At 39.5% G+C, this 88,845-nt stretch carries 50 protein-coding genes (1 of these 50 only partly in view); 4 read left to right on the top strand and 46 right to left on the bottom strand.

The features are described 5' to 3' along the window. The 12 genes from VK159_RS15275 to VK159_RS15220 form a co-directional block, all read right to left on the bottom strand. A partial coding sequence (locus VK159_RS15275) for a class I SAM-dependent DNA methyltransferase (RefSeq protein ID WP_324231028.1) occupies positions 1 to 922 on the bottom strand: 922 nt, incomplete at its 3' end. A 4-nt stretch (positions 923 to 926) separates the two neighbouring features. After that, entirely contained in the window at positions 927 to 2,117 is a 1,191-nt protein-coding gene (locus VK159_RS15270) for a hypothetical protein (protein ID WP_324231027.1), read from the bottom strand. Positions 2,118 to 2,120: 3 nt separating this feature from the next. Beyond that, positions 2,121 to 4,628 carry an N-6 DNA methylase gene (locus VK159_RS15265; protein ID WP_324231026.1) on the bottom strand — a complete coding sequence of 836 codons (2,508 nt, stop codon included), beginning with the start codon at positions 4,626 to 4,628 and terminating at the stop codon, positions 2,121 to 2,123. Positions 4,629 to 4,684: 56 nt separating this feature from the next. Then, positions 4,685 to 5,695 (bottom strand): WYL domain-containing protein, encoded by a 1,011-nt coding sequence (locus VK159_RS15260; protein WP_324231025.1) that lies wholly within the window; start codon positions 5,693 to 5,695, stop codon positions 4,685 to 4,687. A gap of 17 nt (positions 5,696 to 5,712) precedes the next feature. Further along, complete coding sequence (locus tag VK159_RS15255; RefSeq protein ID WP_324231024.1) at positions 5,713 to 6,873, bottom strand: DUF4268 domain-containing protein; 1,161 nt, start codon at positions 6,871 to 6,873, stop codon at positions 5,713 to 5,715. Between the two features lie 204 nt (positions 6,874 to 7,077). Next, positions 7,078 to 8,325, bottom strand: a complete 1,248-nt coding sequence (locus VK159_RS15250; protein ID WP_324231023.1) for a DNA recombination protein RmuC — start codon at positions 8,323 to 8,325, stop codon at positions 7,078 to 7,080. 669 nt (positions 8,326 to 8,994) lie between these two features. After that, complete coding sequence (locus VK159_RS15245; protein WP_324231022.1) at positions 8,995 to 10,161, bottom strand: alpha-hydroxy acid oxidase; 1,167 nt, start codon at positions 10,159 to 10,161, stop codon at positions 8,995 to 8,997. Between the two features lie 129 nt (positions 10,162 to 10,290). Further along, positions 10,291 to 12,441 carry a beta-glucosidase gene (locus tag VK159_RS15240; protein ID WP_324231021.1) on the bottom strand — a complete coding sequence of 717 codons (2,151 nt, stop codon included), beginning with the start codon at positions 12,439 to 12,441 and terminating at the stop codon, positions 10,291 to 10,293. A 159-nt stretch (positions 12,442 to 12,600) separates the two neighbouring features. Further along, positions 12,601 to 14,145 (bottom strand): aldehyde dehydrogenase (NADP(+)), encoded by a 1,545-nt coding sequence (locus VK159_RS15235; protein WP_324231020.1) that lies wholly within the window; start codon positions 14,143 to 14,145, stop codon positions 12,601 to 12,603. Then, the gene (locus VK159_RS15230; protein ID WP_324231019.1) at positions 14,145 to 14,981 is read right to left on the bottom strand and encodes a fumarylacetoacetate hydrolase family protein; all 837 of its coding nucleotides are present in this window, start codon (positions 14,979 to 14,981) and stop codon (positions 14,145 to 14,147) included. Before VK159_RS15230 ends, VK159_RS15235 begins: the two co-directional genes overlap by 1 nt. A gap of 11 nt (positions 14,982 to 14,992) precedes the next feature. Next, on the bottom strand, positions 14,993 to 16,501 hold the full coding sequence (locus VK159_RS15225) for an alpha-L-fucosidase (protein ID WP_324231018.1): 1,509 nt from the start codon (positions 16,499 to 16,501) through the stop codon (positions 14,993 to 14,995). 38 nt (positions 16,502 to 16,539) lie between these two features. Beyond that, entirely contained in the window at positions 16,540 to 18,351 is a 1,812-nt protein-coding gene (locus VK159_RS15220) for a sialate O-acetylesterase (protein ID WP_324231017.1), read from the bottom strand. Between the two features lie 422 nt (positions 18,352 to 18,773). On the opposite strand from VK159_RS15220, the gene VK159_RS15215 reads away from it, so the two are divergent. Together VK159_RS15215 and VK159_RS15210 are read left to right on the top strand one after the other, a co-directional pair. Then, positions 18,774 to 20,735, top strand: coding sequence for a right-handed parallel beta-helix repeat-containing protein (locus tag VK159_RS15215; RefSeq protein ID WP_324231016.1), 1,962 nt, complete (start codon positions 18,774 to 18,776; stop codon positions 20,733 to 20,735). Positions 20,736 to 20,752: 17 nt separating this feature from the next. Continuing rightward, positions 20,753 to 23,014: a hypothetical protein gene (locus tag VK159_RS15210; RefSeq protein ID WP_324231015.1), complete on the top strand. Its 2,262-nt coding sequence runs from the start codon at positions 20,753 to 20,755 to the stop codon at positions 23,012 to 23,014. Positions 23,015 to 23,208: 194 nt separating this feature from the next. On the opposite strand, the gene VK159_RS15205 is transcribed toward VK159_RS15210, so the two are convergent. The 19 genes from VK159_RS15205 to VK159_RS15115 form a co-directional block, all read right to left on the bottom strand. After that, positions 23,209 to 25,260, bottom strand: coding sequence for an FAD-dependent oxidoreductase (locus tag VK159_RS15205; protein WP_324231014.1), 2,052 nt, complete (start codon positions 25,258 to 25,260; stop codon positions 23,209 to 23,211). A gap of 169 nt (positions 25,261 to 25,429) precedes the next feature. Continuing rightward, positions 25,430 to 27,709: a glycosyl hydrolase family 95 catalytic domain-containing protein gene (locus tag VK159_RS15200; RefSeq protein WP_324231013.1), complete on the bottom strand. Its 2,280-nt coding sequence runs from the start codon at positions 27,707 to 27,709 to the stop codon at positions 25,430 to 25,432. Positions 27,710 to 27,719: 10 nt separating this feature from the next. After that, positions 27,720 to 28,610, bottom strand: coding sequence for an alpha/beta hydrolase family protein (locus VK159_RS15195; protein WP_324231012.1), 891 nt, complete (start codon positions 28,608 to 28,610; stop codon positions 27,720 to 27,722). A gap of 10 nt (positions 28,611 to 28,620) precedes the next feature. Then, positions 28,621 to 30,552, bottom strand: a complete 1,932-nt coding sequence (locus VK159_RS15190) for an MGH1-like glycoside hydrolase domain-containing protein (protein ID WP_324231011.1) — start codon at positions 30,550 to 30,552, stop codon at positions 28,621 to 28,623. Continuing rightward, entirely contained in the window at positions 30,549 to 31,484 is a 936-nt protein-coding gene (locus tag VK159_RS15185; RefSeq protein WP_324231010.1) for an alpha/beta hydrolase, read from the bottom strand. The genes VK159_RS15190 and VK159_RS15185 overlap by 4 nt, the downstream gene beginning before the upstream one ends. Before the next feature lie 8 nt (positions 31,485 to 31,492). Beyond that, the gene (locus VK159_RS15180; RefSeq protein WP_324231009.1) at positions 31,493 to 32,593 is read right to left on the bottom strand and encodes a hypothetical protein; all 1,101 of its coding nucleotides are present in this window, start codon (positions 32,591 to 32,593) and stop codon (positions 31,493 to 31,495) included. Between the two features lie 18 nt (positions 32,594 to 32,611). After that, a complete protein-coding gene (locus VK159_RS15175) occupies positions 32,612 to 34,255 on the bottom strand; it encodes a GH39 family glycosyl hydrolase (RefSeq protein WP_324231008.1) in 1,644 nt (547 codons plus the stop codon). Between the two features lie 50 nt (positions 34,256 to 34,305). After that, complete coding sequence (locus VK159_RS15170; protein ID WP_324231007.1) at positions 34,306 to 36,660, bottom strand: hypothetical protein; 2,355 nt, start codon at positions 36,658 to 36,660, stop codon at positions 34,306 to 34,308. A 133-nt stretch (positions 36,661 to 36,793) separates the two neighbouring features. Further along, complete coding sequence (locus VK159_RS15165) at positions 36,794 to 38,680, bottom strand: FAD-dependent oxidoreductase (protein ID WP_324231006.1); 1,887 nt, start codon at positions 38,678 to 38,680, stop codon at positions 36,794 to 36,796. A gap of 50 nt (positions 38,681 to 38,730) precedes the next feature. Beyond that, positions 38,731 to 40,653: an MGH1-like glycoside hydrolase domain-containing protein gene (locus tag VK159_RS15160; RefSeq protein WP_324231005.1), complete on the bottom strand. Its 1,923-nt coding sequence runs from the start codon at positions 40,651 to 40,653 to the stop codon at positions 38,731 to 38,733. A gap of 120 nt (positions 40,654 to 40,773) precedes the next feature. After that, positions 40,774 to 44,967 (bottom strand): glycoside hydrolase family 2 protein, encoded by a 4,194-nt coding sequence (locus tag VK159_RS15155; RefSeq protein ID WP_324231004.1) that lies wholly within the window; start codon positions 44,965 to 44,967, stop codon positions 40,774 to 40,776. 162 nt (positions 44,968 to 45,129) lie between these two features. Further along, on the bottom strand, positions 45,130 to 52,611 hold the full coding sequence (locus VK159_RS15150) for a glycoside hydrolase family 9 protein (protein ID WP_324231003.1): 7,482 nt from the start codon (positions 52,609 to 52,611) through the stop codon (positions 45,130 to 45,132). 86 nt (positions 52,612 to 52,697) lie between these two features. After that, entirely contained in the window at positions 52,698 to 55,865 is a 3,168-nt protein-coding gene (locus VK159_RS15145; protein WP_324231002.1) for a glycoside hydrolase family 2 protein, read from the bottom strand. A gap of 150 nt (positions 55,866 to 56,015) precedes the next feature. After that, complete coding sequence (locus VK159_RS15140) at positions 56,016 to 56,843, bottom strand: alpha/beta hydrolase family protein (protein ID WP_324231001.1); 828 nt, start codon at positions 56,841 to 56,843, stop codon at positions 56,016 to 56,018. A gap of 110 nt (positions 56,844 to 56,953) precedes the next feature. Next, positions 56,954 to 57,676 (bottom strand): DUF4397 domain-containing protein, encoded by a 723-nt coding sequence (locus tag VK159_RS15135; protein ID WP_324231000.1) that lies wholly within the window; start codon positions 57,674 to 57,676, stop codon positions 56,954 to 56,956. Positions 57,677 to 57,750: 74 nt separating this feature from the next. After that, the gene (locus tag VK159_RS15130; RefSeq protein ID WP_324230999.1) at positions 57,751 to 59,304 is read right to left on the bottom strand and encodes a RagB/SusD family nutrient uptake outer membrane protein; all 1,554 of its coding nucleotides are present in this window, start codon (positions 59,302 to 59,304) and stop codon (positions 57,751 to 57,753) included. 20 nt (positions 59,305 to 59,324) lie between these two features. After that, the gene (locus tag VK159_RS15125; protein ID WP_324230998.1) at positions 59,325 to 62,819 is read right to left on the bottom strand and encodes a TonB-dependent receptor; all 3,495 of its coding nucleotides are present in this window, start codon (positions 62,817 to 62,819) and stop codon (positions 59,325 to 59,327) included. Positions 62,820 to 63,007: 188 nt separating this feature from the next. Further along, positions 63,008 to 64,075, bottom strand: coding sequence for a FecR family protein (locus VK159_RS15120; protein WP_324230997.1), 1,068 nt, complete (start codon positions 64,073 to 64,075; stop codon positions 63,008 to 63,010). A 108-nt stretch (positions 64,076 to 64,183) separates the two neighbouring features. After that, positions 64,184 to 64,765 carry an RNA polymerase sigma factor gene (locus VK159_RS15115; RefSeq protein WP_324230996.1) on the bottom strand — a complete coding sequence of 194 codons (582 nt, stop codon included), beginning with the start codon at positions 64,763 to 64,765 and terminating at the stop codon, positions 64,184 to 64,186. A 368-nt stretch (positions 64,766 to 65,133) separates the two neighbouring features. Here VK159_RS15115 and VK159_RS15110 point away from each other — a divergent pair, with 368 nt between their 5' ends. Further along, on the top strand, positions 65,134 to 66,018 hold the full coding sequence (locus tag VK159_RS15110) for an AraC family transcriptional regulator (RefSeq protein ID WP_324230995.1): 885 nt from the start codon (positions 65,134 to 65,136) through the stop codon (positions 66,016 to 66,018). Between the two features lie 291 nt (positions 66,019 to 66,309). Here VK159_RS15110 and VK159_RS15105 read toward each other — a convergent pair whose 3' ends face one another. The 15 genes from VK159_RS15105 to VK159_RS15035 form a co-directional block, all read right to left on the bottom strand. Beyond that, entirely contained in the window at positions 66,310 to 67,038 is a 729-nt protein-coding gene (locus VK159_RS15105) for a superoxide dismutase (protein WP_324230994.1), read from the bottom strand. Further along, on the bottom strand, positions 67,035 to 68,210 hold the full coding sequence (locus VK159_RS15100; RefSeq protein ID WP_324230993.1) for a chromate transporter: 1,176 nt from the start codon (positions 68,208 to 68,210) through the stop codon (positions 67,035 to 67,037). Before VK159_RS15100 ends, VK159_RS15105 begins: the two co-directional genes overlap by 4 nt. Before the next feature lie 41 nt (positions 68,211 to 68,251). Further along, positions 68,252 to 69,109, bottom strand: a complete 858-nt coding sequence (locus tag VK159_RS15095; protein ID WP_324230992.1) for a chromate resistance protein ChrB domain-containing protein — start codon at positions 69,107 to 69,109, stop codon at positions 68,252 to 68,254. A 22-nt stretch (positions 69,110 to 69,131) separates the two neighbouring features. Further along, on the bottom strand, positions 69,132 to 71,552 hold the full coding sequence (locus VK159_RS15090; protein WP_324230991.1) for a TonB-dependent receptor domain-containing protein: 2,421 nt from the start codon (positions 71,550 to 71,552) through the stop codon (positions 69,132 to 69,134). 28 nt (positions 71,553 to 71,580) lie between these two features. Further along, positions 71,581 to 72,759, bottom strand: a complete 1,179-nt coding sequence (locus tag VK159_RS15085) for a TolC family protein (protein ID WP_324230990.1) — start codon at positions 72,757 to 72,759, stop codon at positions 71,581 to 71,583. Then, positions 72,756 to 75,845 (bottom strand): efflux RND transporter permease subunit, encoded by a 3,090-nt coding sequence (locus VK159_RS15080; protein WP_324230989.1) that lies wholly within the window; start codon positions 75,843 to 75,845, stop codon positions 72,756 to 72,758. The genes VK159_RS15085 and VK159_RS15080 overlap by 4 nt, the downstream gene beginning before the upstream one ends. An 11-nt stretch (positions 75,846 to 75,856) precedes the next feature. After that, positions 75,857 to 77,374 (bottom strand): efflux RND transporter periplasmic adaptor subunit, encoded by a 1,518-nt coding sequence (locus VK159_RS15075; RefSeq protein WP_324230988.1) that lies wholly within the window; start codon positions 77,372 to 77,374, stop codon positions 75,857 to 75,859. Positions 77,375 to 77,392: 18 nt separating this feature from the next. Then, a complete protein-coding gene (locus VK159_RS15070; protein WP_324230987.1) occupies positions 77,393 to 77,629 on the bottom strand; it encodes a hypothetical protein in 237 nt (78 codons plus the stop codon). 72 nt (positions 77,630 to 77,701) lie between these two features. Beyond that, complete coding sequence (locus VK159_RS15065; RefSeq protein ID WP_324230986.1) at positions 77,702 to 78,115, bottom strand: hypothetical protein; 414 nt, start codon at positions 78,113 to 78,115, stop codon at positions 77,702 to 77,704. Between the two features lie 525 nt (positions 78,116 to 78,640). Continuing rightward, positions 78,641 to 80,143, bottom strand: coding sequence for a glycoside hydrolase family 32 protein (locus tag VK159_RS15060; RefSeq protein WP_324230985.1), 1,503 nt, complete (start codon positions 80,141 to 80,143; stop codon positions 78,641 to 78,643). Between the two features lie 50 nt (positions 80,144 to 80,193). Next, on the bottom strand, positions 80,194 to 80,667 hold the full coding sequence (locus VK159_RS15055) for a hypothetical protein (protein WP_324230984.1): 474 nt from the start codon (positions 80,665 to 80,667) through the stop codon (positions 80,194 to 80,196). Positions 80,668 to 80,746: 79 nt separating this feature from the next. Next, a complete protein-coding gene (locus tag VK159_RS15050; RefSeq protein ID WP_324230983.1) occupies positions 80,747 to 82,450 on the bottom strand; it encodes a RagB/SusD family nutrient uptake outer membrane protein in 1,704 nt (567 codons plus the stop codon). Between the two features lie 19 nt (positions 82,451 to 82,469). Continuing rightward, positions 82,470 to 85,607, bottom strand: coding sequence for a TonB-dependent receptor (locus VK159_RS15045; protein WP_324230982.1), 3,138 nt, complete (start codon positions 85,605 to 85,607; stop codon positions 82,470 to 82,472). A 49-nt stretch (positions 85,608 to 85,656) separates the two neighbouring features. Next, entirely contained in the window at positions 85,657 to 86,574 is a 918-nt protein-coding gene (locus VK159_RS15040; protein WP_324230981.1) for a carbohydrate kinase, read from the bottom strand. A 34-nt stretch (positions 86,575 to 86,608) separates the two neighbouring features. After that, complete coding sequence (locus VK159_RS15035) at positions 86,609 to 87,994, bottom strand: sugar porter family MFS transporter (RefSeq protein WP_324230980.1); 1,386 nt, start codon at positions 87,992 to 87,994, stop codon at positions 86,609 to 86,611. 232 nt (positions 87,995 to 88,226) lie between these two features. Between VK159_RS15035 and VK159_RS15030 the strand changes: the two genes are divergently transcribed. After that, positions 88,227 to 88,845, top strand: the beginning of a protein-coding gene (locus tag VK159_RS15030; protein ID WP_324230979.1) for a hybrid sensor histidine kinase/response regulator transcription factor. 2,159 nt of this gene lie beyond the right edge of the window; 619 of the gene's 2,778 nt are visible here — the first part of the coding sequence; the start codon lies at positions 88,227 to 88,229; its stop codon lies off the right edge, out of view.

Here is an 88,845-nt window from a genome sequence, read left to right as displayed (position 1 = left end):
CCGTGGGTGGCACCGTGTATCCTTTCCAGCGTGCATCGGTTGTAAGTTCATCATCGGCCCGCCATTGATTTTGGCTAAAGGGCGGGTTGGCCATAATAAAATCGGCCTTGAGGTCTTTGTGCTGGTCTCGTATAAATGTATTCTCCGGCACATCGCCCAGGTTGGCAGTAATACCACGGATGGCAAGGTTCATTTTTGCCAGCTTGTAGGTAGTGGCGGTGTACTCCTGGCCGTAAATAGAAATATCCCGTTTGTTACCGTTGTGGCTTTCAATAAACTTGATGGATTGCACAAACATACCCCCGGAGCCACAGGCAGGATCGTAAATTTTTCCCTTGTAGGGTTCCAGCATTTCGGCTATCAGGTGTACAATACTCTTGGGTGTATAAAACTCTCCTTTGCCTTTTCCTTCGGCCAATGCAAACTTGCTTAAAAAGTATTCGTACACACGGCCCACAATATCCTGCTGTTTATCGAGAAGGGTATTGATGTTGTTAATGGTATCGAGCAGGGAAGCGAGTTTACTTACATCGAGGTTGAGGCGGCTGTAATAATTATCGGGCAATGCTCCTTTAAGTGCCGGGTTGTTTTTCTCAACAGTGTATAGGGCTGTATCAATCTTTAATGCCAGATCGTTTTGTTTGGCATTTTCAATTAAATAACTCCAGCGGCTTTCAGGTGCCAGGTAAAACACATTCTTCATGGTGTAGAATTCCACCATGTCGGTATATTGCTCTTTGCCTTCAGCAATGAGTTCCTGTTTGCGTTCTTCAAACTTATCGCTGGCAAATTTTAAAAAGATAAGACCGAGTACCACATGTTTGTATTCGGCGCTTTCTACACTGCCACGGAGTTTGTTGGCACTGTCCCACAGGGTTTCTTCGATGCTGCTTTGTTTTTTGGGTTTGGTTGCTTTGGCCATTCGTTTAAATCTTCTTTATTGCTTTTATGTGCAGTTTTTGTTTGTCGTTGCTTTCTTCGGTAGCAACTAAAATAATATCCTTTTCCTGTAATGCAAATTCATTTACAAACTTCGGTATAATTGAAAGTGATGGCGACCCGTCATCTGGCTGAAATGTACCGTACCCATTAGGGGCAATGCGTGTGATGCTGCCTTGTTGCCATTCGCCGGAAACAGATTCTTTTGCTGTTGAAATAACCTGCCAGGACTGTGCAAAGTCTGTTTTTGTTTTCTGCTCATCTGCAAATGTTTTAAACCAAACTAATAATTCCAGCAACTGATATACTGTACTCTGGTAGAGATAATTTGTTTGATTGGAATGAATAAACTCATCAACGGCAAGTTTTAATTTACCCGGGTTGTCGTGCGCACTGTCCTGTGTAACCTGGGTAACCTGCTTTAATAAAAAACCAATAACCGGAGGAATCAGTCCTTCGTTGATTTTATAAACTGTATGCAAACCGGAAAGATAAATACTGGACTGATTAAACGAACCGGCAGCGCTATACACTTCCTCCGGTATAACGCCTATCTCAGTTAAATAACGAAACAATTGCTCCATGATCTTTCGGAGGGGAACAAAGCTGTTTCTTATTTCTTCTGTAGTAACAATCGAATTGCTGCAAAGCTTAATTGCATTTAACAAAACAGGCGCATACTTTTCACCCAGGTATTCATCTGTAAAAAAAGCAAATGCTCTTTTGTGATTACGTAAAATTTGAGTTTCAGGTAAAAAATCTACTTCCCGTTTAAGATCGCTCCAAAGCAAACTCAGGTCATCTTTCAATTTATCACTTACCTTATCGTATACTTTACCATTTCTGTAAACATCCACCACAGCATTTGAACCTTTTGTAAAAGTGGTTTGCCCTGATAAGATGAACCATGGAATACTTTTCTGATCTTTTAATGTGTCTAAAGTTCGGGCAACTTCTATAAATGCGTCTTGCTTCGACACGTCGCCGGTTTGGTTAGCGTTCTGATAGAACAAGCCATCAACAATTACAGCATCATACTGCATGTATTTTTCTTTCAGAAGGCGAATGCCATCCTGCGCATTTGAAACGCCATGCAAAACGACATCATTCACATGCGCCTTTTCCCTTATGTCAGTTAGCGACTGATGTTCATCATCAAACCAAAGTACATTATACATTGACTATTCGTTTATATAAATTGGAAAAGAAAATTCAAATGAAGTAGCAAGATCAGTCTCCGGTAATCCTTCAGGACCGGTTTCGTCAATATAATCTAATCGGCCACTGAATTTTTTAACGATCTCGTTTATATACCAGCCTCCGAAACCTTCGCCTGCATTATCACCTGAGCTGAACCCTTTCCGGATATAATCTTTTAATATAAATGTTTCGCTGAGCGGCTTGCCGGTATTTGAAACAAGGAGTTGAACTTCAACATCATCATGCAAACCCGGATTAGTGAACAGTGAAATCTCAATTCGATTATTTTCAGTCCCCTTGAACGCATGAACTACAGCATTTTCAAGAAGATTATCCAACATATCTTTCAACAACTCGCCATTTGCCAGGATGTATAAACTTTTTGACACTTTTCCATCGGCTTCTTCATCTGGAGTATACCCAAACTTAATATCAAAAAGTCGACTGGGTCTCGACAGTACATCCTGTACGTACTCTTCCAGAAATGAAACCATATCTATAGGAACAAGTTTCTTTTGTTCTATCTCTTGCTCAACACGTAACTGGCGGCTAACAATTTGAAGTAAAGAGTCGCTTTCCTTCATCATGATTCGGAGATAATCTTCAAGTGTAAACAAATGCTTTTCACTTAATTTAAGTTTCTTCAGATCAGGGTATGAAGTAAACACGTGCTTCTCAAGCAAGTCAATTAAATTCTGAACTGTGCCACCTAAGGTTTGTGCCGGACCGGCCAATTTATGCCTGAGAAAAACATTCTGTTCTGCAACAGCATTGTTTGTTTCTTTTTCATCTTCCTCGTACGGAGTGAGCTTATTTCGATCCAGAATATCAAGTTCTGCTTCAACCCGTAATTTTTGTTCTTCCAACGTGAGCAATCGGATTTTCAGCTGTAGAATATCGTTCTTACTTATATAAGGAATGGTAGCCCCCATCCTGAATTTCCCAACCTGTGTCTCAACATAAGAACTCTTGAGTTCCGAAATGAGGTAGCGTATGTCTACCTTGGTAAAGTCTACGTTTAAAGCAAGAATATCGTTTGATACATAGTAAGGGTCATACACCTCAGTAACCATACTAGGCTTAAGTTGACTAAAGCGCAATGCCAACAATAAAGAAGGCTCATCTACTCTATATACATGCTTTGGCAATTCTTCAAAGGCAATATCATTCAGATTAATTTTATAATCTTCAAGATTTGATTTTAAATCTCTTATACGAATAAAACGGCCTGTAAGCTTTTCGATAATTTTAGTATTTCTTGAAACAGATGTTACAAGAGAACTGAGTGGTACAATTTCATAGCGGGTATTAGAATAGTCTTCTTCGTGAATCAAATACCGATTTACATTCAGCTTAAAATCGTTTTCAGCTATATCTTCATTATCGATATAACGTAAATTAGAACGTTCATTTTTTGAAGCAATTAATTCAAAAAAATGGTCCACGTCAATTCGCTTCTCTCTTTTTGACAGTTGTTTTACTGTTTCCTCGGCATCCACAAAAAGCACTTTCCCTTCTTTTTCTTTTTGCCTGGAGATAACGAGTATCGAAAATGGAATCGATGTATGAGGAAGCAATGCTCCCGGAAAAGAAATCACTTTTTCCAGATAATCATTTGCAACAAGAAACCTTCTCAGTTTTGTATCGGCTTTCGACTCAGAAGATGTAAAACTTGGTGCCACAAGAATAACCAACTTGCCATCGGGTTTCAGCATGTCAACCGACTTTCGAATGACCAGATCTTCTATGGATGTGGCATTAAAATTTGAATTAAGTAATTTTAATCTAAAGGGAGGAGCCGAGACAATCAGATCAAATTTCATTTCATTCACCTTCTCGTCATTGAAAGGGAATGAATGTAAAAGCCAGCTAAGATCTTCAAATCCACAAGCCATAGCACGGATAATACCTAATGCCCAATTTTCCCGGCCACTGTCCTGAGTTATCACTCTTGCAACTCCGGCTAGCTCAATTGCCAGTGAATGGTCGCCTGCAAAAGGGTTATAGACATTGGCTCCCACTTTTACTCTTTCTAAACCTGTCAAAACATGAACAAGCTCTTGTGGTAATAATGGAATATCAATTGCTTTACCCAAATTTTGCTGAAGAAACAATATATAATCTTCAAAGATTAAACTGAATTTTTCGAAAAATGTTTCTTCATCCAAAACGTCAAGTAATTGCACAATTTCAAAAAGACTTGTGTACGGTATTCCCCCAATTTCTTTTTGCACGGTTGAATAAACGGCCTTAACATATTCTGCGTCTGCCCCTTTGTAATCTGCTATTAAATCACCGATTGAAATCTGCGTGTTGGTTCGCAGAGAAGAATAAAGAAGTATTTTCTTTTTATACAAAACAAGTAAAAAGGGAATTACATGAAAATTTCGCCCTCTCAAATCAATAGGTAGAACGTTGATTAGCTTTCGAACGCTTTTTTTAATATGAAGTAACACTCCGTCTTCGTATGACTTCTGAATTTCATGCATATAATCTAAAATTTAGAAAACAAAAATGCTACCTATCTATGCAGCACATCTGCATTCTAACGATAATGTTTTATAAGTTTAATTGCTTTTTCCAAAAGTTCCTGCGCCAAAGCTTCTGGTTGTAATATCTTAATATTTTCTCCAAAAGAAAATAACAATGTCTTAAACTCATAATTCAAATGAACGTATAATTCTATGAGTACTGAGTCTTTCTTAACCCTTTTTACTTTTTGCGAACCGTGAATTGGTTTGGTTTCAATATAGGGCCAATAACTTCTGGCAACCTCTATCAGAACCTGAGCAGGTTTTGCATCCGTAGCCATCGTCACCCCAACAGTGTCTTCAAAATAATCATCAAAATTCACTACATCGTTTGGCTTATACTTCATCTTGCCGGAACGAACATTAAGTATACGATCCAAAGCAAGGTTAGTTAAATGATCGCTTTGTTCCTGACAACCAAACACAAACCAGCGATTATTGTAGGCTTTCAGATAATATGGATGAAAGTGGAAGGAGGTTTTCTTGACCTGCTTAAATCCTTTGTAATCTATTACCAATGACTGCCTGTAAAGAATGGCATCAAAAAGGATAGACAGATATTCGAGACCCCGCAAATACGGATTTTGCTCAAACTCAATAATCTTGTCGGTACTACCTTTCAAATGAAAACTTGATTCTAAACGCAGCAACATTTCTTCCACCCATTCAAATTGTGGCATGCCTTTAAAACGGCTTAAGGTTAACAGGGCCTCTTTAACCTGGTTTTCTTCCTGTTCGTTTAACAAACGATTGTTGATGGAATATTTACGATCGAGATATCTGTAAAATACTCTCCTCCCATCTTTTACTTTGTCCAGTTCAATTGACCACCCCTGGGCACTTTCCATAAACTTGATATCTTCAAAAATCTGACGTTTACTAACTGAAACAGCACTACCAGTAAAATCTTCAATGGCTTTGCTGCACGCATCCATTAAATCTTCTAAAAAATATTTCCTCCCGGGGTTACCAAAGCATTTATCCAGTGCCTGGTAACGTATCATTGCATGTTTGTTAGTAGCCAACTTGTACTGGTTTAATGTTATTCTTCTTCCAAGGGCTCTTGAATATCCTTAACAGATTGTTGCAAAATCAATTTGATTTCAGTGAAATAAGGCTTAACTGCCTTTTCCATTTTATTTAGCTTGTCAATCAGGAAACTGATAATTGCCGGCCAATCATCTTCGTTAAAATAATTGAGACCAGCCTTATAGATAGAAACTCGGGAGCTTTTCTTTTCTTCCATTTTTTCCCAAATCAACTCTTCTCCAAAAGCAGCTTCAATCGCCGATTTATGTTTGTAAAGCGAGTCGAAAAGTAATTTATTTTCCACCTGTGAAGAACGACCAAAATTTAATTGAACAGCAGCATCTGATTTTGTTAGGGTGCAGGTATAATTTACATACGTAATCCCTGTCCCACCTGCTACAAGCCAATGATCTTTTACCGGATTGGAATTTTGATATAAACTTGACTTGCCCTTAATTTCTTTCAAAAATGCAGCCCAGAACTTTAATCTTATTTTATGCCTGGTCTTTACCTCATCTTCGGTTGAAATTTCTTCCTGTGCTTTATTGGTCATCGAAATCACATAATCCTGCGCATCCTTCGTAGGGATGATCTGATCAAGTGAAAGAAAATACTGGCCGTTAAACTCGAATGGCGTAGCCTTAAAGCATTGAAGCCTGATTTTAAAGTTCATCAGCCAAAGTACTGTCGACGTTACTTCCTTTCGAAAGTTTGCGGCAATAAGTATAACACGTTGCTTACTGCTTTTATTAATATTTATTTCGTGGTAGGGAGTTTCATCAAAAAAGTCTTCCAGTACCTGAGCGGCCACCAGGTCTGTACCACTGGCATTCAAGTAAGCCTGGAAAATCTCTTCGATCTGCTCTTTGTTCAGTGTACTGCAATACGCAGCATATTTTAATGCCTGCCAGGTAACATCTCTTCCAGAATCATCTAGCTTATTTTCAATTACAACAAGATTGCCTTCCTTATCAAGAGCAAGTAAGTCGAGACGCTCATTGGTTTCATTGAAGCCGCTAAATTCTTTTTGAATGATAAGTAATTTTTCGCCAAGCGATTCAGGATTTCCGGCAATCCATTCTTGTAAGTTGGCTCTTTCTTTAAATCCTAATTCAGAAAAGCTTTTCCGTGCTAACGACTGAATAGAGTTGGTTTTGGAATCGATAACAAACATGGTGTCTTTTGAGAAAGGTATTTTGTAAACAAAATGGTTATTCGTTCAAATATAAGTATCATTCTTATTAATTTAATTACGTAGACCAACAATGATAAACCAGCTAAATTCGAGGCTTCAAGAAAGCCAAAAAGTCTAATCCCGATCAATTTTTTCGCATTCTTCCCAACTACCTGTGAATAAGAGCGCTTTTATCGAACATTGTTACTCTTCGCTTAAATAATCTACGGGAATACTCTTTACTGTTCTGGCCCCCATCTCTTTTAAACGTTCCACCTGCTTCGAAAAATTACCTCTGCCGGTAGCCAACTGCTTATACGCATTTTCGTATACGGTCTGGGCGTCGTTAATTGAATCACCTACTGCTTTAAAGTTGGTCAAAAACCCGACAAATTTTTCATAGATCGTACCTGCCTGTTCAGCAATTGCTTCTGCATTTTGGGTCTGTTTATCTACCCGCCACATTTCTTCCACGATTTTTAAAATTGCGAACAAGTTAGTCGGACTTACCAAAATAATGCCTTTATCATATCCATATTTCCATAGCGTTGTATCCGATTTTAATGCTTCTAAATACGCCGGTTCAATCGGCACAAACATCAGTACATAATCCAGCGCTCGGGCATATTTCGGATAATTCATTTTGCTTAACCCATCAATATGCGCTTTTATTGATCTTACATGTTCGTTTAAATAATTGATGGACTCTTCGGGATCTTCAGCATTTACCGAAGCTTCGTATGCAATGAGCGACACCTTCGAGTCTATAATTACTTTTCGCTCATCGGGATAAAAGACGGTCACATCGGGCTGTAAACCTCTACCATGTTCGTCTTTTACGATATCACCTGCTGCATCTTTGATAAATTCCTGTACTTTAAAATGCTGCCCTTTTATCAAACCGCTGTTTTCGAGTATGGTTTCGAGGATCATTTCGCCCCAATTACCCTGAAGTTTTTTGTTACCCTTTAATGCTGTCGATAAATTATTAGCCTGTTCACTTACCTGTTGACTACTTTCAACCAGTTTTTGTACTTCACGGCCGAGCGAAAAACGTTCTTTACTTTCTTTATCGTAGGTCTCCTCAACTTTTTGTTTGAACTGGCCGATTTCTGTTTTTAAAGGATCGAGAATTGCTTTGATGTTTTTCTCGTTGGCTTCGGTAAACTTTTGTGATTTCTCGTCTAAAATTCCTTGTGCCAGGTTTTTAAATTCAAACCGAAACTTTTCACCTAATGCTTCTAAATCCTGCTTCTGTGTATGCAACTTTTCATTTGCCGCATGCAGTTGTTCTTTTACGGCCGCAACCTGTGCCAGAGCTTCACGGTAATCATGCTGTGTTTGTTCAGCCTTCACCCGTTCCTGTTCAAGTATATGTAATTTGCCGTTTGCTGTTTGAAAGCGGGACAGGTATTCTTCTTTATCGATCATCAGCTGTTTATTCTGATTCATTAAATCACCTATCGAATTCTGTAACTGTTCATTTTTTTCAGTTAATACAGCTTGTAATTGCGACGATTTGGATTTACTAAATAGCCACCCAATTAAACATCCAAAAAACAGGCAAATGATAGAAACTGCCAGGTACAACATATTCATGTATTTTAAGTTTGTAAGAAAGTACAAACTTATAAAGGCTCTTTGCAACCTATTTGCGGAGTGCAATGAACTGGAACTTATAGATTAAATCAAATAAATACTAAAAGCTCTTTTAGTATACTAAGGATAACCAGAAAATTCATTACATAAAGCAGCTTCTTAAAACATTATTCAGTTTAGGTAAGCACAAAAAAATTATATTATGATGTACTCTAAAAGGACTTTAGATTTGGACTGATTAGAATAAATATGATTTAGAAGAATTTCTTAACAGCATACTGTACGTTCTCTTTGTATTCCAACAGATACAACTTTCGAATCCCCTCCGAAAAAAGAGGTCTGTTTTCTGAATATTCCGTTTGTTATTGTTAAATACTGTTGACAGAAGCCGGCATTATTTAACAGCATCTGGCAGTAATTGAAAGTTTACAACATTTTTCGTAACTGCTCTTTTTGAAATTCATATAAATTCTGTTGACAGTTGCTGGCAGAATCCTATTTTTTTTCGGAATTCCCGAATGATCACAATTTAGCCAAAGAAGTTTTCACCAAATGTTCAGGCAAATCTTCAATACGTGAACAGTTTACTTGTTCCATAATTTGTTGCAGTTGGGTTTTGATAAGACCAATTGTATGATCGCCTCCATTTTTTCCAAGAGCTCCTACGCCATACATAAAACTTCTGCCGAGGAAAACAAATTCTGCACCGGCTGCTAATGCCCTTGCCACATCGGGCCCCGATCGCAAACCACTATCCAGCATAATTGATAATTTGCCTTTGTACTTTTCAACGATAGGAATCAGTGAATGAACAGAAGACTCCCCTGCATCTAATTGTCGCCCCCCGTGATTTGAAACAATAATACCATCAACACCTAAACGGTGTGCAATAGCAGTATCTTCAACAGTGGCCACACCTTTCAGAATTAATTTTCCTTTCCAACGTTGTCGTATCCGATCAATTTTTTCTTCATTTAATCTTCCAGAAAAGGTACGGTTCATAAACAAACCCAGTTGTTTCATGCTCATTCCTTTGGGCATGTATGGTTTCATGGTAGCAAACTGTGGTATACCGTTTACCAATGTTTGAATAGCCCAATCAGGTCTTGTTACAATTTGCAGCATGTTTGCTATCGTCATTCGGGGTGGCATTGCCAGGCCGTTCCTGATATCCCGTGGCCTGAAACCGAAAGAAGGCACATCGCACAACAATACCAACACATCAATACCGGCCACTTCTAAACGTCGGATAATATCTTCTGTGATGTGTTCTTCTGCCGGATGATAAAGCTGATACCAACATTTCCCCTCGGTGATTGCAGCAATCTCTTCAATAGATGCTGTAGTAACTGTGCTGAGAATAAATGGAATATTTGCCTGCATTGCTGCTTTCGCCAAAATCTGTGGTGATTGTGGCCAGATTAATCCCTGTAGTCCAACAGGAGCAATGCCGAATGGGGCACTATAAATATGTCCAAACAATGCCGTTTCCAGTCTTATTTTTTCAAATGGTTTTAAGTAGTGTGGCTTTAACTCGATGTTTCTTAACTCTCGTGTATTTTTTTCAAGATTAACATCCTCATTGCATCCGCCATCAAGATATTCAAATGCAAACTTTGGAATCCGTTGTTTTGCTTTACTGCGCAAGTCTTCGATCGAAGGATAAGCTGTATTGTAGGAAAGTTTCATGATTTGTGGTTAAACTGCTTAACACTTTTTGAGTTGATCTTTATTAGCATGTATGTTTATTTTCCTTGTGGGATTAGCATCTAAAAAATACTAGTATATTGTTTTTAACCCTTTACTTAGTTATAATCTTTACTTTATGCTTATCATCCTGTTCAATCTGACGTCTGTAGATGAGCTGCCGATTAAAATATTAAACACGCCTGGATTCACTACCCATTTCATTTTAGTGTCATCAAAATATTGAAACGAAGTTTCATCAAGTTTGAGTATAACCAGCTTTTCCTCGCCTGCTTTCAGAAATATTTTCTGAAATGCCTTCAGCTCTTTTTTAGGTCTTGTCACTATGGGATTTACCTCAGACACATATACCTGCGCAACTTCTGCTCCTTCTTTTTTACCTGTATTTTTTAGAACAAAAGATATCGTTGCGCTGTGTTTAGAAGTAGCTATTTTTAAATTGGAATACTTGAAGGTTGTATATGATAAACCGTGTCCAAATGCAAATTGTGGAATGATATTATAGGAGTCATAGTATCTATAACCAACAAAAATATCCTCCTTATACCTTACTGTGGACCCATCGCCTGGATATTCACCAATTTTAATTGCAGGTGCATCTTCCAGCTTTTTTGGAAAAGTAAACGGCAATTTACCAGAAGGATTTACTTTGCCAAAAAGAATATTAGCCAAAGCATTTCCTCCTTCCATTCCGGCATACCATGCCTGAATAATTGATCTCGTTTTTCCTTCCCATGCTGTCATATCAACAGGCCCACCACCAACTAACACTACAACCAGGTTTGGATTTACTTTTTGCAATGCCTTTATTAATATATCCTGATCAAATGGCATTTGAAGATTTGGTTTGTCAACGTTTTCAGCATCAAAAGCGTTGTCGTCCCATTTATTATAATCATAACCGTGTGTCCAGCCTCCCACAAAAATTACAACATCGGCATTTTTTGCAACTGAAATAGCTGCATTGATAAGAGAATCGTTTGCTTTAGAATTTTTGTAGTCATCATAGCCTTTCGAAAAATCCACTTTCACATTTTGTCCAACAATGTCTAAAATTCCCTTCAATGGAGAAATTTCATAGAATGCTTTCACTTGCGAACTGCCGCCACCAAACCCATGCAATCTCACCGCATTATTTCCAACAACTGCAATGGATTTTATTTTCGATTTGTTTAAAGGCAATAAATTATTTTCATTTTTGAGAAGCACAATTCCTTCTTCAGCCACCTTTAATGCCGTTAATTGGTGATCTCGGGTATTATATTGTCCAGATTGTTTTGTTCCACCAATCATATTATACTTGTACATGATTCTTAATATTCTTCGAACCTTTTCATCGATCACAGATTCATCTACTTGTCCGGATTTAATAAGTGCTAAAGCAGAGTCACCTAGAAAAAAATTATTGTAATTAATATTCGGGAGCATGGCAAGTTCTGATCCCATTTCGATATCACACCCATTTGTAAGGGCTTGCATTGTATTGTGGACAGCTCCCCAATCACTTATCATTATTCCTTTGAAATTCCAGTCCCCTTTTAAAATTTTATTTACCAGGTAATTATTATGCGTACAATACTCGCCTCTAAATTGATTGTATGCGCCCATTATTGTAGATACGCCAGCCATTACAGCAGCTTTAAAACCGGGTAAATAAATCTCCTGCAGTGCACGTTCGCTCATTTCTACATTAATCGTATTCCGATTAACTTCTTGATTATTAGCAATAAAATGCTTTACACAAGCTGCAACGCCTTGTTCTTGTACCCCTTTAATATATCTAACTACCATTTTTGATATTAAATATGGATCTTCACTTTGGTACTCGAAATTTCTGCCATTCAATGGATTTCGTATAATGTTTATCCCTGGTCCGAGAATAATATCTTTCTTTCTAAATGCGGCTTCACTGCCTAAAACCTTGCCAAAATCATAACCCAATTTTGTATTCCATGTGGCTGCAAGGCAAACTCCAACAGGCAAATAAGTGCCAGAATCTAAAGACGCAGGACGAGGTGTTGACCAATCTAATGGGCGTTCATAATTTACTCCGTGGGGGCCATCGCTCATTGCTAATTCGGGAATACCAAGGCGTTTTACACCTGCCGTTGTGAATGCTGTATTTCCATGTATCATTCCTATTTTCTCCTCAAGTGTCATCTTTTTAATCAGTTCATTTATTTTCTGTTCAACGGAAAAAGATTGTGCCTGTATCACTGAGCATCCAATGAATAAGCATAATGCTAAACCTATCCTCTTCATGTATTTTGTTTTTTACGTAAAAGAATTTTCTTTCATTCCAACACTGTACATCACATTTGAAAGCAACGCAGCAATTGTATTCCTAAAAAAAGGAAAGGTGAAGAATCACCCTTCCGTAGACTACTGATTGCTGTACGATACTAAACTGTATATTTTGTGTTACAAGTCTCTAACAAAATTGTTATTTACCTTTCTGAAAATGTTTAATGGATTTTCCTGTTTTAACTCTGCCGGCAATAACTCGTTTGGAAAATCCTGAAAACAAACGGGTCTGGTAAACCGATAAATAGCCTGCGTACCAACAGAAGTAGACCGGCTATCAGTTGTAGCTGGAAATGGTCCACCGTGTACCATCGCATGGGTTACCTCAACACCTGTTGGAAAACCGTTTATAATAAGCCGACCGGCCTTTTGTTGCAGTATTTCAATTAGTTCTCTATATTCTTCCAAATCTTCTTTAGTCGAATGCAGTGTTGCAGTTAGCTGGCCCTTCAACGATTGAGCAAATTCTATCATTTCCAACTTGTCTTTCACAAGTATACCCATCGTACAAGGTCCAAAAATTTCCTCTGTGATGTAATCATGATTGGAAGCAGCCTTTGTATTTGTAGTAAAAACATGCGATTGAACAATATCAGCATCGGTTCTCGTCAACATGTTTATTGATGGATCAGCAGCTAACCGCTGAATACTTTTTACGTATTGTTTTTGGATATTCTCTGTCAATAAAGGACCGACATTCACTGCTTCAACCGCTTCTTTTAATTTTTGAACGAACTCCATACCTGCAGAAGTATTCACCAAAACAAACATTCCCGGATTTGTACAAAACTGACCATTACCTAACGTTACAGAAGCAGCCAATCCTTTTGCCAGTTCTTCGCACTTATCCCGTAATGCTCCCGGAAGAAAGAACACGGGGTTCACACTTCCCATTTCGGCATATACAGGTATAGGATCCGGTCGTTGGGCAGCAAGATCAAACAAAGCTTTTCCTCCAGCATATGAACCGGTAAAACCAACAGCCTTCATTGCACGATGCTTCACTAACCAGGCTCCTACCTGATGCGTTATACCATGCACCATATTGAACACTCCTGAAGGCATTCGGGCTTTACTCACTGCTTGTCTAATAGCAGAAGCCACCAGTTTGCATGTTCCGGGATGAGCAGGATGCGCCTTTACTATAACCGGGCAACCTGCTGCCAAGGCGCTCACAGTATCTCCACCGGCAACCGAGAATGCCAACGGGAAATTGCTGGCTCCAAACACTGCCACAGGTCCTAACGGTTGCTGCATCTGACGTACATCCGGCTTAGGTAAAGGAACTCGTGTGCTATCTGCTGTATCTATAATTGCATTTACCCAACTGCCTTCACGTAACAGATCAGCAAAAAGCAGAAGTTGTGCAATGGTTCTGCCTCGTTCGTTTTGAATCCTGGTTGCAGGCAGGCCTGTTTCTAATGAAGCACGTTCAATTAACGTATCTCCAAGAAGCAATAACTCGTCTGCTATTGCTTCAAAAAAAATGGCTTTTTCTTCGCCACTTTTTTTCCTGTAAGTAACAAACGATGAAGCGGCTGCTTCGCAAGCTTCGTTTACTTCACTTTCCAGTGCCTCCGCAAATTCTTCATCCAGCGGTTGGCCATTAACAGGATTGAACGCCCTGAATTTAATTTGAAGTGTATCATTTGTGATACTCATTATGCTACCGTATTTGTAAGTGTTCCAATATGATCAATGCTGATGATAATTTCATCTCCTGATAGCAGTGTAAACTCATTTGGCGGAACCAGGCAGGTGCCCGTCATTAAAAAACAGCCATTGGGAAAACTACATTCACAATACAAGTAATCAACCAATTCATCGTGCGTTCGTTTCATTTGACTGATGCGAGTACTGTCTGCATACATCTTAGTATTGCCCCTGTGGATCTGAATGTGAATCCCGGTATTAAACGGTATCGGTTGCTCGGATACATAGATGCAAGGACCAAGAGCTGTAGCACCATCATATACTTTTGCTTGCGGTAAGTATAAAGGATTCTCTCCTTCAATACTTCTGGAACTCATATCGTTTCCAATGGTATAACCTGCAATTTTTCCGTTGGATGTAATGAATAACGTGAGTTCTGGTTCCGGAACATTCCATGTAGAATCTTTGCGTATTCTCACTTGAGAATTGTTGCCCATAACCCGTTGAGCTGATGCTTTAAAAAACAATTCTGGTCTCTCGGCATCATACACTTTATCATAAAAGGTTGCTCCTCCACTTTCTTTCGACTCATTCATTCGTGCGTCCCGGCTACGCAAATAGGTTACACCAGCAGCCCATACCTCTTGCTGACCAACAGGTGCAAGTGTTGAAGGCTCTAACCAGCTGCTGATACCCGGTTCGGGCTCCAAATTGTTTAACTCGTTTCTTATTTCTGTATATAAATTATCACGATTGATGTAAGCATCCCAATCCGTAAGATTTGACAAATAAAGCCTATGCTCAAATTCAACTACAATTCCTCTTCCTGTTTTAAAAATTTTCATGCTGCTGCTTTTTATTTTCCTTTTTTGATTTGTCTGGCCCCTCCAGTTATTTTAAACACATATGCATACTTTCCATTAAAATCTGCGGGCGATAACATGGGAGGTATTATTCGGGCACCGTTACTGGTGTTTACAAGTTTTGCTTTTTTGGGGGAGCCCAGCAGCCTAACATTCGTACTAACAGAAAATGAAACATCTCGGACAAGCAAGCCGTTTAAAGGCCATTTTGTAGTGATGACATACAGGTCATCGCCTTTAACTGTATAGAATTGTGTTTTAACTGATTTGGTTGATGCTGCCTCTGCTGCAGTTTTTTCCTTTGTATCCGTTGCAGTTGTAGTAGGTGCTTTACTTTTTTCGGCAGGATTAAACCATGCTTTTGTTCCATAGATTCCTTCCCCATTAATCGCAAGCCAGGCCCCGATATCTTTTAAACGTTGTTCCATTATACCCGGCATAGTACCATCTGCGGCCGGACCAACATTAAGACAAAGATTTCCCCCACGTCCAACAGTATTTACAAGTAAATGAACAAGCTCTTCCGATGTGCGGTAATCATTAATATCTTCATTACGGTTATAACCAAATGAATAGCCCATTCCCTGAATTTCTTCCCAGGGATGATCGCTGTCGAGATCAGTATCTGCATATTCTCTTGAATAATAACCTCCGTGTTTCCCTCTTACTTTGCCCCAACGATCGTTTACTGCAACTTCATCTTTATTAGGCGCATTATTATAAAGCCAGGAAAGAAATTCTTTGCTTTGAAGGCGATGTTCATCTTCATCCCAATCTCCGTCCGGATATAAGATGGAAGGTTGATATTTCATCACCAATTCTTTCATTTGCGGAATGATGTGATCGGTAATCATTTTATCCTGAGGAATTTTGTATTTGCTTACAACATCTTGAGGCAAATAGTAACCATTAAAATTTCCCGGTCTTTGTGTAGGTGTACTTTCCCATTCGATCAGCGAAAAATAAAGTCCCATTTTAATACCTTTCTCACGAACTGCTTTTGTAAGATCGCCAACAAGATCACGTTTGGGACCCACCTCCATTGCATTCCATCCTTTGGAATAAGGACTTGAGCTTGGCCATAAAGCAAATCCATCATGATGCTTTGATGTTAGGATCACGTACTTCGCTCCGGCATCTTTAAAAAGCTGTGCCCATTTTTCCGGTTGCCATAACTCAGCACGAAACATTGGTGCAAAGCTTCTGTATTCAAAGTCTTTACCAAAAACACGATCATGAAAATCCCTGCTTGGCCCTTTACGACTCATGGCTAACACTTCGTACCATTCGGCATAACAATCATACACAGAACCTTGCCTGTTGATGTAGATATAAGATGGTACAGAGTAAACTCCCCAGTGAATAAACACACCGAATTTTGCATCCTGAAACCATTGTGGTACAGGTCTGCTGTCAATACTATTCCATGTGGGTTCATAATTTTTTTGTGCATTCACCATCCCTGCATAGCACACGAACATATAGAAAAACAGTTTCTTCATATCTATCCTTATTTATAGATTTTTTATACTTTATGTAATCATTTTAGATAAATGTAAAATGGCATTGCCGGTAATCTCTCCGCATTAAATAATGAGGCATCAGGATCTTCCGACCAAGCATACCTGATTGCTATTGGCTTTTCAATATTTTTACTGTAAACAATTACACCGTTGCCTTCAATTTCTGCTTTGGCGAAATGAAAGATGCTGTCGGGCCCTGCTACTTCAAATCCCCGTACATATCCATATTTGTCATTCGTAAGCAATCCGTTTGAAGCTTTTGCAAAAGTTAAACGAACTTTATTTCCATCGAGTTGAACGTTTTGTAATACAGGCCCCTGTTCCATTACATCTTCATGGTAAGCCAGTTTTCTTGCAAGCAATGAAAGCCGATAGCCAACATCTTTTTTATTTACAGGGTGAACATCGTTTGAATCGCCTATATCAATGGTTACTGCTACTCCAACACCAGGTAGTGTTGCAGCTTTTTGTTGTGCATCTCTTATTAAAACATAGTTTCTGTTTTCCGGATTTGAATTGATATAATTAGGTAATTGAACAATCAGGAAGGTTAAGGAATCATTTTTGAACTCAGCTCGCCAATTGTTTATTAAAGCCGAAAGTAAACGTTGATAGGTAGCGGGACGATTGGAATTATTTTCTCCCTGATACCAAAGCACACCCGTAAAAGATAATTGTGTAAACGGATGAACCATTCCATTGTATAAAGAAGTTGGAAAATTATTTGGACCTGTTTTAAGCGCCGGGTTACTACTTAAATACCCAGGTTTAAATTTCCATAAACCCGTTAAGTTTTTTTTACCCGATGGAGTTTGTAAAAACATGTCTTCCTCTTTGCCAATAAAACCACCTAACCCCCACAATTTGGTAATTCGTACTGTAATAATATTTTCTTCGCTCTGAAGTAGTTCTCCGGGAATCGTATAAATCAATCTGCTATCATATGATATTGCATTATCGATTTTCTCGCCGTTAATGAATACCTCTGCTGAGTTACCTGTTTTACCTAAACTCAGCAATGCACTTTTACCTGCATCTGCAGATGGTATTAAAAACTTCCTGCTAAACCAGCCATTGCCTTCGCCTTTAATACCCCAATGATCCCAGGCACCGGGTACTTGCACAACCTGCCAATCTGTAGTTTGATTAGAAGGCTTATACCAACCGCTTACCAAGCCCACATCAAGACGATTAACAGAATCTTCCCAATTACGGCCGGCTTCCTGCGCATGCATTTGAAAAGAATCAATATTTATAATGGAGTGAAGGTTTTGAATAGATGGTTTATAATTTTTGAAAGTAGTTAATGAAACTTCCGGCATCCATGCTTCAATATCTGTTCCGCCCCACGCACTTACAACCAGCCCAATGGGCACATTTACTGACGGTTGCAGATAGTGACCAAAATAAGCAGCTACAGCAGACAAATCAGCTGCGTTATTAGTATTAAACCCCTTCCATGACGACTTCTTTATCTCTGATTCGGGTTTATTGCCCATGTAATGAGGAACAGTTAAAACTCTGATGTTATGATTTGTAAATAATCCTAGATGCTTCCGCTCTTTTTCAAGCCATCCCAATTTCCATTCCATATTCGACTGACCGCTGCAAAACCAAACATCCCCCATCCAAATATCATGTAGCGTGATGGTTTTTTTCCCATTCACTAAAAGCTTGTACGGACCGCCAGCCGGAAGGGCTGAAAAATTTACTTCCCAGCTACTATCGGCTTTTACTTTCGTTTTTATTGATTTACCCGCAAATTGAACATTAAATTTCTCGCCTGGATTACCCCAGCCATAAAAAGTTATAGGCTTATTACGTTGCAAAATCATCGAGTCAGAAAAAACGGTCGCTAATCGAATTTGGCCATTACTTGTCAATGAAAAAAAAACAAATAAAAGAAGTGCTTGAAATCGACTATAACGGAACATAATTTTATTTTTTATCAAAATAAAATTAGCATCTTAAGCAAGAGGTCTATTAAACAAATTTGGCATTTTATTGCATCATTTTTTGCTTTGCATTCAGTTACTACATCTTTTGCCCTCTACTTACCGCTGAAAAGGCATTCTAATCAAATGCAAAGCGATTAAACTTGTCTGAAAAAGCATAAGTTCTTGGTTATACGTACTCCTAAAATCTTAATATTCTTGAATACTTAGCTAAAATTGACAAATAGCCAATTTTCCTGTTTCGTTAATTTCGATAAGCTTACAGTGTTAAACCGAAATAAATAGTACAATTAAAAATGAGAACTATTCGATTGAGTGCCTACCTGTTTTTTTTAAGCTTTTGTTTTTTTATGAATGCATATGGAAAGAACTATTACCTGTCAGAAAACGGCGACGACAACAATAATGGTCTTACACCAAAATATGCCTGGAAAACACTTACCCGAACAAAAAGCCTGATCCTGAAACCCGGAGATAGTTTATTACTCGAACGGGGAAGTCGTTTTGAAGGAGAGTTAATCATTCAGCAATCTGGTAAACCCGGTAAGCCTATTGTTGTTGCGGCATATGGACAAGGATCTGTGCCAATAATCACGGGAGCTGTTCAGTTGACAGCATCAACCGATACAACAGCGAAGACATTTTCGTTGATAACGAAAGCTTTTGCATTCTTTGTAAATGATGTGTGGCAACAACCTGCACGTTATCCCAACTCAGGTTATCTAAAAGTTGGCAAAGGCTTTGAAAAAAAAGGCTTTGAAACAAATGGCATTTTGCCCGAAGGATGGTATACCGGAAGTATAATTCGTATGCGTACGATTGATTGGGTTTTCGAAAATCGTACAATCGCTGATGTAAAAAACAATGTGGCGTTGATGGATGTTGAATCCCGCTACAAATTCTCGCCTGGCTATGGCTATTTTCTGGAGGGCAAATCTGAGTTTCTTGACAGCGCTGGTGAATGGAACCAAAAAAACTCAACAATCCAGTGGTTGTCATCATCTTCTTCTATGCAATCGGCAGAAGCTTGTATCTATAAAAATGGAATAACCCTGTCAGGTGAAAGCAGGTTTATAACGATCGCAAATATCCAGATTGAAAAATTTGATCAATACGGACTTTTTATCCCAACAGGATCATCCGATATAACAGTAACAGACTGCCGTTTCAGACAAATTGAAAAAACAGGTGTTTTTGCAGATACTCTGACAAGTAACCTGTTGATCAAAAATTCTCATTTCGAAGATATTCATGGCAGAGGAATTTCAGCAGTGCGTACAAGTAACAGCCGTTTTGTTCAGAATACATTACATCGTATCGGCATCAGGCCTGGCTATGGTTTGAGTGGTGTAAACGGCATGATTGCCATAGTAATTGAAAACGACGAACAAAACCAATCTGTAAGCAACTCGCATCATAATTATATCGGCTACAATATCGTGGACAGCAATGGTTATGCAGGCATACGTATGGATGGAAGCCAAAGTATTTGCGAATATAATATTGTAAAAAACAGCTCACTGAAATTAAATGATGCCGGAGCTATTTATTGCTTTGCGAAAGCAAAGAATCGTACATACGGCAACATCATACGCAATAATTTGGTAATAAATGTAACAGGCAATATAGAAGCAACACCGGATAATCCTTATATGGCAAATGGTATTTATTTAGACAATAACAGTACTGATATTGTTGTTGAAAATAATACCATCATGCATGTTGTAAGCAGCGGAATAATTGTAAATGATAATGCACAACGTATAACCATTCGTAACAACCAGATTTTTGATGCATCGGTTGGTATTGGATTTTCAGAATGGGCTCGTAAGGATTCGCTTTATGGTTGCGTTATAAATAGAAACACAGTTACGGTAACCAACAAAACGCAAAAACCTGTTTCATTGCTTACGTATATGGGACCGGAATTAAACCCCGGTACCTTCGACAGCAATAGCTATGTAAATGCACATGACGGATTTGTAGTTGAAAAAAGAACAGATCCAAACAAATTTTCACGCCGTAGAGATGAACTTAAACTGCAGGAATGGCAACGCATCAGTGGTCAGGATCAAAACAGTACAAGCCTTGAACGTAAATCGCCACTTGTATTTTACAATGACACGCACAGTAATAAAACAATAAAAATCACTGAAGGTCAATATGTCTATATAGATGGAACTCCGGTGACAGGAGATATTCTGCTTCAACCTTGCGGATCTGTACTGTTATTCAAATCAGCAACAGATAACAAATGATTTAAAAGTAATAATGCATGAAATTTTCGTTAATCGTTTTATTTGCTTTTTGTTTTCTTTCTGCAAAGACGCAATTGCCACAAGGCTGGGAACTTAGTATAGGTATTAAACAGTACGATGCAAATAAATACAACGAAATTATACATAGTTTCAAACAACAACTTTCAACACAGAAGCAGTCAAATCAACTCACAAAAACATTGGATGCTTTATGGGAAATTGAAAAGACCGAGATACAGCTTTCAGAAAAAGAAAAAATAACTGACTTTTCCATTCACTTCTTGTTAAAAAAGGGTACATCGCCACAAACGTCTGTGTCAACGATATTTCAAATCAGCGATTGGTCAGTGCGGAACTTCGTTTTTACACCAGGATCTACTTACGCAGGTAACCGCTTTGAATCGAGAAATATTGATTATTCACCACGTCTGATGCATCCAAAAGATGTAGGGCTTACTATTCCTGCAATCATAACAGATGTACCACGATTAAATATACATGACGGGCCATCACGAATACAACTGACTAGTGGTTCTGCTGCATGGCCCTGCATCGGATACTGGGATTCTTCAAAAAGTACAGGCTATCTTATTGTAACCACCCAGGGAAATGAATTGGGTGATTTTGGAATTGAAATTGAGGAAAACAGGTTCCGAAATGTTGCATCGATCAGTATATCTGCTCCTCATGTGCGGCAACCATACCGGTATTTTATTGCAAATAATCACTACCCCTCTACTGACGAGGCGCACAATTTTAAAACAGGCGACAGCATAACTATTTCATGCAGACTACATACGTTTCCAGCAGAAACAATCGCTGCATTTTATGATTACTATTTTCAGCTACAAGGACAAATGCTGCAGGAGCTGACATTTACCAAACAACTCCCTTTTTCAAAAGCCTATGAATTAATTGAAGCTAAGTACAACCAAATGAACTGGAACAATGCCGGCTTTTACGCTATGGATGCGTTAAATAATAACCGCAATTGGAAACCAGGTTGGGTAAGCGGTATGCCTGCAGCGTACGCCTTATGGCTTGGAGGTGCAGATAGTACAAGGCAACGAATCATAAAACAAAATGACTGGGCTCTTCCTGATGCTATTGCGCCATCAGGCTTTTTTTATGAAAGAGGTATGGACGGAAAACAATGGATTGGTGGAGATCTTTCTAAGTTTCACACACATAACTGGCACCTGATCAGAAGCAGTGCTGATGCTTTGTATTATTCGCTTAAACTATTGAAACAACAATCAGCTGTGTTGCCCCCAATACAAATTCAGCGTTGGAATAATGCAATAAAGACTGTTGTTAACACTTTCATTAGAACATGGAAAAGATATGGACAGTTTGGTCAGTTTGTAAATAGTCAAACAGGAGAAATAATTGTTGGAGGTTCAGCCAGTGCAGGCATTATTTCGGCTGCACTTGTTGAGGCCGCAGATTACTTTGATGATAGCAGTTACCTTCACGTTGCAAAAGATGCAGCTTTATATTTTTACAAGAATTTCATCAGCAAAGGCTATACCACCGGAGGTCCCGGTGATGCATTACAAAATCCGGATAGTGAATCCTGTTATGCCCTGTTGGAATCTTTTGTTGCACTTTATGAAAAAGATGAAAATCTGCAATGGCTGGAATATGCGGAAGAAACAGCAAAACTTTTTGCCACCTGGGTTATGCCCTATCACTATCAATTTCCACTTACTTCTACGCTTGGCCAACTGAAGGCAGAAACAGGCGGAACAGTTTGGGCCAATACACAAAACCGGCACGGAGGTCCCGGAATATGTACAGCCTCAGGACTCGCCTTCTTTAAACTCTATAGAGCAACAGGAAATAAGACTTATATGCATTTGCTAAGGGTAATAGCCCAAACGATCCCGCAATATGTTTCAAGGAATGACAGACCAATCAAAGAGCTACCCGCAGGCTGCATCGATGAAAGAATTTCAACTTGTGATTGGTATGAAGGCATTGGAGAAATGACTGGCATTTCTACATGGGCAGAAATATCGATGATGCTTACAGCTAAAGAACTTCCGGGAATCTATATCCGTAATGACAAAAGTGAACTGTACATTTTGGATCATGTAAATGCTTCGCTTACAAAAAAGAACCGGAAGACTATGTTGACTATTAGTAATCCAACAAAGTTTCCGGCTCAGGTATTTGTTTTTATTGATGAGAATCTTACTAGCACTGCGTACAAGAATGATCCTAAAATTATAATAGTAGAAGTCGCTGCTAATCGCAGCAGAAAACTTTATCTATAAAAAATATAGTAAATAATTTCTGGCCCCTTTATTTGATGTCTTGAGGTCTGCAAATAAAACTGTGTTGTTTTAATAAAACCCTAATAATGAGATCAGTTTAGATTAAATGATTCACAATATAAATTTAGGAATTTAGCAAAAATGTAAATTCCCGTTCGAATCATACTTCATAATTCACATCAATTTTCTTTCTATCACTCTTTAACAGGAATCAACAAAACAGCATCAGCAACAAGTTTGCCTGTTGATCCCTTTCTTTTTATTTCCACATAAGACATCTCCTTGCCACCAAATTCAAACTGACCAACAGGAGTCCAGTCGAAATGTTTATCCGTTGTTGAAACATCTAACTTTACTTCAGCAGTTCCCATTTGAATACTCATTTGATAAACAGATGCTTTACTTTCTGGATTACCTGAATTATAAATGTAGAGTTTGTATTTCCCTTTTGTATTTACTGGAAAAAGAAACTTTACTGATGCTGCAGCCTCGTTTTCATCGGCAATCAAAAAAGACTTTGCATAGCTTCCTCCTAATTGAGCAATCCCTCCGGTTTGCATATGCCAATTACCATTCTTTATCACGTTATCTGGTGTTATATCATTGTCCAGCAATATATCCGCTCGAGAACCGTTGGCTAAAGGATCATTCCGAAGTAATGTCTGTAACTCCAATACATCAATTTCCTGAACTGATTTTTTCTGATCGATAGACAAAGCTGCAGCATATGCAGCAGACTGTGCGAGCACCATAAAAACCGGTTCCATTCTTATGGAACCAAATGCAATATGACTTGCAGATAAACAAACCGGAACGATGAGATTTGTACATTGATCACTCTTGGGTAACAACGATCTGTAACTGATGTCGTATGGAGGGAATCCACCAACCTGAACATCCCCTTCATTTTTAACCATCATCATTCCGTCTTTTTCCAGAACTATCCGTTGACAATTATGTGAATCCATTGTATAGGCGGCCATACCTATTCCATCTTTCACCTGTTCTTTCCCCTCACAATTTGCCTGAGTCATCACATACTCCCCAATCATTCGCCTTGCTTCTCTCACATATAATTGGGGCGACCAATACTCATTCTCAGTGTATTCATCCTTTGGATAACCCCATTTGCTAATAAAAGATCTTATATGTTCAGGTACTCTTTTGTCATTTGCGAGAAAATAAAGTAAACCCTTGTTATATAATTCATGCGCTTTGATAATCTTCTTCCTGGTTTCATAATCTGCTTCAGGATAAAGATGATTCATTCCAATCATATCAGTTGACATACCACCCCAATTATTAATATCGGTTTTACGATTAGGAAGTAAATCAAATTTTAGAAAATTGTAGTTAAGTGGAAGGTTGCCTTGCTTTTGAAAAACCCGAACCAGTAGCTCATAGTTAGTAGAATCATAGCCTTCTGGTCTTGTGATAAGCAAGCGGTTTTGCGGACTATCAGTTAAACATATTCTGAAATTATAAGCCTGAACTTTACGATCACCAGATCCCCGGGGGGCCAACTTGTTCTTACTAATTCCCCATATCAATCCACTTTCCTTTTTACCTGGAATGATGTAAGGGTCAATTCCATCCGGAAATTGATGGTGTTCTTCTAACTGAACACCATTATAAGTTTCTTTATATAACGAATTAGGTTCTCTTCCAATATAATACTTAACTCCGGATTTAGCCATCAGATCTCCTTCATAAGAACAATCGATGTAAACTTTGGCTCTTATTTTTTGATGTGAATTTTTACCGGGATTGTCAGATGATTCTGTTGTAATTGAAACAATAGTGGTGCCTGATTTTTGAACGCTTACCACCCGTCTGTTATATTGAACAGTTATGCCAGCGTTATCAAGATAATTTTGAAAAATATTTTTTGCAACATGCGGTTCAAAAATCCATTGCTCTAATTTTCCATAGTGCAGCCCTAATCTTCTGTAAAAATCACGGGCTAATCCGGTAATTACATATTTATTGCCAATGTCAGTATACCCTAATCCGCCGGAACTCAAGCCGCCCAAATGCGAATCAGGTTGAATGAGCGCAACAGTTTTTCCTTGCATAACCGCAGCATAGGCGGCCATAACACCTGCTGAAGTTGCGCCGTATACACAAATATCAACAGCTTGGTCATTAGCTGATTTTTCCCTGGCGAATTTTTGCCCATTGACGACACTAATGACATGACTAAAGAATAAAACGGCTAGTATCTTAAATCGAAAAATCTTGTACATATAATTTATTGTATTAAAAATCTGAATTGTGATTAAGTTATTGAACTGTTTATGTTATTTACTATTATAATTAAAATTTCAAGCATCAACATTTATGTAGTATCAAGAAAAAGCATGCGCTTTATGTTACAAAACACCTTTCTTTTTCAGGTTATCATACATCATAAAATCATTTCGGCTCCAACAGCAATGTTGTCCCTTTGCTTACATTTATTTCAAGACACTCTCCTTCTTTCAATATCCCATTCAACTTGAATTCTATGCCGAGACCATGATATAATTTAAGCTGACCATCTGACTGACATTGAACTGTTATACGTTCAATCTTATCTTTCCTCACCGATGCTCCAATTAAAAAACCACCAGCAGTTCTTATCCGTTTAAATGAAAGGTTTTTCCATCGCCAGGAACGATTCGGCATTATGTAAATACCGTTTACTGTTTCCTGTACAAGCATATCTAAGATGGCACTCACAGCACCAAAGCCGGCATCTAATTGCATAATTTCTGTGTTACGCTTACCTTTTGCAATATCTCTGGCCCATGGTGGTTCATTCATGATAGCCATTCCGAGATTAGTTGTGTTGTGCAATGTGCCACGTCCTTCATTTACAAAATTCTGCCACCAATAATGCAGCCAGCTGATGGCAGCATCGGTGTGGCCCATCCTGTTATGAATAATAGACGCCCATGGTACACACCAACCTGTCCAACCGCCGGCGCCATGATGCACCCAATGCCAATAACTGTTCTCGATGATTTTTGAATTGGCTGTATCACTTAAATCGATTGTTTGAAAAGGATAAATACCTCCGAGGTGCGAATGATGCCGGTGACTGATCTCTAGATCTTTTCCTTCCCAAAGTGCAATGCGAACTGGCGCTTTTTTGCTGCTTTCACCATAAGGAGTCTGTATTGTAGTGTATAAAGGCAGATGAGCCTGTACATCGGCCCATCGGCTATCGTTGGGAAGATTAAGCAATACTGCAGCTTGCGGCAAAACACGTAACACTTTGTGCAAAGCCGCCAACTGAAAAGAAGAATTACGGCCTACACCTTCAAGGCCACCACCATATTCGGGGCTTACAGAAACCGGCAGACTATAAACATACCGGCCATCCTTGGTTGTTGTTTTTTCCAGCATGCTCCAAAATCCTTCAAACGCTCCCTGCAACAAAGGATATGTTAAGCGATGTAACCAACTTGAATCGCCACTGTATTGCCAGTACTGCCAGGTTAAATAAGCAACCCATGCAGTTGTAGCATGATCGATGGTACCTCCCCAATAGTTACCTATTGCCTGCCCCCTGTCATCAACTGCATGCGGAAACATGATTGCATTCGGATTCTTAAAGAACAATTGTCCATTACGTTTAAAAACAGGCATCAACGTATCCAGCAATTGCAACAACGGTTTGAAATGTTGCGTTCGGTTAGTTGCTAAAGCCGGTGTATAAATCAATTGTTCATTAATATTGAAATGATAATCATTACTCCAGGGTGGTGTTTGATACTCTTCCATGAAAGCGCCTTGCAAAGTACAAGCAATGCCGTGTGGAGGCGTAGAACAGGCTTGTTTGTACAAACCATAGTCATATACTTCCTGCAACAAAGTATCGGGAATACTAATGCGTGCTACTTCATTCCAATACTGTTTCCACCAATCAACAGATCGTTGCTTGTTCTTATTAATATCCGTCGTTTGAAGCTGTTGTATTACTGTTTGCTTAGCATTTGAACCTACATTGGTTGAAACGATTATTCGTGACGGAGTAATTTTTTGACCAATTGCTAACGGCTTATCTGCAGGTAATATTTGTAGAAAACCATTCAGGTTGTTTTGATTCCAAGCTACAGGAGCAGTAATTCCTACCTGTTGCAGCGGCTTCTTATTCCACTCCCACATAGGTATCAGTTCACTTTTTACCTTTCCATGCAGTTCAACAGGGAGATCAATCCAGGCAATTTCTTCAAATACAGCCTGTGAAATAAAAAGCGTTATGACCTTTTTTGCAGGTGTTTTTATATGTATATTAATCTGACCGTTTGAGAGATTTATAAGTCCTTCTTTCAATCGATACCCGGTTGGTAATTTTATTTTCAATACACCCCCTCCATAATGTTGCGGTCGTGCCGGTTGGCCATTTGGCGGCACATACGTAAACAGGTTTCGCAGTGCTGTTTCATTATTTTGACTCACCAAAGATTTTACTGTATCAAAGTTTGCACGTGCTGCAAAATCATTTCCTCCACGGTGATCCCAAAAACCAGCTCTGCCAATTGTAATATTCAATGTGCTGTCGCCCCACACCATTAGTCCTTGAACACCATTACCAAGCAAGATGCCGGCATGTGTTCGGTTAACCGGAAAATTCCAGGACAGCATCTGTGCTGTAACAACATAAGGAAGGAATAAGAAACAAAAATGAATAAGCTGCTTTTTTTTCATATTGATACTATTAATGAAATCCTTCACTGATGAAATGCAATACATCAGGCAAAGCGGTACGCCAGTAGATCCAGTTGTGAGAACCATCCCGCATTCGAAACTCATGTGGCACACCACGCTTTTTCATAGCCAGATGCACCTGAACATTTCCTGTTGATAAAAAGTCCTCATCCCCGCAATCGATATACCAGCGTATTGATTTGAGACTGTCTAAAGGCCGTACCGCTATCTGATGAATAACGGAATTAGTATACCATGTTTGAGTTAATCGGCTTGCACCCTTTAAACCTCTTCCATATAAAGGACCATGTGTTGTATTATATTGTTCATCTTTCATAGCTACCATTTCTTCATCCGTTCTAATTGCTGCACTTAAAGGCGTTGCACAGCTAAATACTTCCGGATGTTTTATGGCATATAAAAATGCACCATAACCTCCCATACTCAACCCGCCAACAGCTCTGAATTTCCGTCCTGCTCTTATTCTGTATTGTTTTTCTACATGTGGCATCAATTCATTAAAAAAGAAATCTTCGTACAATACCGCACTATCATAGGAATTAATGTAGTACGATTTGAATCCATCAGGCATAACTATAACCATGGGTGTAGCATTACCTGTTGCAATAGATTCATCAGCATAATGCGCTATTTCTCCCAGTTGTATCCATCCTGTTTCATCATCGCCATGACCATGCAGTAAATAAAATACAGGATAGCTTCGCTGTGATACATTGTAATCATAAGGGAGGTAAACAGAGTATTGTACATCTTTTTTCAACAGTTTGCTTTTAACAACACCTGTTTCAATTACAGTACCATGTTGTGCGTTCGCAAAAGAAATTGACAAACAACAGATCAAACATTGAAGCAATAAAACAATCAAATATCTTTTGTACATAGTTTCCCTTTTAGAATTTGAAGTATCCTTTTTCCATAAACAATGGAATACCCATCATTGCGCCCCATGTGTAATAGACATCACTTCCTCCAAAACATTTATCATTACACGGCGTACCGTCGCCATGATCGGCATGATAATTTTCTCTCACCCAACCGCTCGCTTTGTAAGTGTTCATCAAGAGTGTGTTTGAATTTATTGCAAGCTCATTGCAATACGACAGGTTTCCGTAATTCTTCATGCCCATGTAGATGAGAACATTCATCGGCGGCCAGATGCGTCCTCGCCAATAACTCTGATCGGAATAAGCAGGATCGTTGCGGGGAGTTGAAGGCAACAGCCATTTGCCAAAAAATTCCTTTTCATTCTGCAGATGTTCCTTCAACATTCTTTCTGCCTGTTGTGCAGTTGGTAACTTAAGCAGCAATGGGTAAAAGTTAGTTGGTGAAATGCGCCGATTAGGTTCGTTTGTATCGAGCCGGAAATTGAGATATAATCCAGAAGATTCATCCCACATTGTTTTTAACTTGTTACGGTATGCAGATGCCCGTTGCAACAATTCCTGCTGCTCATTTTTTTTGTCAAGCCATCCCGCAATCTCAGCTAGCGCTTCACAATCCAGCACATACAGGCTCATCAATCCTACATCTCCCTGCATCAGCAAATGAGTACTGCTATCAAATACAGCTTCATCAAACATTGGGGAATTGTCTAACCCGCTTTCAAATTTTGCTGCCTGTTTGGTATGTGCATCCCAATCCATTAAAACCAGAGTTGAACCCCAACATAAGTAGCCATCGTAACTTCTTGTTTGGTTCCACCACCTGTTATTATCAAGTAAATGACTAAATACTATTTGTAGAAACCATTTTTCATTGTACTGCTTATATAAGGCATTTGCCGCAATACTGTACACAGGCGGCTGTGCTCTGTCACGGGAAGCAATATCGTACCCCATTGCGTAATTAGGAAAAAAGCCTTCGGGTGTTTTATGGCGAATGATTTCGATGAGATTGGCATAAGCGAGCTTTCTGTCGAAAGGCATAAAGTTGAGTGCTGTAAAATCCCAGCCCCAAAGAACATAGTTATTGAATCGTTTATTCCACCATCTGCCTGCACCTGGAGTCACGACCCTGTTATACATCGGCTCATAGATTGTACTCCAACCCAAAACAGCCTGCATGGCCTGAAACGTTTCTGCAAGTTGACCATATACTGATGCCTGCGATTCAACTTCCATTCGTTTGCGGCGAATGATGTTCGCAATCTGCTCAACAGATAATTTTTTACCTGTCGATATTCCAATAGGTGTTTCATTTAACTGAAAAGAAAGGTAAGGAACGAACGATGGAACGATCAGATCTTTTACCTTTGGAGCAGTTGTATAAACTTCAATACGTTTCCTTCCTGTTGTGGCTATTATACTTTCTCCCGCAAGCTGTATATTGCCTTTCCTCTGCCAAAGCATTGCAGCTTCTACGACCAAGTGTGGACGAATACGTGGTAAGGCAATTGGAGTAATTAACCAATATAACTGCTGCTCATGCGAAGCACTTTCTACCCGAAAATGAATACCCTTCCATTCAATATTTACATCAGTATAGGTTCCATCGAACGAACGCACTTTTCCCGGTCGTACAACAATGTCCGGCATTTCATTATCCATTGGATAAAATTCACGTATATATTCGCCAAATAATCGGCGATCCTTCATACCCAAGTGAAGCGAAAAACCTTCAGGCAGTAAAACCTGGCACAGCATGGAGTTGTTATTCCACGTATTCCATCCGCTTGCTAATTCTTTTTGAATCTGTTGATAGTCCGCAGAATTGAAAGTAATGGGCTTGTAGTATAACGCAGCAAGACTATCTTTTTGTGCACTTGCAAAAAAAGCACATAACATCAATACTGCTGATGTGAACAGATGTTTCAGGGATCTCATTTCTTACTGTTTTCGGGTGAATAAAATTGCTTTTTTATAAGCCACTCCAGCATCAGTTCTTTCCATTGCCGGTAATCGCCTTTTACTTCATTGTTATCTGCAACACCAAAACCATGAACACCATCTTTAAATTCATACAACATAGCATCAATATTTTTACGCAACAAAGCATCATAGTACCAGCGACTATTTGTAACAGGAACAGTTGCATCATGTATAGGATGAAAAAGCAGTGTTGAGGGCGTATGCTCATCAACTTGCGTATCAAGTGAGAAATACCGACGTACGGCTTTTGAAGGGTGCTTACCTAACAAATTGCCCATGCTGCCCGGGTGTCCAAGCTTACCTGAAGAAATAACAGGATAAACGAGAATTGAGAAATTGGGCTTTCCTGAATACAGATAACTGCTGCCATCAAAATCATCATAATGCGTACTGACAGATGCAGCTAAATGCCCCCCTGCAGAAAAACCTAAAATTCCTATTTTATTTGTATCAACCTGCCATGTATTTGCGTGTTGCCTGATGATTTGCATCGCACGCAATGCATCTGTTAATGGAACAATTTGCTTTTTACGCATGTACTGATTATTCGGTAATCGATATTTCAATACAACTGCAGTTATGCCTTTCTGTTGTAACCATTCTGCAACTTTTGTTCCTTCAATATCCCATGCAAGAAACCCATATGCACCTCCCGGTAATATCAAAACTGCTGTACCGGATGGTTGCTGCGGTAAGTAAACCGAAACAGACGGTATCGTAACGTTCATCACTTTTGTGAAGCCAGGTCCGGCAATTGACTTTTCTTTTACAGTATCGAAATCATTTGCATGAGGAGGATTTTCTTGCCATAAACGATACTCTTGTTGCGCATGCACATTCATACACAACAAAAAACAAAACGATATAAAAAGAATGCATCCTCTCATAATTATTTCTATTCAGTTAATCGTACAATCATTCGCCAAACTTTACCGTAGCCATTATGCCACAGCGGTTCCACTTTATCGGGATTTTTGCCATCAAAAGCGGTGAAGTAAATAGAATATAAACCATCTTTTTCACGAATGAGGCACAACGGTGTACGTGTGTGTTTAATATCCAAAGGCGCATCGGGGATTTCTATCAATTGTTCTTTGCCCCAATGAATTCCATCTTTCGAACAAGCGTAAGAAATTTCGTGTTTATTAGCACCATCATACAGATTGATGTAAAGGCTGTCGTGAATTTTTGTAACAACAGAATTTTCTACAAACTCAGGATCTATTAATACTGGATTGAGCTGAGATTGACGAACCCATTTATCCGTTAATATTCCCTGCGATTTCACTAACGCAGCATAAAAAATATTTTTTGCATTTGGATTCACATTACCGACTGCATCAACATGATTGGGCACACTGTTCGCTCCGTAAAAGCCCCACCATTCCTTGCCAATTTTGTATGGATAAAATGATACAATTTCGCCTGGACCTTCAAACCAATCTGGTTTTTTATCAATATCAAGCCATCCTCCTTCTACGTAAGGGCCGCCGATACCTCTTATACCTTTAACCTTGCTGTCATAGCGGAAAATCCGGCCACTCATGTTAAATACATTTGTTGAATTGGATTTTCGACGATAACCTACATGGAATACACTCCAAACATTTCTCTCCGTATCAAATACCGCCATTGGCGACCAAGGCGACATACGGTTAGTCGTATCGTTCCAGTCACGGTTTGTTGAAACAATAACACTATGTTTTTTAAATGTTATTCCATTCCTGCTTTTCCAAACAGCAAGACGAACAGCTGCAGTTTTGGGTGTATCGAAAATCTCTGTTGTAAACAGATAATAAGTACCTGCAACTTTATGCGCTGTTCCTCCTTCAAATCCAAACTTAACATCAGCCGCATCCGGATGTGCCTGATCGATGACAGGTTTTGGGTAGAGTGAAACGAACTCAAGTCTTGCAGTAGGCACTTGAGTAAAGCCCTGTTGCATGTAAAACATACAACAGAATAAAATAAATACAGAAGATAACATATATCTCATGTGATGCTTTGGTGCTGGTTAATTCCGTTCACTCATTCCTTCATCCCAAATTTTAAAATCTTCGGGATTTACAAAACGTGTGCTGGTTGTTTGTCCATTGGGTGCGATTTCGATATATTGAATTTCGCCTGGCTTAAGATTAATGCTGATTTGTACAGCAGCATTAATAGGTTTTATGTTTGACAAACTGTACAACGGCTCTGCATGTTGACGTAATAACTCTAACTGCGTTGGTGAAGGATTGAGAGGCCGCCCCATTAATTGCCAACTTTCCCATGCACTTCCATGACCAATGCCAACTGTTGCCTTTACCAATGAAAAAGAAGTATCGCCCAATACGGGTATCTGTATCGTTGCAGTAAATAAAGAATGAGAAGGCAGCTCAACAAAATTCTGATTCCAGATAAGAATCCGTGTAGTTTTATTTTCACGAGTGGCAACCATTCCTTTCCCTTCGGGTAATGAAGCAGATGATTTTATTTCCAGGAGTTCCCCTGTCATTTTTCGCAAAAAGCGAAAAGCATTAAAAGATGCTTTGGGTATTCCATGAATCGTCATCATGCCGTAGGTGCAAGAAAAAGGACTCTGTGGAATTCCTCCTTCATCGAAAATATCACTAACAACCCAGTAGGCCATGCTCTGGGCTAATGTATCTAACTCCACCATATTTCTGGCAATGAAAGATGCTGCGTACAAATTGTCTACATAAATATTATCGCCCCAGGTTACACTTTTCGCATTTGCAGCAGATTGTGTATTCCATTCTGTCCAGTGAATTTCAAGGTTCGGCATCGAGCTGTTTTTTACAATCGCATGTACTTCTTTAAAACGTGCACCAAAATATTCACCAACTTTAAAGGGACTATTTTTACGATCAGGATAACCTATTTGTTCATCCTGAGGATAACTATGTGTTGACACAAAATCAAGCGGTACCTTTTCCTTCGAACAATAGTCGATAATATCTTTGATCCATGCACCACCTGCTGTAGCTGGCCCTCCTACACGTAGTTTGCTGTCAATATTTTTGATTGCTCTTGCACTTGCGGCATAAAGCTTCCAGTAATCTTCCTTTGTACCGCTCCAGAATGCTGAAAGATTAGGTTCGTTCCACACTTCGAAATACCATTGCCTTACTTCATCCTGTCCGTAACGTTGAATCAGATGTTCAACAAACTGCGTTACAAGCAAACTCCATTCGTTGTAAGATTGCGGTGGTGTTACGTTCATCTTATAAAAAAACATTGTTTGTGAGCCAGACGCCAAAGCCTTCGGCATTGGATTCAGTTCTACAAAAGGTCTTATCCCGATCTTTAACAATGCATCATACACCTTATCCACCTGGTGCCAATTAAAAATGAGCTGCCCGCTTTTTTTATCCCTGCGTACCACATCCATCTCATCATCAAAAATGGCATGAAAACGACAGTAGCGATAACCCATCACTTTTTGTGCAGCTGTTAAATGTTCCTGCAGATCAGCCCGAAGTAAATTGTGGGCACGGCCAACAGCAATGGTATTTCGCCAAGGCATATTCAGTTTCCGGCCGGTCTCTATTTCTGATAGAGTGATCGCTATATTTTGAGAAATAGTTGGTTGCTTTTGTGCATTCAATTGCAATAAGCATACAGAAAATAAAAACGCAGTTATGTATTTTTTCATTGTAAACATTCTTTCAGATTTTTTTGGATGATTAATGAACAACATGTGTTCTACTGTTTTGAACCAAGTTTAATGATCAGATTTTTTTCCCTACCTGCTTTTACCTGTATGTTTAAAAAACTTTGAGGATCGCCTATATTCATTTTACCATTATTCACAAATACATTTACTGTGGCGTCAAAACTTGTGGGGTTGTGCATTATATATTCAAACGCCTGTGCTGTACTTCGCTTTAGTTTCACATTTATATGATCAAATACAGCATACGTACCGTTTTTTTCAATCACAATTCCCGGAATCTGATTTACCGTAAGCATATTCGCTATCTGCGCCCAGGTAGTTTGATTTAACACCTCTCCAATTCCTTCTAACCAATCAGTAGTACTGCACCGCTCATCTACGCCACCGGCGGGTATAGCTCCTATTGGTTTATCTTTTCTTGAAATGTATTGCACACTGTTATGGGTAATGTCGTGAAGTAAGTCACGGTAGAAATTTTTACCGGTTGCTAAATAAAGTTTTAAGAGCCCTAATCCTCCGTGTGTACATATATTGGGTGAGCCATGTTTGTTCTGTGTATTGGCCCATACTGCTCCATTCGATAGTATGCCAAGTTTGCCAAAAGTAGAACCTGAAGGGAATTGATAATTATAAGAAGATACCCAGGTAGCAAACTGAGTAGTCATTCGCTCTGCAGTTTCAAGCCATTGCTTTTCACCGGTTGCTTCATACAATGTTACTGCGCTTTCAATCATGGAGTAAGCGCTTTCACTATCTGGATTTTGCAATGCATCTGCCGGCCCCCCGGTTGTATACCCTTTTCTGATAAAAGCAGTATCGAAATAATACATGATCGCTTTAGCAGCGTTGAGGTATTCAACGTTTTTAAAATAGTTTGCCGCTAATGTAAGTGCGGCAGGAGCTAATGAACCACTTGCAGATCCTCCAACAATGATATCCCCCGTATAATTATCTACAAACTGTCCTAACTGACCTTCCTTTTTCCATTGATGTAAAAATGCATCAGCTACTCTGCGAATTGTATCCCGATAACCTTCCGGCATCCGAGACTTTTTTGCCCACTCCATATCCGTTTTATCGAGATACTGAAGTAATTGCAGTGCATAAAATAAACCATCTGCACTTCGTCGTACCAAATGCCAGTTACTGGTATGTGGACGTCTGTAATCACCCGACACAGGAATACCTTGTTCAACAGCATCCCAAAAGAAACCGGAAGGGGATACAGACTGCGTAAATGCAAAACGCAGGTTACGCATAATCCGTGAATGAGTAAGTGAATCAGGCTTGCTTAACAGAAGGCTATACAAAAGCTGAAAACCACCGGTCCAACCGGGAGTCCAGCGTTTCCAGGATCCGATCGAATAGTAATCAAAAGCATTGTTCCAATCATTCAGATTCAGTCCATCAATCATAATGCTTGATGCCTGACTAAAAGGCAACTGATGCACCACTGACCGATTATAAACAGGCAGTGTACGCAACCATGTAAATTCATCGTATAATGACTGCAAGTCGGAAGCTGCAGCTGTGTATAGAAAAAAACGGATACTAAAAGCATCACCTTTTTTAAAATGGTATCCACGATCAGGCGAAGGCTCTCTTGTAGTTGCGATTTTGTATTGATAACCTTCCCTTACAACAGGAGCGGTAATAGATACAATAGCTTTACTCCTATCTTTTGTTTCTTCAATATCAATTCCATAATCTCCCATTTGATTGCCTTGATCTGTCAGCAACCAACAAATACGTTGTTGTGATGGAGCGTAAAACCCAACGGCAGGAGTACTCATGTCGCCGCTGCGAAATTGTACACGACTCACCCCTGCTCCAACTGCAAGTCTGGGCACATCGCTTATAATGGTAGATACATTTTTGCCAATATCTGCAGGAATATTTTTGTGTTGATCAGTTGGACTTTTATAACCCGGAGCATAATAATGAAGTTTAGGTGAGTAAGGGATCACTCTTGAATCGAAACGATTACCATTATACAAAGCTGCTGGTGCTAACACAAAATTTTCTGTACGCCAGTTATTAAAAATCAAATCAAGCGATACGGAAGATTCGTTTGTATAAGCTTCCAATAACTCAAAATCAACCTTTACTTCCATAACTGTATTTGTATTTGGTACTATGCTGTTATGATATACCACTTTCCATTTATTACCATTAGCTACAATCGCTTTTTGTTGTCCGGCTGCAGTTGGCATATCTGTAATGATTGACTGCATTAATCTGCTGTAACGTTGTTCATCGTATTCATTAAATCGCAGATTCAATGTTGCATTCATTATCGAAAGCTGTTGTTGTAAGCTCTGCTGCGCTTGCGTACAAACGGCCAGCAGCAAACCGGTCATCAGGATTAAAAAATTTCGATTCATCCTATTCAATGTTTTTGTATTTAGTAATTAATCTACTCATGACTTAACACTTCCAATAAAAAATGATTGTAGAATTTTGACGATGAAAGTCTTTAATTTTACGATTAATAGATCCCCCGAACTTTTCTGCCAATCATTTTTCACGATGCTCTATTTTGTATAGTTCAGTTAAGAATTCTGCTCTTGTCATATTACTGTAGTTACGTGTAAGCAATGGGTGATTTGCTTGCCCGGCAAGTTGTAACCAATGCTTAGCCAATCTATCGTCCATTTTTATCTGGGGCTGGGCGGCATGATGTGGGAAAGCGGGTGTGTACTGGTTATTTCCAATAAATTTTAAATGGTCTTCAAATGCTACCGTGCCCCATTCAGGTATGTTGTGGAAATAACCTTTGGTACCGAAATATTGAAACACACGAAACCATTTATCAGCAGGTTGTACATCAGAAAAGTAAATAGTAATGCCTCCGGCTTCGTGTATTTGCTTTTGCAAGAGAGTTACAGGAACCGATCGTAACTGCTTCTTTTGTTTAAGAGATAAAACAGCGGCAAAGCCTGCAGCTTGGCCAAGTGATGACCAGATCACTTCATAACGTAGTGCAGAAAATCCTACATGTGATGACGAGATTGCTACCGGCACCAATAGCCCTTCCATTTTTTCCGGAACCATGACAGTATACGGAACCTGATATGGCAAATTGCTTGTAGCAAATGAAAATGCACCATCACGAACGCCTGGATGGTATGCATGCGGTTCGTCGCAGCCATGAGAGTTAAGGCCATAATCTCCAACTGCAACGGCATCATTTCGAAGATATCCTCTTACAGTGTTGGGGGCTTGCTGACAATCTTTCTCTACAAAAGTTTTAACTCCTTTTAATCGCCTGCCTTCACGCACATAGATGGTTGGTGTAAAATGATTGTTCTCTGTAAACTCATCTTTCGGCAACCAAAGCTGCTTGGCTTCAGTTCGTATTTTTTCAGGAATAGCATCGTCATTTTGAATGAAATAAAGAAACCCCAATGTATAATCAAGATGACGCTTAAAAATTTCAGCACGCTTTTGTTCATTTCCTTCCGGCCAATCCCAGCTCCATCCCGGTCTCGCAAGGCTGATGGAATTAGCCATGTGCTTATCGTTTACATCAAACTTGCGATTAGGTATAGAGCGCAGTTTAAGTATCTGGTCGCTCACAGCGGTTATTTGTCCATTTTGAATTGCCACAAGCAGCGGCATATACGTATTTCGGTTATAGTTTGCAGGCTTTGGCACAGGCAATCCATTCTCAGCACTATCGGTCATACATATGCGAAAGTTATAACCTTGAATTGCCCTGTCTCCCTGACCGGTTGAGCCCAACATAAAGCGGCCATCTTTTAAATACACCTTGCCTGCAAAAATTTCTCCGTATGTTTCACGGCTTTCCCTGCCAATACGAAACGCACAACCTGCTGCTGCCATTAAATCGCCTTCGTAGGTTGCATCAATGAATACAGTGGCGTCAATCTTTTGGAGCAGTTTGCTCTTGGCATGTTTAAACTCTGCGGAGTAAAGGGTCGGCTTTCCGTTAACTGTGCGTACATATGCCTTTTGCAATCGATAATTTGTAAGTACTGTTACACCTGCATTTGCAAGTATGCTATCAAACACATAACGAGCAACATGTGGCTCTGCCTGCAAACCATTATACGAATCTGTTACCTGTTTGCTGTTGAGACCATAGCGACCTGCATAATAGTTGTGAACACCTTGCATGTATTCCCGGAAAAAGCCCTGTACTGATTCAAACGTTCTGAAATCAATGTAAGCAAGTCCTCCCGTGAGTACTCCACCTACCTGATAGAGCTCTTCAACCAGTAGAACTTTAACACCTCCTCTTGCTGCCTGCACGGCTGCTGCAATTCCAGCTGGTGTACTACCGTATACAACCACATCAAAACGTTTCGTCTGTGCAAAAATCACTGACGAATAAAGCAATGCTATTCCCATGCAAATACAAACAATCAACTTTTGTATCACTGTTAATTCACTTTTAGCAGTTATTTAATTCGAAATACAACAACCTTATTCTACTCTTTAATCATTTTATCTTTTATGTACTTTATGTTGCCAGATTGCTGCTCCAGCAAATACATATATCCTAACAGAGCACCCCAGTGGTAAAAATTATCACTTCGATTCAACGCTTCCCCCGGCAATCTTCCAACACCTGAAGCATGATAATTTTCATACACTCCTTTTGATGAACGCCAGTTTTTCAACAGCAGTTGATTTGACTTTTCTGCCAACTCTTTGCGTACATCCGGAAACGGATAGTTCTGCAGTCCTTTGTAAACAAGAAAGTTTAATGGTGCCCATATCCGTCCACGCCAATAATCCTGTTGTTCAAAAGCCGTATCGTTTCGGGCAACAGAAGGTAACACCCAATCCCCCCAGAATTCCTGTTTATTCAGCAGATGTTCGCTTACCATTCTTTCTGCCTGTTGGTTTGTTGCTACTTTAGCTAGTAAAGGATAAAAGAGTGTTGGAGATAAACGAAAAGACCATTGATGATTGTCTGTACGTTTATTGAGAAACATACCCGCCGAATCATTCCATAATTTTTGCAATGAACTGGAGTAATATGCAGATCGATTACAGAGTTCGTTTACATCTGCAGTTTTCTGTAAGACCTTTGCAATTTCTGTAAGGTAATTGCAATCGGCTATATACAAACTCATCAATCCAACATCTGCCAGTTCCATTTTGCCGGTTGATTTGTCGAAAGGTATTTCATCGTACATCGGCGAGTTATCTAATCCGCTTTCATATGCAGCTGCCTGCCATGAATTAGCTGATGGATCGGGCGGTATATGATTGGAGCCCCAACATAAAAAACCTTCTGTATCCCGATTTTTGGGCCACCAACGATTCCATTTAAGAAGTTGATTGTACGTAAGCTCCAGCAACCATCGGTCGCTGTATCGTTTATATAATTCCCAAACGACCATGCTGCCTAACGGAGGCTGCGATCTGTCGGGTGATCCGAAATTGTGTGCAGAAACATAGTTAGGTACTATTCCCCATTGATCGATTGTTTTTGTCACTTCAACTACGTTCGCATAGGCAAGCGCTTTATTGTCTAAACCTGCCATAAGTCCAGACAAGTAGGTATCCCAATTAAACAGCACGTAGTGTCCACCAAAAAAAGTATTCCATACACGACTTACCGGAGCAATGACAGCATTGCGTTCCGGATCATATATCATGTTCCATGCTAGAACAGATTGCTGGGCAAGATAGGTTTCTTGCTGTGCGCCATATTTTTTGAGTCCGGTTTCGAATGCATTGCGCCTGGCCGTCAGTATTTGTTGTATTGATTGCAGATTACGTTTTCGGCCAACACTTATTCCAATAGGTTCTTTACAGTTAAACACGAGGTAAGGACTGGTTAGCGGTAATGCGTCTTTAATTGTTGGTGCTGTTGCATATACTTTCCATATACCATTACCTGCCTCAATTTCAATAGTTGAGTCCTTGCGTTGAATAACCCCCTGCTTATTCCATAACATACCAGCTTCGAGTACGAGGTGATGTTTGATTTCGGGCAGTTTAACAGGAGTGATTAACATCACAATACCTTTTTCATCATGTGCGGTTTCTATTTTGTACACTGCAGCTTCCCAGGAAACGGTGCATTCGGTATAACTTCCATCCCATGCATGATAACCTGCTGTTATTTCCTCGGGCCTTGTATCTTTCTCTGAAATATAAGCTTCCTGTAAATAGCGATTGCCCGTTATTACATTACTCTTGAAGCCAATATTCAGAGCTAATCCTTCCGGCAACTTTACATGGCTGAGTACACTCTGTGTATTCCAGGTATTCCATCCGCTTGAAAGTATTTTTTGAAGTTCAACATAACGGGAGCTCGCTGATTGCGCTGCTCCAACATTTGCATTGAATAAGATTAATAAATACAGTACTGATATTTTTATAATTCTATTTTTCATTTTCAAATTGACTTGTTACAGTTTTTTCTGCTATTACAAGCGATTGGCTTTAAACGGTAGGTGTTTATTTTCATCAGTTCATAGGACGGTGATTTTCCTCGTCATTTTGTTGTCCTGTTATTACCATCTGAAATACCGAAAAGGATCATCTCCCATTTCAAAATCATCAATATAGTCTGGATGATATAATCCATTATTTTTAAGCTTATGTGCTTTGATCTCCCGAGTAATTGTTCCTGGCATCAAACCTCCTCCTCCGTACGTATCCCAAATACGAATGGCAATCACATTTTTTCCTTCTTTCAATACGCCTGCTGGTATAATGTAAGTGCGTTTGTAAGACCAAACCGGTTCTTTTTCTTCGCTGGTTTTACCAATGAGTATGCCATTGATATAGACCTCATCGTAATCATCAATTACACCCAACGAAAGTTGAAAACTTGATTCTGCAGCAAAGGCAGGTGCGGTAAACGTTTTGCGATATACGATCTCTCCATCCTTTGCAGACCAATTGGAATTTAGTTTTTCAAACTCCACACCTGATTCAACATCAATCATCCCTCTTTCGTCTGCATCAGCTTTTACCAACTGAGAAGCAGCAGCAGAAATACCCGGGTCTTTGTATTTGTCTTTTGGTTCCTCGGCTGCCGCCATCGGATTTGTCATCGCAGCTTTCCATTGACCATCTAACGAAACAATAAAATCTGAAGTTTTCTGGCTGAAGATGTCTCTATCGTTTGTAAATGAAGCGCCGACATTAGCCAGCATCTGTGTTAAGGCTCTTGTTTGTCGCCAACGTGTATAACGAAAATATGTAAGACTGTCAGCGTCAAAACGACGAGGATCAAATTGTGTAAAAATTACAATGCCTTTACCAATTCTTCTTTTTCCTAACAAACCATCTGCTCCAATTTCGCTCTTATTACCTTTTAGCAAAACAGTAGCCCGAGAACTACGATATCTCATATCACTAATAGAGAGACCTGCTGTTTCAAGCCATTCAGGCAGTTGGAATGCACCGTTGAATGCAGTATCGACTTGATAATTCATGGTCATAAAAACTCCTTCTTGCGTACGAGGTAATACCAATGCTTTACCACCCATTGCTACAAATGCTTCTGCTTCTTTTTGTTTCGATTCACTGATGTTACCAATGATCAGTAAATCAGTTTGTGCATTCAAGGCTTTGTTGAAATGATATTCTACTCCAGTGTTTTGAAGTAACTCAACATCTGCATCATTACCCCAAAGTATCGTTTCTCTGTTTCTTACCTGTGGAGTTAACGTATCGGTGTAATGCAACAATCGGGTTGCCAACGTAGCAGCTACCACATCCTTTTCATAATGATCTTCCAGATCAAGGTTACTCCAAACAATATGCCCTTTGCCATACGATAACTCCATTAATGGAGAGTAAGCCAGATCAAATTCGCATTGCAGCAGAGGACGCCAGCCACTTCGATGAGGCTTTTCAATTGCGCCGGTAGCAACAGCCCCACGATTACCCCAATGCCAGCCATAGTAAGGAATATTATGTGAACCTAACTGTACCTTTCGATTTACATAATCGGGATATGACTCAGTAAGTTTGCTCTCACCAGTCCAGTTGCGTAAATCCAATTCATCTAAACCTTGCCAGAGCCTATGGTTTTTATCAACCATGAAAACATATCGTGATACAAACTGTGAAGTGCGAAATCCTTTTTTTCTTGAAACGCTATCCGGATGTTGGTTCATCAATAATACTTTACCGCCATTATGTACATATGCCTCCAGGTTACCCGGTATCTTGTACATTGGCTGCATTGCGTTTCTTCCTAATACAACATAAGGTGCCGTTAAGTTGCCATCCCATTCTTTAACTGCAAAACCTAACGACAGGAGCATTTCTGTTGTTTGCTTTTCTGGATCAAAAACAATAATTGTTTTTTCAGCATTCTCTTTAACAGGATTAAAAGAGCGAAAATGAAATGTATCTTTTAGCTCCTTCCCATCAATTTTGGTTTGCAATAAAATCATTCCATCTTCTTTTCCCTTTAAACTTTCTTCCGGCAATTGAAAACGGAATGCTGTACCACGCTTTTCGCCAGCAGGAAGAGATAAAAGCCCGGCTTTACGTATAAGTTCTTTACCGCCGAGTACTACACTTGCCTGCCACTCACAGAATTTCCGAATGCGAGAATCATTGAAGAAATAAAAATGCTTATTTATCCACTCGCCTTTGCGGTAGTGATGATCTTTTGCAGTGAAATTGTGTTCCTCTCCGGAAATATATGCGAGTACTTCGTTATTGTTTTCGGAGATAGCTTTACCTCCGGGCATCTTGATCCATCCATCCGGTTGTAAATAGTTGTATGAGCGTTTACTTACTTCAGGAAAATAATTACCCCTTCTTCCTGCAGTAAATGGAGGCATCTTTACAATTGTTTTTACAGAAGTATCGGGTATCCATCCATGACCCCGATTCCATGGCACCATGCCTCCTGAGATTTCCCATGTACGCCAACTCCGCCAGGTATTTTTTGAGAATAAATATTGTAACTCCTGAAATGCCGGCATGCGTTCCATTTCAAAAGGATTATTCCATGCTTTGTACTGTTGACCACTCAAGAAATTGTTCCGTATTAAAGAACGATATTCCTGTGTTTCGGTTAAATAAGCTCGCTCGCCTGTATATGCAGCTACAAATTCCGTAACCAACGGCTCAGTTTGAATATTGTTACCATAGCCATTGCGCCCACGTAAGAATGTGCAATGAAGTGGAGTTCCAAATTCAATAGCCATAAATGGAATTTGTCCGAAACGATTGTAGTGAGACAACCAATCTTCACGCTCCTGCAAAGGAGTTAAAGACAGATAAAAATTAAGGGTGTGTACATCACCTACATATGCACCATGATGTGTAAATACAGGCCTAGTTGGATCTGTATTTTTAATCATGGCGATAGCCTCATTAGCAGCTTTTTCATTGCGAAGCCAGAATTCATTTTCCTTAACCCAACCTGTTTGACCTATATGCAATGGATTTTGATCTTGCGCATTGCCATAAAAATTGGCAGACGTACCCCACATTATTACAGATGGATGATTGCGTTGCTTCTTCAATTCATACAACATTCTGTTTCGCCATTTTTCCTGTATCCCGGGTTTGTTCCAGGTGAACGCATAACTCCCGTCAACTATGTAAAAAGTAAAAGGCAATGCAACTCCAGACAATAAAAATCCTTTTTGGTCGGCAACGTGCATTATTTCATGCCAATCTCTGATCTCTCCTCTTGCATCAAAATTAGAAGGCCACAGTTCTGCAAAATTAAATCCAGCTTTACGCATACCCTGTAATGAGTTTGCAATCAGCTCATGCATGCCATCGCCAGGCGGATCTAATGTTGGTCGCAGATTTATTCTTGTGCCATTCAGATAAAAATTTTTTCCTTCGATCCAAAATTCACGAAAGCCAAATGGCTGAACATACTCGTCGATTATTTTGTCATTAGCCAGAATAGTTGTGATAAGCTCATACATATTCGGTTGATCAAGATCCCATAGTTGAGGATCTGTCCAGCTATCAGCAACTTCTACTACCTGCTGAATTCTTTCTGTAGAAATTTGTATTGTTTTGCTGAATTGCTTAACCAGTTTTTTTTGCTTATCGAAAACACGATTCAGAATTTTTAAAGATAATCCTGTATGCAGTCCATTTATTTCTATATCTGCACTAATCGTTTTCTTACGAACTGATGTTTTTATAAAAACATCAGTAATCTGAAGGCCTACCGGTTTGCGATGTACAATAACATTTCCGGTTATACCACGGGTCGCTAGTTTTGATTTTGCAAAGGTCACCTGTGCTTCAGCAGTACCCATCAGATTTGCAACTTCACCTGGATCGGGTGTTGCAACCACAAGGATACGAATAGTATTCACTGTTCCGAATTTCAAAAATGGAGTGATATCAACTTTGCCTGAATACCATTCAACAGAGCCGGCCTTTTGTTCGTTTACATAAATCACTGCATCTGTTGCCACACGTTCGAGCTCCAGTTCTACAGAGCTCCCTTTCCAATTTTTGGGAATTGTGACAACTTGCTGATACCACGCTTTGTTTAATTTCTTCAAATCAGTTTCCCAAATAGAAGTAGCTCCTTTCGTTATTACTACTGGTGTTTTAGTCCACCAAGCTCCGTCAATGGCCCATGCACCCGGCACCCGGATAGTACCCCAATCTGAATCAGGTTCTCCTGTAACTGCTGGTTGAAACATCCACGTACCATTTAATACAATCTCCGAGCGTGTAGCAGATAGTTTTTTTTCCATGAAAGATGTTTGTGCCAGACTGCATAATGCAATCATGACGAAACCAACTAACATGTAAATACGTTGCAGTACTATTTTAGAAAATGAAAAAATAAACATCATGTAACAGTGTCGAAAAAAAATCCAAAGCCTGTTTTACAGGCTTTGGATTGAGATTTTCTTTTAATGAATAATCACTAATGGTTCAAGATAACGTTCACCTCCATCTGTCAACTTAACGAAATAACGTCCTGAAGAGAGGCGGTTAACATTTATCTCAATTGTTGATTGTCCTTTTTGCAACTTATGTTCCTGCAATGGTCTGCCATAACTATCTACAATCCAGATTCGGGCATTATTACATTGTAACAATGGAATTTTGATCGTTACTCTGCTTGTTGCTGGATTTGGATATACATGCATTTTTCTTTCAACTTCAAGCTGTAAAAATGAGCTTGTACTTTTTGATGAAGCAGAAGTAGTAAGCGGGCAAACTGTTGAAGAAGCCGTAGCCGTAGCAGTTCTTAATTTGCCATCGGGACCTGCTAATGACCACGATACTGTTCCTGTAGACGGAAATACGATGCTGAATACCTTCTGAAAACGTCCTGAATTACTTGCCTGGAATGATTGAACCTGAACTCCATTTTGTAAAGCTGGTGTAATGTAGTTCGTAGCACCCACAGGAATAAACACAGGCATTCCCATATCATTTTTGTAACCGAACCAGGCTGTGTACGTACCATTGCCATTATTGGTGACACATTCAACAATCGGCTTCACGCCTTTTTCCATTTCTGTTGTGGTTACGTTGAACGTGCGGGTAATTGAAGCCGCAGCAAGATAGTTGTCATCCCCTGGCTGCGCAGCTGTAATTGTAACCGGACCAATACCTGTTATCGTAAGCAAATTACCTGTAAGTGTTACCGGACCAGTTACACTGTAACTAATCGGCAAACCTGATGTTGTTGTACCTGTAAGTTCAAAACTGAGCAATGGATTACTTTGATAAAGCACATCAGCAAGAGGATGGAACGTAATCGATTGTTCGCCTTTATTTACTGTTACCGTAAATGTTTTAACTATTTCATCAACTCCTCCGTTTTGCGTTCCGCCATCATCTTTAATTTTTACAGTGATAACTGCGGTACCGGCAGTGTTTGCAGCAGGTGTAAAATTCACTGTTGCTGTTGAAGACGGACTGCTATAGTTTACAAACGGAATGATAAGTGCAGGATTGGATGATGTTGCTGTTATGCTAATCTGCTGTCCGGCCTCACAATTGCCAATATTTATTCCAGTAAGATTAACTGTTTGTGCAGATGCATTAAATGGCAACATCAGGTTTGCAATATCTTCCGCAGTTGGTTGCTTATTAGGCAATATGTTAATTGCCATCTGATCATTGCTGCTTACACACAATCCGTTGCTGATAGTCCATTTCAGCAAATATTCACCTGGCCCTGAGGTTGGGGTAAATATTGTTTGAGGATTGTTTGCATCGTCAAATGTTCCTGTACCATTTACAATTGTCCACTGTCCAGAGAAAACAGGGTTGCCGGAAGGCAATGTGGCTGCATTTAGAGTAACCGGATTGCCTAAACAAACAGTCTGATCTTCACCTGCATTTGCCAGCAGATTTTGTTCCTGTACTTCTGCCTGCAGTTGCAAACTAACCGTTGAGCGTTGTGGATCATTTGTACCAAACGAAAGCACACCGCTTTGTATACCTGGTACACATGCTGATGCCTGTACTTCTAATGCTACTGTTTCACCTGCCGCAACTGTATTCGGAAATGCATTCAATAATGTAAATCCTGATGGGATACTGAGATTACTTAGAGTTAATGGCTCGCATCCTTCATTCTGGATTGTTATAACCTTCGCAACACTATTTCCCTGCAAAGTAGTTCCCAGGTTAATTACAGATTCATTTTGCAGAGCCTGTACACCATCTAATACCGTAACACCGGCATAGCCAACATATCCTTTTACATAAAACTTAAATGGATTTTCAAGTGGATTAGATGCATTTGTATTGAAGATAACTTCTCCGCTTTGTGTACACAACGTATTTGCATCAAAACGCAGCTGCAATAAGGTTATGCCATTATCGGCAGGTACAGTTACTGCGCCTTCTTCAACTCTGCTGAAGCCGGCAGGCAATTGCCACAATGGATTAATTGTAATAGCAGCAGGTGTTGTATTGCGGGCTATGAATTGCTTCTGTACAGGCATCCCCGGCGTTGTACTGCCAAAGTCAACAGCTGTACTATTGCCATTAACCCGATAGTCAGATCCATTAATAACACCATCTTCATTTTCATCCAGCCACAATTCAAAATCAAAATTACCAGGTTCGTTACCGAACAGTTTTGTGTTTCCATCATATACAGGAATTTGTTTGCTTTTAATTGGCCGTACAGACGAGCTAATGACAGGAAGGCCTGCGAAAGACCAATCGTTATTATCAATAAAAGAACTGGTATGATTCAATTGAAATACAACAGTCCTGCGGAAGTGCATTGGTACATTAGGTAAGGTACCTGCCGGTGTGTATGCATTTGAACGTCCGCTCACATTATCCTCACCTCCGGGGAAAATTTTATCAGTGAAAGCAATCTCTACGTAATAAGTATTTCCGGAAACCAATACCGGTGAAGAAATAGTTGGTGCTAAAGACGCATCATGACCGGTAATAGTCTGACTGGTAAGACCAGCAGGATCTTCAAGGGTAAAGTAATATCTGAAACGAAGATCATTGTACGCTTTAGCAGGCCACAAGGAACGATTGTTGATAGTAGCACGGATAGTAGTTGATGTACTGTTATTGCTTACAATCCCGGCCTCAACAAACACCTCATCATCCTTTTGCACAGGCTTTGGAAAATCGTCAGATAGAGATCCTGAACCATCCTTTGCCAGATAGCCCAGACCAAATACAGCGAACGCATTCGTTACAATTGATGTTTCATTGCCCTCAGTTGCCCAGGCTGTGCTTGCAGTTGACAAAACATTTTCACGGGTATAACTACCATTGTAAGTAGCTTGCGGACCACTAACAATACCTCCGTCTTGTGTATGCCGTGCAGTAAGTCGATAGTTTGAATTTGTTCCGGCTGTACGGTGACCAATTCCTGCAAAATATCCTAATGCAGTGCGATTATGATTGACCGTAATTCCGTTTACGCCTGACAGCCCTGGAATATTTTGGCTATCGTAGCCAATCATGAAACTGCGGTTGTTGTTATTAGTACCTAACATTCCATCGATATTCCTTTTAGCTACTTCGATAAACTTGTTTTGCAGATCTAACCTGGTTCCTGTTGGCGCAGGGATTTCTGCATTCATTACATTGGCATATGCCAGCAAATTCATGCAGGCAAAAAGATTTGGAGGTGCCGAACCTCCCGGACGCTGCATTCTGTTGTTGGTAGTGTTTATGAATCCACCATTTGCTGCAGCATTTGCAAGTAAAGTATTTGCTGCCGGTGCAGAAGCATTAGCACCTGCGTAATTTTCAATGCGGGTTGCATAAGAAGTTACAGCACCAAATGGCAATGGAGCTTTCAACTTGTGAAGAATAATTGCTGCAGGTACACGATACCAATGAAAGCCCGAAGAATTTCCTTGAGAAGTACCTGTAGCATTTATGTCGGTCTGAAAAGCGGAGAAGAATGAAATGGCTTCATTAAGTCTTGCTGATGCAGCTGCAGCATCTGTTTCGGCTTGGTTGAGCCAAAGTGCTGCCCAACATAAATCATCATGCAGGAAGCGGCTAACAGTAGATGAGTTGGTCAGGTAATCATCAGGCATTTCATGATAGTCCGGAACGGGTGCATCATACTCAGCTCCTGTACCTACAGGTTGCGTACCGTTAAAGTTCATTCTCGTAACTACAGGTGTACTGCCTGATCCTAAAACTCCATTGGCCCCTGCAATTGCTGCAGGGCGGCTACCTGAAGAAGTGAAAATGGTTGTATTGGCAGGATACAGGTAAGGATCATGTCGTACCATTGTTCCATTTGCATCTTTCATTACGCCATTTATATTGGCACCGTTTGCTCCATTGTATCCTCCTAACGAACCAAGCGTTCTGGTGCTGAAATTCTGACCTGTATAATTAAGCATCTTACCTGCACCATGCGTAAAATAGAATACGAAGTTGTATAAGTTTCTGGAAGCTGTAAGCAACATATCAGCATAAGCAATATTCTCCGCTCCGCCTTCGTTACGGAATACTTTAGAACTTGCAGCTAAACTTGCAGCCATAGCAGATACCATTGTTACCGAAGGAGCATCCTTATCTGCATAGAAATATCTGCGAACAGGTTTTTCAGGATCGTTGTTATCAAACTCATGCATTACTTCCGCCGAAGCCCACTTTTGATGGCGAAGCAGATAATTATTCGGAGCAACTGCTGCCGCTTTGCGATCGGTAACCATCAAGTGAATTTTATAAGAAGTAAAGTCACTCTCGCTGCCGTAAACGATACTTTGCAGAAAATAATCGTTGATATACTTAAGAGTACCTAACAGATGATCCTTTTGACCATCGAAAGCTGATGGAAATTCCAGTGTACTCCAGGCCAACAGTGAGCCGGCTGCAGACATTGTCCATGAAGATTTAAGATAATCATCACCTGCTGAGTACAAACCGCCTACAAGATTGATATCAGGAAATAAATCACCACCTTGTGTGCTATTTGCATGATGCGCATTTCCACGCCAGTTAACACGGTTTGATAATTGTGTACCACCGGGTAATTTTACACCAGCTGTCAAATTACCGGAGCGCTGTGTTTCGAAATAGTATAATGCTCTTTGCAATGCTTTCTTATAATCATGCACCGGTGCAGGAGCTGCTGGTGGTACACCTGGAACCTGACCAGGTTGTTCAGGTACATCGCCGCTCAGCAATTGCCCATCATTATAAATGGGAATATTCATTGCAGGTAATGGGTTAGCAGTTGAACCACTTACAAGATTGGCGTAACTCCAATCGTTGGCTATATTGTTCGTGCCGGAAAATGTAAGACGAATTACTGCCTGCCGTGTAGTGAAATTTCCCGCATACCCGATATTCTTACTAAGATAAACACCCCATGGTGCAATCACTTCAAAATCTGTTCTTCCATCAGCAGGTATTAATCCCGGAACGGGATTCCATACAGCACCATCTGTTAACATCTTTTGGGCCGCTGCCAAAGGATCTTTTACAACACGCCATGCATAGCGGCCATTTGTTACAGATGAAGGATTATCAAAAAGATAATTGTAAGTAGCAAGACTTGGCTTTTTAAAGTAAACTTCAATATAACATAATCTGTTCCCGGCAGCATCCGTTGAAACAACTACAACGTCATTATTTTCTGAACCATGCGTTGGATTACTTTTTGTTATAAGCCCTTCTGTTGAATTACTGAGTGTTGCACCGTCTGCATCAGCAGGACAAGTAGATACAAATGCACTGTATGGATTCAATAATTCAATCTGAGAAACATTTACTCCAGACTCTAACGTGAAATAATATCTGAAAGAAGCCTTATCAATAATCCGTTGTGGCCAACGACTTTTGTTATTCACACGTATTCTCAACGTATTGACTGTTGCAGTAGGTGTGGCTTCAATTTTTGCTTCGTTGAAAAATTCTTCTCTTGCCCATTTTGAATTTGAAGGAACAGGATCAGGAATATCTTCTCCATCAGGCAACCCTTCTTTTGCAAAATCTGCCGGCAACGGTGATCCTCCATTTTCTTTAACCATATGGGCCATTGCGCCTATCCAGTAAGGTTGATAAAATGTAGCAACTTCGGATCGGTTAGCCCTCGTAGATATTGTTGTGATAGGTGATCCATCAGGATTGGCATATTTATCTGCAGGTGCATCACTGCCTGTTCCGGTAGATGGGCCGCCAATCAACCCTCCATAAAGCATATTTCTGTTTTCACCAGCTCCGTTTCGACTTTCTGTAATGCCACTAGAACTATTTGACAGCTTGCCATTAGGGAAAGAACTTTTTGCAGGATTGTAATCATCAAAACCTCCGTTTGAGCCCAAAGCATTTGCGTGCAGACCAATGTTGGTACTGATAACACCTGCTGGTTTATACCCGATTACGTAGCAACGGTTTTCTGGATTTGCTCCGAGGAAATAAGCAATTTGCTTTTTACCGAAATTTTCATAGCGGTTCTTTTTCGTGGGATCTTTTACTTCCTGACTATACAAAAGATGAAAAAAGATTGCCGGGCTTATTTGTTCTATCGGCCCCCAGTTTTTTTCTCCCGCCAACAGTGCCATTCCACCAGGAGTGGTGCCACGATTGATTTGATTGTCCAAAGACTGTTCTAACCATTGCTTGTATTTAGGTTCTGTTTGAACGAGGCGGGTTAATAAAAGTGCAACTGGAATACGATAATCAAATACCTGATGCAAGCCGAAAGGAAATGCGCCGCCGCCACCTGCTGCAGAGCCATCGGTGCGTGTAGGGTTCCAGAAGGGACCTGTGGCACTCAAGTCCGTAGCAATTATTTCTGCCAGGTTTTGGGCTTCGGTTAAATAAAAATTTCCGGCTGCACCTGCAGCTTTTTCTGCCTGGTGCAGCCATATTGCTGCAAAAGCGACATTATCAGCAAGGTTACGAATAAGACCAGCAGCTGATCGGGATCCATCGTAATCATAATTACCGAGATTTGCCTGTAATGATTGCGGGCTATGTAAAAATGTTTGTGAATTTACATCCGTGGGTTCAGCAAGATAATCTGCACCTGCAGCCTGTTTATTATTAGCCTGTGTAATTATTTTAGGCAGATTACTATTGCTGAAGCCGGGCGCATAGTTCGCAAAATAGCTATCAGAAAGTGCTGAGGTTTTTTGTCTGATAGTACCATCTGCACGCTTGTAAAAACCATACCCCCAATATGTCTGACAAAAATTATATATACGCTTTGATGCCTGCAACAATTTATCGGCATAAACAGGATCTCCGTTTTGACGGAACAGAACAGAAGAAGTTGCAAGTGCGGACGCAATGTTTGCAACAGTTGCTGTCATAGGTGCGTCTTTATCTGCATAAAAATGTGGTCGTTGCGGATTACGGTGCGGATGTAATTCAGATGAAGTAGCAACTTGCTGCTCTGCTCTGTAGTCAGAAACTACTAAAACAATCTTGTATGTTGCAGGATTATCAGGGTTAGTAGAAAGAAAGCACCGCAAAAGATAATCTGTACCCCATTTTACATTTGCCAGAAGATAAGGCATTTGTCCGGTACTTAACAATTGATTGCGATACTCAATACCCGACCATGCAAGGCCATTGATTGCAAATGTTATTGACTGACTCCATTTTGGATTGTCGCCGGCATCCCGAAAACCTCCTTGTAAGGCTCCGACTTTGTTTGCTTCAGTAATTGTCTGCCCATGACCATTGATCATTGATCCTCCTGTCAAAACCAGGTCATATCCATCGTAAGTATGTTGGTTACTCATCCAACGCACCCGATTTTGTCCAGGATTGTAGCCATATGATGGCATTGTTCCGGAACGTTGTGCATCATAGAAATAGATTGATTTTTGAAGCAGCTCAGCGTAATTGTGCTGGGCCTTTACCTGTTGAATTGCTATAAGCAATAGCACACTCAATAAACAGATGACATTTTTTTTCATCTTCAATTAGTTTTAAGTTAATTATACTGGAGTTTCAGAGGCGACAACCTTTCTTCATAAAATTGTTGTTGGCATTGGATCTATAATTATTTGTTAGTACTGTTTGATTGAAACAACATCATTGCAAATTGTTTTGCTACAGGACTGAACTGAACACGGTTTATTAATTGTATATGGCAAATACGACTCATTCCTCTCCCTATCTTTTTTTCTGCCGCAGCAAACGCATAATTGTTATTGCCAACCCAACCTGTTTGCCCTGTTAACAGCAATGGCTCCCATCCTTTTACTAATGACATTTCGCTTAGAAATGGGCGTACATGTTCTACAACTCCGTTATACCAGAAAAAGAAATCCCTTGCTTTAAAACTTTTCATGCGAGGGTTTGTTAATACAGGAGAAGCAAAGTAGTATTGTCCCATTGTTGTTTTTGAAACCAGTACAGTATCCCTTACAAGCAAATGCTGACCAGCAGGAGGCTCCAGGAATAAAATCGTTTTTCCTGCTTGCACTAATGAATCAAAAAATTCTTTTTTCTGCACATACACGTTTATACTGTCAATTAAAAGGACCGCAGCTTTAGCAGGATCAGCAACTACTGTTAGCCCTAACTGTTCTGTTAATTGAACACCTGTTCCGTTTGCTCCACCACTTACCCAAACTTTTTTTTCACTGTTTGCTGTAACAGGAAAAACATCTACTTCAAATTCATTTTCATGAAAAGCAATTCCTTTTTCGTTTACAATTTGAATACGTAAAGTATAGTGAGTTCGTCTGTTTACTTCGGGAGCTTGCATTTTAATGAAACCCTGAAAAGAACTTCCATTCGATACAATTTTTGAATCAGCTTTGCCTGAAGCAATTACCTGGTTGCCATTCTCCCATTGAAATTGCAGTTGATAACTTGCAGGTATTTCATTTTTATCATTTGCTATCCATGCTTCAATGGAAATTTCCTCACCGGAAAAGAACTGGTTCCTGTCGCTGCGTAAACTCACCGCCAGTGGTGCAAGAGCATGCCTGTATGCGAAATATGCTTTCTTAGCTTGTCGGTTTACATCCATTATACTCTTCATCCAGCCGGCAGGCCATGAATCAATAAATAAGTGAATAGCAAAGGATACAATACTATTGTTGCGTCGAAAACTTTCTGTAGTAAGTTTTGTAACCCATGCCTGGTGTTCCTGACTTTCTTTGATCCAACTTTGTACTGAGTGTTGACGATTGAACCACATGTAATGGAAACGATACGTCTGCGACATTGCAATAACGTTTGGAGTCCAGTTCTTTTCGTCTGTACCTGAAGCAGGTAACCAGTTTTTTGGATAATACTGCTGCATGGTATTATAAAAATCGAGTCCCTCCGATCCAAATTCACCACATGCATAATACCATCCTGGTTTTACAGGCAACCAATAACCTTTATACATTTCGCCCAGCCCTAAACCATGACCATTATACCAACCGTTATATACATGATTATCCGGCAACCCTGGAGATGGCGGATCATAATCACCATCACCTGCTTTAATAACCTGGTCCGGGTTTTGCAGTAACACAGCCTGATCAGCTGCTGTAAAAAAACGTTCAAAATCTTCGTATGAATCAAGATGCCTTTGAGGATTACCTTCTGCATTAGGAAAACGCTCATTGATATAACTGATGATGATATTGCTTGGATGAGATCGCACATGACGTTCCAGTTCAACAACCTGCCGTATACATTCAGACCATTGATTGCGACGGAGCACTCCGAAAAGCGGAAGATCACTTTGTGTCATTAACCCTAATTGATCGCAGTAATCATACACTTCCTGTTGAACAGGAAATTGCGTCATACGTATATAGTTCATGCCCGCTATTTTAGCAAGCAGGATATCGTCAATTAACTGTCTCCAGTTTTTTTCTTTTGCTGCTCGCATGAAAGATCCCATTGTATTGGCGCCATGCAAGCGAATGAAATTGCCATTTAAATACATTGCTCCTTTTGGAGAATGCAGAGTATCCATATAGAAAGAACGCATGCCAAAATTCTGAACAGCTACATCTGTTATTTCACCATTTTCATTTTGTAAGCAAACCTGCAGCTGATACAACCATGGATTGTCAGGATTCCAACGTCGGCTTTTCGGAACATGTATTTGAAAACGTAAAAAGTTAACTCCTTTACCCATTAACATCTGCTTCCGTTCCCAATCGCTGGGCTTTACCAAATCACCAACTCCGGGTACGTGAACTGTTACAGGCTCATAAACAGCATCAGCATAAACTGTTTGTTGAAAGTTCTTCCCGTACAATGAATGCTTTATCTTAATTTTTCGATTTGACGTTTCTGTATTATTTATTTCCAGCCATACCTCTGCAGTATCCGTATCACGTATCGGTCGTACAAAAACATTGTTGATATGAAGTGATGATCTGGTCTCAACAAAAACATCCTGGTAAATACCCATACCCGGTGGATTATGATGCCATCCCAAAGCAGGATCATCATAACCAAGTCCGGTAGCTGCATAAACTTTATCTCCATCAAACTTTCGACCATCATCGCCAACATGTCCCATCATCGGATAGTCATTTTCCACTTTTATCAGGAGTATATTTTCACCAGCATGTGCATGCGCTGTAATATCAAATTCAAATGCTGCAAAAGCACCTTCGTGCGATCCAATGTAACTTCCATTAATAAATACATGCGCTTTGTAATCAACCGCTTTGAATACGATATACAAAGCATCTTTAGCAAAAGCTTCAGTTGGAAGATTTAAATTTGTACGATAGTATGTAACAGCTTTGCCAATTGGCGGGCCATAGTGCGGAATACTTACAGATTGCCACTGCCCCTTACCGTTTACCACATTAAGAAAGTCTCTACGATCAGCGGCTGTTTCAATACGCCAATCAAATTTTTCTAAAGAAAAAGAAATACGCTTATTCTGTATTTGTGGGGCAATGTTTTTTAGGAAGGGTTCATATTGCTTTCGCATTTTTTGTAATTCCTGTTGCAACTCCTCCTGTGTATCCATTTTATCTAATGGCTTAAAGCCTCTGTTACTCTTTGCAATTGGCAGTATAATATTGGGTAAGATTTCCGGTTTGGGTGTTATCAACAAATGAGTACGGGTAGCAGCGGCCTTGTTTCCAATTTCTGCAAATGGATCATGTTGCTGGCCAAAAGCAGCTTCATTTGTACACAATAATAGTGTAGCAAAGATTGCTATCAAACCTATATTTAGTTGTCTGGCAACGATCATTTTTGAATTGAGTTTATACACGAATGCTCTACCCTTTTTTTTGAGAGACTGTTTAATTTTTTACAGTGAATAGTTTCCTGTTTTTAAAAATGAGTATTTACTCTATTTCAATTCTAAGCAACCTGAACAGAAATAGTTGCGGCATTTCAATTATTGAATTTTATTACTTCGCAAAATAAAATCCACAATAACCGTTGGGTCTTTTAAACTATGTGGATGATGTTTAACACCCTTTTTCCGGAGAACAGTTATATTTCCTCCATGAGCTCGAACTCTTTGCTCAAATAAATCTGTATTCTCAGACATTGGTACAACTTCATCATCTTCACCACAAACATGCAGCATAGGATAACCGCCTTTCACAATCTTTTTCACTTTATCAAGCGGACTATTTTTAAATCTTCTTATTTGATCTTTCGAAAATAAATTCCACGCTTTCTTACAAGAGTCCCACTCTGGCTGTGACCCTGGTCCACTTCCCAAACCTCCAGGCCAGCTTTTTATATCAAGAACCGGAGCATCAGCATAAACACATGCAACTTTATCCGGATTTTCAGCAGCCCAGTTATAGATATATAAACCTCCTCTGCTCATTCCTTCCAACACCACTTTTTTTGCCAATCCACCTTTTTGCATCAGTGCATAAAACTTATTCCAAATTTTAACAGCGTAGTTATTACCATATAGCTCTACTACATCACAATACACAACATGATAACCTTTACTCAACAATACTGTATCTGTTTGAGGTTCGTGCCCCCAGAATCTTGCACGCCATATCCATGGGTTTCCCTTAGCGGTTTTATGTGGAATAACAATTTTGCATGCCCTGCCATTGTAAATAAAGTCGTGCATAGTGTAACCATAAAAACTACTGTTAGACGTTTTCAGTTGAAGTTTATCCACTGTGTTATACTGTGAAAAAATCTGGCTATGAATAAAAACCCACAGAATACAGCTAGCTACTTTCTTCCACATGTAATCAGAAGTTTATAGATAGGGAAATAAGGGGGCCCTTTAAGACTAAAAGGCCCTATACTAGATGATCTTGCCAAAACTTTAAATCTGGAACAACTGCTTAAATCAAACTAAAAAGACCACCTGTTTGCGTGATAACTTAATTGCAAAGGATGGTTTCCCATTGCTCCTGCCGGAGGAGTGCGCATGCCTCTTGCCCAAATAGTATAAACACTGTTGGCATCAATAATCAGATCCCTAGCTGCTCGGAGTACAGTGGATGTACCGGCTGCATTGATTTGAAACCGATAGTTACCCGGATCAATTTCAATATATGCCGGTCGAGCCTTATAAGCAAGATTGGCATAAACAACTTGTCCTGTACTGCTGTTTACGATATCAATTGGACCAGCATCAATGCTCAAATTGTAACAAATAATACGAGCCTTACCTTTTGTAGGTAAAGACACATCATCTCTTACAAAAAAAGTATCAACATTATAAATAGTACCAACACTGAACAGAGAATAATAGTTATCGGCTTGCACAGGAAGATTAAACTCCATTACTTTCGTTCTTCCCAAATAATTAGGTTGAGAAGTGCCTGGTGAGAAACAAGTGTCAAATTGCATTCGTAATGTAGGAGGCGGAAATGCTTTGTAGCCATTCGTAAATGGAAATTGAATTGGATGGTTATTATAATTTAATCCATTGTATACCGGATAAATACCAACTTCTCTTGATGCCAAAGCAGAAGTGGCGCCATTATTTACAGTTGCGTTAACAAAAACCACTTTGGCCATATCTTTCATTTCATCCATGCCCTCATCCTCCTTCTTGCAAGAGGTAATCATAATTGATATCGATGCCAATAGTACGAATGCAGTTTTTTTATCTAAGCAAATCATTTTCAAAAATTTTAAGGTTTTTAATTTCCGTATCCGGGATTTTGCGTTAACAACGGATTGTTGATTAACTCAATCTGAGGGAATGGGAAAAGCATTTTATTCTGGTTGAACTTTGTTCGCTTTTGTCCGGTATTTAATACCTGGTTGGCATATGTAAATCCATACCGACACAAATCGAACCATCTTTTATTTTCCAGGGCTAATTCCTTTCTGCGTTCACTGCGAACAATATCTCTGAATGAAGCTTGTGATTGTACCGGATTAATATCTTTTGCTGATGCTGTATTTAATGACAAACCAAATGCCCTCCGGCGTAATTGATTAATAAAATCAATAGCTGTTGCATCGGGACCACCAGCTTCATTTTGCGCTTCCGCATAAATTAAGTAGGCATCAGCAACACGATACAAAACGTAATTACCGGTGGATGAAGACGCACGACCTCCTTCCCACCATTTTTTTGTTAACCATCGTTGAATCCCACCATCTCCTTGAACAATATGAAATGCTGCATCCTTTCTTAAATCTCCAGTTTCAAATTCCTGAATTAAACCTCCCGTAAACCCCGGCTCATTATCAGGAGAAGCATTATCGGTAGGTCTGTGCCTTGCCAATGAAGCAACGCCACCAACGAGTTCATTGGTTGGACCCATAATCCATGACAGGTTATGACCAACCGGCGCTGTCGCATTTGCTCCTAAACCTGAGCTGCTGAATTGAATTTCAAACAACGATTCTTGGGTATTTTCATTTCCTCCATTAAGTGCAGGAAAAGAAGCCTGGTATGTATTGTTTAATCTGAATCCACCTGAGTTATTAATTACAGCCAATGCATTCGTACGAGCCTCAGCATACTTTTTCTGTGTTAACTGCACCTCTGCTAAAAGGAGTTGCGCAGACCAGCGAGTAGCTCGTCCTTTTTCATTTCCTGTACCAGTGCCTGTATAACTTAAAGGGAGCTTAGCAATTGCTTCGTTTAAATCAAGTTCAATTTGCTGGTATACTGCTGCTGCATCAGACCGTGCCTTGTTAACAGCGGAGGGTCCTGAAATTGGCGTAATATGAAGAGGCACACCTCCAAAAATTCGAACAAGGTTATAATAGGAAAAAGCACGTAAAAAATGAGCCTCTCCTATAAACTGATCTTTGAAAGATGTTCGTGTACCATTTAACTGAAAAGCTGTAGGAAAACTAATTTGAGGAACACGATCGATGATAATATTTGCACGATAAATTACTCTATAAAAATCATCCATGATATTATAGGTGATAGCATTATCGGGAACCAATTCGAAATAGTCTACAAAATTATACAGGCCAGAAGGAGCACTTACGCTCATTACATCATCACTCGCCTGATCAATTTCAATCCATGCATTAGCCCCTCTTATTAAATTTCCGTTCGACAGAGTTGCGTACATGCCATTTACAGCATTCAAGGAGCCATTAAAATCAATGAAATTCGCATCCAAAGTTAATTGCCCGATTGGCTCAGGATTCAGCACCTTTTTACATCCTGCATTCATTGCAAAAACAAAAACAAGCAGAATATATATCTTAATAATTTTTTTCATATTCAATGATTTGATCCTTTTTAAAAATTGAGGTTAAGACCAAAGACTACACTTTTGGCTTGAGGATATGCTCCGATATCAATACCATTTGTCGTTACGTTAGAACCAAAACTATTCACTTCGGGATCCCAGCCCTGGTATTTTGTGAATACGAAGAAGTTATTAGCCTGCACAAACAGTCTTATTTTTGAAAACTTCACAAATTTAATTTTAGAAACAGGAGCATCATATGACAATGAGATAGTTCTGATTCTCAGGAAAGAGCCATCCTGTAAATAGAATGGTATTGCCATAATAGGATTATTATTTCTTGGGATAGGAATACTTGTTGTCTGCGTAGGATTACTGGGCGTCCACCGGTTATCATACACACTACGCCACACATTGCGTTCAAATGTTGTAGCGTTTAAAAATGGCTGATTCCAGATTAAATTTCCATGCTGAAAGGGTGCAAATACTGTAAGATTCCAGTTTTTATATTGCAGAGAAGTAGTCAGCCCTCCAAAAAAATCTGGGAAAGGAGAACCACTCCACACACGATCATTATCATCTATATCTCCGTCCTTATCCTGATCTACTGGAATAAAATCACCGGGACCAAACCATGGTTGCGATTGAATTCTGTAAACGGGAGCGGTAGCCGCTTCTTGCCAGGTAAGGTATTGTCCAGCAGTTTGTACAAGATAGAATGCACCAATTGGCTGGCCAACCTGTGTTCTGTTAATAAAGCTGCCGGTTCTCCATATCGATTGCCCATTGATAAATGGCTGATCCCCCAAACTAACTACCTCATTTTTGTTAGTAGAGATATTAAAATCAAAATTCCACGTAAAATCCTTTCCTCTAATTATATCGGTATTGATGGCAAACTCAAAACCTGAGTTACGGATTTTCCCAATATTTGTTGTAAAACTATTACCTACCCCTGATATAACTGACATAGGAGCGGGTGCTAGTAAACCGTCGGTTAATTTGTTATAATAGTCTACAGTAATATTTACTCTGCTATTCCAAAGCGATAAATCAAATCCAACATCGAATTGATTGTTGCGTTCCCAACGTATATCCGGGTTCGGGAAACGAGCTGGAACAAGCCCTGGCACATAGCTATTGCCCCACACCGCTGTGTTGCCACTCATGAGTGGTTCAAATAAAAAATTACCAATTTCCTGATTTCCTGTAGAGCCATAACTTGCCCTTATCTTCAGGTCATTAATAACCTTATTGTTTTCAAGGAATTTTTCCTTAGACAATCTCCATCCAATTGACGCAGATGGGAAAATACCATACTTATTATTTCCTCCAAATCTGCTGGAGCCATCTCTGCGTACTGTTGCCGTTAATAAATATTTTCCTTTGAAACTGTAATTACTTCTTATGAATTGTGAAACAAGGCCTTGATCAGATTCTCCGCCTGCAATAGATGAAAACGTAGGATTATTGCTGAGTTGATTTAAGTTGTTATTGAGCGATCCGTTTGCAGAAGCAAACATTGATTGAATGTTGATATTTTGCGCAGAGAAACCAGCAACAGCATCGATCGCATGTTCACCGAACTTTTTAGTGAATGATAACGTTTGCTCAGCTATCCAGTTGAAAGTAAGATTTCTGCTTTGACTTACACTGACAGGCTGATTGATATCAATACCTCTAACCCAATATGGATTTACATTTCTTAGGTTAGTTAATAAATAATCTACACCAAAGGAGGATTTGAATTTAAGTGATGGCAGAATTGAGTATTCACCATAAATATTTGTAATCACCCTGTTTCTTAATGCTGTACGCTCACGCTCCATCAAGTTGGCAACAACATTTGCGCCACCTGCAATGAACATCCCCTCGTTAATAACTGAATTTGGTCTTCCTGTATAGTTGCCGTTTGCATCTCTTACAGGTGAAATGGGCGTATTCATCAGAACATTCATCAACTCGCTTTGAAAAAATTCATCAGTAACAACACTATTATCCCATTGACTGCTGATGTTTGTACGAGTACCGAATTTTAATTTATCTGTAGCCCGAACATCCATGTTAACACGTAAACCCACACGCTTTGCCAGCGTATTAATCACAATACCTTGCTGATCCATATAATCGCCGGAAATTGCATATGTGATACGTTCGTTACCACCGTTAACGGCAAGATTATAATTTGCTATAGGGGCAGATCTGAAAACTTCGTCTTGCCAATCTGTTCCCTTGGGAAGTAGAAAAGGATTGACTGCCCAAATATCAAACACTTCGTTTCCTGCTGAACCACGATTTCTTCTGTGTTCAAAAAGCAATGCTGTTCGCTCTTTGCCATTAAGCATAGGAATCTTTTTACGGATAGATTGAACTCCATACGTAACATTTAAGGAAACCTGTGGTTTGCCAACTCTTCCACTTTTTGTTGTAATAAGAACAACACCATTTGCTGCACGGGCTCCATAAATAGCAGTTGCAGAAGCATCTTTTAACACTTCAATAGATTCGATATCATTAGGACTAATTGTATTCAAGGGACTTGCACCATTAGATCCAGCTCCTCCTGATTGACCTTCGTTACCTACTGATAAACTATTTAGTCCCTCGTTAAAAAACAAAGGAACACCATCTACAACATAAAGCGGTTGATTGGCTCCACCTCCTGCGGTAGAGTTTACTCCACGAACTCTAACCTGGACTGCTCCACCTGGAGCGCCACTTGTTTGCATTACTTGAACACCGGCTACCCTACCTTGAAGCGCCTGATCAGCACTATTAACAGGAGTAAGTTTAATTGAACTTTCGCTTACTCGTGAGATAGATCCTGTAACATCACGCTTTCGTTGTGTGCCATAACCAACAACAATAACTTCTTCCCCTTCCTTCTCTGCTAACATTAATTTAACAGTAATCGGCTCTTCGTTTCTAACAGTAACCTCTAATGTCTTAAAACCTACAAAAGAAATCTGAAGTACAACAGAAGACTCATCTAAAATATTAAGATTAAACTTTCCGGATTCATCTGTTCGTGTAGCAATTTTTTTATTCGACTTCAATTGAACAGTTGCACCGGTTAACGGTGTGCCTTTTTCATCCAAAACCACTCCACTAATAATTCTTGATTGTATTGTATTTACCAACAACTCTATATCATTAAGAATACTATCTGAGTATGCGATGTTATTGGATGTGTTGTAAAGCAGTATTTTATTGTTGACTACCGTATAACTTATACCCAGTGGCTTGAAAAAATCATTAATGAAATCTCCAAGTTTTTTATCCTGAGCCTTAACGCTAATCTTACGTGTTGCCTTAATTGCCTTAGAGCTGTAAACAAATTTTACATCAATTTGGGACTTGATGAGTACTATAACTTTGGATATTTCAATGTTATCGGCATTAATAGTAATGGTACGATCCAAGACTCCCTGACCAGCCCCATCATTTGCATAAAGCGAACAAATAAAAATCAATGCTATAACTATTTGCCCCATTGTAAATTTCATAGCACGTATAATTAAATCATGAGTTTTCCTTTTTTTCATAATTTTGGAAAGTTTTTGTTTGGGATAATTACATTTCTGACAGACAAAAGCTACTCCTTGCAAAAGGATTTTATGCCGGGAATACTCCACTATTTCCGGCTTTTTTATGCAAGGTCATAAATAGTTAAATGCTATGTTTCTTTCTGAATTTGATACATATGGCAATTTGGTTTTGGTTTAAAAAATAGTTACTCGCAACCGTCTCCTTTTATGAGGATTTTTACACCCTTAATCTCGTAGGTTGTATTTAAGACCTTATTAATGATATCAAGTTTTGAATACAAATCCTGGTCGGTAATATCACCGGTAAAAGGACAACCGTAAAGCGATTCCTTATCAACGATAATCTCAATTCCATACACTTTCTCAAGCGATTGAAGTACTTCAGCAAGCGGTGTTTCTTCGAACGAAAACGAAACAGAACTTCCGGATTTACTGATATTTTGTGTTAAAGGAATCGGAACATCAACGATTGAAGGCTCAAACTGCCTGCTTGTTGAATTATATACTACTTTCTGGTTGGGTGTAAGAACAACACCATTACTTTTCTTTGTTTTATTTTCAGCAATTAATGAATTGTTCTCAAACACTTCTACACGGCCTGTACGAACCGAAACTTCAATTTCATTTTTTCCTGGGATGGGTTTAACGTTAAAGCTGGTTCCTAAAACATGTGTAACTATATTTCTACTATAGACAAAAAAAGGCTGATTTGGATTTTTATGAACATCAAAAAAAGCTTCCCCTTCTAAGTATACTTCACGTTTGTCATGAGCAAAATGTAACGGATAAGAAAGCTTTGCATTGGGCTGCAAAGTAATTTTACTTCCATCTTCCAGTTGAAAAATCATGGGTTTACCTGTTCGGTTTTCTTTTTTCTCAAGACCGGAAATAACAGGCTTTAACGCCGTAGTTCTCTCGCTCTGAACCGATTGAAACTGAGAAACAATTAAAAAAAGAACCCCAATTGATACTGCAGCAAATGCCAAACGTTTGCTCCACAAATGAAGTAGTTCAACCTTATGGTTTGTATTTATAGAAAATACCGGCGCCGAGGAGTGTTCTTTGGTAAATGTTTGTGTCTTAATTTTTTCCCAAAGGCGCTTTTCAACAAGTTGGATGTCTGCGTGGAGGTTTACTTCTGGTGTTTCTTCATCGAGAAGTTCATACCATTGATCGATAAGTGCCCTCTCTGCATCAGAAGCAGAACCTTGCACATATCGTTTAAGTATACTTTGAAACTTTTTCTTATTCATGACAAACTTCGTTACTTATTATAGTCATTTAACGAAGCCAAATCCCTAAAAGCATTCAAAAAAAAATAAAAGCAAGCTTATTTTTTGAAGAAGAAATCGCCTTAAATATTAGTTAAGTTGTAGAGAAACAACAACATAGCTAAAGACCATATAGTCTTTGAGCTCAAGCCGTAAAAATTTTAAAGATTGAGTGATATGATACTCTACTGCCTTTTCTGATATATTAAGTTCTGCTGCGATTTGACGAACAGAAAAGCGCTCAAAACGGCTCAGTTTAAATACCTCACGGGTTTTGGGAGGAAGTAGTAGAATAGCATTATCAATTGCCTGATTTAACTCCTGTAATAAGACTGTATCTTCTGTTGAATTATCAATTACTAGTTCAGAATTATCTTCATCTATAGACCATTGATTTGCATATCTAGACTCGATGAAATTTATAACTTTATACTTAATTGCGGTTTGAAGATAAGCCGATAAGTTTTCAATATTACTGCTCTCCCTTTTTTCCCAAATATTAACGAATAGACTCTGGGTAAGTTCCTCGGCCATATGTGGAGATCGAAGCTTTTTCAAAGCTGATAAATAAATGATTTTCCAGTAGCGTTGATAAATTACTTCAAATGCTTTTTCATCAGAAGCTTTCAGCAACTTAACAGCCATTTCATCCGTAAGCAAACTATAACTCATCAGCAAGCAAATGAAATAAATTAGGAAATCGAACTATCGTTAAAAGTAAAGATAAAAGAGTTCGCTGATTTTTTTTACAACTTTTTTTTGAGCAAAAGTGATTCAGGATTGTGAAGTTTAGAGTTACTCCTGCCTTTATTCAACAATAATTATTTAGCAAAAAAAATAAGAATTCTACATCATTTGTTGTTTAAATTTATTTTCAAAAAATCCATTTTCAAAAAAAAGAAGTGAGTGATTTAAAAAAAAAATCCTTACTTCGATTTTCTCGGCAGACACTTTTGCTACGACAATTGTCTTTTTGAACTACTCCACACTCATGCATTTGTCTCTAGAAACTTATTTCGTGAATTCTAAAAAGATTGCTGATGAAACCTCAATTACTGAAAGTTCAAACAAGAGCCGATTATTCGTTTAGTGTACGGGAAGATATCTACCCCTATTTTTATGACAAATGGCATTATCATCAGGAATATGAGTTAATCTATATTGAAAAAGGATTTGGTACACAGTTTATTGGAGATAGCATTAAACCTTTCAAAGAGGGAGATGTACTTCTCGTAGGTTCAAATCTTCCGCATTATTGGCGATGTGATGATGTTTATTTTCAGGACTCTTCTAATCTTACCGTTAAGGCAATCGTTGTTCATTTCAAGGAAGACTTTTGGGGTAGAGACTTTTTAAATCTACCTGAGAACCTTTTAGTAAAAGAAATGCTAGAAACATCAAAAAGAGGCTTGCATGTTACAGGAAAAACAGGAGCCGAAGTTGCAGAAATTCTAAAAAACATACTTGATGCAGAAGGTTCAGAAAAAATTATCCTGCTTTTAAAAGCCCTTTTTTCAATTGCTAAGAATACAACACACAATCAGGTTCTTTCATCATCAGGTTTTACTCCCTTATTTGATATAAAGGAATCTGAACGTCTTAATAGAATTTATACATTTACTTATAATAATTTCCGCCGGAAAATATCACTGAACGAAGTCGCTGGCCAGGCATGTATGAGCACACATTCATTTTGCCGCTATTTCAAGACGCATACCCATAAGACTTATTCCGAATTTCTGCAAGATGTGCGAATCGGTTATGCCTGTAAGTTGTTAATAGAAAACAAGCTTAGCCTTGCGCAGGTTTGTTATAACAGCGGCTTTAATAATTTCACCAATTTTTACAAATACTTTAAACTAATTACCGGGAAAACTCCGCAGCAATATCAGAAACTGCATACAAGGAAAGTGATTTTTACATGATACAAACAGTTTTAATCATATTAATTGAAACTTAAAAATATTGACTAAATCTTCAATAAATATGTTCGAACTCTGGATAGTCCTGGGCACGATCTAAAATGACAATCTCTGAAAAAGGTTGTCATTTTTTTGTTTGCATGTAAATGAAGCTAACAGTTGATTAATAAACCTCCTATTGCGTTGTTTCAACTTTAAAATTGTCTTAGACTTGCAAATGCTGTTCTTCTTTGCCTTTACTTGACCATTGCAATTCCACTTTAGCGGTGTCATTTTAAGAAAAACCAAAAACAATTATCTGGCTAACTTCATCGCTTCATTCAACCTCTCTGCTACATTATCCCAGTTGATGATCTGTAACATTGTATCCACAAAATCGGCCCGTTTGTTTTTATACTTCAGGTAATAAGCATGTTCCCATACATCAATCACCAGTAAAGGAATAACGCCCCATTGTGTTAACTTCTCATGGTTCTCGCATTGAAGAATAGTAAGCTTATCAGAATAAGGTTGGTAGCCTAAAATACCCCAACCGTTACCATCTACATTTTTTGATGTGGCAGCAATATATCCTTTCAGTTTATCGTAACTGCCGAAATCTTTTTCAATACGCTTCAGCAATTCACCTGAAGGTTCATTCTTTTTATTGGTAAGATTTGTCCAGAAAATAGTATGGAGCACATGCGAAGAAAAATGATACGATAGTTTCTTTGTCCAGTAGTCAACTGTTTCAAAGTTGTTTTCATCCATTGCTTTGCGGATCTTTTGCAGATCAACATTGGCAGCTTTTACAGCACCTCCATGATGAAACGTATGATGCAGGTGAACGGTTTCTGCATCCATATACGGTTCTAAGAACGATTCACTGTAAGGCAATGAAAGATGCACAAAGTTTCCTGCTGCATCTGTCAACTTATCAATCGGGCTGTTTTCTAAACCCTGTGCATATACACCGTTTGCGCCAGCAAGTATAATAGAACCTGAAGTAAGTACTGAACCTTTTAAGAATGACTTTCTGTTCATAAAAATAGTTTAATGAAGATACCAAGCAAAGCCGCTATCAGTATAATAAGTGGCTCCTGTATTTTCCTGACGTAAATTAAAGCAAAAACTGTTGCGGCAGCTATCAGAAATGTTATATAATCAACAATGCTTCTTGTGGCAATTACAATTACCGCTCCTGCCAATGCACCAATCACAGCAGCAGTTATACCATCAACAAAAGCTTTGATGCTTTCATTACCTGCGATTTTTTTGAAATATGGTGCCGGCAGAATGGTGAGCAAGTAACAGGGAAGAAAGGTGGCCAATGCAGCAACCACTGCGCCCGGAAAACCTGCAACGAGGTAACCAATAAATCCAACTGTTATTACCACCGGGCCAGGTGTGATCATGGCAACAGCAACAGCGTCTACAAATTGTTGTTCGGTGAGCCAATTGTTTTCTGTTACCACTCCGGCATGTAAAAAAGGAACAATCGCCAGTCCGCTGCCAAAAACAAATGCTCCTGCCTTTGTAAAAAACACAGCAATCTTACCCAATGTGTTTATTTCATAATTCCAGAAACCAATTTGTAATAAAATAAAACTGTTGGCTGTTTTAGTATTGATCCATTTCGGTGGTGCTTTAATAAACATGTACAGTAAACCTGCTCCAACAAATAACAATACTTCTTCCTTGTGTGTAATGATTGTTATAACGGCTGCCATGATAAAAAATAACCACAGTAACCAGTTGCTTCTGAAAGATTGTGCATTAAATTTTCCGATCGACTTTGTAGTTAGCTTGTAGGAACTCATAACAATAATGCCAATAACAGCCGCTCCTACTCCGTAAAAAACCGCCTGCATCCACGGAAGTCCACCATATAACTTATAAGCAATGCCTAACAAAACAACCATGATAAAAGAAGGCAATACAAATGCAAGTCCGGCCAGCGTTGCACCCAATACACGATAATGTACAAAGCCAAGATAAATACCCAGCTGTGCTGCCAGCGGACCGGGAGCTAACTGTGCTAATGCCAATCCTTGTTTATATTCTTCTTCAGAGATCCATTTCCGGTTCTCTACAAGATCACGGTGCATATAGCCAACCAATGCAACGGGACCGCCAAAACCAATGCTGCCGAGTTTGAGAAAATAAAAAACTAATTGTCGTAATGTGTAAAGGGGTTGATTGCTGATTGTTTGCATACGCTGCAAACTACGTTGCTTCCTTGTTGTAAACTTGAAGCTTATTTACCTTTTGTATGTAATTTACTTTTCAGTAATTCTTTTTTATACAAGGAAGGGCTTTTACCAAAATGCTGTTTGAAGATCCGTGTAAAATGGCTTTGGTCTGAAAAGCCCGTGAGGTAAGCAATTTCGGTCAAGCTGTACTTGGTAGTTTCTATTAGTACAACAGCTTTTTCAATTCGCAACTTTCGTATGTATTCACCAAACGAAAGATTATTGAAATGCTTTGAAAATTCTCTTGATAAATAGGAAGGATGAATGTCAAGGCTTTGGGAAATATCAGTCAAACTTAAATTGGTATCGATCTGGTCTTGTATGATCTCTTTTAATTCTTTCACCCAATCCGGTGTTTTCTTTTTTGCTGCTTTTTGTTTGATGAATTTATTGAACACATCAATGAACAGATGGTCGACGGGGTTTTGTGTGTGCTTTACGTTTTGCAAATGTTTGGCCCAGCTATAGAGTGCATCATAAAGCATCATGCCTTTTTCGAGGAGTTCGTAATCATCTTTTACATTGTAAGCAAGGCCTGCTGAAATTGCCCACAATCCCGATGCCTGGCTTGCAAGGTCGTGCCGGTCGGTGTCAGCTCCTCTTACAATAAGGGCCATTGTATGTAAGGCGGGGTCATCGAGTTTATACTTTTTAAGAATATAATCAAATGTGCATTGATCGTTGTGATGAGAGAACTCCACATCAGGCACATCAAATGGAATGGCCTTTTGTTTTTTTGCCTGCGCTATTACTTTATCAGCAGGAACATAGATAAACTCTGCATCGCTGTCAACAAAGTTTTTGATGAGCCAGGGGCAAGCTATCCTGTCGATCTTTGGACGTTCTCTGGTGATCCATTTCATTTATATGAAGTTGCTATTTTCTTTAATCATTCTTAAACTTGTTTTCCATCAGATTTTCTTTAAATGCAGATCGAAAAGTATAACCAAACGTAAGCATGATTGCACGGGTATCTACCTTTGTGATACGGCTGAATGTATAATTCATATCGGAGAGTACCTGTCCATTTCGTTGCGTATTAAAAATATCCGTAACCGTTAATCCTAACCTTCCCTGGCCCTTTAATATTTTTTGCTGAAAGCCCAGATCGGCAAAATAAACGTTGATACGTTCACCCTGCGGAATAGCAACAGGCGAAGTATAGTTTACGGCAAACTGGATCTTACCATTTTCCCATGGCGTAAAATTGTTGATGAATTTTGTAAACCATGCCCACTGGTTTCTTTGCAAACCCGGCAAGGCTTCTTTTGCATTGATGCGCAGATCGTAAGCCGAAAGATTAAAATTGCAGCCCCACACAGCTGACGGATTGTAACTAAAGATGGTTTCAAATCCATAAGTGCTGCTGCTGCCGAAATTAAGCAGTTCAGTAAATGCGATGCCTGTGTTGTTCAGTGTGGTGAAGGGCAGAATAACATCAGCGGTTTGTCTGAAAAATAACGAGTTTGTAAGATTCCCTTTACTGAAGCCAATATTGTAAGTAAGGTCTAAGGAATGAGAAAGTTCGGGCCTTAATTTTGGATTGCCCGCCCGTTGATTCAGTGAATCTGTGATGTCAGTAAACGGGATAAGTTGTCCAAATGAAGGGCGGTTGATGCGGCGGCTATACGACAGGCGTACCATATTCCTTTTTTCTGTATAATAGATCAGGCTGGCAGATGGGAAAAGTTTGTAATAGGTATTGTTGAAATCCTGCACATTCTGCTTCAGGGAACCAATATTGTTTACCCCTTCTGCACGAAGACCAAGACTGTATTTCCATGTTGGAGCTTTCTTGTCGCCAACCCATGAAGTGTATAAAGCATAGAGTGCATGTATTTGTTCGTTAAAGTTGAACACATCTGTATTGGCAGCATCAATAACATAATTTCCATTTACTTCATTCTGTCGCAAAAAATCATTTTCCAGGAAACGGAGAATTGTTTTATAACCAGCTTCCAGGAATGCTTTTTCATGCAAAGGCTGGCTGTAATCAAACGAAATGTTGGTAAGATTGGAATTTGTGTAACTATGTGTTTGCTGCAGGTAGGCATTACCAACAGTAGCATATTGTTCGGATAATGATTGTGTTGTTATATCAGTGTTTTCTCTGTCTTTATTAAATGCCGAGTTGATCTTGATTGCCAATGACTGCTCGGGGTTTGCAAATTTTTGATTGTAAGCGAATGACAATTCACCGGAATGAAAACGGCGGATTTCATTGGAGAACCGCTTGTTTCGTCCGGTAAAAATTTTCGTTGCAGTTTCGATTGTATTAAACAGTGTTTCCCGGTTGTCTTCGCCCTGGAATAATCCAAATGCATCAAACGAAAAACTGGATTTACTTGTTGGAGCAAATTCAATATTTACTCTCGCATTTTGATTCTGAACAATGCGTTCATCGGAACGGCGCTGAGTAAGATAGTATTCATTGGGAAGATCAAATTGAATACGGTCACCATTTACACGGCGGGCACGTGTGGTGTACCAGTTATCATAAGCCATTCCGAAATTCCACTTATTCTTTTTATGATTCAATAATAATCCCCCGTTCAAACGATAACGTTCTCCAAATCCCCCGGCAATCACAAAAGCTCCATTGGTTCCTTTGTTGGTATTTTTTTTCAAAATGATATTGATGATACCTCCTTCCGCATCAGCATCATATTTCGCAGAAGGGTTGCTTATGATTTCAATTCGTTCTATGCTGCTTGCAGGAATCTGTTCAAGATTGGAAGACCTGTCTGCTCCTGAAATGCCCGATACTCTTCCGTTAATTAAAATCAGCGGTGATTTTCCTCTTAAAGAAATTCCACCGTCACCATCCACAACAACACCCGGCATGTTTTTCAAAAGATCGGCGGCAGTGCCTCCTATTTGGGTAATGTTTTCCGAAGCGTTGAGTACAATACCTTCTTCGGTTCTTTTGATCATGTTGCGGATAGCTGTTATTTCGATTTCCTTTAAAGAATAGGTTTGCGGTACTAATATGAGCGTACCAAGTTGGATAGACGGTTCACTTTCTTTTATAGAAACAGGCCGGGTAAGCAGCGTGAAGCCAACAAGCTTTACATGCACTATGTAATTGCCAATTGGTATATTTGAAAAATAAAACTTTCCCGCACGATCAGTAATTGTGCCTGTTAACAGTTTGCTGCTGTCAGTGGCGGATAGAAGGTTTACACTGGCTAATTCCAATGGACTACCTGAACTATCCGTTACGATACCCACTATGCTGCCTGTATTTTGTGCAGAGCAAAACCGAGGAACGAAAAACAACACGATACCAATTATCAATATTTTCATTTGCATCAGCTTTCAGGTTCGTTCATAATTACAGTTGATACTTATAAAGGTTTGCAATAGCCTGCTGATATTCCCACTCTGCCTGCAGGTACTTATCGTAAGCAATAAAATAAAAGCTTTCATCGTAAAAATATTGAATGATCGTTATCTGGCCCAAGGCAAGTGCTTTGTTGAGTAAAGCCGTATTGTTTAAGCCTGCCAGCAACTCTTTGTATTCCTGCAGCATTTTTAACCTTACATCGAGCAATTCATAATACTGTTTGTTCTCCAACCTATGACTGAGCCTGCTTGTTTCTGCATTGGATACTGCATAATCAAGATTTGCTTTTGCCGCATTAAGCCTGTTTTTGTTTTCCCACAATGGGACTGTAATGCCAACATGAAATCCTTTGTAACTCTGCCCAAGGATGCCCTGCGAACGATAGCCTGTTTCAAGTTTTGGAAGGTTCATTGCTTTTTGTACGGCTATTTGCTGTTGCCATATATTTTTTTCCTGCTCGTACACTTTTATTACCGGATCATTTGCTTCGATGGTGCTATCTAATGTTTCAAAATCGGGAATGAACGGCTGTGCCGGATAAACGGTATCTGTAATTGAAACTTTAATACCTCCGTTGAGTTCTTCAATTTTCGTAAGTGTTATCTGCTGTTCATTTTCATTCAGCTTTACTTCATTCTGAATATTGAGCAATTGTAATTTCGCTTTGTTCACATCCAGAATAATTACTTCGCCGTTATCTAATTTTTGCAGGAGATCCTGTACTAATTTTTTTGTATTGGCTAATCTTCTTTTCAGTTCTGCATCTTTTTTATTGAGATAAACCATTTTTAGTGCAAGCATTTTTGCTTCCAACAGTACATCCTGCCTGTAAGCCTGTTGCTGCAAATTTGTTTGTGCAATCTGCTGGCCCGACAATTGTTTTTTTCGTTTGTATGCCGATGGAAAATCCAACCGTTGAGTAACAGCAAAATCCTGTTGGTTACCTGCACCTACAGGGGAGCCAAACATATAATCATACTCCACCTGTGGATCGTATAAAGTAAGCCCGGTTTTAAATTCGGCCTGCTTTGCTGTCCAGTATTTTTTATTTGACTGAATAGACTTGTTATTTCGTTCTATTTGTTTTACAACACTATCAACATTTGTTTGTGCCTGTGCACTGCCAATTAAAAGACAAGTGCTTATATAGATTGTGAGTTTTTTCATTTTGCTTCTGTTTTTCTGTTTGCCAGGAAATACACAATGGGTACAATAAATAAATTAAGCAGAGTAGAACTGAGCAGGCCGCCTAAAATTACTTTTGCCATCGGGCTTTGAATCTCATTACCGGGCAAATCGCCGCCAATAGCTAAAGGAATCAATGCAAGACCTGCCGTTAACGCCGTCATTAATATGGGGCTTAACCTGTCTCTGGAACCCTGTATAATTGTATTGTACAACGGCAAGCCTTGTGCAGTTAATGTTTTATAGTGCGACACTAAGAGAATACCGTTTCTTGTAGCTACACCAAACAATGTAATAAAGCCAATGATAGCGGGGATACTTAATATACCCGATGTAAGCCAAACACTTAACACACCGCCGATTAATGCCAGCGGCAGATTGAGTAAAATGATGGTGGAGACTTTTACATTCTTAAACTCCATATACAGCAAAAAGAAAATAACGAGCAGTGCGAGTAATGATGTTGCCAATAATGTTTTCGAAGCTTCTGCTTCCGATTCGAATTGACCGCCGTATTCAATCCGGTAACCTTCCGGCAGCTTGATCGATGCTTCTATTTTTTTACGAATTTCATCCACTACACTTTTTTGATCTCTCCCTGCAACGTTTGCAGATACCACTGTTTTACGTTGTACGTTTTCTCTGTTAATGGTATTAGGGCCGCTTGTTGAAACAACCTCTGCTACATAATTCACGGGAATCTTTTGGCCGTCTTTTGTATCAATTAATGTATTGCTGATTTTTTCCAGGTTACCCCGGTTACTTTCATCAAAACGAAGTATCAGATCGAACCGTTGATTGCCTTCGTACACTTCCGATACTTTTTCACCGGCAAAAGCGATGTCGGTAAACTGCGCAAATTCACCAATGGTAATACCGTATTTGCTCAGCATATCCCGGTTGGCTTTTATTTGCACCTGTGGTATTTGCACCTGTTGTTCAACACTTAAATCAACCAATCCGGCTGTGCCTTCAATTGTGCTTTTTATCTGATTGGAAATGGTGAACAGCCTGTTGAGGTCTGTACCAAAAATCTTAATAGCAATATTGGCTCTTGTACCGGAGAGCATGTGATCGATCCGATGACCAATGGGCTGACCAATGGTAATATTTGCACCTGAAACAGCAGCCAGCTTTTCACGAACATCTTTCATAAACTCTTCACGGCTGCGTTCTTTTAATACAAACGGTGCATCAATCTCTGAGGCATTTACACCCTGTGCATGTTCATCTAATTCTGCACGGCCCGTGCGTCTTGTAGTGATTTTTATTTCGGGTACACTCAGCAATGCTTTTTCAACATGAGAACCTATTTTATTACTTTCCTCTAAAGAGATACCGGGTAAGCTGGTAGCACTCACCACCAATGAACCTTCGTTAAACTCAGGTAAAAAACTTCTGCCTAATGTTCCTGATAAGAACAACGTGCCAATAAACAATGCCACCGCAATACCGATAATTAATTTCTTAACGTTCATTGCCCGTTTCAAACTGCTTTCATACGCATTGCTGAGTTTACGTACTAACCAGCTTTCTTTATGCTGTTTATTGAGCATCCGTTCACTTGTAAGCAGGTAGCTGCATAAAACAGGTGTAATGGTAATGGAAACAATGAGCGATGCAAACAGAGAAACAATAAAGGCAATACCCAAGGGTGCCAACAACCGGCCTTCCATGCCCGATAAAAAGAATAACGGTACAAATGCAACAATAATAATGAACGTGGCATTGATTATGGATGTTCTTATTTCAACCGATGCATCAAAAATTACATCCAGTTTATTGGATCTTTCAGCTGGCGGTTTTGCTGCATTTTGTTTTAACCGTTTAAATACATTCTCTACATCAATAATTGCATCATCAACCAACGCACCAATGGCAATAGCCATACCACCCAGACTCATTGTATTAATTGTAAAGCCCAGCCATTTTAATGTGAGGATGGCTGTAATTAACGAAACCGGTATTGCAACTAACGAAATAAACGTTGGACGCCAGTTCATTAAAAATAAAAAGAGAATGAGAATAACAAAGATGGAGCCTTCGACCAATGTTTTATTGATGTTACTGATAGAGGCATTGATGAAATCTGCCTGACGGAATATTTTTGTATTGATATTTAAATCTGCCGGTAATGTTTGTTTTAAGTTGGCAAGTGCATTATCAATTTTATCTGTAAGTTCTAATGTATTGGTGCCCGGTTGTTTCATCACCGTCATAATCACCGCAGGATTTCCTTTTAAAGAACCATCGCCGATTTTTACTGCAGCACCAATTTTTATTTCAGCTACATCCTCAATCTTTACGGGGCTGCCGTTTACTGTTTTAATTAACGACCGGCCTAACTCATTTAAATCGCTTGTGCGGCCAATCCCTCTTACTATGTATTCATTACTGTACTCGCTCATAAAACCACCAGCTGCATTTTTATTTGCCTCTTCCGATGCCTTCAACAGTTCTGTTAATGATACATTGTAGTACTTCATTTTTTGCGGAGAAGCGAGTATCTGAAACTGTTTGTATTCGCCACCAATAACCACTACTTGTGATACACCACCAATGGATAACAGTAAAGGACGTATTTGCCAATCGGCAATGGTACGGGTATCCATTTTTCCGGTAGCAGTTCCTGTAACACTAATCAGCATAATCTCACCCATAATGGACGACTGCGGTGCCATTACCGGATTACTTACACCAAGCGGCAACTGACTTGCTACCACACTTATCTTTTCGTTTACAATCTGTCTTGCTTTGTATATGTCTGTACCCCATTCAAACTCTACCCATACAATTGAAATGCCTGCGGATGAAGATGATCTTACCCTGCGTACATTACCAGCACCGTTTACTGCTGTTTCAACAGGAAAAGTTACCAGACGTTCCACTTCTTCGGGAGCCATGCCATGTGCTTCTGTTAATACAACAACAGTGGGGGCCGTTAAATCGGGAAATACATCCACTTCCATTTTGGTAGCCGTGTATGTACCCGTTAACAGTAATATGATGGAGGCTGCTATTACCAGCACCCGGTTATTCAACGAAAACCGTATGATCTTATTTAACATCGTTCTTAATTTTAATGCTCATGTCCATGAGCCGGTAATGCACCGCTTGCCTGCGATAATTTGATTTGATAGGCTCCTTTAATCACAACCCGTTCAGCTTCTGCCACACCTGAAAGCACCTGTACTTTTTGACCATCGTTTGCCCCAAGTTTTACTTCTCTTTTCTGAAAGCTTTCTCCTTTGGTTTGTACATATACATAAAAGACACCCTGCTCTTCAACCAATGCAGAAACAGGTATTACCAATGCATCAGCAACAGGCGTTGTTTTTAAAAACACTTCGGCAAACGAACCGGCTAACATACCAGGCTTGCCATCGATAAGAAAATGCACCGGAATAAAAGGTGCGTTCGATGCAGTTGTTTTACCTACTGCCAGCACTTTACCATTTAGTTCTTTTGTGTTATAGGTTTGCTTGTTTTGAATTATGGTAAAGTTGGCTTCCTGTATGCTGCTTATTTTTTCTGCATCTTTCAACGATACATCTGCTTTTAACAGCAGCCGTTGATTTTTGGTGATAACCGCCAAGGGCTGACCTGCAGAAACATATTGACCTTCGCTTACCAGTATGTTTTTGATAAAGCCATTGATGGGTGAAGAAAGGCTTTTACCTGCAGCGCTGTAATTACGGCCTAAATTGTTGAGTGTAATTTGTGCCTGTTCGTAACGCAGTTGTGCCTGTCTGTATTCGCCTTGTGTAATTAGTTTGTCTTTTATTAATTCACCTGCACGTTCAAATTCAGCTTTTGCTGTTGCTAATTCTGCTCTTGCAGTTTGTTTGGCAGCATTTACATTTTCAAATGCAATTTCGCCACCTGTAATGCTGAACATGGTTTGACCGGAACGTATAGCCGCACCTGTAATATTGTTATTACCCGCATACTTTACAATACCATTCGATTTTGCGGCAATGGTTACTTCATCGCCGGGGGCCGATTGAATTTCACCTGTTGCTTTTACAACATCATAGATGGTTTCTTTTAAAACGGGAGCATTTGCAAATTCTATTTTCCATGCCTGTTCTTTGAGATAAGAAATATCGGAACCTGCTGCATCTGCAGACTGGGCTGCCAATGCAGTTTTCTCATCAGCATACACAGGTACGCTGTCAATGATAAACTGATCGGTAAAATCTTTTGTTTTTATATCAACCAGCAGTTTACCCATGCCTGCCGAAGCAGGTTGCAAGGCTAAGCGAAAGATACCGGGAGAAGAAGGAGCAGTGGCTGTTTGCCTGATTCCTTTACCTTCCACCACAAGGCTTACCGTTACTGTACCTTCTGTGTAGGGCAGAAAGTTTTCACCCAGCTTTGTTAAGTGTGCTGCAAACTTTGAGGTTTGCCCCACAACCAACGGTTTAAACTCAACAAAGAGTTCGGAGTTGGTTGTGTACAAGGTATAAGAAAGCGCCTGCACCCCCCCCTCTCCCGGATGGCTGCCATCCGGTGCGTGTGCATGATCTTCGGTTGCTGTATTGTTACATGCTGTAAAACCAGCCAGCAAAAGAATGGCTGCCAATAATCTTTTCATGTGTTGTTCTTTTAAACTTTAATGCGAATGTTTTTCGCCGTTTTCATGTGTGTGTGCAGATGTATCGGGCTTTGTTGAATCTGCTTTAAGTGTATCTGCAGCGTTAAACGCTTCCTGCGAAGGTTTCACTGTATCATGGTCTGCATGTGTGCTACCATCGCTGTGCGTATGGTTCTTTGTGTCGGCATTTGTGCCGCAACTGTAAAACGAATGGGATGCACTGCAAAGCAGCACAATAAACATTGCTTTTTTCATTTGCTGAAAAATTGATTGGTTAAAAAATAAAAGAAAAAATTACGGGCAGGAGATAACCTGCCAACAGAAAGTTTAGCTTACAAAAGATGCAGGAGGAGCCCTGGACGGAAGATTGTGATAATAACCGTTTGGCGGCGGGTATTCGATATACCGGCCAAACTTCGGTTTAGAGCAAATAAGATCATTACCCGGCAACAAAACAACAATTAACGCAGGCAGGTATTGAACAGGTTGTTCCATTTTACTAGCCTGACCGTTAACCGGAATAAACTCATTATCTAACTGTGCAAAGGAAAAGGGATTGTTTTGATGCCCGCTTTTATCGGTTGTATTATCATGCTGATGATGTGTACTATCATCACTATGGTGATGATCCTGCTGCACATACGCAAGAATATCGTCGACATGAAAGTGCGGAAAGACATTATGAGCCGTTACCGTAAGAACGGCAATCAGTAATATTATCTTTTGGAACACTTTACGCATGAAGGGCGAAAATAGGCAAATTTTAAGGAAGCTTGCACTTCAGGATATAGAAGGTTCGAATTTAATTTGTACTTTATTCTGCTGTTCAGTAGTGTTATTCAGAAACAGATGAATCACCTGCCGAAAAGCAAAACTGGTACAACAAGGATAAGTCTGTTGGATTGCAAAAGAAATTATTGTTTTTGCTTTCTGCTCGACAATTATAAAAAGCCAATAAAGATAACCTGGTTCGACAAGTGGAAGTCATCTATGTTGAGCCATTTCAGTTGCATATATTTCAGTTTAAAACAGAGAACCCGGTTAATGCCAGGTTCTTTTTGATAAGTGAGTTATGGTTTTAACAGTTCGGTTTAATATTCGGTATTAGCACGAAATCAACGACTTAGAAGAGCTTGTTTTACAAACAAACTCGAATATTTTTTGTATGTCCTCAATAAGAAAGTTCGAACTCGGACTAGTCTTGGGCACGAATAAAAGAAAAGGCAATTCAAATTGAATTGCCTTTTCTTTTATTTAATGCAGTAGTTATTTCCCATAGATAGTTCTAACTCCCGTATAAGTCAATTTTTTCACAGTAACTCCTTTTGAACTGCGAATAGTAATAGTTGTGTAAACCTGCTTGGGGAAAAAGATATCCGTCATAACCGTCAGCCCATCATCAGCAAACAGTTCCACTGAAGCCACATCAGCAACAAGAGTGAGACTGATCGTTTTGGAAGAAGATAACCTCGGGGCTGTATGCTTCTTTGCAAAACCTGTTTCAAAATCAATGACGCCTGATTTAGTACGGTCAATATAGTATTGATTAGCGGCTTTGTTATATCCAATCACCAATTCATCACCTTTCTTATTTGACAATACAATGGAAAAATCATTTGCCGTAATATCAGTTAAAGAGAGTTGAAAGCGGCTGCCGGTGGTATTTAATTTTGAACTGAGGTTATAGCTGTTTTTTATGCTGATGTTTGAAACCGTTGTTGATTTCACAAGCATCTTATCAAACTCTTTCACCGGTTTTGATGCAAGAAAAATTTTCTTATTCACTTCTTTCAAATAAAGTTCCCGTGGAATGGTCATGGCACTACGCCAGTTTTTGGTTGGCACCACCTGTGCATATTGCCAGTTGCTCATCCAACCCATCAATATTCTTCTATCCGCTGTATTTGAAAATGTAACACCGGCATAGTTATCGGTGCCATAGTCCATCCATTTTGTTTCTGTTTCAAAAGGCGTAAATGTTTTTCCGTCGAAATCACCAATAAAATATTGTGTGGCCGACCCACCATTTGGTCCCCCTGGATTAATACTTACCAACAATACCCAAACTTTTTTTCCATTTAAATTCAAAGGAAACAGATCAGGACATTCCCATACTCCGCCATGTGCACCAAGTGTTTCTCCAAACTCACTTTCTTTACTCCAGTTTTTAAGATCGGGTGAAGAATAAAAAGTAATTCTGTCTTTTGTTGCCAAAGTCATCACCCACTTGTTTTCCTTTTCAAACCACATCACTTTAGGGTCACGAAAATCAACAATGCCCGGATTTTTTAAAACAGGATTACCTGCATATTTCGTCCATGTTTTACCATCATCTAACGAATAAGCTATACTTTGGTTTTGAAAATCGATTCGCTTTGCACGTTCACCTTTCGGGTTGTGATGAGTAAAGATGGCAACCATGGCACCCTTACCAAAACCTGCTGTGTTATTCACGTCAACAACTGCACTTCCCGAAAAAATATAACCTAAACTGTCGGGATATAAAGCAACAGGTTGGTGCTGCCAATGCAACATGTCTTTGCTGGTTGCATGGCCCCAATGCATAGGGCCCCATACAGTGCTGTCGGGATAGTATTGATAAAACAAATGATAAACACCTTTGTGGTAAACCATACCATTGGGATCGTTCATCCATTTTTCTTTTGGTGAAAAATGAAATTGCGGACGATATAGCTCTGATTCAATCGATTGACTTTTTGCGTATAGAATACTTATACAGAAGCATGTCAGTAAAATATTTTTTTTCATGTTCTTTTTTTATTCCTGGAGTGTGATTAATTGAACCGTCCTGTTGTTTATTAGTTAAGTTGCCGCAACTTAGCTGCCAACGTATTTAGCGGGATGTCTTTTGAATAGGTGGTTATCAAATTACCATTCTTATCGTGCAAAGCAACAAAAGGCATATCCAAAACTTTATAATAATTCCTCACAAAAAAACTTGTGCCTTCGGTACCTGTAATAATATTGGCGTGCTGTTTTATTTTAAATTCCTTTTCAAATAAAGCAACATTTGCAAGCGGTAAAAAAGTGATCATCGCAACGGAAGCTTTCCTGAAATCTCCTGTTCGTTTAAACCATTCTTTCATCAAAACCTGGCAATGATCACATTCCGGTGAGAAATAAATTACAATAACAGGTTTCCCTATCGGCAGGTTACTTGCGTTAAAAAGTTTGCCATCTGACGTGGCCATACGAAAAGGCGGAATTTTTTGTTGCGCACAAACTTTATTCAACGCAACAATAAACACTACAAACAATAATAATCTCTGCATGATGACGCCGGTATTTATTTATTCCCGGTTAGTGCTGTATAGCTATCAGGCTGCACCAACCGGGAATTGTAATGATTAATTAATTATACCCCGGATTTTGCTTATACAAACCATTGGTAAATGTAATCTCCGATTGCGGAATAGGTAAATATTCATCTCGACCGGCTGTAAACAATGCTGTTGCCAAAAATGGTCGTCTTGTTTTTTCCACTGCAATGTATTGATTCAACACCTGAGCCGCAATTCCCCATCTTACCAAATCAAAAAAGCGATGACCTTCAGTTGCAAATTCCAAACGTCTTTCCCATTGCAAAGCCTGGCGTGCAAAAGCTTGTGTCCAGCCAACTGCAGGATATGGTTTTACATTGTAGATTGACGCAAAAGTTCCGTTTGCTTTTTTTAATCTTCCTGTACTTGCTGCTGCACGGTTACGTATCTCGTTGATGATCGGCAAGGCTTTATCCTGTTGTCCTAATTCAATATATGCTTCTGCCTGCATCAGCAACACATCATCATAGCGGATGATATCGTAGTTTTTTGCAACACCCATAAACGGGCCGTTTTTAAAATAGGAAGAACTACTCGCCAATTGTTGATTACGCATCGTATGAAAATTTCCATACACCCCGGGGTCACGCACCCAACTATTGCTGAACAGTTTGCTGTTATCATATTTGTACACATGCCCGTCAATTCCAACTGTATGATCTAAACGGGTATCAACTGTTGCGGTACTTAAATCGGCAACACCGTTATTGAAGGTTGAAAAATTGGGTAACCCGTTAGCATCGGTTGTATGTGCATTTACAAGATTCTGACTTCCTGCATGAAAACCACAGCAACCATATTGCGGCGCACCATGCGGATAGTTTAATCCATCTTCATAATTAAGCCTGCCCGATGTGGTACCATCGTTAATTGTAAACTGGATAGCAAATACAGACTCAGGTCCGTTTTCTGTTTCAGGTAAAAAGTTATCTGCAATATCCGGACTCAAACTGTACTTGCCCGATGCAATAACTGCCTGCGTTAAGGTTACCACCTCCTGCAATCTTGATGTATTGATAGAAGTTACCTGGTGTGTTGCATTCTGTTCATAAGCCTGGAACAAACGCAGCTTTGCAAGGTATGCCTGGGCTGCGTGTTTATTAGCCCTTGCAAGTTGTGGTTGAGTTGCAGGAAGATTGTCAATTGCATATTGAAAATCGGCCGCAATTTTATTCCACGAATCGTTGTTGCTTAAATCATTTTTCGTTTTAAGAATGTCGGCTTCGGTAGCAGTTTCGTCAAAAATCGGGATGTTTTTATACAACAGTTTCATGGTGAAGTAACTGTGTGCCCTTAAAAATCTCAATTCCGCAATTCTTGTTTTCTTCTGCGGAAAAGCGGCATCAGAAAATGCATTCACTGCTCTCAATGCAACATTGGCTCTTGAAATTGATTTGAACAAGTTCTGCCATGTACGTGATACAAATGCACCCATTGATGGTGTAACAAGGTTGTAGTGTTCCATGGCATCTATTTCACCAACATCACCGGTACCACCACCACCTTTATAAGCATCATCTGAACGCACACTTCCATAAACCCAGTTGCTATAAATAGGTCCAATCATGTCGCCATTACCAATGGCAGCGTAGGCTGCTGTTACCAACCCTTCAGCAGCTTCAGTTGTTGTAAGATCGGTTGATGATAACACACCAGTTGGCGTATAATCTAACTGCTTTTTGCAGGCACCGAATAAGAGTATAGCTGCTAAACCGATTAAAAATTTATGTTTCATTTTATTTTTTCTTTAATAGTTAGAAAGATGCATTGATACCAAATGTGAACGTTTTTGGAATGGGTATTGGATTGAAGTCGATACGTTCAGGATCAGGACTTAAATACTTTTTGTTTTTGATCCAGAAAACATTTTCTGCCATCAAGTAAAAACGTAAACCCGAAAAAACAGATTTGGGTTTAATGCTGTAACCTAATTGAATGTTTCTCACTTTAAAGAAAGACGTACTTACCATAAAGTAATCTGATGTACGTGTTTCGTTATTATTATCTTTTAAAGTAAGCGCAGGTACATTTGTATTTGTGTTTTGAGGAGTCCAGCCGTCAAAAACACCAGGCCCAACATTTTCTCTGCCCCTCATGAGGTTATTGAAAAGTGTATAAACATCAAAACCAGATCTTCCTGCAACACCTGAACCAAAAAGAGAGAGATCAAAATTCTTATAATTGGCATCAAACCTTACACCGTATTCAAGATCAGGAAGTGTTGTGCCGATCCATGTTCTGTCGAGATCATTAATCACATTGTCGTTATTAATATCAACATATCTGATTCTTCCGGGACCAGCTCCAATTTGGGTAGGGGCTTTATTCACTTCTTCCTGCGATTGAAAAAGACCATTTGTTTTATAACCGAAAATATCGAACTGTGAATGACCAATGATTGTATTCACAAGATTACCTGCGTAAGCCGGGCGAACAACTTCAGGAAGTTCTGTTATTTTATCTCTGAAATGTGCAAAGTTGAGTTGTATGTTGTAATTGAAATCACCGGTTTTTTGTGCACGGTAACCAATAACAAACTCCCAACCTCTATTTGTTTTAGATGCACCATTTACCGGCTTCGATTGTCCTTCGCCCAATGCTGAAGCTACGGGTGGTGTAATTAATATACCTGTTGTGTTTCTTGAGAAATAATCGAACGAACCAAAGATTTTGTTTTGCAAAAACGCAAAATCTAATCCTGCATTCAGCTCATCTGTAGTTTCCCACTTTAATCCTGTATTGGCTGCCTGTGTTTGCACAAAGCCCGATGGAAGTGTACCTGTGTTTGATCCGGTTAATGAATAAGCTGTTCCGATATTCATATACTGTTCCCAAAAGCCACCAACCAATTGCGATAACACTGTTCCATATCTTGCTTCAAATATTCCGAAACGACTGATATCGCCGATTTGCTGGTTACCCACACGGCCAACGCCTAAACGTAATTTTAACTCAGAGAACAACCTGTTATTTTCCATGAAGCTCTCTCTGTCAATTCTCCAACCGAATGATGCAGCAGGAAAAAGACCATAGCGATTGTCTTCACCAAAACGTGAAGAACCATCACGACGAAGTGTAAACGCCGCTAAATATTTGTCGGAAAAATTATAATCTACACGGCCAAACAAAGAGAATAACCTGTTCCCTGATGAGCCACCAAATACGCTGGAGTTTCCTGTGCCTGCACTAATGGTAAAATATTCTTCCGTTTGTGTGGCAAAGCCTTCTTTGCGTGTGTTTTGAAAATTAAAATCTGTTTTAATGTACTCCGTACCTGCTAAGAACTTAAGATTATGCTTCCTGTTTATATCCCAATTGTAACGAAGTGTATTAGAAAGTGTAGTGCTTACTAATTTGTTTTGATCGAAAGTAACACTGTTTGTTGTACGGTTAAATGCTCCTTCTGTAAACGTTGGCAAAATTACTTTGCTTAAATAGGTAGCGTAATCGGTACCAACACTGGTTCTGAACACAAGATTTTTGATGGGTTGTATTTCAACAAACACATTTCCAAAAGCTGTTAACCTGTTGGCATTATCCCACCTCGACAAGTATTGCATGTGCAAAGGATTATTCCTATCGGAGTAGCCACCACCGGATGCACCGGCAAACGTTATTCCATCTTTTTGATAAACAGGAATTGTAGGTGCCTGGAAAACCGCCAATGCTGTTGTAGCCGCACCACCAATATCTCTTGAAGTAAGTGTTTCATTTGAATTTGCAACCCTCAAATTCAAACCAAAAATCAATTTTTGGTTATATGCTTTTGTAATAGCGTTGATGCTTCCGTTTAATCGCTCATAACCTGTATAGCGGAGCATGCCCGTATTTTTGTAATGCCCGAAATTGAATTCAACAGAAGAATTACGGTTGCCCACGGATGCTGTAAGACTATTAGTGATCACAAGCCCCGTTTTATACATTACATCCTGCCAATCGGTATTGCCCGCCGGTGTATTAGGATCGCCACCAACAAAGGGTTTTACAGTTACAGAATTTAACACCGGGTTGCTCAAGTTGTTATTCCAATCAAAGTTGTAAATCTCTCCATAAGCATCTTCAGGTCGTACACCATCGTTTACTGAAGCTTGCCACAATGCTCGGCCCCTATCCGCTGCGTTTAACATTTTGAAACGTACATCCTTTTCCGACTGCGCTGCAGCACTTGTATTAAACTGAAAGTTCACTTTACCTTCTGTGTTCCCACCGTTTTTTGTTGTAATAATGATAACGCCATTTGATGCACGTGAGCCATAAATAGATGCTGCCGATGCATCTTTCAACACCTGCATAGAAGAGATCGTGGCAGGATCAATATTCTGAAATACTTCGGGCCTGGTGGTAGGCACACCATCAATAATGTATAAAGGATCGGTATTGCCCAGCGTGTTTGCACCACGAATTAAAATTCTTGCATTGCTTCCGTTTGGTGAGCCACTTCCTCTTTCAATATACAAACCTGCTACACGGCCTTGCAGCGCCTGCATGGGATTACCTGAAGAATTGTTTTTAACGGCTGATAAATCAACCACGGCTACAGCTCCTGTTACATCTTTTTTACGTTGGGAGGTATAACCTGTAATAACAATTACATCACCTTCTTTTATTGCTGGTTCCATTTCAACAGCCAGCGTTGCTTCGCCTGCACTTAGTTTAATGGTTACGGGTTTCATTCCAACATAACTAAAAGTTATTTCATCACCTGCAGATGCAGTAATTGAAAATTTTCCTGAAGCGTCGGTAACAGTTGTTGCATTTTTAGATTGGACCGAAACACCTGAAAGCGGAACTTTATCTGCTTTAGCAGTTACAATGCCCGTAATTGTTTTTACCTGCGCAAACGTGCAAATGGCAGATAGAAAAAATGGCAATAGAAAAAACAACTTTCTCATAATCGTTAATTTTAAAAGTGAAAAATTTTGCATGGCAGTCGATTGATAGTTAGTGAATGGTTTGTGTGTTGTTAATGAGTGAATAGATATCTGAGATATTGTAAGCAGGCCAGCCGCCGGTTTTTGATGCCACTAATGCACCGAGGCCACTGGCAAACGTGAGTGCTTCTTCAGGAGATTTATTTTGTAATACACTTGATAAAAAGGCAGCAAGAAAACTGTCACCACTTCCAATGGTATCGGCCACCTGTACTTTATAACCGTTATGCCGGTGGTAACTGCCCCGAAAATTTACAACAGCGCCATCGGCACCCATTGTAACAATGATTGAACGGATGTTGAACCTGTCCTGTATCAGCTGTATGCGTTCCTCAATACTTTTATATTCCGCAAACCAACCGGTGATAAGTTCAAGCTCCGAGAGGTTCATTTTTACTACATCACATTTGCTGAGCAACTCCTCTACAATTTCACGTGTGAAGAATGGTTGACGCAGATTAATGTCAAGCACTTTGCTGCGGGCTATTTCTAACAGTTTGAATAAGGTTTCTTTCGTTTGTTTGTTGCGTGTAGCCAAACTTCCAAATACAAAGTATTCTGCATTTTTAACCACCGTTTCAACATCATGATCGTACTGAATATTATCCCAGGCAGCAGGTGCTACAATTTCATAACTCATTTCGCCATGTTCGTTTGGTGTTGCATGAACAATGCCTGTTGGTAATTCGTAATCGAGCTGTATAAACTTTGTATCAATGTGCATACTTTCCATAATAGAAAGCAGTTCCTTACCCCGTTCATCAATACCTATGCGGGTAAGCAAGGCTGGTCTTTCGCCCAACCTGTGTAAATGATAAGCAACATTCATTGGAGCGCCACCGGGTACAGCTTTATCTGGCAAAATATCCCAGAGTATTTCGCCAAAGCAAACAACATTGCAAGCGGCGGAGGAAGAAATTTGAGTCATAACAGCAAGCATTTATAGAATGATAGAATACTTTTTATTCAACAACCGTTGCGGCTTTCTTAATTACAGCAGCTTTTTTTTGTGATGATGTAAGCAACAGTTGTGCTTCCAGTTGTTCTAAAGGAACGCCTTTGGTTTCGGGCATTTTAAATAACACCCATAGCAATTGCCATAACATCATCAGCATAAAAAAGAAAAAGATTTTTGCAGGACCGATGGCAGGATTGTTGGCAAAAAATGGAAACACGCTTGTTACTATGGCCGCCATTACCCAATGTGTTGAGCTTCCTAATGACTGACCATAAGATCTTACCTGGTTGGGGAAAATTTCTGAAATAAATACCCAGATAACAGCACCTTGCCCAATAGCATGTGCAGCTATAAACATGAAAAGGAGAACGGGCACTACCACACCACCTAACCATTGAAAATAAAATGCTGCAGCTACGGCACCCAGCGAAACAATATACCCGATGGAGCCGATGAGCATTAGTTTTTTGCGGCCAATGCGATCAATGAGATACAAACCAAGCATCGTAAACACAAGGTTTGCTAACCCAATACCTGCACTTTGTAAAAACGCAGCGCTTTTACCTATACCCGCCATTTCAAAAACCCGTGGAGCAAAATAGATGATAGCATTAATACCACTCATCTGGTTAAAGAAGGCAATCAGAAATGCAAGAATGATGGGCTTGGTAAACCGTTTTGTAAAGAAAGTGGCTAATGTTGCCTGTTTTTTCTCTTCGTCTATTGACTCATGAATTGCTTTGATGGCTTCGTCTACACCTTCGGGATCGGAAACTTCCAAAATTTCACGTGCCTTGGCGTAATCGTTTCTATGTACCATTAACCAACGTGGGCTTTCCGGCACAAAAAACATAAGGACAACAAACAGCAATGCTGGAATTGCCAGCACGGCAAGCATCCATCGCCAGGCATCTTCGCCAATATTGCTTAAAAAATAATTGGAGAAATAAGCGAGCAAAATGCCAAATACAATATTGAATTGAAAAGTGGCAACTAATTTTCCCCTGTTTTTGGCTGGTGCGATCTCTGATATAAACATTGGGGCAACTACAGAAGAAGCTCCAACACCCAGGCCTCCTAAAAACCGAAATGCCATGAATGATACAACATCAGCAGCAACTGCTGAACCGATTGCAGACACAAGGAAGATGATACCAATCCAGATCAACACTTTTTTTCTTCCAAATTTTTCGGCCGGGATTCCTCCGAAAAGAGCACCGATAATGGTGCCATAAAGTGCGGAAGCAATGGCCTGGCCATGTACTACATCACTTAGATTCCAAAGTCTTTGAATTTCCTGTTCAGCTCCGGAGATAACAGCGACATCCATCCCAAAGAGTAAACCACCAAGAGCAACAACTATGCTCCAAAAAATGAGTTTCTGATTCATATGGCAAAAACAATTTGACACAACTTAGGCCTTGGAAGCACAGAAATCATTTCAGTTTTTTATCATATTGTTTCATTTTTGTATCATGTGAGATAATAATTTAATTTTAATGATAATCAATACGTTAAGTAGGATTTATAAAAAACACTTCATAAGTCAACTTTTAATTTTATACCCAACTCTTCTAAAATAATATCAATAGTTATACATTTAAGTAATTAACTGCTTTGCCATGATCTCCAGGATTATTCCTTTTTCCAAAATATGGGTCAACGGGATGTTTTTTTTGCTGTTGGTTTCCTTTGTTCTATCGTGCAAAACGGAGAAGGAGAAAAAATACCTCATCGGTTTTTCACAATGCGGCGATGCAGATAACTGGCGTAGGTCAATGATTGAAGAAATGCGCAGGGAACTTGCTTTTAACCCCAATTTTAAATTGTTATACAAGCAAGCCAATGACAATAGTGCAGAGCAAATAAAACAGGTAAAAGAATTACTGAAGGAAAACATCGACCTGCTGATTATTTCGCCCAACGAAGCCGCACCACTCACCCCCATTGTAGAAGAGGTATATAATAAGGGTATTCCCGTAATTGTGGTAGATCGCAAGATTGCTTCACAGCTTTACAACAATTATATTGGCGCTGATAATTATGAGATTGGCAAAATAGCCGGCAATTATGCCGCTACACTGCTCGGCGAGTCAGGAAACATCGTTGAAATTGGCGGTTTGCCTGCCTCTTCTCCTGCCATTGAACGAAGCAAAGGTTTTGGCGATGCTTTGGCTCAGCATAAAAATATCAGGATCATAAAAAAGATTAATGGCGACTGGGTAAAGCCAATCGCCAAAG

The sequence above is a fragment of the Lacibacter sp. genome, from assembly GCF_035299325.1.
Taxonomy (GTDB): domain Bacteria; phylum Bacteroidota; class Bacteroidia; order Chitinophagales; family Chitinophagaceae; genus Lacibacter.
The sequence above is the reverse complement of the archived record's forward strand: the minus strand, read 5'-3'. Positions and strand labels throughout refer to the sequence as shown.

What these genes read in the sequence shown, in the direction of transcription:
- VK159_RS15270 (WP_324231027.1), bottom strand. Translation starts at nt 2,117, where the DNA reads ATGTATAATGTACTTTGGTTTGATGATGAACATCAGTCGCTAACTGAC.
- VK159_RS15265 (WP_324231026.1), bottom strand. Translation starts at nt 4,628, where the DNA reads ATGCATGAAATTCAGAAGTCATACGAAGACGGAGTGTTACTTCATATT.
- VK159_RS15255 (WP_324231024.1), bottom strand. Translation starts at nt 6,873, where the DNA reads ATGTTTGTTATCGATTCCAAAACCAACTCTATTCAGTCGTTAGCACGG.
- VK159_RS15250 (WP_324231023.1), bottom strand. Translation starts at nt 8,325, where the DNA reads ATGAATCAGAATAAACAGCTGATGATCGATAAAGAAGAATACCTGTCC.
- VK159_RS15245 (WP_324231022.1), bottom strand. Translation starts at nt 10,161, where the DNA reads ATGAAACTTTCCTACAATACAGCTTATCCTTCGATCGAAGACTTGCGC.
- VK159_RS15240 (WP_324231021.1), bottom strand. Translation starts at nt 12,441, where the DNA reads ATGAAGAGGATAGGTTTAGCATTATGCTTATTCATTGGATGCTCAGTG.
- VK159_RS15235 (WP_324231020.1), bottom strand. Translation starts at nt 14,145, where the DNA reads ATGAGTATCACAAATGATACACTTCAAATTAAATTCAGGGCGTTCAAT.
- VK159_RS15230 (WP_324231019.1), bottom strand. Translation starts at nt 14,981, where the DNA reads ATGAAAATTTTTAAAACAGGAAGAGGAATTGTAGTTGAATTTGAGCAT.
- VK159_RS15225 (WP_324231018.1), bottom strand. Translation starts at nt 16,501, where the DNA reads ATGAAGAAACTGTTTTTCTATATGTTCGTGTGCTATGCAGGGATGGTG.
- VK159_RS15215 (WP_324231016.1), top strand. Translation starts at nt 18,774, where the DNA reads ATGAGAACTATTCGATTGAGTGCCTACCTGTTTTTTTTAAGCTTTTGT.
- VK159_RS15210 (WP_324231015.1), top strand. Translation starts at nt 20,753, where the DNA reads ATGAAATTTTCGTTAATCGTTTTATTTGCTTTTTGTTTTCTTTCTGCA.
- VK159_RS15205 (WP_324231014.1), bottom strand. Translation starts at nt 25,260, where the DNA reads ATGTACAAGATTTTTCGATTTAAGATACTAGCCGTTTTATTCTTTAGT.
- VK159_RS15200 (WP_324231013.1), bottom strand. Translation starts at nt 27,709, where the DNA reads ATGAAAAAAAAGCAGCTTATTCATTTTTGTTTCTTATTCCTTCCTTAT.
- VK159_RS15195 (WP_324231012.1), bottom strand. Translation starts at nt 28,610, where the DNA reads ATGTACAAAAGATATTTGATTGTTTTATTGCTTCAATGTTTGATCTGT.
- VK159_RS15190 (WP_324231011.1), bottom strand. Translation starts at nt 30,552, where the DNA reads ATGAGATCCCTGAAACATCTGTTCACATCAGCAGTATTGATGTTATGT.
- VK159_RS15185 (WP_324231010.1), bottom strand. Translation starts at nt 31,484, where the DNA reads ATGAGAGGATGCATTCTTTTTATATCGTTTTGTTTTTTGTTGTGTATG.
- VK159_RS15180 (WP_324231009.1), bottom strand. Translation starts at nt 32,593, where the DNA reads ATGAGATATATGTTATCTTCTGTATTTATTTTATTCTGTTGTATGTTT.
- VK159_RS15175 (WP_324231008.1), bottom strand. Translation starts at nt 34,255, where the DNA reads ATGAAAAAATACATAACTGCGTTTTTATTTTCTGTATGCTTATTGCAA.
- VK159_RS15170 (WP_324231007.1), bottom strand. Translation starts at nt 36,660, where the DNA reads ATGAATCGAAATTTTTTAATCCTGATGACCGGTTTGCTGCTGGCCGTT.
- VK159_RS15160 (WP_324231005.1), bottom strand. Translation starts at nt 40,653, where the DNA reads ATGAAAAATAGAATTATAAAAATATCAGTACTGTATTTATTAATCTTA.
- VK159_RS15155 (WP_324231004.1), bottom strand. Translation starts at nt 44,967, where the DNA reads ATGGAAAAAAAACTATCTGCTACACGCTCGGAGATTGTATTAAATGGT.
- VK159_RS15150 (WP_324231003.1), bottom strand. Translation starts at nt 52,611, where the DNA reads ATGAAAAAAAATGTCATCTGTTTATTGAGTGTGCTATTGCTTATAGCA.
- VK159_RS15145 (WP_324231002.1), bottom strand. Translation starts at nt 55,865, where the DNA reads ATGATCGTTGCCAGACAACTAAATATAGGTTTGATAGCAATCTTTGCT.
- VK159_RS15140 (WP_324231001.1), bottom strand. Translation starts at nt 56,843, where the DNA reads ATGTGGAAGAAAGTAGCTAGCTGTATTCTGTGGGTTTTTATTCATAGC.
- VK159_RS15135 (WP_324231000.1), bottom strand. Translation starts at nt 57,676, where the DNA reads ATGATTACCTCTTGCAAGAAGGAGGATGAGGGCATGGATGAAATGAAA.
- VK159_RS15130 (WP_324230999.1), bottom strand. Translation starts at nt 59,304, where the DNA reads ATGAAAAAAATTATTAAGATATATATTCTGCTTGTTTTTGTTTTTGCA.
- VK159_RS15125 (WP_324230998.1), bottom strand. Translation starts at nt 62,819, where the DNA reads ATGAAAAAAAGGAAAACTCATGATTTAATTATACGTGCTATGAAATTT.
- VK159_RS15120 (WP_324230997.1), bottom strand. Translation starts at nt 64,075, where the DNA reads ATGAATAAGAAAAAGTTTCAAAGTATACTTAAACGATATGTGCAAGGT.
- VK159_RS15115 (WP_324230996.1), bottom strand. Translation starts at nt 64,765, where the DNA reads ATGAGTTATAGTTTGCTTACGGATGAAATGGCTGTTAAGTTGCTGAAA.
- VK159_RS15110 (WP_324230995.1), top strand. Translation starts at nt 65,134, where the DNA reads ATGAAACCTCAATTACTGAAAGTTCAAACAAGAGCCGATTATTCGTTT.
- VK159_RS15105 (WP_324230994.1), bottom strand. Translation starts at nt 67,038, where the DNA reads ATGAACAGAAAGTCATTCTTAAAAGGTTCAGTACTTACTTCAGGTTCT.
- VK159_RS15100 (WP_324230993.1), bottom strand. Translation starts at nt 68,210, where the DNA reads ATGCAAACAATCAGCAATCAACCCCTTTACACATTACGACAATTAGTT.
- VK159_RS15095 (WP_324230992.1), bottom strand. Translation starts at nt 69,109, where the DNA reads ATGAAATGGATCACCAGAGAACGTCCAAAGATCGACAGGATAGCTTGC.
- VK159_RS15090 (WP_324230991.1), bottom strand. Translation starts at nt 71,552, where the DNA reads ATGAAAATATTGATAATTGGTATCGTGTTGTTTTTCGTTCCTCGGTTT.
- VK159_RS15085 (WP_324230990.1), bottom strand. Translation starts at nt 72,759, where the DNA reads ATGAAAAAACTCACAATCTATATAAGCACTTGTCTTTTAATTGGCAGT.
- VK159_RS15080 (WP_324230989.1), bottom strand. Translation starts at nt 75,845, where the DNA reads ATGTTAAATAAGATCATACGGTTTTCGTTGAATAACCGGGTGCTGGTA.
- VK159_RS15075 (WP_324230988.1), bottom strand. Translation starts at nt 77,374, where the DNA reads ATGAAAAGATTATTGGCAGCCATTCTTTTGCTGGCTGGTTTTACAGCA.
- VK159_RS15070 (WP_324230987.1), bottom strand. Translation starts at nt 77,629, where the DNA reads ATGAAAAAAGCAATGTTTATTGTGCTGCTTTGCAGTGCATCCCATTCG.
- VK159_RS15065 (WP_324230986.1), bottom strand. Translation starts at nt 78,115, where the DNA reads ATGCGTAAAGTGTTCCAAAAGATAATATTACTGATTGCCGTTCTTACG.
- VK159_RS15060 (WP_324230985.1), bottom strand. Translation starts at nt 80,143, where the DNA reads ATGAAAAAAAATATTTTACTGACATGCTTCTGTATAAGTATTCTATAC.
- VK159_RS15055 (WP_324230984.1), bottom strand. Translation starts at nt 80,667, where the DNA reads ATGCAGAGATTATTATTGTTTGTAGTGTTTATTGTTGCGTTGAATAAA.
- VK159_RS15050 (WP_324230983.1), bottom strand. Translation starts at nt 82,450, where the DNA reads ATGAAACATAAATTTTTAATCGGTTTAGCAGCTATACTCTTATTCGGT.
- VK159_RS15045 (WP_324230982.1), bottom strand. Translation starts at nt 85,607, where the DNA reads ATGAGAAAGTTGTTTTTTCTATTGCCATTTTTTCTATCTGCCATTTGC.
- VK159_RS15040 (WP_324230981.1), bottom strand. Translation starts at nt 86,574, where the DNA reads ATGACTCAAATTTCTTCCTCCGCCGCTTGCAATGTTGTTTGCTTTGGC.
- VK159_RS15035 (WP_324230980.1), bottom strand. Translation starts at nt 87,994, where the DNA reads ATGAATCAGAAACTCATTTTTTGGAGCATAGTTGTTGCTCTTGGTGGT.